The organism is Bacillus cereus group sp. BfR-BA-01350, assembly GCF_022663775.1.
GTDB lineage: Bacteria > Bacillota > Bacilli > Bacillales > Bacillaceae_G > Bacillus_A > Bacillus_A paranthracis.
In genome coordinates, this window is sequence record NZ_JAKUGD010000006.1 from 57,672 (window position 1) to 173,014 (window position 115,343).

Below are 115,343 nucleotides of genomic sequence, written 5' to 3' on the forward strand. Positions count from 1 at the left end.
ACCATTCCCGGAAGCATCGTAATGTACCACCAGTTGTAACTAGATAATTGAAAATAATCCGCCGATAATAAAAAGGCAATTAGTATTGTAGCAAATGGAACTAGCCAGATAAGTTTATTCAAAAAAGTATGTCTAATTTTAATTTTTTCAGATGCAATATATAGATTCATTTCTTATGCCTCCCTTCTATACTTTCCAGCCACTTGTACAAATAAATCTTCCAAGTCATCATTCTTATTCAATTTCCCCTGATACCCCAATACACCACCTGATATAATCCCAACATGATCTGCAATTTGACTTACTTCGCTTAAAATATGACTCGATAAAATGACCGTAATTCCTTTTCCAGGAAAGGATAAAATGAGTTTTCTTAATTCCTGAATTCCAAAAGGATCCAGTCCATTCATCGGCTCATCTAATATTAAAAATTTCGGATGGTTCAGCAATGCAATCGCAATTCCCAATCGTTGCTTCATCCCCATAGAAAAATCCTTCGCTTTTTTCTTATCTGTATTCTCTAGCTCCACAATATGCAATACTTCATCAATCCTTGATTTAGGCAAACCTAAAACAGTCGTACGAACCTGCAGGTTTTCTCTTGCTGTTAAATTTTCATAAAGCGGAGGAGACTCAATTAAAGCACCAATAGAATGTAGATCGTGCCGCGTCCATTTATGACCATCAAAGTAAATCTCACCAGAAGTAGGTGTAAGCATGCCTGTTATCATTTTTAAAGTGGTCGATTTCCCCGCTCCATTAGGACCTAACAATCCATAGATTGAATATTTCGGTACAGAAAGCGAAATATTTTGTACCACACTTTGCTTTCTAAATGTTTTACAAAGATTTTTTGTTTCTAACATAATCTCATTCATCCTAAACTTCCTCCTCGCATATTGTAATTCTAGAATAAATGATAATTATAAGGATTCTATAAGGAAAAGAAAAAACATATGGTCAAAGAAAAAGTTCTTCTCTCACGGAACTTTAATCTTTTCCTCATATGTTTTTCGTATTCTATTTCTAAAACATTTAAAGTTCATACAATTTTTAAATATAACATGTGTGAAACTGTGGATTCACATGATTTTTCGACACTTGCTATTACTGGCGCCTTGTTTGGACTTAAAATTGCGATTACTCCAAATGAAATCGTTGTTACCTAATTTAAAATCGAACTATTTATCGATTTAGTTATATAGAGAAGATGAGAAAACACATAAGTTTTTGTAAATATCGAATAAATTTTGATTAAATTGATACTAATAATGAACTGAAATAAAGAGCACAATTCTTGTTTTAGAATTGTGCTCTTTTGAGGAATAACTTCTCTATATAAATTATGATCAATTCCTTTACTCGGTGCTTAATATCGTCTATTTTTGGTAGATGCTTGTCCATATGGTTCCTCCCATTATAAATTCTTATGAATAGGAACATAAATATAATCAATTTCCCTTTTATATTCACAAATCACATCATCCAAAGTATCAACGCTAGTCTGAAGAGTAACTGATTTTAATTTTTTCTTTTATAAGCATTGTGGTAATTTGTCTAAACTAGTAGTCTATTTATAAAAAATGGGAATCCCCTAATACCAAATGTTCTTATAATGAAATAGTTCACCCTATCTGATCCATTAATAATCAAATAACATTTTAACACTATTTTACTAATATATTCCAAATATTACTAATTACTCTTATTATTATGATATACTACCTTTAAAAATACACAATTTGAACAGGAGAATGATTAACTTTGATTGAAAATCAATTACTAGACTTTTATAAAAATAAACTAACTAGCTGGAATTTAATATATAAACCTATTTCTTTAAAATATAAAATTTTTAAATCTATTTTCGCCATTATTTCTTTAATTTTTATAGGATTATATCTTTACGCTGTATTTTCGACAAATAATAATAAAACTATTTTATATAACCCTTTTGTACACCTTACTATATATTGTTTAATTGTCTTGACATTTTTTCAACTTTTCAAAAAAACAGTGATGATACCTGCCCAAAATCAGGCTTATAAAAAATATAAGATAGAAGTTAAAAGCCCTTATTGGAATGAATCCATTAGTTTAATAATCAAATCTTTTTTAACTCAAAACAACATATTAACTGGTAAACCAGAAACAGATGAAAAAACATTAGACTTTTTAATAGACATTTTTCATAATCGTATTGACCAACTCGAGAAAAAAGGATGGGCATCCATCCTTTCAACCTATGGTGGATTAGCTTTACTATTTATCATTCCTGCTTGGACAGCACTCAATCAATGGATTAATAATCCTACTAATAAAATATTTAATGATGTTTCTCAAGCAATAGGCTATTTTTTTGGAATTAGTTCTCTTATACTAATAATTATATTTTTCATTTGGGCACCTATCCGTCAAGGGGTTTTAGAAGAAATGTTTTCGTCCCAATTAAAGGACACCCGACACCTTACACAGGCCCTAGAGAATATAAGACTTGCAATACACACTCCAGCATATTATCAAAAAATCGAATCCAAAATTATGCAACCACAGATAATAGATTCAATCATCCAAGAATATATGAATGACAGTCAGGAACAGACAAATATTTCCCCTCTTCCTAACAACATGTTTGTCGCAGATGAAATTGAAAAATTAGCGATTTTAAAAGATAAAAAAATCATTACAGATGCAGAATTTATTAAACAAAAAGAAAAACTTTTAGACTAAATTCAAACAAAAAAGAAGCGATTTATTTCATCGCTTCTTTTTATTAAATCATATTATCCCTACATAACCCTCTTAAACATCTTTTCCAACTCATAAGTAGAATGATGCACAAGAATCGGTCTTCCGTGCGGGCATGTGTACGGGTTTGTTGTTGTACGAAGTTCTTCCAGTAAAGCAAATATTTGATCGTTCGTTAAATATTGATTTGCTTTAATTGAAGCTTTACAGCTCATCATGATGGCTGCTTCTTCACGTAATTTTTTAATATCAACTTTTTTTAGTTTAACGACTTGTTCCATCATTTCGTCGATAATTTCTGTTTCTTGTCCTTTCGGGAACCAAGTTGGATGAGAGCGGACGATAAAGGATTGATGGCCGAATTGCTCCAAGAATAGACCGACTTTCTTTAGCTCTTCTAGTTGCTCTTCAACACGTAAAAATTCAGTAAGAGATAAATCAATACGATATGGTACGAGTAGTTCTTGTACTTCTTGCGCTACCCTTCCTACTTTATCACGGAAGTATTCATAATTAATACGTTCCTGCGCGGCATGCTGGTCAATCATATATAAGCCTTTATCATTTTGAGCGAAAATATATGTTCCATGCATTTGTCCAATTGGATAAAGCGGCGGTAAATCATTACCGTTCATTTCGATTTCTTCTATTTCCTGAACTTCTTCTTCCAATTCCTCTAATTCAAAGTCTTCATCGTTACTGTTCCACGATTTCTCTTCTCGAATCGGTTCTTCTATTATCGATTTTGTAGATGGTTGCCAACTTTGTTCTTCTCTCACGAGCGACTGTGGTGGTTGCCATTCTTGCTTCGGTGGTTGCCAAAGCTGTGCTGGCTGTTTCACAGCCTGCGGTTCTTCTTGTTTTTCATCCATGCCCGTCGGTAAAACGATCTCCGGCATAGATGGTTCTTTCGGCTTCGCATGCTCAAACTGAAACTGTTCTTGCACACTTTCATCTTTTTCTTTTTTCTTCGTTGTTACACCTGCATCTGGAATGAGCTGTATTTTTTTGAATGCTGCTTGCAATGTTTCTTCGATTAGCTTTAGCAATTCTTGTTCTTTACTAAAACGAACTTCCAATTTCGCTGGATGTACGTTAACGTCAACAAGCATTGGATCCATTTCAATTGATAAGAAACCGATTGGATATCGTCCTACTGGCAATAATGTATGGTATCCTTGCTGAATAGCTTTCATTAATACGAAATTTCGAACGTAACGGCCATTTACGATTGTTGACATATAATTACGAGATGCTCTCGTTACTTCTGGTAATGTTACATAACCTTTAATTGTGAAATCTAAAGATTCAGCTTCAATTGGAACAAGCTTCTTTGCAACTTGAATGCTATAAATCGATGCAAGTACTTGTCTTACATCACCATTTCCTGATGTATGAAGCAATTTCTTTTCATTATGAAATAGCTTTAACGATACTTCTGGGTGTGACATTGCAATACGATATACGATATCTGTAATATTACCAAGCTCTGTATGAATAGTTTTCATATATTTAAGACGCGCTGGTGTATTAAAGAATAAGTTTTGTACTGTAATATCTGTTCCTTTTCGGCTCGCTGTTTTCTCCTGCTTTATAATGTCTCCACCTTTAATAATAAGGTGTGTACCAGGAGCATCACCGGTGCTAGTGATTAATTCTAATTCACTAACTGAGGCAATACTCGGCAATGCCTCACCGCGGAAACCGAGTGTTCTTATGCGAAACAGATCGTTTTCATCTTTAATTTTGCTCGTCGCATGTCGTTCAAAAGCAACGATACAATCTTCTTCTGCAATGCCATCTCCGTTATCAATGATGCGAATTTTCGATAAACCAGCTTCTTCTAAGTGGATTTCAATAGATGTACTATTCGCATCGATAGAATTTTCCACAAGTTCTTTTACGACTGAGGCAGGGCGCTCTACTACTTCCCCTGCCGCAATTAAGTTAGAGAGTTGGTCATCGAGTTTGCGAATTTTCCCCATCTACTTACTCATCCTTTCTTTAACTTTTTCTGTAAGCGATACAGTTCATTCATCGCTTCTAAAGGTGTCATATCAAGTAAATCAATTTTTTTAATTTGCGTCAGCACTGCCGTTTCTTTTGCATCTAGAACTGGTTTGTCTTGTTTTTTCGAAGATTGCTCTGCGCCAAAGAATGATAGTTGTGATTCTTCTTCATTGTCTACCTTCGTTTCTTCTATTTCTATTGATTCCTCTTTTACAACTATAGGTTCTGGAATTACTTCTTGCTCTTGCGCTTTCACTTCTACACGCTTCGGAATAATAATTTCTTCCTGTCCTTCTAATTGCGCTAACACTTCTTTCGCTCGAGCGATTAAGCTATCTGGAAGCTCCGCAAGTTGCGCAACATGAATTCCGTAACTTTTATCAGCTGCCCCGTCTTGAATTTTATGAAGGAATACTACTTTTCCGTTCTCTTCAATAGCTGAAACGTGCACATTTTTCAGTTGATCTAAACTGTCTTCTAGCACAGTCAATTCATGATAATGCGTAGAGAATAACGTTTTCGCACCAATTTGGTCATGAATATGTTCAATGATTGCTTGCGCAAGTGCCATACCATCATACGTAGATGTACCGCGTCCAATTTCATCAAATAAAATTAAACTTCTTTCTGATGCGTTTGCAATTGCATTTTTTGCTTCTAACATTTCGACCATAAATGTACTTTGACCTGAAATTAAATCATCCGCCGCGCCAATTCTCGTAAAGATTTGGTCAAATACAGGTAACACTGCTTCTGTTGCTGGTACGAAACAACCGATTTGCGACATAACTGTTACAAGTGCTAATTGTCTCATATACGTACTTTTACCAGACATGTTCGGCCCTGTAATTAAAAATACATCCATATTCTCTGGCATAATACAATCATTCGGTACATACAATTTCCCGTTCAATACTTTTTCTACGACAGGATGACGACCATCTTTAATAAAGATTTCGCGCTTCGTTGTTAGTACAGGTTTTACAAACTGTTCTTCTTCACTCACTGTCGCAAAACTTTGCATTACGTCTAATTCACTGATTACTTTCGCTAAATGCTGTAATTTCGGAATAAATACTTTTACTTCTTCACGAAGTGCTGTAAATAGATCATATTCTAGTTGTACAATTTTTTCTTCTGCTTCTAAGATTAATGTTTCTTTTTCTTTTAGTTCATCTGTAATGAAACGTTCCGCATTAGCAAGCGTTTGTTTACGCTCATAGCGGCCTTCTGGTAATGCTCCAAGGTTCGCTTTCGTTACTTCAATGTAGTACCCGAAAATACGGTTGTATCCGATTTTTAACGATTTAATTCCTGTAATATCACGCTCTCGTTTTTCAAGCTCAGCAATCCACGTTTTTCCGTTTTTACTCACGTAACGATATTGATCAAGCTTGTCATTATAACCATCTTTAATAATATCTCCATCTTTAATAGAAAGCGGTGGATTTTCTTGAATACTTCTTCCTAGTAATTCTGTTAAGCTCTCACATGGATCTGCACCTTGAATTAATCTCGCTGCATACGCGTTATCTAACAAACTAATCGCTTCTAAAATAGCTGGCACTTGCAGTAACGAGCGTCTTAACTGTAATAAGTCCCGTGCATTCACATTACCAAATGCAACTTTCCCTGCTAAACGTTCTAAATCATATACTTCTTTTAACTTTTCTTTTAAATCTTCACGCAAGAAGTAATCATTTACAAACGTTTCAACCATTTCTAAACGCTCTTCAATTCGTTCCTTCTGTATAAGTGGACGTTCCATCCACTGTTTTAACATACGACCACCCATAGCAGTCTTCGTCTTATCTAATAGCCATAATAATGATCCTGTTTTTTCTTTCGTTCGAAGTGTTTCTGTCAGCTCTAAATTTCGCTTTGAATGCACATCAATCTTCATAAATTGATTCGTATAATAAATTTCCACAGGCTGCAAATGATCTAATGAACGTTTTTGCGTTCTTATTACATAGTTAAATAAGCGCCCAACTGCTTTAATTAACTTTGCTTGTGAAACATTTTTCACAAGATGTTCTAGCCCTTCAGGAATTGCCGTTGCATCTTCATATGAAATCGTCATTTTTAACGTTTCCGTTAACTTGTTTAGTTCATCTTTAGAAAAGGAAGAATCTACAACAATTTCTTTCGAACCAGTTGCATACACTTCTAATAAAATATCTTCTACTGAACCAGTCAATAACGTTACTGTATTTTGTCCAGTCGTTAAATCGTTACAAGCTAACGCATATGACCCATCTTCAAAATGTGTTAATGCGGCTAAGAAGTTATTTTCTTTCTCATCAATCGTACGCCCTTCCATCATCGTTCCTGGCGTAATTAATTGTACGACTTCACGGCGCACTACACCTTTAGCTGTTTTTGGATCTTCTACTTGCTCACAAACCGCTACTTTATATCCTTTTTCAACAAGTTGTTCAATATAGTTTTTAGCCGCATGATACGGTACACCGCACATCGGTATACGTTCACTACTACCACCGTCTCGGCTCGTTAATGTAATTTCAAGTTCGTGGGCTGCTTTAACCGCATCCTCAAAGAACATTTCATAAAAATCACCTAAGCGGAAAAATAAAAAGGCATCTTGATAGTCTGCCTTAACTTTTAAATATTGCTGTATCATAGGCGTATATTGCGTCATACTTATCCTCCATAATTCTTACATAATAATCTATATTCATATATGTCACATTTCACGGACACTCTTATCTCCTATTTCAGGAGTCTTTCTTCATTATAGCACATTTCATTAGCAATCATGTTCATCTAAGCACCACTTATGTAAAGTAAAAAGCTAGGAAGAACTTCTCCCTAGCTTTCTATTACTCTTCTTCTGCATCAACGATAAAGTTCGGATCTAACTCTTCAAACTCATCATCTTCAATTTGGAAAGCATCATCTGATTCCACGCAACCTTCAGGGTTTACACTTACACAAATTTTCGTTTCGCCAACTACTTCTGTTACAAATTCACGTTCTACCGTTACAACAATTTTATTACCATTTGGTGATACAAGAGCTTCTAAACAATTTGGTGGCTGAATGACACGAGCAATAATTTCTAAATCATCACCAGAAAAGTTTTTATCACGATATCCAATACTTACTTCATCTGTGTAGTTTACACGTTCTGTTACAACTTCTGTCTTTGTATTGCCATCGAATGAATACCAAGTGTTCACATCATAGAAACCTTCAATTTCCACATGTTTTCCATTCTTTCTTGCTTCGTACGAGTGGTTAATTACCCAGCACCCTAAAATACTTGTTGGCTCATTATTTGATTCACATGTATGCGTTGACTTTGTATACTTACGTCCTTTTCCAACCACTGCTTTTGTAATAATCTCTCTAAATTCGGACATTCGTAACCCTCCTCAATCACTATTCACTTAATCATATGCGTGACAATAGCGGAATGTGTCATTCTTTTTTTGAGAAGAACTTACGTTTAATCCACTAAAAAAAGAGATGTCAATTCGACATCTCTTTAACAACCACAATTTCCTTTTTTACTTTCTACCGCTGCGCCCGTTTCACCCTTCAATACATCACCATTAGTTGAAATTAATATTTCATCTGTTACGTTGTTAGAAATCGTACTTGCAACTAGCTGTAGTAAGTCATTTACATATGTTTGTGAAGATTTAAATTCTTGTACAACTGGGATGCTATCTAACTTATCTTGCAGGGCATCAATTTCAGCTTCTACTTTTTTCAAAGCTTCCCATTTCCCGTAATGTTGCAAGTTTACTGCTTGTTTTTGCAGTGCTTTAATTTCATCAATTGCGCGCTTCACATTTTCATTTTTATGAATTTGTGCCTCTGCTTTCTTAAAGAAATCAACTTCTTCTGTTTCAGAAATCATTTTTGCTAATTCTTTCGCTTGCTCAACAATTTCATCTTTCGAATATACTTTCATCTATTATTCCACCTCAATCGGCTCTTCAACTAATTCTCCGTTAAGAGACCAAGTTTTTGCATCCGTTACTTTTACTTTCACAAGCTGACCAATTAAAGACTTTGGAGCAACAAAGTTTACAAGTTTATTTGTACGAGTATAACCTGCAAGTACTTCTGGATTATTTTTACTCTCTCCATCAACTAACACTTCTACAATTTGACCTTTATAAAGATTATTCTTTTCAATTGCCAATTTATTTACTAATGCATTTAAGCGTTGAAGACGTTCTTTCTTTACTTCCATCGGTACATTGTCTTTCATTTTTGCAGCTGGTGTACCTTCACGCGGAGAATAAATAAAGGTAAAGGCAGTATCAAACCCTACTTCACGATATAACGACATCGTTTCTTCAAATTGCTCATCTGTTTCATTCGGGAAACCGACGATAATATCAGTTGTTAATACCGCGTTTGGAATTGCTTCTTTAATTTTTCTTACAAGCTCTAAATAATGCTCACGTGAATATTTACGCGCCATAATTTTTAACATTTCTGTGCTTCCAGATTGAACTGGTAAGTGAATATGTTCTACTAAGTTGCCACCTTTTCCAAGCACTTCAATTAAGTGATCATCGAAATCGCGTGGATGACTCGTTGTAAAACGAATACGGGCAATATCAACTTTACGGAGCTCGTCCATTAAATCGCCAAGACCGTATTCTATATCTTCAAAGTCTTTACCATATGCATTTACGTTCTGTCCAAGTAACGTAATTTCTTTATAACCATTCGCAGCTAAATGACGAATCTCTTGGATAATGTCTTCTGGACGTCTGCTTCGCTCTTTTCCGCGTGTATACGGTACGATACAATATGTACAGAACTTATCACAGCCATACATAATATTTACCCAAGCTTTAATATCACCACGACGTACTTTCGGAAGATTTTCAATTACGTCTCCTTCTTTGGACCAAACTTCAACTACCGTCTCCTTCGAGAACATTGCATCTTTTAGAATGTACGGTAATCTATGAATATTATGCGTTCCAAACACCATATCTACATGCTGATTTTTTTGCATAATTTTATTTACAACAGATTCCTCTTGGGACATACAACCACATACACCAATTAAAAGATCAGGATTTCTTCGTTTTAGTGCCTTTAAATGCCCTAGTTCACCGAACACTTTATTTTCAGCATTTTCACGAATAGCACAAGTATTTAATAATACTACATCTGCTTCTTCAGTTGAAAAGGTTGGTTCATATCCAAGTGCAGTGAAAATACCCGCCATTACTTCTGTATCATGCTCATTCATTTGACAACCATATGTACGAATATAAAACTTTCTTCCTGTACCGAAATTGCGAAACTCTTCAGGTAAGCCAAAATCCCGTTCAATTTTAACTTCTTCTTTCCCTCGCTTTTTCGCGTCTTTTAAGGAAGGTGGTTGGTATACACTTTCAAAGTATTTGCTATAATCTTTCTCTTCTTTTTTCGTAGAGGAATTCACTTGTTGACTTGCTAATCGTTGTTGCTCGTTCATCGGTAATCTCCTTTCACCCTTAACTATACACACTTTATAGTCCATTTTAATGCGCTTAGACCCATCTCAAAAATGGTTAGATAGCTTGAGAGATAACTTGTCCTTTGAAACTTGAGTAACCAATCTAATCATCTATAAGAATGAAGTCTTCCCCACACAAATAGACATTCCCTTTTTATATTTCTTTTTGTCCTACTAAAAAGCATATTGCTTTATCCCTATAAACATTACCATAGTATGAAGCGTTTCGCCAATTTTTACAAAGAAGAAGGCTTATCCTATTATTACATTTCCTAGTTAATGAACATGCAATTTTCATACAACGATTTATATATTATTTTACCATTCTGAATTTTCCAAGTAAATAAGACTGCTTTATATTTTTACTCATTAAAAAAGGCTGCCAAATGGCAACCTCCTCTTCTTACATTACATAAATTCAGCAACAAGCTCATCAAACATTTTCTGATCCATGTTTAAATCAGATTGCACTAAAGGCTTCTCACTATAGCCTTTTACTAGTTCTTGGTATGAAGGCTGCGCTGTATTTTGATAAATTAACCCTGTTACTAATCCGTTGTTTTCCATTAATGTTTGCATAGCCATCATGCGATTAGACGGATCATATCCCTCTACTGTACTTAGTTTTGTTAAATTCTCTTTAAACCAATCGTAAGTATTTACTTTATTGTAAGTAACACATGGGCTGAATACGTTAATTAATGAAAATCCTTTATGGTTAATACCAGCTTCAATAATTTGTGTTAATTCTTTTAAATCACTTGAAAAGCTTTGCGCCACAAATGTTGCACCAGCTGTTAAAGCCATTTCCATAACATTTAGTGACGGTTCAATTGAACCTTGTGGTGTACTTTTCGTTTTAAATCCAGCTTCACTACGTGGTGAAGTTTGCCCTTTTGTTAATCCGTAAATTTGGTTATCCATTACGATGTACGTAATGTCAATGTTACGACGAATAGAATGGATCGTATGTCCCATACCAATCGCAAATCCATCACCGTCACCACCTGATGCGATAACTGTTAAATCACGGTTTGCCATTTTTACACCTTGTGCAATTGGAAGGGCACGACCATGAATACTATGCACACCATATGAATTAATATAACCTGAAATACGACCTGAACAGCCGATACCAGAAATAACAGCAAGTTCATCTGGATTTAAGCCAACGTTAGCTGCCGCACGTTGAATTGCAGCTTGCACCGAGAAGTCTCCGCAACCTGGGCACCAGTTTGGTTTTACACTGTTACGAAAGTCCTTAAATGTTGCCATTTAATACAACCCCTTTTTTGCATTCGTTGTAAATCTCTTTCGGCAAGAATGGGTTCCCATCATATTTTAAAAGACTAGAAATTTTCTCACCGTTACCAAGATTCATTTTCATAATGTTAGCAAGTTGACCTGTTGCATTGTTTTCTACCACTACAACACGCTTCGCATTTTTCACAAGTGGATCGATTTCAGCTGTTGGGAACGGGTGAATTAAACGCACATGAGCATGGTTTACTTTCATACCCTCTTGTTCTAAGCGCTCCATTGCTTCTTCGATCGCACCACGAGTTGAGTTAAATCCAACAAGCAATACGTCTGCTTCTTCATGCTTAACATTTTTATAAACAGGGGTATTAAACTTCAAGTTCTCCATTTTACGGAAACGTTTGTCCATTTGATCTTTACGGTTTAATGCTGATTCAGATGGTTTACCAGTTTCATCATGTTCTACACCAGTAACATGGTGAACACCATTTTTCATACCAGGTAAAACACGTGGTGAAACACCATCTTCTGTTACTTCATAACGCTTAAAGTATGCTTTATTTTCACGTTCTGGTAATTCCGCTTCTAAATCAAGCTTACCGCGACGAATTTCCACTTTCTCTAACTTAAGTGGTTCTACTGTCTGTTTCCCTAAAGAAAGCTGTAAATCTGTTAAGAAAATAACAGGTACTTGATATTCTTCAGATAAGTTAAACGCTTCTACAATATCATAGAAAGCTTCTTCCACTGTACTTGGCGCCATTACGATTTTTGGAATTTCACCGTGCGTACCGTAAATCATTGCCATTAAATCAGACTGCTCTTGTTTCGTTGGTAATCCTGTACTTGGACCACCACGTTGTGTATCAACAATTACTAATGGCGTTTCTGTAATACCTGCTAAACCAATCGCTTCCATCATTAAAGATAGACCTGGACCAGCAGATGCAGTTAATGTACGAACACCAGCATAGTTTGCACCGATTGCCATTGTACAAGCTGCAATTTCATCCTCAGTTTGGATTACTGTTCCGCCGACTTTTGGCAATTTTTTAATTAAGTATTCCATAATTTCAGATGCAGGTGTAATTGGATATGCAGACATAAAGCGAGCACCACCAGCTACTGCACCAAATGCGATCGCATCGTTCCCAATCATAAACATGCGCTTCTGACCATCAGCTTTTTCAAGCTGCATCATGTTTACTTTCTCACCTAGTAACTCTTTCATATATTGAGAGCCGCGCTTAATTGCGTCCATGTTCTTTTGAACGACTTGCTCTCCTTTACGACCAAAGATCTCTTCAACAACATCTAAATAAGCTGTTTCATCTAATCCTAATACCGCACTTGATGCTCCAACAGCAACCATGTTTTTCATTAATGATGTGCCTAATTCTGAAGCAATATCTGTAAACGGTATCACATATAGATTTACATCTGTATTGTCAGGTATTGTCGGATTAAATTTCGCATCTGCAACTACAATCCCGCCCGGACGTAGTTCGTGGAAGTTAAAATCAATTGTTTCTTGATCAAAAGCAATTAAAATATCTAAATCATCTGAGATCGCGCGTACTTCTGTTGTACTTACACGAATTTTATTATTTGTATGGCCGCCTTTTATACGTGATGAGAAGTGGCGGTAACCGTATAGGTAATATCCTAATCGGTTTAATGCAATACAGAAGATTTCTCCTGTACTTTCAATTCCTTCACCTTGTTGGCCTCCAACTTTCCATGAAAGTTGACTAATCATCTCCTACACCCCTTTTGGCTGCATTCATTGTAGTGTATTTTTTTACAGTAATAGTTTAGCATTTTTTATGCAAATAAACTACAATGGACGCAAATTATGCCTCTTCTGATTTCCCTGAATCTTTAGTATAAAGCTATTTTGTTTTTCATTCTAGTATTAGGTCTTAAAAAAAGCAATAATATCAAATGAATTAATTCTAATTTTTCTGTATTTTTAAAACAAAGATCTTAAAAGCCGATATGTTCAACAAAATTATCATATAAAAATCGCTCTACAGTAGATGCAGCATAGTGTTTACAAAGCTCATTCATTACATTTTCATAATCTCGATACGCTGATACATTTACAACTGTTTCTACTATCCCATCAAAATCCGAACCAAACCCTATATTGTTCTCTCCACCTAATGAACAAATATATTCGATATGTCTTACTATATCTGCTACATTCGCTTGTTTTTCATTTGTTAGAAACTGCGGTACAAAAGTGACACCGATCATGCCATTTCGCTTTATAAGAGCTTTAAGTTGTTCATCGTTTAAATTACGTGGGTGCTGGCAAAGTTTCATACAATTTGAGTGGGAAGCAATAGGATTTTTTGCAATTTCTATAACATCCCAAAAACTTCTTTCATTCAAATGAGACACATCAGTCCATACATGTAACGCATTCAGTTCTTGTACAACATGTTTACCAAAAGTCGTTAAACCTGCCCCACGCGTCTCTAGCGCACCATCAGCTAATAGATTGGCATAATTCCATGTTAGTCCAAAAGAACGTACTCCTAGGCGATACAACAACCGTATTTTCATTGCATCTTTTCCAATTGCTTCACATCCTTCTAGTGTTAATATCGCTCCAATCTCGTCCTGTTTTAACATGTTAATATCATCTTTTGTCTGAATAAACTTCACACCTGGTAGGGATAAAATTTCATTATAAAAAATATCTACCATTTGCAATGCTACTTCAAATCGGTTTTCATATGCCACTGTTTCTGGCACATATATAGCAAAACATTGTATACTTCCTTTTCTGTTCTTTAACTGTTCAAATGTAATATGTAATTGCGAATCATGTTTAAAATCCTTTCTCCCTTGTGCACTCCATAACTGAAGAAGCACATCACAATGAGCATCAAAAATTTTCATTTTCATTCCTCCATTATAAAAACAACCTGTTTGCATACTGCAAACAGGTTGTTTAAACTTAACGAGGTTCTACAATTAATTTTATTGCTGTACGTTCTTCCCCATCAATCATGATATCCGTAAACGCTGGGATACAAATCAGGTCCAAACCACTAGGCGCTACAAATCCTCTTGCAATTGCTACTGCCTTTACCGCTTGGTTCAATGCACCTGCACCAATGGCTTGAATTTCTGCTGTTCCGCGTTCGCGAATAACACCTGCAAGTGCACCAGCTACAGAATTAGGGACCGACGTTGCTTTAACTTTTAATATTTCCATTCCGCGTTTCCTCCTCGTTTCTATAAAAAGTATTAGCAATTATTTCACTTTAACTTATATTCACGAGGAATGACACGTATTCCTGCTAAATTTCTGTAATTTTTCTAAAAAATTAAAAAATAATAACTTATCTAAATTTTAATAGGAATTACTCAAAAAATGGCTGATCATCATTAATTAAGATACGCTCAATTTTCTTAGCTTTTCCCGTATTAGGGTCCACATCAATTAGCACCGCACTTAATTGTGTTCTACCATTTGTCACTTCAAATCGTACTGGTAAGTTTGTTAAAAACTTCTTCAATACTGCTTCTCGGTCCATACCTAAAATTCCATCGTACGGTCCTGTCATACCAACATCTGTGATATATGCCGTTCCGCTTGGTAAAATGCGATTATCTGCTGTAGGAACATGCGTATGTGTACCTACTACCGCTGTAGCACGACCATCTACATACCAACCTAACGCTTGTTTTTCGCTTGTAGTTTCCGCATGGAAATCAACAAAAATAATATTCGTACGTTTTTTCGCAATGTTAATTAATTCATCCACTTTACGGAATGGACAATCAATTGGAGGAAGGAATGTACGTCCTTGTAAGTTAATAACTGCAACTTCTGTTCCATTACAGTTCACAAAAATAAGCCCTTTTCCTGGAGTGCCTTCTGGGAAGTTAGCTGGTCTTGCAAGATATTTTGCATCATCAATAAATTCAAATACTTCACGGTTATCCCAAGCGTGATTTCCAAGTGTAACCGCTTGTGCTCCGCATTCTAAAAAGTTTCGGTATATTTTTTCCGTAATTCCACGTCCACCTGCTGCATTTTCCCCATTAATAATGGTTACTGTAGGTGTATATTTCTTCTTTAATGCCGGTACGTATTGTTGAATCATACCTCTACCAGGAGATCCTACTACATCCCCAACAAATAATATTCTCATATGTCTTACCCTTCCTATGTACTACATTTTTTATTACTATAGCTTCAAGTAATTATCTTACAATATATTTATTATAAGTTTGTTTCACTTGTATGCTAGGTATAACTAATTTCCTTTATTTTAACCAATTCCAACACAAAAAAATAAAGTGGTGTTTCACCACTTTATTTTGCGTATTCCACTGCACGTGTTTCACGAATAACAGTTACTTTAATATGCCCTGGGTAATCCAGTTCATTTTCAATACGTTTTCGAATATCACGAGCTAAACGATGAGCTTCTAAATCATCAATTGTATCTGGTTTTACCAAAATACGAACTTCTCGTCCTGCTTGAATTGCGAAAGATTTTTCTACGCCTTCATAAGACTCTGAAATCTCTTCTAACTTTTCAAGACGACGAATATAGTTCTCAAGTGTTTCACTACGAGCTCCAGGTCTTGCAGCTGATAATGCATCTGCTGCTGCAACTAAAACTGCAATGATAGAAGTTGGTTCTGTGTCTCCGTGGTGAGATGCAATACTGTTTATAACTACAGGATGCTCTTTATATTTCGTTGCGAGTTCAACACCAATTTCAACGTGGCTACCTTCTACTTCATGGTCAATCGCTTTACCGATATCATGTAATAGACCAGCACGTCTTGCTAGTTTTTCATCCTCACCAAGCTCTGCTGCCATAAGTCCAGTTAAATATGCAACTTCCATAGAATGTTTTAAGACGTTTTGCCCGTAACTTGTACGGTATTTTAAACGACCTAAAATCTTAATTAAATCTGGATGTAAACCGTGAACACCCACTTCAAACGTTGTTTGCTCTCCGACTTCACGAATATACTCGTCCACTTCACGTCTTGATTTTTCGACCATCTCTTCAATACGCGCTGGGTGAATACGTCCGTCCTGTACCAGTTTATCAAGAGCGATACGAGCTGTTTCACGACGAATTGGGTCGAATCCAGAAAGGATAACCGCTTCTGGTGTATCATCGATAATTAGGTCAATACCTGTTAACGTTTCTAACGTACGAATATTTCGACCTTCACGTCCGATAATACGTCCCTTCATTTCGTCATTTGGAAGATTTACAACCGAAACGGTTGTTTCAGCAACATGATCAGCTGCACATCTCTGCATTGCAAGAGATAAAATCTCTTTCGCTTTCTTATCCGCTTCTTCTTTCGCACGAACTTCACTTTCTTTTACCATTACGGCAATTTCATGAGAAACTTCACTTTCTACTTTACCAAGAATAATTGCTTTCGCTTGTTCGCGTGTCAGATTGGAAATGCGCTCTAATTCTGTTTGTTGCTTTTGAACTAACTCTCCCACTTTGCTTTCCAACTCTTCAATCTGTTGTTGTCTCGCTACAAGAGAATCCTCTTTCTTTTCTAACTGTTGCTCGCGTTTATCGAGCGTTTCGTCTTTACGATCAAGGTTCTCTTCTTTTTGCATTAAACGATTTTCTTGTTTTTGTAATTCGCTTCTACGGTCACGAATTTCTAATTCAGCTTCTGTACGAAGTGTATGAATTTCATCCTTTGCTTCTAAAAGCGCTTCTTTCTTAAGTGCTTCAGCCTCACGATTCGCTTCGTCTAGAATACGTTTCGCTTCATTGGCTGCACCATTAATCTTCGCTTCAGCAATAGACTTTCGAACAAAAAAGCCAACAACTGCACCGACTGTTGCAAGCAAAATGGAGATGAGTATCCAAACTGTACTACTCATGATTTCACCTCCCCTTGCTATGAATGAAAAAAGACTGTCGGCATGTACATTGAATACCAATATACAGCAAAGACCGTCGTCCCGCTTTTTTAAGGGACTTTCTTCATTTCACAATTAAAATGTCATATTATTATTTCGGCAAGATTTAAGTCTTACTCCGAATATTACTTCTCTTCTTGAGAAGAGTGTTTCGTATATAAGAAAAAATATACATTCTCATTGTATCTATCGCAATTTTCATTGTCAAGCGTTGTCTACTTTTACTTTCTTTACCTTCAACTCTAATTTATATAGGAATTTAAAAAGCAGAGAGTATATTATCCTGGAAAACCTTAGTAAATTCTAGTTTATTCATGTAAAACACGCATATATCCCTCTGTACACATAATGTTTTAGATGGATTAAATATTTTATCTCCAACGATATACAACGCTTTCATAATGATACAAAAATAAAAGACACGAAGCCGTGTCTTTTATCCCACTTTAATCAAGAAGACTTGGATCTTCCATATCTTCAGCACCTGAATCTTCGCTAATTCCGTGATGCTCACGAATAAAGAAGGCAATTTCTTCTCTTAAATCCGTATTTTCTTTTAAGAACTGCTTCGAATTTTCACGACCTTGCCCTAAGCGTTCTTCATTATAAGAGTACCAAGCACCGCTCTTTTGAACGATATCAAGTTCAGAAGCCATATCTAAGATTTCACCTTCTCTTGAAATACCTTCTCCGTACATAATATCAACTTCCGCAACACGGAATGGTGGTGCCACTTTATTTTTAACTACTTTTACTTTTGTTTTATTACCAACAATGTCGTTACCTTGTTTTAATTGCTCCGCACGACGTACTTCAAGACGAACAGTTGAATAGAATTTCAACGCACGACCACCTGGAGTTGTTTCTGGCACTATCTATAGATTTTCCATCTCTATAGTCCGGACTATCTCTTCATCTCTTTACAGAGAGCCTTGCACTTCCAGCAGTAGCCTATCATCTGCCGTACCCTACTCAGTTAACTAAAAGTCCTTTTCGGTAGTCTCTACACCTTCCCCATATCACTATGGAGCTTGGCACGGTATTACCCTAAATAATGGTGGGCTTCACCGTTAGCAACTATATGAATAGTTACACCCTTAGGCAATAAGGTTCACAAGGTTTTTTAACATGCTATCACTAGCAAGGGAAACCCATGGTAAACTCCTTAATCTTTTGCAAGACTTTTTCTTTATTTACTAGCTCTTCTTCGTGTATAACAAGATATTTATAACAGCGCTCTTCCATAAATAAAAGCTTTCTTTTATCTCGTTCTTTTATTTTCGAGAGTGAGTGTGCCCATTTCCCATGGACATCTAAACAATATTTTCTACCTAAGTAGAAATCAATAGACCACTTATCGATTCTTTTTTGCTTAATGAACGCCAAATCTAAACTTAACAATATCTCTTCAATTTATTGTTCCAGTAAAGTATCATAATTTTTCTTTCTGACCTTTACATTAAGCTCTTTTCTCCTTTTAGCAACACATGTATCGGATACACCATACTTAACGGCAATTTCAACATGTGATAAATATGGATTTTTCAACTCTTGTTCAACTTCTGCGGTTTTAGGTAAGTAAATCTTCCTATGTCTGTTTCTTTTAACTCCGAGTAGCTTTAATATTTCACCTACTCGCCTTTCATCCAGATTAATTTCTTTACCTATATCTTTTAATTTTCTATCCGCATGTTTAACAATAAAATCCACTTGCCATTGTTCTATGTTTCGATAAGTTCTATTACCAATTGTCACTGCCACTTTAATCACTCCTTATAAGAAACCCCTTATAAAGACTTAGATGAAGAAGACAAATAAAGATTCAAGTACTACACTCTGATTAAGCAACTTGTAGTTGATTTCCGAACATAACCCCAACTTTTTCACGAATTTGGTTAATAAAGATTGCGATTGTTTTTGATTTATTGATTGCACCTGAAAGTTTACGAAGTGCTTGAGACATTAGACGAGCTTGTAAACCTACGTGTGAGTCACCCATGTCTCCTTCAATCTCAGCTTTTGGTACAAGAGCTGCTACAGAGTCAATTACGATAATATCAACCGCACCACTTCGTACAAGTGCTTCTGCGATTTCTAAACCTTGCTCCCCTGTATCAGGTTGTGATAATAGTAATTCATCGATGTTAACACCTAATTTTTGTGCATATACAGGATCCATTGCATGCTCAGCATCGATGAACGCCGCTTGTCCACCTTGGCGCTGTACTTCTGCAATTGCATGTAATGAAACTGTTGTTTTACCTGAACTTTCAGGTCCGTAAATTTCGATAATACGGCCACGTGGGTATCCGCCTACTCCTAGTGCCACATCTAGTGCTAAAGAACCACTAGAAACCGTAGAAACTTTACGCTCTGCTTGTTCTCCTAATTTCATAATTGAACCTTTACCGAATTGCTTCTCTATTTGTTTTAACGCCATATCTAACGCTGCTTGACGATCACTCATTCAAAATTCCTCCTTAACTGAATTGCTAATCTTATTATACCTATTTTCAATTCAATTTGCCAACAAAAATCGAACATTTATTCGATTTTTTTATTTTTCATTAAATATAACCGCATTTAACCATTAAAAAAAGCTAAAAGAGACTTATATCTCTTCTAGCTTTTTATACAAATGATAAAATCCATATTTTGCTGAGCGTTCCCTAATTTGTTGACGACTTCCGCTTAAATTTAGAGGAAAGACTACAGTTGGTTCATCTTTAATCGCCAATCCAACAAATACAGTTCCCGGCTCTTTATGTTCTGAAGCATCTGGTCCTGCTACCCCAGTGAAACTAATTCCGATATCCGCTTTTAATAATTCTCTAACATTTTCAGCAAGATAACGAGCACATTCTTTACTAACTGCACCATCAGTAGACAAGACTTCCTCAGGTACATGTAATACATGTTGCTTCACATCATTATGGTAACAAATGACACCGCCTTTAAATACGGAAGACACACCAGCGTTTTCTGTTACTTGATTACCAAAGAGACCACCTGTTAAACTTTCCGCACACGCTAAAGTTAATCCTTTTTTCTTCAATAACTCTATCGCCTTATAATGTAGAAACTCTTGGTCATACCCGTAGAAAAATTCTCCAACTCTTTCTAAAATCAAATCTTCCACATGCTGAATGAGTTTCTCCGCTTCATGAGCATTTTGATGTTTAGCCGTTAAACGTAATGTCACTTCTCCATCATTGGCAAGCGGGGCGATTGTCGGATTCGTTTGTCCATCAATTAAATCTTGAACTTTCACCTCTAATTGAGATTCCCCAATTCCGAAAAAGCGAAGCACGCGAGAATAAATGTTTTCTCCTGTTGTAAAGTTACGTAAAAAAGGCTCCACATAACTTACATACATCGGCTTCATTTCTTTCGGTGGTCCTGGTAATAAAATATAAACTTTTCCGTTCTTATTTAATCCCATACCAGGTGCCATACCGTGATCATTTGCAAATACAGTCGCTCCATCCAAAACGAGCGCCTGCTTTTTATTATTCTCCGTGAACTCTCTACCTGTTCGCTTAAAGTAATCGCTTATTGATGCTAATGCCTTTTCATCATATACAAGCTCTTCCGCTAAGCTAGACGCTATTGTTTCCTTCGTTAAATCATCTTTTGTCGGTCCTAATCCACCTGTGAAAATAAGCATATCCGCACGTTCTTCTGCAACTTCAATCGCCTGCTGCAGTCGCTTGTTATTATCACCAACTACAGTATGGTAGTACACGTTAATTCCAATTGAAGCTAACTTTTCAGACAAAAACTGGGCGTTCGTATTTGCAATTTGTCCAAGTAATAATTCTGTTCCAACCGCAATAATTTCAGCGTTCATCCCAATTCCCCCATAAACTTCTATTTTGAGTTTACAAAAGCAGCTCTATTTTTCCAGAAATAATCCCATCCTGAAATAACAGTAAAAATTAATGCAATCCATATAAAGATATCAGCAACTGGAATATGGATTAAATTTAAAGGTACATCGTGTAATAAATATGCCGCAATCGCGATGATTTGTGTCCACGTCTTAATTTTCCCTAGCTGATTTGCCGCAACTACTTCCCCTGTTCCAGCAAGTACAAGACGTAAACCAGTGACCGCAAACTCACGGCTTATAATGACAATAACGATCCAAGCAGGTACGTATTGCATCTCAACTAACGTGATAAGTGCCGCTGAAACAAGTAATTTATCAGCTAACGGGTCAAGGAACTTCCCTAAATTCGTTACAAGATTATACTTTCTTGCGTAATGTCCATCAATCCAATCTGTAGCCGAAGCAACAATAAAGATAAGCGCTCCTACTAAGTGTTGAATTGGTAAATCAACATCACCAATTGTGTATGAACCCCAATTAAAGGGTGCTAACATAATTACCATAAAAATTGGAATTAAGCAGATTCTAGATATTGTAATTTTATTTGGTAAATTCACAGCTATTCCTCCATCATATCAAAAACATTTGTTCATTGAAAAAAGTCATCGAAGCGATGACTGTTATTGTGCAGGTTGCTCTATCCCTAGATTTTTAATCAAGAATTTTTGATGATAATTCTCTTCTGGATTCAACGGGAATGTAACCACTTGGCCATTTAATTTAAATTCAACATTCGGTGCACTTCCTATATTAAGGTTTACCACTTTCGCTGTTGATAAATCATATTTTTGAGTTTGACCTTCCTCTATTGTTCCACTAAAGATATCATTTCCTGCCTCATTTTTAATACCTACATAACTTGCACCTTTTGTTGTAATTTCTAATTCTAACGTTTTATTGTTATGAATTTCCAAAGTGGACTCCTTACCAGTTGTCCCAACTACTTTGATTTCTTGTTGTCCTGTTGGTTGCGCTGGTTGTTCTTCTTTCTTTGGCTCTTCTTTTTTCGATTCTTCTTTTTTCGGTTCCTCTTTTTTCGGCTCTTCCGCTTTCACTTCATCTTTCTTCGTATCTAACGGAGAATTTTCCGCTTTTTTAACTTCAATTTTCTCACTTTGAGCATTCGGAACCTTCTCATCACCTTTTCCAGTTAACGCTTGGAAAATAAACCAAATTACCACTCCAACTGCGATTACTAGCAGCGCAACTAAGATTTTCGGCATATGATCTGCAATTGGCCATGATGAAGATTTCTGCATTGTTTCTTGTGTTTTTTGTCCGGTTGACACTTGTGGAACGTCGCGTTTTTCAGATTGTGGTATCGTACTCTGATATTCTACAAGCAGTTCCTCTCCATTTAATCCAACCGCATCTGCGTATTGTTTAATGAATGCACGCGCATAAAAAGCTCCTGGCAATACATCATAATTGCCTTCCTCAATTGCTACTAAATGGCGTTTTTGAATTTTTGTAATCTCATGCAGCTGATCAATAGACAAGCCTTTCGTTCCTCTTGCTTCTTTCAGCTTTTGTCCTAATTCTGTCACTACTAACACCTCAATATTTCTTTAAAAGTCAAACATAGAGAAATTATTTTGCGTACCTTGCTCAATTTCATCTACTAAATTATATTGAATTTCTTCATCATAATCGTTACGCAACTCGATAATATAATCAAAATCATCCAATGTGTATTCTGACTGACTCACAAATACGTCAGGATGTTCCACAACTTTCGTTGCAGGCAATCTCATAATTTCACGAACGAGCTGCCAATGCCTTTCGTTAGCACGCTTTGTTGACACGATTCCATCTAAGATGAAAATATTGTCGTCGCTATACTCATCTTCAATCAATTGACTACGAACAGTTTGCTTAATAAGAGTAGACGATACAAATAACCATCTCTTATTTGCACAAACACTTGCGGCAACAATGGATTCTGTTTTTCCGACACGAGGCATTCCTCGTATACCAATTAGCTTATGGCCTTCTTTTTTCATTATTTCAGCCATAAAGTCTACAAGTAACCCTAATTCATCACGCACAAACCGAAATGTCTTCTTATCATCTGCATCTCGTTGTATGTACCTACCATGTCTAACCGCTAGCTTATCTCTTAGCTTTGGCGGACGATATTTCGTTACCGTTATGTTATCCATCGTATTTAAAATTGATTCTAGTCTAGAGATTTGCTCTTGATTATCACACATAAGGAGTAATCCACGCCTTGCATTATCTACACCATTAATTGTGACAATATTAATGCCGAGCATACCGATTAACGAAGAAACGTCACCAAGCAAGCCAGGTCGGTTTTTATGTATTTCATATTCAAAATACCATTCAATCATCCAAGATCACTCCCCTTGCTTACTTTACACCTACGTACTATATTATATGATTTCACCTTAATAGGGAAGCTAAATGTATAATCTATCCCTTTCAATTATTATACAAAAAAAATAGAGAGGAGAATCCCCTCTCTATTTTTTACTTATGTTGTACAAACTTTACCATTAAGTTTGCGATTGTATGTTGCTCTTGTTCGTCAGCAACTTTCCAAAGTTCAGCTAATAATTTCTCTTGATCGTTGCGTGCTTCTACTTCATTTGCTAAATAATCACCAACACGAAATGCCATATCTGATACAGCACCACCATCAAGACCTTTTCCTTGCGCTTGTTCTAAACGTTCTCCTAAAAAGCTCTTCCATTGATCAAAATTATCTAAAACTGACATGTGTAAGCACCTCACTACTTAGTAATAGAATCATGCTTAATTTGTACAGTTTTTCATTTTTTATGTAAGAAATTTTTAGCAATGCCACCCGCCATTTACTCCAATAATTTGTCCAGTTATATAAGATGCATCTGGTGATACGAGAAATGACACAGTTTTTGCTACTTCTTCCGGTAATCCTAATCGTCCTAACGGAATCTCTTCCGCAATTTCATTCTTATCCTCTTCTGAAAATACGTTTAACATTTCCGTTTCAATTGCACCTGGCGCCACCGCGTTCACTCTTATTCCACTTAATGAAACCTCTTTTGCTAAAGCTTTCACATATGAATTTTGCGCACCTTTTACCATCGAGTAAAGCACTTCACATGACGCGCCAATTTGTCCCCATATAGACGAAACAAGTACAATATTACCGCTTCTCCGTTGAATCATAGATGGCAATGCCATCGATAATAATTTATAGATACTCTTCACTTGAAGTTCTACCATATCATTCAATTCATCGTTCGTTACATCTGTGACGAGTCCAAAAATACTCTTCCCAGCTGCATATACGATAACATCAACAGGATGTTCAATTTGTTTCCACAATTGCTCTGCTCCATCAGTAGAAGCTAAATTCGCTTGAACAGGAATTACTTCACCCCATTCTTTCTGCAACTCATTCACTTTCTCTTCACTGTTATTATAATGAACATATACTGTATATCCATCTTGAATTAATTGTTTCGAAATAGCAGAGCCAATCCCTCCGCTCCCTCCAGTTACTAATGCATACTTTTTCATACAATTCCTCTCTTATCTCAACAAAATCTTTTCCCTACAAATAAATAATACCCTCATCTTACAATTTATCAATGATAAGATGAGGGTATTATTATGAAACCTTTTATTTTTTTGGTAACACTTGACAAACGCTCATTTTTTCTTCTGATAATAATAATTTTGCTACTTCTTGTAAATCTTGAACAGTTAAACTTTCTAATACAGTCAATGCATCAAACAGACTCGATTCATTAAACGCATATCGTGTAAATTGATTTGCAATATATTCCGGTGAATTCAAGGAACGTAAAAAGCCACCTATTTTCTTTTTCTTTACTCGTTCTAATGCCGCCTCATCTAATTGATCATAATTTGTATTTAATAAAATACCTTTCAAACGCTCTTCCAGCTCATCAGGTTGCTTCGTATCGCCGCCTACCATTGCAAAACCGAAGTTATTCTCTTCCGTATAATCATACGAGAACGAATCATCAATAAGCCCTTCATTATATAAAGATTCGTAATGAACAGAACTTTTTCCAAATAAATAATCTAAAAGTAACGTAAGCGCAATTTCTTGTTTTAAAAGGGCTTCCCCTTTTTCTTTTAAGTTTGTCGCTTTAATACCAACTAAACATTTCGGTGTTTGTACAGGCATTGAAATAATTTTCTTCTTTTCATTTACCTCATCTGGTTCTTCTTCGAATGAACGGATTATTTCTGGTTGGTTTTTATAATCTTTTTCCGCTTGATTTTCACGTATCAAATCCATCGTTTTCTCTGGATCAATTGCCCCTACAACAAACATTAACATATTGCTTGGATGATAAAACGTTTCATAACATTCATATAGTAGGTCTTTCGTAATTTTACTAATAGACTCGATTGTACCCGCAATATCAATTTTAATCGGGTGCTTTACAAACAAGCTATCAATTAACCCAAAATATAAGCGCCAATCTGGATTATCTTGATACATTTGAATTTCTTGCCCAATGATACCTTTCTCTTTTTCAACTGTTTTTTCAGAAAAGTAAGGCTCTTGTACGAAATTTAACAATGTATTTAAATTTTGTTCTACATTTGATGTACATGAAAAAAGGTAAGCTGTTCTTGTGAATGATGTGAAAGCATTTGCCGATGCCCCTTGTTTACTAAACAATTGGAAGGCATCGTGATCTTCTTTTTCAAATAGTTTATGCTCAAGAAAATGAGCAATCCCATCCGGCACACGAATCATTTCTTCTTTACCTAGTGGTACGAATGTATTATCCACAGAACCATATTTTGTCGTAAACGTTGCAAATGTTTTATTAAATCCTTGCTTCGGTAAAATATATACATCTAATCCATTAGGAAGTTTTTCATAATAGAGTGTCTCTTTTAATTGCTCATAAACAATTTTCTCCATTTATTCTCCCTCCGTTCCGTGTAAAAAGTAAATTGTATCTAATTCAATATTTTTAGCAACTTTCACAATCTCTTCTTTCGTCACACTTTCAATACCTGTAAGCCATTCTTCAACCGGACGCGTACGATCTGAAATAATACCATGATACAGCATTTCCACAAATCCACGCGGTGTATCAATTGCTTCTAATATTTGATTTCGAATAACACTTTTCGTTTGATGCATCTCTTCTTCAGAAAAATCACCATTTTGCATTGCAAGCATTTGCTCTTTAATAATCTCAACAGCTTTTTCATAATTTTTCGCTTCGATCCCTGACATGACAAATAATAAGCCTTTATGACTTTCAAAGCGGGATGCTGCATAGTACGCTAAACTATTTTTTTCACGAACATTAACGAATAACTTTGAATGAGAAAATCCTCCAAACAATCCATTGAACAATTGCAGTGCAAAATAATCTTCGTCTTTATACGTAATAAATGTACGATAACCAATGTGCAGTTTACTTTGTTTTAATTCTTGTTTTTCCACAACTTCTTTTTCTTCATTATTTCTCTTATGAAGAAGTACATTCCTTTCCCTCACAGGACGCGCTGAAATAGAAAAATACTTACTTACAAGATCAACTGCGTTTTCTGAAATATCACCAATAATGTATAGATCCATTTCATCTTCAGCTAACACTTTTTGATAATATTGATACAAACTTTCATTTGTAATAGAAGAAACACTCTCTTTTTTCCCATTTGCGCTTAAGCGATACGGTTCTACTTTGCACATTTCTTCAATTAAACGCTCATTTGCATAACGCATTTTATCATCATAAGTCGCTTCAATTCGTTGCAAGAGCGCTCTCTTTTCACTTTCTACAATAGAAGGCAGAAAACCATTCCCCTCTGTTGCTGGATGTAAAACGATATCCGATAACATAGAAAGCGCTTTTTCAAATAACGGTGGTGCATCATGTAAATATACTTCATTTGCAATGTCTACATAAATAGAGATGATATGATCTTCTCCTTTTTTACTTACATCTACTGCCAAAGAAGATCCGTATAATTCCTCTAAATATTGACGAAGACGAATTACAGAAGGAAGCTTTTCTGTTGCACTTTGCAATACGTATGGCAATAGGGCACGCTCTGTCACCGTCTCCTCATTTAAAGGTGCTTTCAAACGAAATACAAATGTATTTGTTTTATATTTATCAGTTGGAATAATATGTACTCGTAAACCACCTAACTCATGTAACTGTTGTTCCATCAGTTTCATTTATAGCCCTCCTTTACGTATATAGGAATATTCCTCTTCAATATACAGTTTTTAGAAATAAAAAATCAACTTTTCTTCCTCACTATACTTACATTAGGCCCTTTCTAAAAACGGTAATATGTAAGGAACATAGTAAAATTCCGTATTAAATATAGTCTATGTAAAAAAGCCCGCACTAATGTGCGAGCTTTTTTATACTTATCGTTTTCCTTTTTCATAAGGAGTTCCTAATGCTTTCGGAGCTTCAGAACGACCTACAAAACCAACAAGCGCTAATATTGTGAATACATACGGCAATATCGTTAAGAATACACTTGGAATTTCTTTTAGTACTGGAATTGTACCGCCTGTTATTCCTAATGATTGAGCAAATCCGAAGAACAGAGCCGCTCCAAGAGCACCGAGTGGATTCCATTTACCGAAAATCATTGCTGCTAACGCCAAGAAACCTTGTCCAGTAATTGTAGCACCTGAGAAATTACCAGAAATCGACATAGCAAAGACCGCTCCACCAACTCCTGCAAACATTCCAGATATAGCAACTGCAATATAACGCATTTTATATACGTTAATCCCCATCGTATCCGCTGCCATTGGATGCTCACCAACCGCACGAAGACGAAGACCGAACGGCGTTTTATAAATGATATACCAAACGACAAATGCTAAAATAATAGCAATATATGATGTTAACGGTACATTAGAGAAAAAGATTTTTCCGATTACCGGAATATCCGAAAGACCCGGAACATCGATTTTTTCAATGCGGTATTGAATGAAATCAGTTTGTCCTTTGCCAAAGATTTTCTTAATCGCAAATACTGTTAAACCAAGTGCTAAGAAGTTAATTGCTACTCCGCTCACTACTTGATCTGCACGGAATGTAATGGATGCTACTGCGTGAAGAAGTGCAAACAATCCACTACCAATTGCTGCAAATAATAATGCAATCCAAGGAGTCATCGATCCCCACGTATCACCCATTAATAACGTTGTAACAATACCAATAAATGCACCAAATAACATTAAACCTTCTAACGCTATATTTACAACTCCAGAACGTTCACTGAACACTCCACCTAACGCCGTAAAAATAAGTGGCGCTGCCGTATATAACGTACCCGTCACAAGAATGGCTAAAATATCTAAAAAGCTCATTTATTTCCCCTCCTTGCTCATGCGTGTAAGTGCCCAGCGTAAAACATAACTGCACGCTACAAAGAAAATAATACATGCAATAATAACGTTAATTAACTCCGAAGGTACATCTGCTTCGAAATTCATTTGTGGTGCTGCACTTTTCAAACCACCAAACAGTAAAGCTGCTAATAGTATACCAAATGGATTATTTCCGCCTAAAAGTGCTACCGCAATCCCATCAAATCCAATACCAGTAAACGAAGACATTGCTGTCATACTTTGGAATGTCCCTAATCCTTCCATAGCTCCACCAATTCCTGCAAAAGCACCAGCAATTGTCATTGATAATACAACATTACGCGATACTTTCATTCCTGCGTATTGAGAGGCATTTTGGTTAAAACCAACCGATTTTAATTCATACCCTAACGTTGTTCTATCTAATAAGAACCACATTACAATCGCAATGAGAATAGCCACAACAATTCCCCAGTGTAAACGAGATCCATCTGTCAATGAAGATAACCAATCAGAAGCTAACGAAGCACTTGCTTGTACGTCATAAGATTTTTCATTACCTTCGTGGATAAAACGTTTAATAAGATCATACGTAACATAAAGTGCAATGTAGTTCATCATAATTGTAACAATTACTTCATTTACTTTAAGTTTCCCTTTTAAATATCCAGGTATAAAACCCCATAAACCGCCGACAATTGCCGCCACTAAAATAGATAACGGAATATGCAAAATTGCTGGTAACGACACTGCATATCCAAACCAAACAGCAGCGAGCCACCCAACTAATAACTGTCCTTCCACCCCAATATTGAAAAGACCTGTACGAAATGCAAATGCTACTGAAAGACCAGCTAATACAAGCGGAATCATCGTACGCAACGTCTCACCGATAGCTTGTGGATTGCCAACCATCCCTTCCCAAAGCGCGGCATATCCAACAATTGGATCATATCCACTAACTAACATTACAATGGCACCAACAAGTAAACCGAAAACTACGGATAACACAGGTACTAAAATATTAATTGTTCGTTCTGTTAAAAATTTTTTAGCCATTTGTGTTCACCTTCTCTTTCCCTGTCCCGCCGGCCATTAATAATCCAAGCTGTTGTTCGTTTGTCTCTTTTGCATCCACAATTGCTACAATTTTCCCTTCATATATAACAGCCACTCGATCACTTACATTTAAAATTTCATCCAGCTCTAAAGATAAAAGCAATACTGCCTTACCATTATCTCTCTGCTCAATTAATTTTTTATGAATAAATTCAATCGCACCTACATCTAAACCACGTGTCGGCTGTGCTGCAATTAGTAAATCTGGATTACGATCTACTTCACGTGCAATAATTGCCTTTTGCTGGTTTCCACCAGATAGAGCGCGAGCTAACGTTTGTTCACTAGGTGTACGTACATCAAACTGTTCAATAAGTGCTTTCGCTTTTTCTGTAATTTTACTAAAATTTAAAATCCCTTTCTTTGAAAATGGATTTTTATAGTATGTTTGTAAAACAATATTGTCCCGAACAGAAAAATCGAGAACAAGTCCGTGTTTATGACGGTCTTCAGGAATATGACCAATCCCCTCTTCTGTTATTCTTCGCACAGGCCAATTCGTTATTTCTTTTCCTTTAATTGCAATAGAACCTGACTCAACTTTTCGTAAACCAGTAATCGCCTCTATTAATTCACTTTGACCATTTCCATCAATCCCTGCAATCCCAACGATTTCTCCTGCACGAACAGTTAAGTCAAGGCCTTTTACAGCAGGTAACTTGCGCGTATCATGAACAATTAGGTTTGCAATAGATAGTACTTCTTCCATTGGTTTAGCTTCTATTTTTTCTGTTTTAAAATTCACTTGACGTCCGACCATTAACTCTGCAAGTTTATGCTCATCCGTTTCCGCTACATCAACAGTACCAATCCCCTTACCTTTACGAATAATTGTACAACGATCGCAAACTTCCATAATTTCTTTCAACTTATGTGTAATAAGGATAATAGATTTCCCCTCTTGCACAAGCTTTTTCATAATTTGAATCAACTCATGAATTTCTTGAGGAGTTAACACCGCGGTTGGCTCATCAAATATTAAAATCTCAGCACCACGATAAAGAGTCTTTAATATTTCAACCCTTTGCTGCATCCCAACAGAAATATCTTCAATTTTCGCATGTGGATCAACAGCCAAACCATACTGTTCAGATAATTGCTTAATTTCTTTTGCCGCTTCTTCAACAGCAATTTTCCCGTTTTTCTTCGGCTCATTTCCAAGAATAATATTCTCTGTAACTGTAAAATTATGAACAAGCATAAAATGCTGATGGACCATCCCAATACCAAGGTCATTTGCTATATTCGGATTTGTAATTTTTACAGGTTTTCCTTTAATTTTAATTTCACCTTGTTCTGGTTGGTACAAACCAAATAGTACATTCATCAATGTGGATTTCCCTGCACCATTTTCTCCAAGTAAAGCATGTATTTCTCCCTGTTTTACTTGCAGCGTAATATCGTCATTCGCTACAATGCCTGGGAATACTTTTGTAATATTGTTCATCTCAATTACGTATTCCATTTTGTTCCTCCTTTTAGCAGGGAACACTCCCTAATTACACTCTATTAAAAGTATTTTTATATATGCAAAGGTTAGTTCTACGAACTAACCTTTGCTATTTCTCTATTATTATTTCTTTAGAGAAGCTTCATATGTTTTATATTCTTCATCAGTTGCAGGGACTTTAATTTCACCGTCAGTGATTTTCTTCTCAAGCTCTTCTACTTTTGTTAAGATTTCTGGATTTACTTTTTTCACATTGTCAGTAGTTTTCGCAATACCAACACCGTCATCTTTTAATCCGAATTCTTCTACTTTACCGCCTTTTAATTTACCGTCTTTCGCTTCTTGTGCTACTTTTGCTACTGCAATATCAACACGTTTTACCATTGATGTTAAAGTTACGTTTTCAGGCATACCTTCTTGATTTTGGTCACGGTCAACACCGATTACCCAAACGTTTTCACCTTTTTTCTTACGGTTTTTCGCTTCTGTGAATACACCGTTACCAGTTGCACCTGAAGCATGATAAATTACGTCAACTCCACCACCGTACATTGCTGAAGCTAATACAGAGCCTTTTTCTGGTTTATCAAATGCATCAGCATATTGTGATACGATTTCGATATTTGGATTTACTGCTTTTGCACCAGCTTTAAAGCCTGATTCAAATTTTTTAATTAATGGGCTTTTTACACCACCAACAAACCCAACTTTATTTGATTTTGTCGTCATCGCTGCTACAGCACCAACTAGGAATGAACCTTCATGGTCTTTAAATGTAATACTTGTTACGTTTGGCTTCTCTACAACTGTATCTACAATCGCAAATTGCTCTTTTGGATATTGTTCAGCTACCTTTGCAATTGATTTTTCCATTAAGTAACCAATACCAAATGTTGTGTTATAATGATCTTTCGCAAATTTCGTTAAATTCGGGATATAATCCGCATCTTTACTAGATTGAAGATAACGATATCCTTCATTTTTCTTTAAGTCATTGTCTTTACCGAACTTCGTTAAACCTTCCCAAGCTGATTGGTTAAATGATTTGTCATCAACGCCCCCAACATCTGTAACCATACCAACCTTAAACTCTTTTTTGTCGCTACTCGCTTTATCCGAGTTACCACATGCACCTAACACCGCACTTGCTGCTAATGTTAATGATAATAAAAGACCTGTTTTTTTCTTCATACTAGAAACCCCTCCTGAAATGATTTGTCTATTTTTTTATACGCCGCTGTCCCTAACTTCTTGCTGTCACCTCCCTAAAAAGGAACTCACCTACATACGTTTTCTTAATACGTGGAAGCTAAACTTATCAGCTCTAAAGTAATTGATAGAATATAAGATTGGCTCATCATTTTGATCATAGTGCATTTGTTTTAACACTAGCAGTGCCGTTTCCGGTTCACATTCCAAAATCGGTGAGATTTTGGGATGATAGCCAATCGGCTCAATGTGAGCAACTGCGTATGTGATACGTTTGTGCGTATTGTTATGTATCACTGTAAGCAATGATTCTTCGTTGTATCCCGATAAATCTGGCAATATCTCTTTTGCAAGTTTATCGATACAATATACAACAGGTTCCCCATCTGCTGTACGCACACGCTCAATCATCACTGCATTAAAACCATCTTCACTATTAAACTTCTCTTTTTCTTCTTCTGTTAAACTTGTTGTAGATGATGATAAAAAGATAGTTCCTGGTGTTTTCCCCACACTAGAAATCATATCTGTAATACTAGAAAGTTGTTCAATCCCAGAAGAAAATAACGGCTTTGCATTTACAAATGTTCCTACACCATGTCTACGAATGACAACATTTTCTTCTTCTAAAATACGCAGCGCTTCTCTTAAAGTCGCTCTACTTACACCAAGTTCTTTCGCTAAATCAAACTCTGATGGTAACTTTTGTCTTTCTTTGTAAGCCCCATCTTTAATTTTTTCTTTGATGTGATCAATCACCCGTAAATATAGGTGACGACTATCAGATTTTACTGACATAAGACTCCCCCGCATTTCAATTATTCGACCTCTGATGTAAGACTTCTTTTCTCTTTTTTCAACTTACAACATAATAAAAATTGCTAAATACTAAAAACAGGCATAATTGTCGAATAAATATTAATAATTTTTTAAGATGAAATTTTCACTCTTTACTGCATAAAAAAAACTTTGCACCACAAACATTCCTCATAGCGAGAAAAAGTTCGGCACAAAGATCTCTTACATCCTTTGTTACACACTTTTCCCCTCATAGTCTAGCAATTCATGGTTGCCAGGTAGAAACTTATGGACCTTATCTCCAAGATTATATGAGGCAGTGATTCTTTTCGAAGTAATCTTACCACTTGCTCCCATACGTGTCAACAAAATTTAACATTTTTCTACATTAAATATCGAACGTTCACAAAAAACCACACCAAAGTATTCGTATTCTAAAGAATCACCTTAAATGTAAGCCCTTTCTTTATTGCTTAATATAGTATATAACAAAACCAGCATATAAAAAAGCCTAATTGTAAAAACAATTAGGCTTTTTTTATGAACTTTTTTCTTGTACATCATTAATGAGCACTTCTCGTGGTTTACTACCTTCATACGGTCCTACTACACCATTCATTTCCATTGCATCAATTAAACGAGCAGCACGTGTATAACCAACTCTAAACCTACGTTGCAACATAGAAACAGAGGCTGTTTGCATTTCCACTACGAGCTGAACTGCTTCATCATATAATTCATCTTCTACTTCCTGCTTCGTATCAGGAACATCTTGCGGAATCATATCTTCTTGATATTGCGCTTTTTGCTGACCAATAACATATTCTACAACTCTCTCAACTTCATCATCTGATAAAAACGCACCTTGTACACGTACAGGCTTCGATGCACCAATTGGTATAAATAGCATATCCCCACGACCTAGCAGTTTCTCTGCACCACCGCCGTCAAGAATTGTACGAGAATCTGTTTGAGAAGATACAGCGAATGCAATACGTGACGGAATATTCGCTTTAATAACTCCCGTAATTACATCAACTGATGGACGTTGCGTTGCAATAATTAAATGAATACCGGCAGCACGAGCCATTTGCGCTAGACGCATAATCGCATCTTCTACATCCGACGAAGCAACCATCATTAAATCTGCTAACTCGTCCACAATTACGACAATATAAGGTAATTCCGGTTGTTTCGCTTCTGATTGATTATTATGCTCTTTTATATAATCATTATATCCTTCAATATTTCGCGTGCCACTATGAGCAAATAACTCATAACGACGCTCCATTTCACTTACAACTTTTTTCAATGCCTGTGATGCTTTTTTCGGATCCGTTACAACTGGTGTTAACAAATGAGGCACACCGTTATATACATTTAACTCTACCATTTTCGGATCAATCATCATTAATTTTACTTCATGTGGTTTTGCACGCATTAAAATACTAACAATAATACCGTTAATACATACACTCTTCCCGCTACCTGTAGCACCTGCCACTAGTAAATGGGGCATTTTATTTAAGCGGGCTAATACAGCTTCACCTGTAATATCTCGTCCAAGACCAATCAGCAACTTCTCTTCTGGATGATTATTAGCCTTAGAATCAAGAACTTCCCTAAGTGTTACCATAGAAACTTCTGAGTTCGGAACTTCAATCCCTACAGCTGATTTCCCGGGAATTGGAGCTTCAATACGAATGTCCTTTGCAGCTAAAGCAAGCGCTAAATCATCACTTAAACCGACGATTTTGCTTACCTTTACTCCCATATCAGGATACACTTCATATTTCGTGACTGCAGGACCTCTATGTACTTTTGTTACTTTCGCTTTCACTCCAAAGCTTTGGAAAGTACGTTCTAATTTACGAGCATTCTCATAAATTTCCGCATTTTCATTTGTAACTTGCTTATTCTTTGGAAATTTCAATATATCAAGCGCAGGAAGCTTGTAATCTTTATTTTCTACATTTGAAAATTGCATAGGAGGTGCTTGTGTTTCCCCCTCTAGCGATTCAACGATTTTTTCTCCACGCTTTTTCTTCGGCTCTTCAACTGGTGGAGCCTCTTCAATAAACGGTGAAGTAATTAACTCTTCTTCCTCTACTTCAATTCGTTTATCCTCTTCTTCATTTACAGGATAATTCTCAGTGAAATTCGAAATAATCGGAGGATCAATTGAGATTTCTTCCATCGGCTCAATAATTTCTTCATGTTCTGCAGCACGTTTGCTCCTTGTGCTTCTTGTTGTTTTTTTCTTTTCTGTTTGTTCAGCCGTTCGTTTGGCTCTCCAATCTTTATAGTCCCCTTGCATCACTTGAAATTGACTTCTAAGAATTCTACCAACTGGAGCTAACACTTCTCCAATATGCTTATTTGTTATACAAAGTATACCGAGAATAACTAAAATAATACCAATAATATAAGCTCCTACTTCGTCAAATAAGAAGTAACAAGTGGCGAACATAAGTGCACCAAACATGCCACCACCTAAATGAACGCTATCTGGCCCTTTTTTCATTTCAAGAAAGAAATTATCTTTCGTACTTACAATAACAGAAGTATTTTGCACTGCTCCATCTTTCGTAAGAAGGTTAAATAATGTAATATGACTAAACATTAATATCGCCAATACTATTAAATAAAAACCGATTAACCGTTTATTTAAAAGGTTCGGCCATCCACGTTTTATAACGAATGAAACGGATAAAGCTATTACACCTAACACACCAATTATGTACCACTCACCAAAGAAGAAGCGAAAAAATAACACAAACGATTTTCCTACAACGCCTAGCTGTAAAATCGTAATGATTGAAAGTGCAAAAAGAGTTAAACCGACGATTTCATAATACAAAGTTGGCTTTATCGTACGTCTTGCCTTTGCCTTCGTCCCTCTTTGCTTTTGTTTTGCCATTTCTTCACCTCGTGATCTACATATAAGTAAAAATTCCTAAAAAACTCTGCTTATATGTTTGTTTTCTCTATTTTTTCAGGTCTTTATATCTTCTATTTTTACACTTCTTGTAAAATGTTAAATAAACAGAAGAAAGCAGCCCTCTCATGGCTGCTCAACCGTCTTGTTTTTTATATTATACCATAGCTTCTAAACAAAATCCTTCTTTTTGCTAAAAGGTTATTTTCTGTCCCGGCTCAAACTCTAAGTAGTGAAGCGGATCCGTACTTAACACGCGTACAATAGAATAATACCCATGTTCTTCTTCTGAAACCATTAATTCAACACCATTTATATTTACAACTTTTTGACTTTCACATTGCGAATAATCGGCTGGATACACGAGTTGCTCTGGCATAATTGTATATAAAATCATTGTAACATTGTCCCTTCTGCATGATCATCCGCGCGATTATCTATTAATTCGTTTAATTTTCGAATCGCATTTCCGATACCACCGACATCATCTATAAGACCATACTTCACTGCATCTCCACCAATTACATTCGTACCAATATCTCGCGTCAAATTTCCTTTCGCAAACATAAGCTCTTTAAAACGATCTTCCGTTACTTTCGAATGCTTCGTCACAAATCGAATGACTCTTTCTTGCATTTTATCTAAATACTCAAATGTTTGCGGCACCCCTATAACAAGACCTGTTAGACGAATCGGATGAATTGTCATCGTCGCAGTTTCCGCAATAAATGAATAGTCAGTAGAAACGGCAATTGGCACACCGATAGAATGCCCTCCACCTAAAACTAAAGATACTGTCGGTTTTGAAAGCGAAGCGACCATCTCAGAAATTGCTAGCCCAGCTTCAACGTCACCTCCAACTGTATTTAACACTAAAAGCAAACCTTCAATTTTCGGATTTTGTTCGATCGCAACAATTTGTGGAATAATATGCTCATATTTTGTTGTTTTATTTTGCGGCGGCAACTGAACATGACCTTCCACCTGTCCAACAATTGTTAAACAATGAATACGTGATTCATTCATTTGCGGTACATTCGTTTGTCCAAGCTGTTGAATTTTTTCCACTATTGAAGCTTCTTTGCCAGTTTCTTTCGGCTCAGCCTCTTTCTCTTCATTTGTATAACGATCACGTTCTGTCATATCGCATCCCCTTTCACTCGTATATAATTAGTATTTCTTAAGTTATAAATTTCATTCGATAGAGTGAAAAAAGAAAAAAGATCACCCGTAAAGGTGATCTTTTTTATACTTCCATAATAATCGGTAAAATCATAGGTTTTCTCTTCGTCTCTTCGTACAAGAACTGTCCTAATAATTCACGAATATTTTGTTTTAACATAGACCATTCAATTGAATATTCTTTAATTGATTGCTCAACAATCATACGTACAATCTCTGTAGAACGGTCAATTAACGCTTCTGATTCACGTACATATACAAATCCACGTGAAATGATTTCTGGACCAGAGATAATTTTCTTTTCATCTTTACCCAGTGTTACAACAACTACTAATATTCCATCTTGAGATAACATTTTTCTATCTCGAAGAACGATATTACCAACATCACCTACACCTAATCCATCAATTAACACGTTGCCAGCTTGCACTTTGCCAACTAAGTTCGCTTCATCGTCACCAAAACCAATTACATCGCCTTTTTCTACAATAAAGATATTTTCTCTTGCAATACCTACATCTTCAGCTAAGTATGCATGTGCTTTTTGCATACGGAACTCACCATGTACGGGTACAAAATATTTCGGTTTCATTAAATTTAACATTAATTTTAATTCTTCTTGGCTACCGTGACCTGAAACGTGAACTTTTCTTTCACCGTAATAAACAACTTCAGCTCCCGCTCTAAATAACAAATCAATAATTTTCGATACAGATATTTCATTACCTGGAATTGGAGATGCCGCGATAATAACCGTATCACCTTTACGAATTGAAATTTGTTTATGAGCTTGCTTTGCCATTCTAGAAAGGGCTGCCATCGGTTCACCTTGGCTACCTGTCGTTAAAATAGCTACCTTTTTCTCTGGGAAATTGTCTACTTCTTGTAGTGAAATAACCATACCTTCTGGAACATCTAAATAACCAAGACGTCTTGCGATATCTACCACTTTCACCATACTACGTCCTACAACCGCTACTTTTCGTCCTGTTTCAGCAGCTGCATCAAATACTTGTTGAATACGATGTACATTCGATGCAAATGAAGCAACGATAATACGTCCTTCTGCGCCGTAGAACACTTTAGAAATTTCTACACCAACTTCTTTTTCAGAACCTGTATAGCCTGGACGCTCAGCATTTGTACTATCAGATAATAAGCATAGAACGCCTTCATTTCCGATTTGAGCCATTTTCCCAAGGTCTGCTCCACTATTTCCAATTGGAGTTTGATCGAATTTAAAGTCTCCCGTATATACGATCGCACCTTTTGATGTATGGAAACAAACACCAACAGAATCTGGAATACTATGTGTCGTTCCAAAGAATGACACCGTTGTAGTATTAAACTCTACTGTTGAATTTGAATCGATTGTTTTTAAATCTACACGGCCTAACATACCCGCTTCGCCAAGTTTTTCTTGTATAAGTCCTACCGTTAATTTCGTTGCATACACTGGAATTGATAATTTACGAAGTACGTAAACAATGCCACCAATATGATCTTCATGACCGTGAGTAATAAATAAACCTTTTACTCGCTCTTGGTTTTCTACTAAATATGTAATATCAGGAATAACGATATCAATTCCAAACATTTCATCTCCCGGGAACATTAACCCTGCATCTACAATAAAGATTTCAGAATCAATTTCAACACAGTACATGTTTTTCCCGATTTCACCTACTCCACCAAGAGCAAATACTTTAACAGACTCATTCTCTTTTCTCTTCATGTTGTTGCCTGGTTTAAAAATCTTTCAAACACTGATTTCACTAAAATTGCAGAGACACCAGGGGAAACTCTACAACCACCATATATTCACCGTCCAAGACGAATGTCCTTACCGTTATGCGATATCATGTCCTTGTTTATTTTTTAAACCAGGTTTCACCTCTCTTTCATTATATAAATCAAATATCTTATTCGATATGATATGAAAATGTAATCAAATTATAATTTTTACCAATTTTGCTAAGCATACCCGTACTAAGCTACTTAGCCATATTATACCTGATACAAGAAATAGAACACAAGTTAAATCGTGCGAAAGAAAAAGGAAAAGAACGCATTCCCAACAAACTTATCAAACTGATGTCCTTTATATTTACTCCGATTTCGTACCCCATATCGTTTTGAAGAAATAGCTATAAATACTCTAAATTTATTTCATAATATAGATTTTAAAGACTTATTTTTCTAGAATTGAACAAAAACACTTATAAAATGGAGTTTTTTTATGAATTACGTCATATTTGAAGTAATTACTCTCAAAAATAGAATTGGTACTTTATTACGTTTATATAAGCGTTCATTCTATAAATAACTATGACTTTTTAATTCCTTTAAAGGGTTAAGATTATTTTCTTTTACACGTTGCAATATATAATGAAAAACCAGTTAATGATCTTATAAAAACATATATAGGTAAGATAAGAAAAGAGAGGGAAAGACTTTCATACAAATAAAAAATGACCTAGTTCTACACTAGGTCATTTTTTATTAACGAGGGATAGATTGCATAACAGATTGTAACGTTACTCTTTCTTCTTCTGTTAACGGAAGAAGTGGTAAACGTACAGAACCTACATCTAATCCAACCATTTGTAACGCTGTTTTTACTGGTGTTGGGCTTGGCGCCATAAATAATGAATCCGTTACTCTTACAAGTAATTGATGTAATTTTTGCGCCTTCTTAAATTCACCTGCTTGGAACGCTGCAATCATTTCTTGCATTTCATTTCCGATAACATGAGATGCTACAGAAACGATACCTTTCGCTCCAACTGCCATAGCTGGTAGCGTTAAACCGTCATCACCGCTGTATACTGCAAAGTCGTCCGCTGTTTTTTCAATGATTTCTGTCATTGTTAACACATCGCCGCCTGCATCTTTAATCGCAACAATGTTTTCTATTTCTGATAAACGAACAACTGTATCAACGGAGATTTGTACAATAGATCGTCCTGGAACATTATATAGCATAACCGGAAGCGGCGTGCTTTCAGCAATTGCTTTAAAGTGCTGATACATTCCTTCTTGACTCGGTTTGTTATAATACGGTGCTACTAGCATTACTGCATCAACACCAACCTCTGTTGCCTTTTTAGTTAAGTCAATAGAAGCATGCGTATTATTACTACCTGTTCCAGCGATTACGGGCACCCTTTTATCGACAACAGATACGACATGGCGATATAACGCTACTTTTTCTTCTGAAGTTAATGTAGGAGATTCTCCTGTCGTTCCTCCTACCACGATTGCTGTTGTACCGTTATCAATTAAATAATTTACCAATTTCGTTGTCTTTGCAAAATCGATATTGCCGTTTATATCAAACGGTGTTACCATCGCGGTTGCAATTGTCCCAAAATCTATCATGGTCTCACTCCTTATTGTTCCAGTTGCTTTTCTTTTGAAAGCTCAAACGCACTATGTAATGCATTTACAGCCTCCACTAAATCAGTTTCTTTTACAAGAACCCAAATAGTTGTATGACTATCTGCTGATTGCAGAATTTGAATACCTTTTTCAGCTAAAGCTGTAACGATTTTCGCAGTAACCCCTGGGTATCCTGCCATTCCAGCTCCTACAATAGATACTTTCGCACAATGCTCTGTCACAATTGGCTCATATCCAAGGTTTTGTAATAGTTCAACTGCACGATTTGATACATTATCACTCACCGTATAAGCTACCCCAGTAGGTGAAATGTTAATTAAATCAACACTGATTCCTTCATTCGCCATTTCTTTAAACACATGCTGCTGCAAATCATATGCTGTTTCTTTTGCAAGTACTTTAATTTGCGTCACATTTGATACATGTGCAATACCTGTAACAGGACGTTCTTCTACATCACGGCCTTTTGTAGCGCCGTCAGATGCTGAAATAAGCGTACCTTCACTATCAGAGTACGTAGAACGTACACGAAGCGGTACTTTTGCATGCATCGCAATTTCAACTGCACGTGGATGAACGACTTTTGCACCTTGGTATGCCATGTTACAAATTTCGTTATACGTTACAGTTTGAAGATGACGTGCATCTTTTACAATGCGAGGATCCGCAGTCATCACACCTTCTACATCTGTGAAGATATCGATATATTCAGCATGAAGCGCAACACCTAAAGCTGAAGCTGAAGTATCACTACCTCCGCGTCCAAGTGTTGTCGTATCACCTTTTTTCGTTTGTCCTTGGAATCCTGTCACAACGATTACATCTACATTTTCTAGCTCTTCGTGTATACGATCACAATTCATTTCAATAATCTTAGCATTTGTAAAATCATCATTTGTTACAAAACCAGCTTGTGCACCATTTAATGCCGCCGCTTTTATACCGTTCTCATTTAACATGTTAGAGAAAACGATTGCTGAGATTAATTCTCCGCATGATAATAATAAATCTTGCTCACGATTAGAAATGTGAGATTCCTCTTGATTTACAAGACTTAACAACGTATCAGTTGCATATGGTTCACCTTTACGACCCATAGCAGATACGACAGTCACTACTTTATAACCCGCATCTAGCGATTTTTTTATATGATGAAGCGCATGCTTACGTCCATTTTCATCACGTACAGATGTGCCACCAAATTTTTGAACAATAATTTTCATATTTTGCACCTTCTCTTAGCCGTTTACACTAATTGTAATTTTACTAAGCGCTCTGCAATTTGAACAGAATTCCATGCAGCGCCTTTTAATAAGTTATCAGATACGACCCAAAGATGGAATCCTTTATCGTTATTTAAATCTTTACGGATTCTTCCAACGAATACTTCGTTTTTACCTACTGCAGTAGCTGGCATTGGATATAATTGCTCTTCTGGGTTATCTTGCAGAACGATACCTTCTGCATTTGCAAGTAAGTTCTTTAATTCCTCTACTGTTACACCCTCTTTTTCTACTTCAATGTAAACAGACTCAGAGTGACCTGATACAACTGGTAAACGTACACATGTTGCCGCTACTTCTAGCTCTGGCATATGCATAATTTTTTTCGTTTCATTAATCATTTTCATTTCTTCAAATGTAAATCCATTATCTTGGAACTTATCAATCTGTGGAATCGCGTTGAAAGCAATCGGGAAATGTTTCTTATCACCTGATACAGGTAAAACATTCGCCTTTACTTCTTCACCATTTAAGATTGCTTGTGATTGTTCATGAAGTTCTTCAATCGCTGCCGCACCAGCACCTGATACAGCTTGATATGTGGAAACGATTACTCGTTTTAAACCATATTGCTGACGAACTGGCTCAAGAGCTACTACCATTTGAATTGTAGAACAGTTTGGATTTGCAATAATACCGTTATGTTCTTTTAAGTCGTTTTCATTTACTTCAGGTACAACAAGTGGCACGTTTTCTGTCATACGGAATGCACTTGTATTATCAACAACAATCGCACCGCGCTTTGCTGCTTCTGGCGCTAATTGTTTTGATACAGATCCACCAGCACTAAATAGTGCGATATCTACTCCTTCAAAACTTTCAGGAGTTGCCTCTTGAACTGTAAATTCTTCGCCTTTAAATACAAGTTTCTTACCTGCAGATCGTTTAGATGAAAGTAACGTTAACTTCCCGATTGGAAATTCTCGTTTCTCTAAAGTATTTAACATTTGTTCACCAACTGCGCCGGTTGCTCCAACTACAGCGACATGAAAAGTTTTTTGCTTTTCCATCACTATGCCCCTTTCTAGATACCAATCCTTCTATAACTTAGAATGAGAAGGAGTATAGAATACCCCTTCTAATCTTAATAACGTTAATTTTATCATATTCTACAGTAAGAATGATGGTTTCATCGAAAATTGTCCGTTTTTTTTCGTTTTTTAATTCATATATCTGAATTTTTCTACGACAACCGGTTGCAATTGCTTCCCTTGCAGTGCTTCTAATACTGTATCTTCAAGCAGCTCCATGCGTGCTACCATTGAGTTCGGTTTTTTCTCTGGTGCGTCTTGACCGAATGGGACGAAGTAGATGTTTTTTGTGGCCATTAGGCGCATGAGATTTACTCCATTAAGCCCTAAAGCATCATTCGTCGAAACAGCCAATACGACGGGCTTACCATTTCTTAGCGTCGCTTTTGCTGCCATTAGTACTGGAGAGTCTGTCATTGCATTCGCAAATTTACTCATAGAGTTTCCTGTTAAAGGAGCAATTACCATACAATCTAATGGGATTTTAGGTCCAAGTGGTTCTGCGCCAACGATTGAATTAATCGCTTTAAAACCTGTTACTTCTTCAATCTTTTTAATCCATTCTGCCCCTTCGCCAAATCTCGTATTTGTTGATTGAACAGTGTAAGAAACAACTGGACGCACTTCAGCTCCCTCAGCAATTAACTTTTCTAAATGAGGCATTACTTCTTCGTACGTACAATGTGAACCCGTAAAACCAAACCCTATTCTTTTCCCTTTTAAATTCATTCCCCATTCTCCTTTCTTGCGATTACATCTTCTGCTAATAACTGAGAAAGAACGTTCGCTAAAATTTGTCCTGCTGTTTTTGGAGCAACAATACCTGGTAATCCAGGTGCTAACAGCGCTTTGACTCCTCTTTTTTCTGCATATCTAAAGTCGGTACCGCCTGGTTTAGAAGCTAAATCAATTACTAACGTATGAGCCGGCATTTTTGAAATGACATTTGCTGTCACAACGAGATGCGGAATTGTATTAATGACAATATCGATATCCCCTACTTCTTTCTCAATGTTCTGCATATGAAAAGGAGAAAACATCATTTCTGTAATACGTGCAATATGTTCCGATCGTCTTGCTCCAACTTTGACATGGGCTCCTAATGATTGAAATGCTCTGGCAACGCTCATCCCTGTTCTACCAAATCCTAAAACCATTACATTAGAACCATGAATTGTATAGTCGGTATGTTGAATTACCATCATTAATGTACCTTCTACAGTTGGTATAGAATTGTAGATTGCCACATCATCACGATCAAATAATTTAATTAGTTTACGGTTTGTAGTAGATACGAGATTTTCCAAGTAAGGCGTACCAATACCTGAATATATAGTAAAATGTTCTGGTGTATTTTCAATTTGTTCTTTCGTTATAGAAACTTTTTCATTTGAAAAAATAGTATCTACTTCTCCCTTGGCATTTGTACCTGCAACTGGCAAAATAATTGCATCTAAAGAAGTGAAATCTAAATTTTGTATACTTTCTTTTGCTGCCCCTGTGAAGCCATGGTCTAACTGATCAAACCCTATCAATGAAAGTTTCGCATCCAATTCAACGAGCTTGCGAATTACTTCTAGCTGTCTTGCATCTCCTCCTATGACAGCAATATGCATCTCAGTCAACATTCCCTAATTCACCTTCTTTTTCTGTCATTTATAAGAAAAGTGCCTACTTTTTCTTTTTCCTCCACATCATATGTAATGTACGAGTTTTAGGTGATTGAAAAACAAAAAGCACCTATCATGTATCCCGCTATTTGTATGTAGGAAGGTCCTACCTCAAAATTCGGCATAGGAAAAGATATTCTGTTGGATTTTGCTCTGAGTAAAATGAACAAAAAAAGATGACCAAAATGGCCATCTTTCACTTCGAATTTGAACGATCTGTAATATCACAAAGAATCATATCATGCCCCACTTTTTTAATTTGCCTCCATGCTACTCTTATTTCTTGTGGTTCCTTTTTGAAACCTCCCCATTTCCCAGCAGGTATAATAAGAGCCTGTATTTGTCCATCCTTTTCATCAACCTCTAAATCCACATAACCTAAAACCCCCATTTTTTCTGCTCTTTCTAAATTAACAATTTCTTTCCCACTTAGTTCACTTAATCGCATACTCTCTCCCCCTATCCAAATTATTCATTTAAGTTATCCATAATTAGTACCTATTCTATATACCCACAAAAAATAACCGTATCTCATTTAAAAGAGATACGGTTATTTTTAAATCATATATAGTAATTACAGTTTTATTCCTTTTGGAAGTTTTCCATCTGGACTAATTAATGCTGCAGAAAATTCATCTGTAAACATGTTACGAATTAACTCATCTACATTTTCTTTTGTTACAGTGTTTACACTTTCAATAATCTCATCAAGTGAACGGTGCTTACGAAGTAGCAATTCATTTTTACCATTACGGCTCATACGACTATTCGTACTTTCTAAACTTAACATTAAGTTTCCTTTTAATTGCTCTTTACTATTCATAAGCTCTTTTTCTGTAATACCTGTATTTTTCAATGTTTCTAATGTTTCTTGCATTGTTTCATACAGTGTATCCAATTGTTGGCTACCTGTTCCACCATACAGCGTTAACATACCTGTATCTTCATAAGAAGAATGGTAAGAGAATACTGAGTAAGCTAACCCGCGTTGCTCACGTACTTCTTGGAATAAACGGCTACTCATACTACCGCCTAAAACGTTATTTAATACAATTAAGTTATAAATATCTTCGTGTCCCATTTGTAAGCCTTTATATCCTAAACATAAATGAGCTTGTTCTGTTTCCTTTTTACGTGCTACCTTATTAAAATGGAAAATTGGGCTATGTACTTGTTCACGGTTTGTCGTTCCTTCATAACTACCGAAATATTGCTCTACTGTTTGTAAAAAGGCTTCATCAATATTTCCTGCAATTGATACAACTACATTTTCAGGTGTGTAATGATCCTTAATATATTGACGTAGCGTATCACCTGTAAACGTATTAAGCGTTTCTTCTGTTCCTAAAATAGGATATCCAAGCGGATGCGTTTCATATGTTGCTTTCGTTAACATATCATGCACAATATCATCTGGAGCATCTTCGTACATTTTAATTTCTTCACATACGACATTCTTCTCTTTTTTCAGTTCTTCTTCATCAAATGTTGAATTAAAGAACATATCTGCTAATACATCTAAAGCATATTTAGCATGCTCATCTAGCACTTTTGCATAGTAACAAGTGTATTCTTTTGAAGTAAAAGCATTCACTTGCCCACCAATGCTATCAAATGATTCTGCAATTTCACGTGCACTACGTGTTTCTGTTCCTTTAAAGAACATATGCTCTAAAAAGTGAGAAATCCCGTTATTTTTTTCATTTTCATTTCTTGATCCTGCATGGATCCAAATACCAATCGCAACCGATCTTACAGTTGGTATATTCTCCATAACTATTCTTACACCATTTTTACAAGTATATTTTTTAATCAAAAACTTTCCTCCTACTGCCAGTTTCTCTAAATAAGTGCTATTATTTAATGATAACAAGTTTAAGGATGAATGTCATGCAAATGTATTCAATCTACACGTTTTTCATCCAGTAATTCTGTTATATTCCCTACTTTATATCCTTGTTCCTTCAATTTTGTAATCATTGTATCTAATGCTTCTGTTGTGGACGAAGTAGGATGCATTAATACGATAGCACCTGGATGTATTTTTCTCATTACTCTCTGCAATAGTACACCTGGCTCAGGTCGCTTCCAATCAATTGTATCAACAGTCCACATAATCGTTCCCATTTGAAAATCATCTGCAATTTTCACGACTTCATCCCGAAAACTTCCACTCGGCGGTGCAAACCATCTTACCTTTTGATTCGTAGCTGCTTCGATCATTCGATTTGTTTTTTGTAACTGATCTCTTATTTCATCAGACGATAACGTTTTCATATTAGGGTGTGTGTAAGAATGATTTCCAACTTCTTGATTTGCATCAACAATCATTTTTGCAAATCGTAAATTTTCTTTCACCCAACGTCCTTCTAAAAAGAAAGTCGCCTTCACATCATGCTTTTTCAATATTTCTAATATACGAGGCAAATACTCATTTCCCCATGCCACATTTATTGTTAACCCGACCATCTTTTTATCCGGATGACCTCTATAAATTGGTGCTGGTGATAAATCTTCTAAGTGGACACTCGGTGATACTTCCTTGAATTCAAGATGTTTTTGATCAAACTGCTTTAATTTCTTCATATTGTTATAGGATGCTTCCATATCAACTTGTCTTCCATTATATCCTGGTGTTGCTTTCCATATCTTATCAACCATCGCATTTTGCGGTGCAATCTCATATTGTTTTGCATGCTTTTGAATTTCTTCATATAAGTGATCCTGTGCAAAAACAGAATAAGAACCTGCACTGACATATAAAAAGAATATACATATGTATGCCAATATACGAGTTTTCATATAAACCCTCCCATTAACTATATAAAAAACCATTTTTCTTCTTATCTTTGTTAATTTGAGCGTTATAATGAAAACTATACCTATACTGACATAAAAATATATGCAAATCATATTTTTACATAACAAAAAAAGCCAGTTAAACTGGCTTTTACTTATTGCTGCTCTTGTTTGTTTTCTTCTTTAGCAGCTTCTTTTTCTTGCTCTTCTTTTAGCAATACTTTTCTAGATAAATTCACGCGACCTTGCTTGTCAATCTCGATAACTTTAACTGTAATTACATCACCGATTTTCACAACGTCTTCTACTTTACCTACACGCTCAAGTGCAAGTTCAGAAATGTGAACTAATCCATCTTTACCGCTGAATAATTCAACGAAAGCACCGAATTTCTCAACACGTTTCACTTTTCCTTCGTAGATTTCACCTACTTGTACTTCGCGAACGATATCCTCGATAATTTTCTTAGCTTTATCGTTCATTTCTTGATTTATTGAAGAAATGAATACTGTACCATCTTGCTCGATGTCAATTTTAACGCCCGTTTCTTCAATAATTTTATTGATTTGTTTACCGCTTGGTCCGATAACGTCACGGATTTTATCCGGGTTAATTGTCATTGTAATAATCTTTGGAGCGTACGCTGATAATTCAGTGCGTGGCTCTGCAATTACAGATAACATATGATCTAGAATGTGCATACGACCAACTTTCGCTTGTTGTAATGCCTCTTCTAAAATTTCACGAGATAGACCATCGATTTTAATGTCCATTTGTAGTGCAGTTACACCGTGTGCTGTACCTGCTACTTTAAAGTCCATATCACCTAAATGATCTTCCATACCTTGAATATCAGTTAAAATTGTGTAATGCTCACCTGATTTAACTAGGCCCATTGCAATACCTGCAACTGGAGCTTTAAGTGGAACACCAGCATCCATCATTGCTAAAGTACTACCACAAATACTCGCTTGTGAAGTAGAACCATTTGATTCTAATACTTCAGATACAAGACGTACTGTGTATGGGAAATCTTTTTCAGACGGAATTACAGGCTCAAGAGCACGTTCTCCTAGTGCACCGTGACCGATTTCACGACGACCTGGTCCACGCATTGGTCTTGTTTCACCAACACTAAATGATGGGAAATTGTAATGGTGCATAAAGCGTTTTGATTCTTCTACACCAAGACCGTCTAAAATTTGCACATCGCCTAATGCACCTAATGTACAAATACTTAATGCTTGTGTTTGTCCACGTGTGAATAAACCAGAACCGTGTGTACGAGATAAAATGCCAACCTCTGATGCTAATGGACGAATTTCGTCACCTTTACGGCCATCTGGGCGGATTTTCTCAACTGTAATAAGACGACGTACTTCTTCTTTTACAATTTTATATAAAATCTCATTTACTTGTCCTAATGTATCAGCATCAGCTTCTTGCGCTTCGTAATGCTCAATTACACGCTTTTTCACTTCGTTAATTGCATCTTCACGTGCATGTTTCTCATGTACTTGAATTGCAGAATGCATATCCTTCTCAGCCATTTCACGTACAGCTTGGTTAAGATCAGCGTCAACTTCATAAAGTTTCACTTCTGATTTCTCTTTACCTACAGCTTGTACAATCTCTTCTTGGAATGCAATTAGACGTTTAATTTCGTCATGACCAAACATAATTGCTTCTAACATTGTTTCCTCAGGCACTTGATCTGCTCCTGCTTCAACCATGTTAATTGCATCTTTCGTACCAGCTACAACAAGGTGAATATCACTTTGTTCTTGCTGTTCTACTGTTGGGTTGATAACGAATTCGCCGTTAATACGACCAACTGTTGCACCCGCGATCGGACCTTCAAATGGAATGTCTGAAATCGATAACGCTAATGAAGAACCAAGCATAGCTGCCATTTCAGAAGAACAATCTTGATCAACACTCATTACGATGCTGACAACTTGTACTTCGTTACGGAAACCATCTGCGAAAAGTGGACGAATTGGACGGTCGATTAAACGACTTGCCAAAATTGCTTTTTCACTTGGACGACCTTCACGTTTAATGAAACCGCCAGGAATTTTTCCGACTGCATATAAACGCTCTTCATAGTTTACTGTAAGTGGGAAGAAATCTACATTTTTTGCTTCTTTTGATGCAGTTGCTGTAGATAGAACCGCTGTATCGCCATATCTTACTAATACTGCTCCGTTCGCTTGCTTTGCAAGCTGACCTGTTTCAACTGTTAGCTGGCGACCAGCTAAATCTATCGAGAAGACTTGCTTTTCTTGACTCATTTAAGTACCCCTCTCAATTTAAAGTATTCAATTCTTCTATGTAAATGGATAGTATATCACAATATTCTACCTCTAGTATTACCGAAAATGAAGTAAGCTATAAAGAGTAGAAGATATATTTTTACCTAACAAAAAAGCGGGAATATTCCCGCTTCTTTGACTATCGACGTAAGCCAAGCTTTGTGATTAATTCACGGTAACGTGTGATATCGCTATTACGAAGGTAAGTTAGTAAGTTACGACGTTTACCAACCATCTTTAATAGACCACGACGTGAATGATGATCTTTCTTGTGAGTACGTAAGTGCTCGTTTAGAGTGTTAATTTGCTCCGTTAGGACAGCAATTTGAACCTCTGGAGAACCAGTATCAGTCTCATGAGTTCTAAATTGTGCAATGATTTCATTTTTACGCTCTTGTGTTAAAGCCATCCTATTTCACCTCCTATTAATTAAACCCCCGATTACCTAGCAAGCGTCGGTGAGTCGCAATGCCAAGCAATGGTTGTCATAAAGTACATAACATAGAATACTACTTTTCATTTGAAAAAGCAAGTATATTATTTTCGTTCGCAAAATATTCTTGTGCTGTTTTCTTATCTTTTGCGATTTGTTCAACTAACTCATCGATGCCATTGAATTTCTTCTCTTCTCTTATACGCATATGCCACTCTACTGTAACATTTTGATCATATATGTCTTTGTTAAATTCAAATAAGTGCACTTCAATAGATAGTTGGCGCTCATCTTCTTTAAAGGTTGGTTTATATCCAATATTACATACACCGTCGTACCATTCATCGTGAACTTTTAATCTCACTGCATAAACACCTACAGGTGGTAATAGATACTCATCACTTAAACCTACATTAGCTGTTGGGAAACCAATTTGACGTCCACGTTTATCACCGTGTACAACCGTTCCTCCTACTGTATATGCTCTACCTAAAATAGATGGAATTTGCTCCATTTCGCCATTTCGAATTAACTTTCGTAATGCCGTAGAACTTACTTTCTCTTCTTGAAATTCAACTTTTTCAATCACAGTCTGTGTAAACTCCCCTCTTGCATGAAATGGTAAAGTCTCCATCTTTCCTTTTCCTAAACGTCCATATGAATAATCAAACCCTGCTACTACATGCTTTACATTTAAACCAATAATATAATCATCTACAAATTGCTGCGGCAATAAGCCTGCAAATGATTCGTCAAATTTAACAACATATAATATATCGATTCCTAAACTCTCGACTATTTTTTCTTTATCACACATTGGTGTAATATACTCGGCATGCGCTTCTTTTTTACCTAAAACAACAGATGGATGCGGATAAAATGTCATAACTGCACTTTTATATCCCTTTTCATCCGCTATTTGTTTCGCAGTTCGAATCACACATTGATGTCCTAAATGAATGCCATCAAAAAATCCTAATGCCATTACAGTAGGTGGTAATTCTAATTTATTTTGTTCATGTGGATGAGTTAAATGAATAAGTTTCACGCTTGAATTCACCTTTTTCTGTAATAATCCTTCCAATAATTCATTATAGCTTTAGTTCTTGATTATTCACAAGTACTTTCATCGGCTTTAGCATACCTGGGTGCTTTGGATGGTGCTCATAAATTGCAAGGCAGCGATCGTTTTTATCAAACACTGTTATAAACGGCGCCGTTATTTGCAATTCATTTTTTAAGAACATACCATTCTTTATTTTTTCTGCTTGCTTTTCATCTACAACCATTTTTGGGAATTTACTTAATGCTTCATCAATTGAAATGAAGATAGACTCTACTGTTCCATTTTGCACGTTTTCCTCAATTTCTTCAAATGATATGCAATCCTCTAATAAAAATTCACCAGAAGCCGTTCTTACAAGGTGAGACATATGTGATGGAAAACCAAGTTTTTCCCCAATCATTACGGCTAACGTTCTTACATATGTTCCTTTACTACACGTTACACGGAAACGGAATGAAATAGTTTCTCCCTCAAACACTTCACGGTCATCTAGTAATACAAATTCATGAATTGTAATTGTACGAACTGGACGTTCAACTTCTTGTCCTGCTCTTGCATATTCATATAATTTTTTCCCGTTAACTTTTACAGCCGAAAACATCGGAGGCATTTGTTCAATCGTACCTGTTAATGCAGCAAGAGCCTCTTCTACTTCCTTACGAGTAATAACACGATCTACATGTTTCGTTTCCACAACTTCACCAGAAGCATCTTCAGTTGTTGTTGAAAATCCAAGTGTTACTTCACCTTCATATGTTTTCGTCTCACTTGTTAAAAATTGTGCAATCTTCGTTGCTCTCCCAACACAAATAGGCAATACTCCTGTTACATCTGGATCTAATGTTCCTGTATGACCAATTCGTTTTTCACGCAATATCTTTCTTAATTTAAATACACAATCGTGTGATGTCATGCCTTTTGGCTTATGTAATAATACTACACCTTCCATATATGTTCACCTCATCGTAATTCTTTCATAATCATTACCTAAAACTTATTTTACATTGAAAAAATGGATAGACAAATGTCTATCCATTATTCTTCACGTTTACCGTCTTTATTAATTTGATGTAAAAGTGTATCAATTCGATGACCATATCCGATAGACTCATCAAATTCAAAGGAAATTTCAGGCGTTTTACGAAGACGAATACGTTGGCCAATTTCTGAACGAATGAAGCCTTTTGCCTTCGCTAAACCTTTTAGTGTATTTTCTTTCTGTTCTTCATCACCTAAAACAGAAATATACACTGTAGCAATTTGTAAATCTCCACTCACTTGTACATCTGTTACAGTAACAAATCCGACACGTGGATCTTTAATTTTACGACTGATGATGTCGCCTAACTCTTTTTTCATTTGCTCGCCTACACGGTTTGCACGTAATTTCATAACTCTTCACCTCATTCAATACCATTCCAATTGTGTTATCGTACGTTCAATTTCAGGAAATGAATCGATGTACTCAAGTACACGATTCATTTCTTTTTCACAAATAACACGATTAGAGGATACAGAAACAATTGCAATTTCCGTACGTTGCCATACATCTTGATGCCCTACTTCTGAAACAGCTACGTTATAACGTTGCTTCACTCGAGTTAGCACCCGTTGTAAAATTGCTCGTTTCTCTTTTAAAGAATGCACATCGTAAATCATACACTCGAATGAGAGTGAAGCGATTATCATCGCTTCACTTCTTCCATAATGTATGCTTCAATAATGTCCCCTTCTTTAAGATCATTATATCTCTCAATTGTAATACCACACTCATAGTTTTGTGCAACTTCTTTTACGTCGTCTTTGAAACGTTTTAACGTATCAAGTTGTCCTTCGAAAATTACTACACCATCACGGATAATACGCACGCCACTATCACGTGTAATTTTACCGTCTGTTACGTAACAACCTGCGATTGTTCCAACTTTTGTTACTTTAAACGTTTGACGTACTTCTGCTTGACCGATTACTTTTTCTTCGAATTCTGGATCTAACATACCTTGCATCGCTGCTTCGATCTCTTCGATTACTTTATAAATAATACGGTGTAAACGAATATCAACGTTCTCTAATTCAGCTGTACGCTTCGCATTCACATCTGGGCGTACGTTAAATCCAATTACAATTGCATTAGATGCAGAAGCTAAAATGATATCAGATTCTGTAATCGCACCTACGCCTGTATGGATAATTTTAACTTTAACACCTTCAACATCAATTTTACGAAGTGATGCTGCCATTGCTTCTACAGAACCTTGTACGTCTGCTTTCACAATTAAGTTAATTTCTTTTACATCGCCCTCTTGGATTTGTTGGAATAAATCTTCAAGGCTTAATTTAGATTTTTCACCACGTTGAGCAAGTAACGCTTCCTGTGCACGTGATTCACCGATTTGACGAGCTTTCTTCTCATCAGCGAATGCCATGAAACGATCTCCCGCTTGTGGTACTTCGTTTAAACCTGTAATTTCAACAGGAGTTGATGGACCAGCAACTTTTACACGACGACCAATATCACTTACCATTGCACGAACACGTCCGAATGAAGTACCAACAACGATTGGGTCTCCAACTCGAAGCGTACCGTTTTGAACAAGTAATGTCGCGATAGTTCCTTTACCTTTATCAAGCTGTGCTTCAATTACAGTACCAGTTGCATAGCGGTTTGGATTTGCTTTATATTCTTCTACTTCACTCACAAGAAGAATCATTTCTAGTAAGTTGTCAATTCCTTCGCCTTGAATCGCTGAGATTGGTACGAAGATTGTATCTCCACCCCATGCTTCTGGAACTAATTCATATTCTGTTAGTTCTTGCATTACGCGATCAGGATTCGCAGCTGGTTTATCCATTTTATTCACAGCAACAATAATTGGTACTCCTGCTGCTTTCGCATGGTTAATTGCTTCAACTGTTTGTGGCATAACACCGTCATCAGCTGCAACAACAAGGATTGTAATATCCGTTACTTGTGCACCACGAGCACGCATCGTTGTAAACGCCGCATGACCAGGTGTGTCTAAGAATGTAATCTTCTTGTCATTTACTTCAACTTGGTATGCACCAATGTGCTGAGTAATTCCACCTGCTTCGCCAGCAGTTACTTTAGAGTTACGGATAGAGTCAAGTAATGTTGTTTTACCATGGTCAACGTGTCCCATGATTGTAACTACAGCTGGACGCTCTTTTAAGTTCTCTTCATCATCTTGCTCATCGATGAATGTTTCAAACTCAGTCTCGCTAACAATTACTTCTTCTTCTACTTCAATACCGTAGTCGTTAGCAATTAACTCAATTGTATCTTTATCTAAGTCTTGGTTAATTGTCGCCATAATTCCAAGCATGAAGAGCTTTTTAATAATTTCAGATGGCTCTTTGCTTAATTTCTTAGCAAGGTCACCTACTGTAAGGCTTCCAGAGAAAGTAATTTTATCTGGTGTTTCTACAGTTTGTGTTTGTTGTCTTCCAGCAAAGTTCTCTTGACGCTTGTCTTCGTTTCCTTTGCCTTTTTTCTTTTTCTTATTGCTGTTCTTTTTACTACGAACAACTTTTTCTTCTACTTCAAACTCATCTGCAACAGAAGGTTTTTCAGCTTGATACTCATTATCTAATTTGTTTACTACTTCATCGTCTAACATTGTCATATGATTCGAAACCTCGATATTCATTTCTTTTAGTTTTGTCATAAGATCTTTACTTGAGATATTATGTTTTTTCGCATATTCATGCACTCGAATTTTACTCATACCTTCACCCCCGGTAATTTGTATCGAGCATGCTACGCAGCTTTTTCGCAAAGCCTTCATCTAACACAGCTACAACGACTCGCTCATCTCTCCCAATCGCATGCCCTAATTGTTGTCGATTTTCGACCTTTCTCATTGGTACGTTGTAGTACGTCGTTTTATCCGTGATACGCTTTGTAGTATTTACTGACGCATCCTCAGAGAGCAACACAAGTTTTGCCTTGCCACTTCGTACTTCCTTTAAAACGAGTTCTTCACCCGAAATAATTTTTCGAGCCCGGTTTGCTAGTCCTAAAAACGATTTCCAATCGGACACTTATTTCGACTCCTTCTCAACAAGCTCAAGAAGCTCTTCATAAAGAGAACTGTCGATTTTCGCTTTTAGATGATGTTCCAAAACATTTTTCTTTTGAGCTTGAAGAATGCTTTCTTTATCTTTTGATAAATAAGCACCTCGTCCTGATTTCTTTCCAGTTAAATCAATAGACACTTCTCCCTCTTTGGAACGAACAATGCGAACGAGCTCTCGTTTTGATTTCATTTCTTGCGTTGCAACACATTTTCGTAACGGAACTTTTCGATTGCTCATACTCATCACCTCTATTCGATTTCGTCTTCAACAGAATCGAATCCGAATGCGACTACGCTATCTTCTTCTGTTACAATACCAAGTTGTTTCGCATCAGACTCACTCTTAATATCAATTTTCCAACCTGTTAATTTAGCTGCAAGACGTGCATTTTGTCCACGTTTACCGATAGCTAATGACAGTTGGTGGTCTGGAACAACAACAGTTGTTGCTTTTTCTTCTTCATCTACAAGTACTTTCACAACTTGTGATGGGCTTAAAGCATTGGCAACATATTCTACTGGATCATTTGACCAGCGAACGATGTCAATCTTTTCACCTTTTAGTTCGTCTACAATGCGTTGTACACGTTGTCCTTTCGGTCCTACACAAGAACCTACTGGATCAACATCAATGTTCTCTGCATGTACAGAGATTTTAGAACGATCTCCTGCTTCACGTGCTACAGAACGAATTTCAACCGTTCCATCATAAATTTCAGGAACTTCCATTTCGAATAAACGTTTTAAAAGACCAGGATGTGTACGTGATACGTAAATTTGCGGTCCTTTTGTTGTTTTTTCTACTTTCGTAATGAATACGCGAATACGATCATGTGGTTTGTATTGTTCGTTTGGCATTTGCTCACTTACAGGTAATAAAGCTTCTACTTTTCCTAAGCTTACATAAATGAAACGAGCATCTTGACGTTGTACGATACCAACCATGATATCTTCTTCACGGTCACTAAACTCAGAGTAAATAACACCACGCTCAGCTTCACGCACTCGTTGTGTTACAACTTGTTTTGCAGTTTGTGCTGCAATACGACCGAAATCTTTTGGTGTTACTTCAATTTCTAGTACGTCACCATCTTGATAGTTTGGATTAATTTGTCTTGCTTCTTCAACAGAAATTTCAAGACGTGGATCAAACACATTATCAACAACGTCTTTACGTGCTAAAACTTGGATTGTTCCCACTTGTGGGTTAAAGCTCACACGAACGTTTTGTGCTTGGTTAAAATTGCGTTTATAAGCAGAGATTAACGCTGCTTCAATCGCATCAATAATAATATCTTTGCTAATTCCTTTTTCTGACTCTAATACGAGCAAGGCATCTAACAACTCAGTGCTCATGAAGATCCCCCTTCTAACTAAAACGTAACAGCAAGTCGCGCATTTGCAACTTTGTCCATTGGAATTTGGATTTCTTTTTTACGTGTTTTAATTGTTAATAATAGTGTAATTGTAGTACCATCGTAGGAAAGCATTTTTCCTTCAAACATCTTTTCACCATCAATCGGCTCATATGTTTTAATTGCCACTTGTTTTCCTACCGCTTGCTGGAAGTCTTTCTCTTTCTTTAATGGACGTTCTGCTCCAGGAGATGACACATCCAAAAAGTAAAGATGAGGAATTGGATCCTCTTTATCTAAAGCTTCGCTTAAACGTTCACTCACCGCACCGCATTCTTCAATGTCGACTCCCTTTTCAGAATCGATGAATACGCGTAAGAACCAGTCTTGTCCTTCTTTCACATACTCTACATCTACAAGTTCAAGATTTAACTCTTCAACGATTGGCTGCGCAAATGCTTCTACAACTTCTGTGACTTTCTTATCCATAAACAGCCTCCTTCCTGCCGCCATGTACCATTCACAAGAAAAGACCCCGTCCATAGAACGGTCTATCTTATTCTTTCTCGTTAGCTAACAAAAGCCCCTGCCGTTAAGCAGGGAATATCTGTCTTAGTATTACCAAATTTAAGAAGTAAAACTTGTAACAAAATATGTATATACGACAGAAATTTCTTACCTCTCCACATCAATAAAATGTAGATAGTAACACGAAAGAGTGGGTTTCCCCACTCTTCTTTTCACACAATATACATGACATGGTTATCTCGGTTAATAGTATACCATACCAAATGTTGATTTGCAAAGACTTTTCCTACCTATCAGAACAGCGATAACTGGTTTTGATCCGGCAAATCACCTAAACAACCTTGACTATCTAAATACTCAATAATTGTTTTCGAAACCTTACTACGCTGCTGCAAGTCTTCTTTTGATAAGAATTCTCCATTTTTACGTGCTTCCACAATACTTAAAGCTGCGTTTGTACCAAGACCAGGCACCGCATTAAATGGAGGGATTAATGAGTCTCCATCAATAATAAAGTCTGTTGCATGTGAGCGATATAAATCCACCTTTTGGAATGAGTATCCACGCTCACACATTTCAAGTGTCATTTCTAGTACAGTCAATAAACTCTTCTCTTTCGGTGCTGCATCTAAACCTTTTTGCGCAATTTCATCAATTCTTGCACGTATAGATGCTGAACCTTTTGCCATCGCTTCTACGTCAAAGTCATCTGCACGAACCGTAAAGTATGCCGCATAGAATAAAAGCGCGAAATGCACTTTAAAGTATGCGATACGCACGGCCATAAGTACGTAAGCAGCCGCATGGGCTTTCGGGAACATGTACTTAATCTTCTTACATGAATCAATGTACCAACCTGGTACATTATTACTTTTCATGTCCTCTTCCCATTCTTCTGGTACACCTTTACCTTTACGTACTGACTCCATGATTTTGAAGGCTAATGATGGGTCTAAACCTTGATAGATTAAATATACCATGATGTCATCACGACAACCGATAACTTCACTCAGCGTACATGTACCGTTATAAATTAACTCGTTTGCATTACCAAGCCATACGTCCGTACCATGTGATAATCCAGAAATTTGGACTAACTCTGAGAATGTCGTCGGTTTCGTCTCTTCTAACATCTGTCTTACGAATTTCGTACCAAACTCTGGTATACCAAGTGTACCTGTTTTACAGTTAATTTGTTCTTCCGTTACGCCTAACGATTCTGGCCCTGAGAAAATTTTCATTACTTCTGGATCATCCGTTGGGATTGTTTTCGGATCAATACCACTTAAATCTTGTAACATACGAATAACTGTCGGATCATCGTGTCCTAGTATATCAAGCTTCAATAAATTATCATGAATAGAGTGGAAGTCAAAGTGTGTCGTTCTCCACTCAGCACCTATTGAATCTGCTGGATACTGTATCGGTGAGAAATCAAAAATGTCCATATAATCTGGCACAACGATAATACCACCTGGATGCTGCCCTGTTGTACGTTTTACACCGGTACATCCTGCTACTAAGCGGTCAATTTCTGCATTTCGAATCGTTAAGTTATGATCATTTGCATAACCTTTTACATATCCATAAGCAGTTTTTTCCGCAACTGTACCAATCGTTCCTGCACGATATACATAATCTTCACCGAATAGTACTTTCGTATAGTTATGGGCACGTGGTTGGTATTCCCCGGAGAAATTCAAATCGATATCGGGTACCTTATCTCCTTTAAATCCAAGGAACGTTTCGAACGGAATGTCATGTCCATCTTTTACATATGGAATATTACAAGTTGGACATTCTTTATCCGGTAAGTCAAAACCAGAACCTACAGAACCATCATTAAAGAATTCTGATTGCTTACATTTCGGACATACATAGTGTGGTGGTAATGGATTTACTTCTGTAATTTCCATCATCGTTGCAACGAATGATGAACCTACCGATCCACGCGAACCTACTAGATATCCATCTACTAACGATTTTTTCACAAGCTTATGTGAAATTAAATAAATTACGGCGAATCCATGCCCGATGATACTTTTTAATTCTTTTTCTAAACGCGCTTCTACAATTTCAGGTAACTCTTCACCATAAATGCTACGCGCCATTTTATAACTCATATCACGCGTTTCATCATCTGCACCTTCAATTTTCGGTGTGTATAGATCATCTTTTACTGGATGAACATCGCCAATTAATGATGCAATCTTTTGTGTATTCGTTACGACAATTTCTTTCGCTACGTCTTCACCTAAGAATGAGAAACACTCTAACATTTCATCGGTTGTACGGAAATGTACAGGTGGTAATGAATGTCGGTTTAACGGATTGGCTCCGCCCTGCGAACTAACTAAAATTTTGCGATACATTGCATCTTCTGGATCTAAGTAATGCACGTTTCCAGTAGCAACAACTGGTTTATCTAACGTCTCACCTAGTTTTACTAAGTTCGAAATAATTGTTTTTAATTGCCCCTCATCCCGAACAAGTTCACGCTCTACTAAATGACGTAGCACTTCTGGTGGCATTACTTCAATGTAATCGTAGAACTGCGCAATTTCTTCTACCTCTTCAGGAGCTTTTTGCATCATTGCCTCAAATACTTCACCTTTATCACAAGCTGTTCCTACTAGAATACCTTCACGATATTTTTTTAATAGTGATCTTGGTACTCGTGGTACACGGTAAAAGTAATTTAGATGAGAATATGAAACAAGTTTATATAAATTTTTCAATCCAACATCCGATGTAGCAAGTAATGTCATATGACTTGGACGCCCGCGCTTATATGCATCCCCTTGTCCCATACTATCGTTTAATTGATCGTGATATTCAAAACCTTTTTCAATTACATCTTTTAACATTTTCACTAGTAAATATCCCGTTGCTTCTGTATCATAAATCGCACGGTGATGCTGAGTTAATTCAATGTCCATCTTTTTACATAACGTATTTAAACGATGATTTTTCATTTCTGGGAATAAGAATCTTGCAAGCTCTAACGTATCTATTACCGGATTTTTCGTTTTTTCTAAACCAGCTTTTTTGAATCCTACATTAATAAAGCCCATATCGAAACTTGCGTTATGAGCAACAAGTGTATGGTCACCCATCCATTCCTCAAACTTTTTAAACACTTCGTCTACTTCTGGTGCGTCGGTCAACATATCATCTGTAATACCTGTTAACTCAATGATTGTTGCCGATAATGGTTGATGTGGATTTGCAAAAGATTCAAAGCGGTCAATAATTTCGCCACCTTTTACTTTTACGGCAGCTAACTCAATAACTGTATCATACACAGCTGATAAACCTGTCGTCTCAACGTCAAAAACAACATATGTTTCATCAGCCAGTAAACGATGTTCTTCATTATAAGCAATTGGTACTCCGTCATTCACTAAGTTTGCTTCCACACCATATATAACTTTAACTCCAGCCTTTTTCCCCGCAGAATATGCTTCCGGGAACGACTGAGCCACAGCATGGTCTGTAACCGCAATAGCCTCATGTCCCCATTTACCAGCTTGAGCAACAAGCTTAGAAACTGGAGTAACAGCATCCATTTGACTCATTGGAGTATGAAGATGAAGCTCTACTCTTTTTTCACCTTCTGGTGCTTTATCTTTACGAGACGGTCCTGTTATTTCATTAATATCATTTGCAATCATTACTAAATCTCGAACAAATGTATCATTTTGGACAGAACCACGAGCCTTCACCCACATTCCTTTTTTCAAGGATTGTAGCATTGGAATATCTTCTTTATCACGTGAGAACATTTTGATCATAATAGAATCTGTATAATCCGTTATTTTTAAAGTTAATAACGTACGTCCACTACGAAGTTCTTTTGTTTCCACATGGAAGACATATCCTTGAACTGTTTTTCTTCTTTCTTCATCTTGAATTTCTCGCATCGGTGTAATCTCTTCATCTGGCTTAATAAGATACCCAAGTGTAATCGGTCCTTCATGCACAACGCTGCTTTCTTCAGCTTGCTTCTTTGCCATTTCTTCCATAGCTTGTATAACACGCTCACGGTCTTCTTGTTGCGTTTGCTCACGAAACTTTTGCATTTCTTCTGTATTTTGCTGTATATGTGTGTCTAACTGGAAACGCGGGAATCCGAAAGCCTCGTATTGATCCCCTACTGGTTTTGCAACGTTTTTCTTTAAAGCAGTAGATTCCAGCTCATTATTCACATTTATAAGTAACTTCACTCCATTGACCTGCGGAAGCTGCTTCTTTAAATAAGCAAACATAGGTGAAAATGTAATTCGTTCCGTACAAAGTGGCCAATACGCCCTCACTTCTTCTTCAGTAAATTGTTTATTCTCTGTTTCTAATGCAAATGTTGTTCTTGCAATATGAGAAAATGATTGCTTAAGCTTTGTTTCTAGCAATTCATATAATTCTGTAGGCAAAATACGTGGCACTTGTAAATTAAAATGCCAACTTTTATTCGCTTTATCGATAACGAGCCTTTCAATACCACCGCCTTGTAAATATTGATTTATAAGGTCGTCTGGTATTTGCAACTGCTGGAGCAAAATTTGAAATCGCTCTTTTTGTTCATTTGTTAAAGACATAAGCACTCTCCTTCCATTTGCTATTATAAATTGAAACGTACTACAAAGAAAGATTTCTCCCTTCTTCTTTTACAAAATACGTTTACAAAGAAAGAGAAGGTACCTCATTACGAGGTACCTCTTCCTATTTTAAAATATTAGCAATATATGTTTGAAGTTCTTCTACTTTTACTTCTTCAGACTCACCTGTAGCACGTACTTTCACTTCTACAATACCTTCGTCTGCTTTTTTACCAACTGTCACGCGAACTGGAAGGCCGAATAAATCAGCATCAGCAAATTTAACACCTGCACGTTCTGCACGATCATCTAGTAATACTTCATATCCTTGCTCTTGTAATGAGTGGTAGATGTTTTCACCCATTTCACGTTGTGCATCAGATTTCATATTCACTGGAATTACATGCACATGGAACGGTGCTACAGCTTTTGGCCAAACTAAACCGTTCTCATCATTAAACTGCTCTGCAATTGCTGCCACTGTACGAGACACACCAATGCCGTAACAACCCATAATAAGTGGTTGTGTTTTTCCGTTTTCATCTAGGAATGTTGCGTTCATTGCTTCACTATAACGAGTTCCTAATTTGAATACATGACCAACTTCAATTCCGCGTGCGAAAAGAATTGTCCCGTTTCCGTCTGGAGATTGGTCTCCTTCTTGAATGAAGCGTAAATCCGTATATTGACTTACTTTAAAGTCACGTTCTGGATTTACATTTACATAATGGAATCCTTCTTCGTTCGCTCCTGAACATCCGTTGACAATTGATGCTACAGCGTGATCAGCGATAATTTCGATATCACCATTTACACCAATCGGTCCTAATGAACCAACTTCACAATTTAATAATTCTTTTACTTCTTCATGAGAGGCAAGCTCAACAACTGAAGCACCGTATACATTTTTCACTTTTACATCATTTACTTCATGATCACCACGAACAAGTACCACTACTAATTTCTCATCTACTTTAAATACCATAGACTTAATGCACTTGTCAGCTTCGATGTTTAAGAATGCAGATACTTCTTCAATTGCTTTTTGGTCTGGTGTTGCTACTTTTTCAAGCTCTTTTTCTGCTTCGTCACTCTTCGTATACGTAGCTACAACAGGAGCCATTTCGATGTTCGCTGCATAATCAGATGTATCAGAGTATGCAATTGTATCTTCACCAACATCAGATAATACCATAAATTCATGTGTATCTTTTCCACCCATTGCTCCAGAATCAGCAATAACCGCACGGTAATTCAAGCCACAACGAGCAAAGATGTTAGAGTATGCTTTGTATAAGCGATCGTACACTTCATCTAAGCTCTCTTGCGTAGCATGGAAAGAGTATGCATCTTTCATTAGAAACTCTCTTCCACGTAATAAACCGAAACGAGGTCTTTGTTCATCACGGAATTTTGTTTGAATTTGATATAATGTTAACGGTAATTTTTTATACGATTTCACTTCATCACGTACAAGATCTGTAATTACTTCTTCATGTGTCGCTCCTAATGCAAATTCACGAGCGTTACGATCTTTCATACGCATTAATTCAGATCCGTAAGAATACCAACGACCTGACTCTTGCCATAATTCTGCAGCTTGCATCGCTGGCATTAATAATTCTACGGCACCTGCGCGCTCCATCTCTTCTCGAACGATACGTTCTACTTTGTGTAGTACTTTTAATCCAAATGGTAGAAAACTATAAATACCAGAAGCATTTTGACGCATAAAACCTGCACGAAGTAATAACTGATGACTCTTAATCTCCGCATCAGCTGGAACTTCACGTAATGTAGGACTGAATACCATACTTTGTTTCATTTATTCGCACCTCTTCATTTTACTCTTACACGCAGGAAAACCCCTCACCTCGAGTTAGGTGAGGGATTTTATTCTACGAGCTCTATTTCATTATAAGTTTCACTTTATTTTACAAGAAAAACTTACGAATGTCATTCCAAGTTACAACTAACATAAGTAACATTAATAATGCAAAACCAATAAAGTGAACCATTCCTTCTTTTTGGCGATCAATTGGTTTCCCACGCAATGCCTCAATTAAGAAGAAGAACAAACGTCCACCGTCTAAAGCAGGAACTGGTAGTAAATTAAATAAACCAAGGTTAATACTTAAAACGGCTGCTAAACTTAAAACACGCGTAAATCCATAATCTACAACTTGATCTGTTAGATTATAAATTCCTACTGGACCTGACAACTCATTAATAGAGAATTGACCAGTTACTAATTTCACAAGAGACTCAAAAATTAGTTTCGTCCATTGGTATGTTTGTTCAAAACCTGATTTAATAGAACCCATCACTGTTTTCTCTACAGGAGAGTAAACACCAATTCTACCAACTTCTTCTTTACCTTCTTTATCAAGCGTTGGCGTTACTTTCACATTAAACTGTTCACTATCACGCTTTACTTGTAACGTAATTTCTTTATTTGGATTTTCACGTACAATGGTAACAACATCTTTCCATGTACTTGTGTTTTTCCCATCAATAGCTTGAATTGTATCATTTTCTTTTAATCCAGCTTGCTCTGCTGCACTATTCTCCATCACTTTTCCGACCATTGGTTTGTCAACAGGAACACCTTGTACAAATCCAAGAATCACAAAAATAACAAATGCTAAAATGAAGTTCATTGCAGGGCCCGCAAAGATTGTTAACGCACGTTGTCCTAATTTCTTAGAGCCAAACTGCCTATTATACGGAGCAATTTGAATTTCTTCACCGGCAGTAATAATACGAGCCTTCTCGTTCACTCGGAATGTTTGAAGCTCTTCCTCGTACTCTTCATAACCCGAAATTGTTAAATTATGCTCTAAATCAGCTTGTTCGACTTCGATAACGCGAACATTGGGATACTTTTCATATCCATCAAAAACTAATTTTGCAACTTCGTCTTTTGCATTTAATACAAGGCCAACCTTTTTCCCAGGCTTTAACTCAACTGTGTCTGCATCCTCGCCAGCCATTCTTACATAGCCACCAAGGGGCAGTAATCGAATCGTATACACCGTTTCATTCTTTTCAAATGAGAATATTTTCGGACCAAAACCAATCGCAAACTCGCGGCATAAAATACCTGCTCTTTTTGCGAAATATAGATGCCCTAGCTCATGGAAAAATACGAGTGCACCGAAAATTAATATAAAGGCAATCGCTGTATTCAATTCCATACCACCTTTGCTAAATTTGTTCCATCACAAACCGTCTTGTGGCTGCATCAATTTCCAGAATTTCCTCTAAGCTCGGACGTGCAATGACATTGTGATGGTTCATTGCTTTTTCAATGAGGTCTTCCACTGTTAAGAAACCAATTCTCTTTTGTAAAAAAGCTTCAACAGCTACTTCATTCGCTGCATTCATTACAGCTGGCATACTTCCACCTGCTTTTCCAGCTTCATACGCAAAACGTAGGCAACGGAAACGCTCTTGGTTCATCTTCTCAAAATGCAACGTTCCTATTTCCCATAAGTTTAACTGCTTTGTGTCTGAAAGAGGTAATCGATCAGGATATGTAAGCGCGTATTGAATTGGTACTCGCATATCAGGTGAGCCAAGCTGTGCCATCACACTACGATCTTCAAATTCAACCATAGAATGAATAATACTTTCTTTATGTAAAACAACATCGATTTGCTCATAAGGGATACCAAAAAGCCAATGTGCTTCAATTACTTCTAGCCCCTTATTCATCATTGTAGCAGAATCAATTGTAATTTTCGAACCCATTGACCAGTTTGGATGTCGAAGCGCATCTTCTACGGTCACATGATGCAATTCATCTCTCGTTTTATCACGGAAACTTCCACCAGAAGCCGTTATAATTAGTCGAGAAATTCTTTTTTCATTTTCACCATTCAAGCATTGAAAAATAGCTGAATGTTCACTGTCTACTGGAAGTAACGAAACATTATGTTTTCGCGCTGCTTCCATTACAAGATGCCCTGCAGTTACTAACGTTTCTTTGTTTGCAATTCCAATTGTTTTTTTCGCCTCAATTGCACGAAGTGTTGGTAACAACCCTACGCTACCTACAACAGCGTTTACTACAATCTCCGCATCTGGATGTAATGCTACTTCTAAAAGCCCTTCACTACCATATACAATTTTTGTATTACCAGAAACAGCTTGTAATTTTAAAACATCTTCCTCTCTTTGCACAGAGACAATTTGTGGAGAAAATTCTTGAATGACCTTTACTGCGTAGTCAATATTTTTCCCTACAGAAAAAGCAACGAGACGGAATTGGTCTGGGTGCGAGCGTAATACATCTAAAGTTTGTGTACCAATTGATCCGCTTGCACCTAATAAACTAATGTTTTTCATGATTCCAACCCCTCGTTCATTCATTAATTATATTGTAATAAGAAGTAGAGAATTGGTAAAACGAATAACCAACTATCTGTTCGATCTAATATACCACCATGCCCAGGTAAAATTGTACCTGAATCTTTTACGCCATAATGACGCTTAAAAGCAGATTGTACTAAATCACCAATTTGTCCAAAAATAGAAATGATAATTGTCAGCGCAATTAAAATCAATACATTCGATTCAACTGGGAAGAACATGTTGTAAACAAGTGCCACAATAATTCCACAAACGATACCACCTAATGAACCTTCAATCGTTTTGTTTGGACTAATTTCTGGCCATAATTTTCTTTTTCCTAATGCTTTTCCTACGAAATATGCGCCTGAATCAGTAGCCCATATAACAAATAATGCACAAAATACATATTTAATTCCTAATATCCTCGTTTCATTCAGATATAAGAATCCCATTGCAACATATGTTGTTGCCATTAGTAAAAATGAAGCATTGTCAAAAGTAAATGTATTCTTAGAAAGGACTGTATATGATAAAAGTAATAAAACAATCACAAATGTGATTTCTAATTTACCTAATCCAATCCAAGTAAACAGTTCCGATGCACTACTTGGAATTAAAATAATCCATAATAATAATGCAGCTAAAACTGTTGGTACTGAAATAAGCGTAAGCTTATTCATACGAATTAATTCATATAAACCTATAGAAGCAAGTGCATACACTAAAACCGTAAAAGGCACGCCACCGTAAATTACGATGGGAATGAATAGCGCGGCAGCAACCACTCCAGTAATAATTCTCTGTTTCACTACCAAACCCTCTCTTTCTACACGCCTCCGAATCTGCGCCCTCTATGTTGAAAGTCTGTAATCGCATTTAGCAAATGTTCCTCGGTAAAATCTGGCCAATACACATCTGTAAACCAAAATTCCGAATATGCAATTTGCCATAACATGAAATTACTAATACGTAGCTCTCCGCTCGTACGGATTAACAACTCTGGGTCAGGTAAAGAACTCGTCATTAAGTAGGAAGAAAGCATTTCTTCACTTACATCTTCAACACGAACCTTTCCTTCCTCACTATCTTTCATCATATGTTGCACAGCAGAAACGATTTCATCTCGACTTCCATAGTTTAACGCGAAATTAAGAATTAATCCCGTATTCTCTTTCGTTTCTTCCATGGCCTTCTCCATCGCTCTGCGTGTATGCGTAGGAAGACGATCTTGTTGCCCTATTACTCGGACTTGTACGTTTTCTTCAATCAATTCTGGTAAAAATGTACCTAAAAATTCTTCAGGAAGCTTCATTAAATAATCAACTTCCTTTTTCGGTCTTTTCCAGTTCTCAGTCGAAAAAGCATAGAGAGTTAACACTTTCACATTAAGTTTACTTGCAAATTTTGTAATTTTCTTTACAACTTGCATACCTTCATGATGTCCCGCAATACGAGGCATTGCTCTCCTCTTCGCCCATCTTCCATTACCATCCATAATGATCGCAATATGTTCTGGGATATATCCTTTTTTTACTTCTTCAACGAGATGATCAAACGATGTGTCCTTTTTACCTTTAAAAAAAGGAAAGTTTTTAAACATCATTCATACCCTCCAGCAAGCAGACGTATGCCTAAAAGTGTAAAAAGACCCCCTTAAGAAGAGGGTCATATTTGCGAAGGTATCGCTATTACACTTCCATGATTTCTTTTTCTTTGTTTTTTGCGATTTCGTCAACTTTTGCAATATATTTATCTGTTTCTTTTTGGATATCTTCAGTATATCCTCTTAAATCATCTTCTGTAATCTCGCCAGCTTTTTCAAGCTTTTTAAGATCGTCGTTACCGTCACGACGTACGTTACGAACAGCAACTTTTGCTTCTTCAGCATATTTTTTCACAACTTTTACAAGATCACGACGACGCTCTTCTGTTAATGCAGGGAATGCAATACGAATTACAGTTCCGTCATTAGAAGGGTTTAAGCCTAAATCTGCTTTTAAAATTGCTTTTTCGATATCACCGATAGAAGTTTTATCATAAGGTTGAATTACAAGTAAACGTGCTTCTGGAACTGTAATGTTCGCTAATTGCACAACTGGTGTTGGTGCACCATAGTAATCAACTTGTACTTTATCTAATACAGACGCGCTTGCACGGCCAGCACGAACTGTTGCTAATTCACGAGAATAAGCAGCAACTGCTTTTTCCATTTTTTCATTTGAAGACTTTAATACTTGTTGTCCCATATTTATTTCCCCCTTACAACTGTTCCGATATTTTCACCTAAAACGGCACGTTTAATATTACCTTTTTCCATAACTGAGAATACAATTAATGGAATATCATTATCCATACATAGAGAAGAAGCTGTAGAATCCATTACACCTAAACCTTCTTTTAATACATCTAAGTAAGTAAGCGTTTCGTATTTCGTAGCTGTTGGGTCAATAGATGGATCCGCATTATATACGCCATCTACATTGTTTTTCGCCATTAAAATTACGTCCGCTTCAATTTCTGCTGCACGTAATGCTGCTGTTGTATCTGTAGAGAAGTATGGATTACCTGTACCTGCTGCAAAGATAACAACACGTTTCTTCTCTAAGTGACGAACTGCTTTACGACGAATGTAAGGCTCTGCCACTTGACGCATCTCAATTGAAGTTTGTACGCGAGTTTGAATTCCGATATTCTCCAAGCTATCTTGAAGAGCTAATGAATTCATAACTGTCGCTAACATGCCCATGTAATCTGCTCCTGCACGATCCATGCCCATCTCACTTCCAATTTTCCCACGCCAAATGTTACCGCCACCAACAACAACAGCAACCTCTACATCAAGTTCTGCAATTTCTTTCACTTGTTCCGCAACTGATTTAATAACAGCTGGGTTAATTCCAAATCCTTGCTCGCCAGCTAAAGCTTCTCCACTCAGCTTTAAAACGACACGATTATATTTCGGTTTACTCATAATGAACCTCCAATTGCTTACATCTTTATTTTAAAAAAGGGAACACAATGTGTTCCCTAATCTGTATTAGTTACTACCTTTTACTTGGTTCATTACTTCTTCAGCAAAGTTGTCTTCGCGTTTTTCGATACCTTCACCAACAGCGTAGCGAACGAATCCTTTTAATGTTCCGCCTTTAGACTCAACGAACTGACGAACTTTCATATCAGGGTTTTTAACGAATGCTTGGTCAAGTAAGCAAATTTCTTCGAAGAATTTGCCAAGACGGCCTTCAACCATTTTTGCAACGATTTTTTCAGGCTTGCCTTCGTTTAATGCTTGTTGTGTTAATACTTGACGCTCATGCTCAACTTCTTCAGCTGTTACAGCATCGCGGTCGATGTATTTAGGGTTAACTGCAGCGATGTGCATTGCAACATCTTTAGCAGCCGCTTCATCAGTAGAACCTTCAAGAACTGTTAGTACACCAATGCGTCCACCCATGTGTAGGTAAGCGCCGAATGCATCTGCATCAGTTTTTGATACGATTTCGAAACGACGAAGTGTAAGTTTTTCACCAATTTTAGCGATTGCTTCGTTGATGTGCTCTTCTACTTTTTTGCCGTTTTCCATTGTTTGAGCCATAGCTTCTTCAACGTTAGCTGGTTTGTTAGCTAATAAGTGAGCAGCTAATTCTTTAATTAATGTTTGGAAACCTTCGTTTTTCGCAACGAAATCAGTTTCAGAGTTTAATTCTAAGATTAAACCGTCGTTACCGTTTGTTTCGATGAAAGTTAAACCTTCAGCAGCGATGCGGTCTGCTTTTTTAGCAGCTTTCGCGATACCTTTTTCACGTAAGAAGTCAATTGCCTTCTCCATGTCGCCGTTAGTTTCTGTTAAAGCTTTTTTGCAGTCCATCATACCTGCGCCAGTTTTTTCACGTAATTCTTTTACCATTTGTGCAGTGATTGCCATACTTTTCATCCTCCTAAAATATGTATTTATACCTTTTATAAAGGTGTTTATACCTTAAAAAAGGTGATAAAAGGCCGAACCCCTTATCACCTTTCCAACTTTGTTACGCAGTAACAGTTTCTTCACCTTGTTTTGCTTCAAGGATCGCGTCTGCCATTTTAGATGTAAGAAGTTTTACAGCACGAATTGCATCATCGTTTGCTGGGATAACGTGATCGATTTCGTCTGGATCACAGTTTGTATCAACGATACCGATGATTGGAATGTGTAATTTGCGTGCTTCAGCAACTGCAATACGCTCTTTACGAGGGTCTACTACGAATAATGCACTTGGAAGACCTTTCATATCTTTAATACCGCCTAAGAATTTCTCAAGACGCTCTAACTCTTTTTTAAGTTGAACAACTTCTTTCTTAGGTAGTACTTCGAAAGTACCATCTTCTTGCATTCTTTCGATGTCTTTAAGACGCTTGATACGCTTTTGGATTGTTTGGAAGTTAGTTAAAGTTCCACCTAACCAACGTTGGTTAACGAAGTACATACCAGCACGAGTTGCTTCTTCTTTAATAGCTTCTTGTGCTTGTTTTTTAGTACCTACGAATAAGATGTCTCCGCCTTCAGCAGCGATGTCACGCATAACTTTGAAAGCTTCCTCAACTTTTTTCACAGTTTTTTGTAAGTCGATGATGTAGATACCGTTACGCTCTGTGAAAATGTAACGCTTCATTTTTGGGTTCCAACGACGAGTTTGATGTCCGAAATGAACACCAGCTTCAAGCAATTGCTTCATAGAAATTACTGACATAATATAGTTCCTCCTAAATGGTTTTTGATATCCTCCGTTTACTTCATCTCTAAGCGAAACTACAAACGTAGCACCAACACTTAAATCAGTAAACGTGTGTACTTTGTACTGACACCACTGCTTACTATATCATACTGAAATATTACAATCAAGTCGAAAATGCGAACAATGTAAAACTTTCTTTGTTCATACTCGAATTCTAGTATTACCAACCTGCATTTCTTTTAAGCAAAAAAGTAAAATGCAATTCATAGTTTTTCACAAAAATGGGATTATGACTCTATTTGCTAACAACATCAATCTGTTATACACAAAAAAACTCCCCTCAAAGAATGAGGAGAGTTTTATAAATTAGTTTGTTTTTAATTTAGCAAGTTCATGTAAGAATTTGTCGTTTAATACTTTAATGTATGTTCCTTTCATACCTAAAGAACGCGACTCAATTACACCAGCACTTTCTAATTTACGAAGTGCATTTACGATTACCGAACGAGTGATTCCTACGCGGTCAGCAATTTTACTTGCAACAAGTAAACCTTCTGTTCCGTTTAATTCTTCGAAGATGTGCTCGATTGCTTCTAACTCACTGTAAGATAATGAGCTGATCGCCATTTGAACAACAGCTTTGCTACGTGCTTCTTCTTCGATTTCTTCTGCTTTTTCACGTAAAATTTCCATACCTACAACAGTTGAGCTGTACTCAGCAAGAATTAAATCATCATCTAAGAACTCTTGACCAAGACGAGCTAAAACTAATGTACCTAGACGCTCACCGCCACCAACGATCGGTACGATTGTAGTTAAACCTTGACCAAATAATTCTTTATTTTCTACTGGGAATGCTGTGTAAGCACTGTTTACATCTAAGTTTGAAGATGTTTCTGTAATATTGAATAAGCTTTGTGTATACTCTTCTGGGAATTGACGTTCTGCAAGCATTTGTTTCATACGCTCATTCTCGATTTGTTGGTGAATTGCATAACCTAGTAATTTACCACGACGGCTTACTACGAATACGTTCGCTTCGATTACTTCACACATTGTGTCAGACATTTCTCTAAAGTTTACAGGCTTTCCTGCTGCGCTCTGTAATAACGCATTTAATTTTCTTGTTTTTGCTAATAATTCCATTTCAAAAGTTCCTCCTACATGTTACTCACATATTTTTTCATCACTTGGAAACTAGGGCGAGTCACCTGATGACACTATTACAAAATAAACTGGCTCACATCTTTATTTTTAGCAATCGTTGCTAATTTTTCCTCAACGTATTGAGGCGTTATCGTTATTTTCTCTAACGTAATTTCAGATGCTTCAAACGATAAATCTTCAAGGAGCTTCTCCATAATCGTATGAAGTCTTCTTGCTCCAATATTATCTGTATCCTGATTAACTTGATAAGCAATCTCAGCAATCTTACGAATAGCTTCGTCTGAAAATTCAATTTCTATACCTTCAGTCGCTAATAAAGCAATATATTGTTTAATTAACGCATTGTCAGGCTCGATTAATATTTTAACAAAATCATCCGTCGATAATTTTGTTAATTCTACTCGAATCGGAAATCTCCCTTGTAATTCCGGAATCAAATCTGACGGTTTAGACATATGAAACGCTCCAGCTGCAACGAATAAAATATAATCCGTTTTTACTGATCCGTATTTTGTCGCAACATTTGATCCTTCTACAATTGGTAAAATGTCACGTTGCACACCTTCACGTGATACATCTACGCTATTCGACTGCTTACCAGCAATTTTGTCAATTTCATCGATAAAAATAATCCCGAGCTGTTCAGCACGATAAACAGCCTCTTGTGTAACTTCATCCATATCAATTAAGCGCTGTGCTTCCTCATTTGTCAAGACTTTTCTTGCTTCTTTTACAGAAAGTTTACGTTTTTTTGTTTTTTTCGGCATAAAACTTCCTAATGCATCTTGGAAATTCATCCCCATTTGTTCCATGCCAGTTCCTTGCAACATATCGAACATAGAAGACTGTTGTTCAGTCACTTCAATCGATACAATTTCATCTTCAAGAAGCCCCGCAGCAAGCTTTCTTTCCACATCTTGACGTTTCTTTTCAATTTCAACATCTTCCTGTGAATCTGTTGTTTGATTCGAATTTTGGGTGCCACCAAATAGCATTTCTAATGGGTTTTTAAATCCAGATTGCTTCTCCGGACTCGGCACTAAAATTTCAACAAGACGTTGGTTCGCTTGTTCTTCTGCTTTGTCTTGTACTTTTACTACCATTTCTTCTTTCACAATGCGAACTGACGTTTCCACAAGGTCACGTACCATCGATTCTACATCTCTACCTACATATCCAACTTCTGTAAATTTCGTAGCTTCAACCTTAATAAAAGGTGCTCCAACGAGTTTCGCCATTCGTCGTGCTACCTCTGTTTTACCAACACCTGTCGGTCCAATCATTAAAATATTTTTAGGTGCAATTTCATCACGTAGATTTTCAGCTAATTTACTTCGACGGTATCGATTTCTTAAAGCTACAGCAACCGCTTTCTTCGCATCCTTTTGACCGATAATGTATTGATCTAATTTTTCCACAATTTGACGCGGAGTAAAATGTAAATGCATATAAAATGCCTCCCTTACGATTCTACAATTCTTCCACAATTATATTGTGGTTTGTATACACACAAATATCGCCTGCAATGTCTAAACTCGCTTTCGCAATTTGCTTCGCTGTTAAATGTTCACTTGCATATTGTTTTAAAGCACGACCTGCTGAAAGCGCATAATTTCCGCCAGATCCAATTGCTAAAATACCATCATCCGGTTCAATCACTTCTCCCGTACCTGAAACAAGGAGCATCGTTGTTTTATCCATGACAATGAGCATCGCTTCTAGCTGACGTAACATTTTGTCACCGCGCCATTGCTTCGCCATCTCAACGGCAGCACGCTGCAAATTTCCATTATACTCTTCTAATTTCCCTTCAAACATTTCAAAAAGAGTAAATGCATCAGCAACTGAACCTGCAAAACCAGCTAAAACTTTCCCTTGAAAAAGTTTACGAACCTTACGAGCTGTATGTTTCATTACAACAGCATTTCCCATTGTCACCTGGCCATCTCCAGCCATTGCACATTCTCCATTATGATGAACTGCAAATATCGTTGTAGCGTGGAAATTTCCCATAGAAAAAACTCCTTTATATGTTTTTATAGCTTTAAAAGCAATTTATGCCCGTGGGTGATGCTTCATGTAGACAGAACGCAATCTTTCTTTAGAGACATGCGTATAAATTTGTGTCGTAGACAAATTTTCATGACCGAGTAGCTCCTGTACAGTACGTAAATCTGCCCCTTCATCTAACATATGTGTAGCAAATGTATGCCTTAACATATGAGGACTTATACGCATTGTCAGTGAAGCTTTCTTAATGAGTTCATTTAATACATAGCGTACTCCTCGACTTGTCAGCGGCGTGCCTTTCGCATTTAAAAATACCATATGAGATTGTTCTTCAGTTTTCTTGGCTAACTGTTTTCTCCCGTTCTCTATATAAGTAATTAAAGCATCTTGTGCATAGCTCCCGAACGGAATATACCTTTGTTTTTTTCCTTTTCCCATTACTAAAATTGTTCCCACCGCAAAGTCAATATCGGTAAGTTGTAAATTGACACATTCACTCACACGGATCCCGGTCGCATACATCAACTCTAATAAAGCTTGATTCCTTTGACCTAACGGGGTTTCCGTATCAGAAACTTCAAATAATTCCTCTAATTCTTCAGCATATAAAAACTTTGGGATTGACAATTCTTTTTTGGGGAGTGACGCAAGTGCAAACGGATTATCCTTCCGATAACCTTCACGCATCAAAAAACGATATAAACTTCGTAAGCTTGATACTTTTCTTGCGACAGATTTACGGGCTAACTTTTCATCGTGCAACGTCGTTAAGTACAAACGAACATCCGCGTATGTAATATCTAAAAAAGAGGATATGCCTTCTCGCTCCATAAATTGCACAAAATGTTCTAAATCATTTTGATAACTTGCAATTGTATATTTTGAATAATTTCTTTCAATTTGTAAATATCCAACGAATAATTGTAACAATTTCTTCACATTCACACAATTCACCTCAATAAAGGCTACTAAATCGTATCACAACTTAGTAGCCTTTGCAAGAAATTTAACTAAATATTTACAAAATTTCGAATCGTTTCTAAAGCGCGTGTTGCATATGCTTCATTACGTTCTGCTTTCTTTTTAATTTTCTTCTCTAACGGTGCAAACAGACCGAAGTTTGCATTCATCGGTTGGAAGTTTTTTGCATTTGTCGCAGTAATATAATTCGCCATACTTCCCATCGCAGTTACTGGTGGTAATACAACCGGCTCTTCACCTTTTACAAGTCGAGCAGCGTTGATACCTGCTAGCAATCCTGAAGCCGCTGATTCAACATATCCCTCCACTCCAGTCATTTGACCAGCGAAGAATAAATCATCACGTTGTTTATATTGGTATGTTGGACGAAGCAAGTTAGGTGAATTAATAAACGTATTACGATGCATTACACCATAACGTACAATCTCTGCGTTTTCCAGTCCTGGAATCAACTGTAACACTTCTTTTTGCGGTCCCCATTTTAAATGCGTTTGGAAACCTACGATATTGTATAACGTTCCCGCTGCATCATCTTGGCGTAACTGAACAACAGCATATGGCGTTTTCCCTGTTTTCGGATCTTCTAATCCAACAGGTTTCATCGGTCCAAATACTAGTGTTTGTCTTCCTCTACTTGCCATAACTTCTACCGGCATACAACCTTCAAAGAAAATTTCTTTTTCAAATTCTTTTAAAGGTACTGTTTCAGCAGCGATTAAAGCCTCGTAAAAACGGTCAAATTCCTCTTCCGTCATTGGACAGTTTAAATATGCCGCTTCACCTTTATCGTAACGAGATTTTAAATACACTTTATTCATATCAATGCTGTCTTTCTCAACAATCGGTGCTGCTGCATCATAGAAATAAAAGTAGTCTTCACCCGTTAATTCTTTTAATTGCGCAGAAAGATCAGGCGACGTAAGTGGACCTGTCGCGATAACAGTAGGACCTTCTGGAATTTCAGTGATTTCTTCATTCACCACAGTTACGTTCGGATGATTTTTCACATATTCCGTTACTTTTGCCGCAAATTCATGACGATCTACCGCCAAAGCCCCTCCTGCTGGTACAGAACACTCATCAGCTGCACGAATAATAACAGAATCCATTAAACGCATTTCTTCTTTAATAACACCAACAGCATTTGTTAATGTGTTTGCGCGAAGCGAGTTACTACATACTAATTCTGCAAATTTATCTGTGTGATGAGCGGGCGTTTGCCTTACCGGTCTCATTTCGTATAATCTTACTTGGACACCACGTTTTGCAATTTGGTAAGCTGCTTCACTTCCTGCAAGACCTGCGCCAATGACGTTTACTACTTGTGTTGTCATATATTTATCACCTTTCCTTTTCTTCCCGAAAAAAATGTGAGCAGTTACGCTCACATTTGTTGTTCTTCTTCATAATCACACGAAATACATTGTACTTGTACGCCTTTTTTCAACTTCTTCTCTACTAGCATACCTTCACACTTCGGACATTTACGGCCAATCGGCTTATCCCAAGATACAAAGTCACACTCTGGATACGTACCGCACCCATAGAAAAGACGTTTCTTTTTATTACTACGACGTTCAATAATTTGACCTTTATCACATTTCGGACAAGTAACACCGATTTCTTTCACAATCGGTTTTGTATTACGACAATCTGGGAAATTCGAGCAAGCCATAAATTTCCCGTATTTACCCATTTTAAAGACCATTGGGTGATTACATAATTCACAATCTTCCCCAGCTGGTTCATCTTTAATTTCCACTTCACGCATTTCTTTTTCCGCTTTTTCTAAACGCGGTTCAAATCCTACGTAGAAATCATCAACAATTTTTACCCAATTCGCATTTCCTTCTTCTACTTCATCGAGGCTTTGCTCCATGTTAGCAGTAAATTCAATGTTAATAATTTCCGGGAAAAACTCTAAAATAAGTTCAATTACTATTTCACCTAGTTCAGTTGGAACGAAGCGTTTATTATCCAAACCTACATATCCACGTTTTTGAATCGTTTCAAGTGTCGGTACGTAAGTCGACGGTCTTCCAATTCCAAGCTCTTCAAGTGTTCTTACTAAACGAGCCTCTGTATAGCGCGGCGGAGGTTGTGTAAAGTGTTGCTTCGGTTCTAAATCCTTCGAAAATACGGTTTCCCCTACTTCTAAAGGTGGCAACATCTTATCCTTTTCTTCAGCCCCATCATCTTTCGACTCTACATACACCTTCATAAATCCTGGGAACTTTACAACCGATCCACTTGAACGGAACTGAACATTATTATTAATGAGTCTCGCTGTCACAGTATCCATTATAGCAGACGCCATTTGACTTGCAACAAATCGCTCCCAAATCAATTTATACAATCGAAGTTGGTCACGACTTAAGAAACTCTTTAGTTCCTCTGGCTTTCTCATTACCGAAGTAGGACGAATTGCCTCATGCGCATCTTGTGCGTTCGACTTCTTCGTTTCTTTCTTCTTTTCTGTTCCTATGTATTCCGTACCAAACGCCTCAGTAATGTACGTACGTGCCTCTGTTTGAGCTGTTTCTGAGATACGTGTTGAATCAGTTCTCATATACGTAATAAGACCTACAGTTCCTTGTTTTCCAAGATCAATTCCTTCATACAATTGCTGCGCAAGCATCATCGTTTTCTTTGCTCGCATGTTTAACTTACGCGCCGCCTCTTGTTGCAAGGAAGATGTTGTAAATGGTAATGCTGGATTACGTTTTCGCTCTTTTCTCGTTACATTTTCAACTGAGAACGCATTATCTTTCAGCCGTTCAATTATTTCATTCACTTGTGTTTCATTCGTTAATTGAACTTTTTCACCATCTACACCGTAAAAGCTTGCTTCAAATGTGTCTTTCCCTTTCACAAATTCTGTCTTAATTGTCCAGAATTCTTCAGGCTCGAAACTTTGTATTTCTCTTTCACGTTCGATAATTAAACGAACTGCTACAGATTGTACGCGTCCTGCACTTAATCCTTTTTTTACTTTCTTCCATAATAAAGGACTAATATTGTAACCAACAAGACGATCTAGTATACGTCTTGCTTGTTGTGCATCTACTAAATTCATGTTAATCGCGCGAGGATGTTTGAATGATTCTTTTATTGCATCTTTTGTAATCTCATTAAACACAACTCGGCAATCTGATTCAACGTCCACATTTAACGTATTGGCTAAATGCCAAGCAATAGCTTCCCCTTCGCGGTCTGGATCGGCCGCGAGATAGACTTTCTTTGCTTTTTTTGCTGCTGATTTTAAGTCTTTTAAGACGGGACCTTTACCACGAATGGTAATATACTTCGGGGTGAAGTTGTTCTTTACTTCTATCCCCATTTGGCTTTTAGGTAAATCGCGAACGTGTCCCATAGACGCGACAACTTTGTATTTTTTCCCTAAATATTTCTCAATGGTCTTCGCCTTAGAAGGCGACTCCACGATTACGAGGTAATCTGACATGCTAGTGCCTCCTTAAGAGGTGGATTCAAGTCTTCATTAATCTTATTGATTTCTCTTGTTTTTGTCAATCAAGAATGAATATACCATACAGTGCCTATCTACCATTTGTCAATAATTGTTTAATAAAAACATAAAAATATAAGGTTAATTTAAAATCTCTTCCAGTATATCTTCTGCATTTCTTACTAGTTTCGCTCCTTGTTGAATGAGATGATTTGTTCCTGATGCACTATCTATAAATATAGGTCCAGGCAGTGCAAATACCTCTCTATTTTGCTCTAGAGCAAGGTCTGCGGTAATAAGTGTTCCACTTCTCGATTTCGCTTCTACAACTAAAACACCTTTACTTATGCCACTAATAATTCGATTCCTTTTTGGAAAATACCATTTTTTCGGTGCATAGTGCGGAGGATACTCTGTTAATAACAATATATATTCATTCCACACTTCATATAAATATCGATTCTCTCTTGGATATATATACGATAATCCATGTCCTAGTATCGCAATTGTTGGGCAATGCCGTCTTACTGTAATTTCATGAGACATCGCATCTATCCCTCTTGCAAATCCACTGACAATAAGCCATTCTTTTTCTAATAATGGATGTAAAATAAATTTCAAACTTTCATATCCATATAAAGTCGGTTCTCTCGTTCCAACAACCGCTAATTTATTCACTTTATTGAGAAAATCTTTTTCTCCTTTTCCATATAATACAAAGGGAGGATCTTGTATTTCACGTAATAATTTTGGATAATCTTCATCCCATATTGTCATATAAAAGAATCGATTTTTCTCTAAATAAGATATATATTGTGGGAGATTTGAACTTTGAAGAAAATTTACTAATTCTGAAGATTTTTTCGAGGATATTCCAGTGTAACATTCAATTTGTTTTGCATTAAAATTGTATATTTCCTTCAATTCTGGATCGACATGTAATAGCCTCTCTATCGCCTTCCAATGGTCTGCTAACAAGTAATGAAGATGTAATAATCGTTCTCTTTTCATCCCAATTCTCCTTACCCATAATTTTTATTATGTTAACAAGAAGTTTGTAAAAAGACACCTTCAAGCAAGAAGGTGTCTTTCAACAGATTAGTAGTTTTTACAAGTCTCAAATAGACCTTTTTCTTTTAAGACAGAGATTAGCGTTTCACCCATAACTGCTGGAGTTTCCGCTACTTTAATACCACAAGCTTCCATCGTTTTAATCTTTTCTGCAGCAGTTCCTTTACCGCCAGAAATGATTGCACCAGCATGACCCATACGTTTGCCAGCAGGCGCTGTTTGGCCGCCAATGAAGCCTACAACAGGTTTTGTCATATTAGCTTTCACCCATTCAGCTGCCTCTTCTTCCGCTGTACCACCGATTTCACCAATCATAATTACAGCATGTGTTTCTTCATCTTCATTAAATGCTTTTAACGCATCAATAAAGTCTGTACCGTTAACAGGGTCTCCTCCGATACCTACAGCTGTAGATTGACCAATACCTTCTTGTGTTAACTGATGTACAGCCTCATATGTTAATGTACCAGAGCGAGATACGATACCTACATGACCTTTTTTATGAATGTACCCTGGCATAATACCAATTTTACATTCATCAGGTGTGATAACACCTGGGCAGTTCGGTCCAAGTAAACGTGTATGTTTACCAGCCATATATCTCTTTACATTTACCATATCTAATACAGGAATTCCTTCAGTAATACATACTACTAAATCAATTTCTGCATCAACTGCTTCCATAATTGCATCAGCCGCAAAAGCGGGTGGAACGTATACAACTGAAGCGTTTGCGCCTGTTGCTTTCACTGCATCTTCTACAGTATCAAATACTGGTACACCTTCAATATCAGTGCCACCTTTACCTGGCGTTACACCACCGACAATTTTCGTACCGTATTCTATCATTTGCTTTGTGTGGAATAACCCTTGAGAACCTGTAATACCTTGAACAATAACTTTTGTATCTTTATTAACTAATACGCTCATTTTTCTCCCCCGCTTTCTATTAGCCCACTAGTGAAACAATTTTTTGTGCACCGTCTGCCATAGATTCTGCTGCAACAATATTTAAGCCAGACTCATTTAAAATTTTCTTACCTAACTCTACGTTTGTACCTTCAAGACGTACAACTAAAGGCAATTCAAGACCTACTTGTTTCGTTGCTTCAATAACACCTTCTGCAATAACATCACACTTCATAATGCCACCAAAAATGTTAACGAAGATACCTTTTACATTTTTGTCAGAAAGGATAATTTTGAATGCTTCTGTAACCTTTTCAGCTGTCGCACCGCCACCAACATCTAAAAAGTTAGCTGGATCGCCATGGTAATGTTTAATGATATCCATAGTAGCCATCGCTAAACCTGCACCATTAACCATACAACCGATATTTCCATCTAAAGGAATGTAGTTTAAGTCATATTTAGAAGCTTCGATTTCTTTTGCATCTTCTTCATCAAGGTCACGAAGTTCTAAAATGTCTTTATGGCGATATAAAGCATTAGAATCAAAGTTTAATTTCGCATCTAATGCCATAACTTTACCATCACCTGTTGTAACAAGTGGGTTAATCTCTGCGATAGAGCAATCTTTTTCGATAAAAGCACGGTATAAGCCCATCATAAACTTCACAGCTTGTCCTACAAGCTCTTTTGGAATATTGATGTTAAATGCAATTCGGCGTGCTTGGAAGCCTTGTAAGCCTACTGCTGGATCAATATATTCTTTAAAGATTTTTTCAGGTGTTTTTTCTGCTACTTCTTCAATTTCTGTTCCGCCTTCTTCAGAAGCCATTAAAACAACTTGAGAAGTTGCACGGTCTAAAACAAGACCTACATAATATTCTTTTTTAATATCGCAACCTTCTTCGATAAGTAAGCGTTTTACTTCCTTACCTTCAGGACCTGTTTGATGTGTCACAAGTGTAGTTCCTAAAATGCTCTCTGCATATGTACGAACTTCATCTAAATTTTTTGCAACTTTTACTCCGCCAGCTTTGCCGCGTCCACCAGCGTGAATTTGTGCTTTCACTACACATACATCCGTTCCTAATTCTTTCGCCGCTTCTACAGCTTCTTCTACTGTAAATGCAACCTTCCCGTTCGGAACGCTAACCCCATAGCTTCTAAGGACTGCCTTACCTTGGTACTCATGGATATTCATGGTCCCATCCTCCCCTGTTTTCCTGTTTTACTCGAAAAGTTTTTTAATGTTTAAAAAACATTACATTGCCATTGTATAAGATGATTGGCACGCTGTCTACAATAAAGTGTCAGAAAACTGAAATCGCTTTATTCTTTTTGGAAAATAGTAATGTTTATATGTCAAAATACAAAATAAGCTGCGTTTTCGCAGCTTATTTTTGAATCATATCTTTAATTGGCGCAAACGATTTTCGATGTTCTTCTAATATGCCATGCGCTTCAATCGCTTCTAAATGTTGTTTTGTGCCATATCCCATATGTTGTTCAAATCCATATGCAGGATACTTTTCTCCAAGCTCTTTCATCATACGATCTCTCGTTACTTTCGCAATAATGGATGCAGCTGAAATAGAAATACTTTTTGCATCACCTTTAATAATAGATGTTTGCGGAATTGGTGTAGGGAGTTTCATCGCATCAATTAATAAATATTGTGGTGTACAAGATAAATTCGCAACAGCATCTAACATCGCTTGTTTCGTCGCTTGATAAATATTTATTTCATCAATAACTTGCGGTGATACAATTCCAACTCCAATTGCAATTGCTTGCGCTTTAATTTCATCATAAAAACGCTCACGTTTCGCTTCACTCAACTTTTTCGAGTCATTTAACCCCGGAATATAAAAATCCTTAGGAAGAACGACAGCTGCCGTCACAACAGGCCCAGCTAACGGTCCACGACCTACTTCATCTATACCTGCGATATATGTGAGACCTTTTTCACGTAACGCATTTTCATACTTAGACATTTCTAAAAATTTTTCTTTTTCCTTTTGCGCTAACTCTTTTTGTTTATACCACTTAGAAATGAGCTTTTGTACCCCTTTACGTTCATCTTTTATTAATATTTGAAAGCGGTCGTCCTCTTCACTCATAATTTCTTGTAGTAAATGTTCCGCCTCTTGAATCGTCACTTTTTGCATTCATGCCACTCCCTTTATATACAAAAAAGAAAAGACGTACAAACGCACGTCTTATACTTCTTCTACTTTTTCTGCATCTTCTGTATGCTCCGCAAACTCTTCTGGTGTTTCAAACGTCATTTTCCCAAGTTTGCCACCACGAAGCTCACGAAGTATAAGTTCAGATGTTTTATCATAATCAATCATTCCGCCGCCCATTAAACAGCCTCTATTTTTTCCAATCGCATCAAATAACTCCACGATGTCTTCTGGAATGTCATTTAAATTATAGCGCTCTTTTAATCGCTCTGGGTAATGTTTCTCCATAAAACGTAGCGCATAAACAGCTACGTCTTGTAGATTTAAAATAGAATCTTTAATTGCACCAGTCGTAGCTAGACGTAATCCAACTAATTGGTCCTCAAATTTAGGCCATAGTATACCTGGTGTATCAAGTAATTCCATTTCCTTCCCAACCTTAATCCATTGCTGAGCTGTTGTCACACCAGGACGATCCCCTGTTTTAGCAATATTTTTCTTCGCTAACTTATTAATCAACGTAGATTTACCAACATTCGGTATCCCTACAATTAATGCACGAATCGCTCTCGGTCTAATACCTTTTGCAACCATTTTATCAAATTTCTCTTTCACTAACACTTTACAAGCCGCCGCAATTTCCTTCATGCCTTGTCCAGCCTGTGCGTTAATTGAAATTGCCATATGGCCTTTTTCTTTAAAATATGCGATCCATTGCTTTGTTAAACGATCATCTGCCATATCCGCTTTATTTAAAACAACAAGCCTCGGTTTATGTGTAATAATCTCATCGATCATCGGATTTCGAGAAGATAAAGGTAATCGAGCATCTACAAGCTCAATTACAACATCAATTAACTTTAATTTTTCTGTTACTTGGCGTCTAGCCTTTGCCATATGTCCTGGGAACCATTGAATTACCATGTTGCCACCTTCTTTTTCTTTTATTTCACAATACGTGCATCTTTTAACGGCCAATATAGTATATTTGCCTTTCCAATCACTTGGTCCATTGAAATTGTACCAATCGAACGGCTATCTTTACTAAAACGACGATTATCGCCTAAAACAAATAATTGACCTTCTGGAACAGTTTTCTTCCCTGTCATTTCTTCAAGAGTGAAATCATATGTAAGCGGTCCGTCAGCAATTTGTTTTTTCTGCTTGTCTAAATACGGCTCCTCATAAGCCTTTCCGTTAACATATAGTTTATCATTACGATACTCTATTTCATCGCCTGGCAGGCCGATAATACGCTTAATATAATCTTTATCTTCCGTTGCTCGGAATACAATAATATCAAATCGTTTCGGATCTCCTATGTGATAACCAATTTTATTAACAATCATTCGATCGCGATCATGTAATGTAGACGCCATCGATACTCCATCTACGAGAATTGGCGCAAAGAAAAACTGTCTAATAACACCTGCTAATACAACAGCTATCAAAATTGCCTTGATCCATTCCCAAAGTGAACTCTTTTCTTTCTTCATGCTTTTCCCCTCCACGATTATGTAAGCTGATCGTATTATATCAAAATTTTATATAGATTGGAAAAAGGGAGCTTGTGCATTTACAAGCTCCCATACATGTCTTATCGAATTTCTTTAATACGTGCTTTTTTACCGCGAAGGTTACGTAAGTAGTATAACTTAGCACGACGTACTTTACCACGGCGAAGTACTTCGATTTTCGCGATTCTTGGCGTGTGAACTGGGAATGTACGCTCTACACCTACACCGTAAGAAATCTTACGAACTGTGAATGTTTCACTGATTCCGCCACCACGACGTTTAATTACAACACCTTCGAAAAGCTGAATTCTTTCACGAGTTCCCTCAACTACTTTTACGTGTACACGTAAAGTGTCTCCAGGACGGAATGAAGGAAGGTCAGTTTTTAATTGGCCTTTTGTAATTTCTGCGATTAATTGTTGCATATTAAATTCTCTCCTTTAAACAGATGCTCTTATAAAGTCTAAATAAATTACAGCGGAACATCGTTAATACGGCTACTGATTTCAGCAGCACAAGTGTTATAATAGCATATTGCTAAGGCTGTTGCAATAGAAAATATATCAAGCACTTATTTGCCTTCTTTAATCTGTTCTAGCCACTTCTTTTCTTGCTTAGACAATTCTCGTTCTTCCAATAAATCCGGTCTACGCGTGTACGTACGACGTAGTGATTCTTTATGTCGCCATTCATCAATATTTTTATGATTTCCTGACATTAATACATCCGGCACTTTCATACCACGAAAATCAGCTGGACGTGTATAATGAGGATGCTCTAATAAACCTGTACTAAACGAATCCTCGACTTGTGAAGCATGATTTCCTAGTACTCCTGGCAGTAGACGTACAACACTATCAGTAATGACCATAGAGGCTAACTCTCCACCCGTTAATACGTAGTCACCGATAGAAATCTCATCTGTTACGAGATGTTCACGAATTCGTTCGTCATATCCTTCATAATGCCCACATACAAAGATTAAATGTTCTTCCTCTGCAAGCTCTTCCGCTTTCTTCTGAGTAAACCTTTCACCTTGCGGACACATTAAGACAACTCGCGGCTTACGCTCTGTCTCTTTCGTTAAATCTTCTACAGCATCAAAAATAGGCTGAGGAGTTAATACCATCCCAGCGCCACCACCATACGGATAATCATCCACGCTATTATGCTTACTCGTTGTATAATCGCGGAAATTGACAACACGAAGCTCTACCGCTTCTTTTTCTTGTGCTTTCTTTAAAATTGAAGATCCAAACACACCTGTAAACATATCTGGAAACAAAGTTAAAATGTCAATTTTCATTATAGTAGCCCTTCCATTACATGAATGGTTACTAATTTATTCTCAATGTTAACTTGAAGCACAACATCATCAATATAAGGAATTAACAAATCTTGACCTTTTGGACGTTTAATTACCCAAACATCATTTGCACCAGGAGATAAAACTTCTTTTATTGTCCCTAGCGCTTCTCCTTCTTCCGTTACAACGTTGCAACCAATAATTTCATGATAGTAGTATTCACCTTCAGCTAGTTCGCCTAATTGATCTTCAGGCACTTTTAAAAGAGAACCTTTAAACTGTTCTACTTCATTTACATTCCCATATCCTTCAAATGTCAATAAATCAAATGTTTTATGTTGACGATGAGAAGTAATCTTTACTGGGAAAGGCTCTCCACCTTTTTCATTCGATATGTATAACGTATTCCCTACCTTATATCGCTCTTCTGGAAAATCAGTACGAGAAACCACACGAATTTCTCCTTTTACGCCATGAGTATTTACAATTTTCCCTACGTTAAACCATTTTGTCATAAACAGTATGTCACCCCTGGTTTCTATATAAATTAAGCATCCCCATTTCACATATGGAACATGCAATTTCTCTTTAAATGTTAAAAAAGGGAGAGGAAATAACTCCTCGCCCTTTTTACGTTTATTGAATTTCCAGTGTTACTTTTTCACTATTGTGATGTCCCACTGAATACAAGAGCATTCGAATTGCTTTCGCAACTTTCCCTTGTTTTCCAATGACTTTTCCAACATCCTCAGGATGTACAGTTAATCGATACTTTATCTCTCCGTTGTAAAGTTCCTGTGTAACTTTTACATCTTCAGGATAATCGACAAGAGGCTTGACAATCGTCTCGACCAACTTCTTCATAGTCATTGCCTCAATTACTTACCTTGTTTAGATAAGTGGAATTTCTCCATGATACCTTGGTTAGAGAATAAGTTACGAACTGTATCAGATGGTTTAGCACCATTTCCTAACCATTTTAATGCTGCTTCTTCGTTGATCTTAACTTCAGCTGGTTGAGCAACCGGATTGTAAGTACCGATTTCCTCAATGAAACGTCCGTCACGAGGAGAACGAGAATCTGCAACAACTACACGATAGAAAGGAGTTTTTTTAGCTCCCATACGTTTTAAACGAATTTTAACTGCCATTTATAAAGCACCTCCGAATTTATTTCACACAGATAATTATATTAGCAAAAAGACTATTGCTTTGTAAAGTATTTTTTCTTAACAGAGCCATCTTTTTTCCTTACATGAATGGAAACTTCAATCCACCTAGTCCTTTTTTCTTACCTTTTTGCATTCCAGTCATCGTTTTCATCATTTTTTTCATATCATCAAATTGCTTGATTAAACGATTGATTTCTTGTACCGTTGTACCGCTACCTTTGGCAATGCGTTTTTTGCGACTAGCATTGATTATTTCCGGTTGTTCTCGCTCTAATTTAGTCATAGAACGAATAATTGCCTCAATATGCCCAATTTGTTTTTCATCAACTTGTGCATTTTTCAGCCCTTTAATTTTATTTGCACCAGGAAGCATTCCTAACAATTCATCAAGCGGTCCAAGTTGACGCACTTGTCCAAGTTGTTCTAGGAAATCGTCAAGTGTAAACGAAAGCGTACGCATTTTTTGCTCAAGTTCTTTTGCTTTCTCTTCATCAACTGTAGCTTGCGCTTTTTCAATTAATGTTAAGACGTCTCCCATCCCTAAAATACGGGATGCCATACGTTCTGGATGGAACGCTTCAAGTGCATCTAGTTTTTCACCCATACCAGCAAATTTAATTGGCGTATTTGTAACAGCTTTAATAGACAATGCCGCACCACCGCGCGTATCACCATCCAGCTTCGTTAATACAACCCCTGTTAAACCTAGCTGTTCATGGAAACTTTGTGCAACATTAACCGCGTCTTGTCCTGTCATCGCATCGACAACAAGGAAAATTTCATCCGGTTTCGCAACTTCTTTCACTTTCGCTAATTCATCCATTAGTTCTTCATCAATATGCAGGCGACCTGCTGTATCAATTAAAACATAATCATGATGATCTTCTTTCGCTTTTGCAATCGCTTGTTTCGCAATTTCAACAGGACTTACTTGATCTCCTAAAGAGAATACAGGCATGTCCAATTGCTTCCCTAATGTTTCAAGCTGTTTAATCGCTGCAGGACGGTAAATATCCGCCGCAACAAGCATTGGTTTACGATTATGCTTTTTACGAAGCAAATTCGCAAGCTTACCTGTCGTCGTTGTTTTACCTGCACCTTGCAGACCAACCATCATAATAACAGTCGGTGGCTTATTAGCAACAGCAATTTTGCTTTGCTCTCCGCCCATAAGTTCTGTAAGTTCTTCCTGTACAACCTTAATTACTTGTTGTCCAGGTGTCAAACTTTTCATTACATCTTGTCCGACAGCACGTTCAGATACACGCTTTACAAAATCTTTTACTACTTTAAAGTTAACGTCCGCTTCTAAAAGAGCTAGACGAACTTCTCTCATCATTTCTTTCACATCGGCTTCAGAAACTTTTCCTTTGCCGCGGATTTTTTGCATCGTCTGTTGAAGTCGGTCGGCTAATCCTTCAAATGCCATATTGCCGCCCTCCTAATCTAATTTTTCGATAGCTTCAACAACTTGTTTCATTTCTTCATTCACATGCTCTTCTTCGCTGATTAGCTGTTTTAGCTTTGCAACAAGTCGCTGTCGCTCTTGAAACTTTTGAAGTAATACTAATTTTTCTTCATATTCTTCAAGCATCGCTTCAGTCCGTTTAATGTTATCATACACGGCTTGGCGACTTACATCAAATTCTTCCGCAATTTCACCAAGAGATAAATCATCTAGATAATAAAGCGACATATAACTTCTTTGTTTTTGCGTTAACAACGATTGATAAAAATCAAATAAATAGTTCATTCTCGTTGTTTTTTCGAGCATGTTGGATCATCCTTTGTTAAGTGATTTCCCTTTACATGAATTAGTTTACATGGAGTACAAAAGAGTGTCAAGTTTTTTTCTTAACATCTCATATTTTTATAGAAAAAGAAGCGGAAAATACCGCTTCTTTCACTTATACTTCTTCTGTTTCTACTAAGTTCGCAAATAAACCATATACATATTGTTCTGGATCGAACTGTTGCAGATCATCCATTTGCTCTCCTAATCCAACGAATTTCACCGGTACATCCATTTCGTTACGAATTGCTAATACAATACCACCTTTAGCAGTTCCATCTAACTTCGTTAAAACAATACCAGTCACATTCGTTGCTTCACGGAATGTTTTCGCTTGACTTAAACCGTTTTGTCCTGTTGTTGCATCAATAACAAGTAATACTTCATGAGGAGCTCCTGGTACTTCACGCTCAATTACACGCTTTACCTTCTCTAACTCTTTCATTAAGTTTACTTTATTTTGTAAACGTCCTGCTGTATCACATAGTAATACATCTACTTTACGTGCTTTTGCAGCTTGTACAGCGTCATACATAACCGCTGCTGGATCAGACCCTGATCCTTGTTTAATCACTTCTACCCCAACGCGATCGCCCCATACTTCTAATTGTTCAATCGCTCCAGCACGAAATGTATCTCCTGCTGCTAATAAGACAGACTTACCTTCTGATTTAAACTTATGAGCCATCTTACCAATTGTTGTCGTTTTACCTACACCATTCACACCAACAAATAAAACAACTGTCAAGCCATCCTTTTGCTCATTAATTTCATTAGTAAAATCACTGTCACCTTTATAAATCTCTATTAATTTTTCCGAAATAACAGCTTGTACTTCTTTTGGATCTTGAATATTACGACGTTGCACTTCTTCTTTCAGCTGGTCGATTAATTCCATCACTGTCGAAACGCCAACATCTGCACCGATTAAAATTTCTTCTAATTCTTCGAAGAAATCTTCATCTACTTTACGGTAACGAAAGACTAAATCATTTACTTTATCTGCAAACGAATTTCTCGTTTTTTCTAACCCTTGTTTAAACTTCTCTGTTACCGTATCTGTTTGTTTTGAAATTTTTTCTTTTAGTTTTTTAAAAAAGCTCATACTGTCCCATCCTTTCTATTTGCTTGCAACTAGTTCTTCTCCATCATCTAAACGAACCGAAACAAGTTTAGATACCCCTGACTCTTGCATTGTTACACCGTACAATACGTCAGACTCTTCCATTGTACCTTTTCTATGTGTAATTACAATAAACTGTGTCTCATCACTAAATTTCTTTAAATACTGAGCAAAACGGGCAACGTTTGCCTCATCAAGAGCAGCCTCTACCTCATCTAATACACAGAATGGGACTGGGCGCACTTTTAAAATACCAAATAGCAGCGCAATTGCCGTTAAAGCACGCTCTCCACCTGAAAGTAAACCTAAGTTTTGCAGTTTCTTCCCTGGCGGTTGCGCTACGATATCAATACCCGTATTTAATAAGTCCTCTGGATTCGTCATAACTAAATCCGCTCTACCGCCTCCAAATAATTCAGAGAACACCGATTGAAACTCCATTCGAATTCCTTCAAACGTAGTAGAAAAGCGTTTTTTCATTTCTTCATCCATTTCAGTAATAAGTTGGTGCAATGTCGTTTTTGCTTCTTCTAGATCATCTTTTTGCTCTAGTAAGAATGTATGACGCTCTGCCACACGCTCATACTCATCAATTGCTCCTAAGTTTACTGTACCTAGCTCTTCGATGGAGAGTTTAATTAGTTTCACCTTTTTACGTGCATCCTCAGCAGGCATCACCATTGTATACTTCAGTTTTGCCGCTTCAAATGAAATCGTATATGTTTCACGTAAATGTTGTAATCTATTTTCTAACTCTACATCAAGTCGGTTTATTTTTACCTCTTGATCTTTCAACATCTCAAGAATGTATTTATGTTTACCTGTTGTTTCTTTCAGGTTACGCTCTAACTGTTCTACTCTCTCTTGTAACGATACACGTTGTTCACGACGAGAGCGAATTAACTCTGAAGTTTGATTACGATCATATGCTTTCTTCTCAATCATATTCGTAATTTGTTCTTCACCACTTGAATTCGATGTCATTTCTTGTTTTAAGAATGCTAAATCCTCTTTCGTTTTGACAAGCGTTGCATCGGTTTCTTCTTTTTCCTTCGTCAATCGTTCTACTTTTTCTTTTTGATTAGATAAGCGTTGTTGCTTTTCAGCTGCTAACACTTTTAACTCAGTCATTTCTTTTTGAACTTTTTCTTTCGAAGAATGTTGCTCACTTTTTTGTTTTGTTAAAGCTGTGATTTTGCTATCTAATTCCGTAATCTCTGCCTGAAGAGTCGCTAAAATCTTTTCTAACTCTTCTTTACGGCCTTGCATTTTCACTTGGTCTTGCAAGAACCCTTCAATCTCTAAATCGTAAATAGATAAACGATCATTAATACGATGTTCTTCTAATTCTAAGCGACTAATTTCTTCTCTTAATTTCTGTTCATCTACACGCTCTGCTTCTACACTTTGCCTTAGTTCGCGTATTTGCACTTCTTTTTCTTGAATCTCTTGTTTTACTGCTTTAACAAAGTTTTCTAACTTCGTTGTTTTTTCTTCCATATCAGTTAACTTACTCGTCCACTCTTCTAGTTCACGTTGACGTCCTAATAAAGATGATTTCGCCTGTTTTACCGCTCCACCCGTCATAGAACCGCCAGGGTTTACTACATCACCTTCGATTGTTACAATGCGATAACGGTATTGCAATTGTTTCGCCAACTCATTCGCTCCGCGTAAATCTTTTGCAACAATAACAGTACCTAATAAATTTGAAACTACATTTTCATATTTATTGTTATATTGCACGAGTTCTGCTGCCACACCTACAAACGATGGGTGCTGATTTACAATACGTAATTGCTCAAATGATAACGATCTACCTTTAATAACAGCTTGCGGTAAAAACGTTGCTCGTCCATGTTTATTTTGTTTTAAAAACGCAATTGCATTACGAGCATGTTCTTCTTTTTGTACAACTATATGCTGCATCGCTGCACCTAGAGCAATTTCCATTGCAATTTCATATTCTTTTGGTACCGTTAGCAGTTCTGCAACAGCACCCTCAATACCTTGCAACCTATTTTCTCTAGCTTTTAATACTTCACGTACCCCTTGATAGAAACCAGAGTAGTCCTCTTGCATCTCTTCTAGCATTTCTTTTCGAGAACGTGCCTGTTGTACAAATTGATATGCTTGATACAGTTTTGTTTCGTTTTCACTATACTGCGCCTTGCATTTCCCAAGTGCCGCTTCTGTCTTTTGTATATTCGAAAGGATTCCAGCTACTTTTTCTTTTACTTGTTCATAACTTTCCACAAGTTTTGTCTTTTTCGCTGTAATTTCCATACGCATTTCTACATATTTCGCATTTTCTTCATCAAGGCGTTCATTTTTTGAGTTTTGTTGTTTAGATTGTTCTTCAATCATAGATAACTCATTACGATGACTAGCTTGTTGATTTAAAAGTTCAATATAGTCACCTTTTAAATTCTCAATTTGCTCTTCTAAATTGTCAGCAAACGTTGCAAGTAATTGCTCATTATCATGCAATTTCGTCTCCAACTCTTTTACATGATTTACAAATTGCATCAATACTTCTGTACTCGATTCAATTTCACCATCATAACTTGTAGCTTTCTCTGTTAATTCAACAATTAACTGTTCGAGTTGTGCACAATGCGTCGTTGCATTTTGCTTTCTCTCTTTTAATAGCTCACGCTGTCCTTCTAACTTTTCTAGCTCTTTACTAGAAAGTAAAAGTACTTCTTGCAGGGAATCTACAGACTCATCTACTGCTTGTAATTGGCCTCGTAATTCCTCTAGCTCTTCTTCACCTTTTTGTAAATGCGTTGACATTTTCGCTTCTTCGTTTTTATTATGCCCAAACTGATTTCGAAGTGCTTCCCATTTCTCATGTAATTCTTCAATTTCATGTACAATAAGCGCCGCTTCTACTTTCTCTAATTCTTCTTTTTTCTCGAGATAATCCTTTGCAATAGAAGCTTGTCTTTCTAAAGGTTCTACTTGACTACTTAATTCGTGAATTATATCTTGTACACGATTTAAGTTTTCTTGTGTGTCTGCTAATTTACCTTCAGCTTTCTTTTTACGAAGTTTGTATTTCAGCACTCCCGCCGCTTCTTCAAATACACCACGACGTTCTTCTGATTTACTGCTTAAAATTTCTTCAACTTTCCCCTGGCTAATAATCGAAAAAGCTTCTCTTCCCATACCAGAGTCCATAAATAAATCGATAATATCTTTCAACCTGCATGATTGTTTATTAATATAAAAATCACTATCACCAGAACGAGATACACGACGCGTTACACACACCTCGTTATATTCAATCGGTAAACGTTGATCTTCATTATTTAAAGTTAATGTTACTTCAGCAACATTAACCGCTCTTCTCGTATCACTACCTGCAAAAATAATATCTTCCATCTTTGCACCACGTAATGATTTTGCCGATTGTTCACCAAGTACCCAACGAATGGCATCAGTAATATTACTTTTCCCGCTTCCATTAGGTCCTACTACAGACGTTACACCTGGGACAAAATCGACAGATACACGCTCAGCAAAAGACTTAAATCCTGCTATTTCTAATCTTTTTAAAAACACGAAAGGCCTTCCTCCTATTCTCCGTTGCTATAAATGTTGTTTATACAAAAACAAACGATTATACGGATTTCATTTCCTTACATTTATAAACGAAAGGAAAGTTTCATTCTATGCACAAGGAATCCCCCTCATTCAAAGGGGGATTCCTTATAGTTGTTCTTTTAACTTTTTCAACGCTTCTGCAGCAGCTTGTTGCTCTGCTTCTTTTTTCGACTTGCCACTACCAAGACCTAAGGCCACGTTATTTAACGTAACACGTGACACAAATTCTCGATTGTGAGCCGGTCCTTTTTCTTGTAAAATTTGATACTCAATATTGCCACTACCATCACGCTGAATCAACTCTTGTAATTGACTCTTATAATCCATCACATGAGAAAAAGCACCTTCATTAATTTTAGGGTATACAATTTCTTTTAAGAAGCCCCATACTGTTTCTAACCCTTGATCAAGATAAAGGGCACCAATAAACGCTTCAAAGACATCCGCTAATAAAGCTGGTCGTTCACGTCCGCCTGTCATTTCCTCACCTTTTCCTAATAAAACTAGGCTACCAAATGACAACTCGTTTGCAAAACGAACAAGAGATGGTTCACATACAATAGCTGCACGTAGTTTTGTTAACTCTCCTTCGCTCATTGTCGGATATTTTTGAAACAGATACTGCGATACAGTAAGTTCCAATACTGCATCTCCAAGGAATTCGAGACGCTCATTGTCTTCATGCGGTTTTTTTCGATGCTCATTCACATACGATGAATGCGTAAATGCTTGAATCAATAATTTTTCATCTGTAAACGTAATACCTATTTTTTCTTGAAATACTTTAAACGCTTCACGATATTTTGTTTCGTATTTTTTTTCTCTATATTTACGGTACGGCATAGGTCCCTCCAGATATAAGCCGAGAAGCCCCGCTAAAAAACGGGACTTCATTCAAGCATTATAGATGACTCTCTATGTAAGTCACAGCATCGCCAACAGTAGCAATCTTTTCAGCATCTTCATCAGAAATTTCCATTTCGAATTCGTCTTCTAATTGCATTACAAGTTCTACTACATCTAGGGAGTCTGCTCCTAAATCTTCCTTGAAGCTTGCAGCTGGTACTACTTCTGTTTCTTCTACTCCTAAACGATCAACGATAATTTTTGTTACACGCTCTAAAACATCTGCCATTCCATTCACCTCCCCTCAAATATTATATTAAATATTGTCCAAAAAAACTAGCTGAAATCGATTCTTTTATTACATTACCATACCGCCATCAACATTTAACGTTTGACCTGTAATATATTTGCTTTGATCAGAAGCAAAAAACGTTACAGCATTTGCGATATCTTGCGCTTCACCAAACTGAGCTGCAGGAATTAATTTTAACATTTCAGCTTTTATATTTTCATCTAATACGTCTGTCATATCTGTCGCAATAAATCCAGGAGCAATTGCATTTACAGTAATATTGCGGCTTGCTAACTCTTTTGCTGATGTTTTTGTTAATCCGATTACACCTGCTTTAGCAGCAACATAGTTTGCTTGTCCTGGGTTTCCCGTTACTCCGACAACAGAAGCGATATTTACAATACGTCCATGACGTTGACGCATCATATATCGAGATACTGCCTTTGTACATAAGAATACACCTTTTAGGTTTGTATTAATAACTGTATCCCATTCTTCTTCTTTCATACGCATTAATAAATTATCTTTTGTTACACCTGCATTATTTACAAGAATATCAACTTGTCCAAATACATCTACAGTTTGTTTCACCATATTTGTAACGTCTTCAGCATTTGCAACATCTGCTCTTACTGCAATTGCATCCGAACCTAATTTCTTTATTTCATCAACTACTTCATTTGCCTTTTGCTCGTTACCAGCATAATTTACTACAACATTTGCCCCTTGTTTTGCTAAATCAATCGCAATTGCACGACCAATTCCACGTGAAGCACCCGTTACTAATGCTACTTTCCCTTTTAACATCAACTTTCTCCTCTCAAATTCGAAATGGTATCTTGTAATGTCTCTTCATCGTATATCGCGTATGCTTTCACTGATGAATCAATTGACTTCATAAGTCCAGCAAGTACTTTCCCAGGTCCAATCTCAATAAATGTATCTACCCCTTGACTCACCATATATTCAATGGATGGATACCATAAGACAGGCGAATAGAGCTGCTCGATTAGCTTTTCTTGAATATGTGCACCACTTGTAATAACGTCTGCTGTTACATTTGCGATTACCGGAATATTCGTATCTTGAATTGTAATTTCATTTAAGACACTTTGGAATTTCTCCGCCGCTGGCTTCATAAGCGCAGAGTGGAATGGTCCACTTACTTTAAGCGGAATTGCTCTCTTTGCACCATTTTCTTTCGCTCTTTGAGAAGCAATCTCGACTCCTTGCTTTGTTCCAGAAATCACAATTTGCTTCGTACTATTCATATTAGCAATTTGTACTGCATATCCTTCACTTGTTACTTCTTCTGTAACTTGTTTCAGCATATGTGGATCAGCACCTAATATAGCCGCCATTGCACCTTCTCCGCCAGGAACAGCTTCTTCCATATATTCCCCACGTTTCCTTACAGCATATACTGCATCCTCAAAAGTTAATGCACCCGCTGCTACAAGAGCGCTATACTCACCTAAACTATGCCCTGCGACAAAGTCTGGTGTAATATCATACTCTTTTAAAGCTGTCAAAATAGCAAAACTCGTTGTTAATAAAGCAGGTTGCGCATTTGTTGTTAACGTAAGCTTTTCCTGCGGCCCTTCAAAAATCACTTCTGAAAGTGAGTCTTGCAACACTTCATCTGCTTTTGCAAATACATTTGCAACCTCTTTATTATTCTCTGCTAACTGTTTACCCATTCCAACTGCCTGTGAACCTTGGCCCGGAAAAAGAAATGCTAGTTTTCCCATTTCAAATCCTCCTCTTATTGGAGTGGCTCTTTCTCCATTACGCTTGAAATAGTAGGAATAACTTCTTTCGCTACCATTTCTCTCGTTTGACGAATTGCACTAAATATCGATTGGTCATTGGAAGAACCGTGAGCCTTAATGACAGGAGCCTTCAATCCAAATAATGCCGCTCCTCCATACTCCGAATAATCCATTTTATCTTTTAATACCATAAGTTTTGGCTTTAATACCGCTGCTGCTAATTTGCTCGTAAACGAACTCATTAACTGTTCTTTTAACATAGAGAATAATGCAAGTGCTGTTCCTTCTAATGATTTCAGTGCTACATTCCCTGTAAAACCATCACATACAACAACATCTGCTACACCTTGCAATAAATCTCTTGATTCAACGTTCCCAACGAAATTAATTGGGGCATCTTTAAGCATTGCAAAGACTTGTTTTGAAAGCTCGTTACCTTTACCATCTTCTGTTCCAACGTTTAAAAGTCCAACGCGAGGATTTTTAATTCCTCTTACTTTCTCAGCATATACAGATCCCATTACTGCATATTGATATAAATGAATCGGTTTTGCATCAACGTTCGCTCCAACATCTAACATAACAAAACCTTCTCCATCAACAGTTGGCATTGTAGGGGATAAAGCTGGTCGCTCAATTCCTTCCATACGACCTACAACAAACAATCCAGCCGCCATTAAAGCTCCTGTACTACCAGCTGATATACAAGCATCCGCTACACCGTCTTTCACTTGCTGCGCCGCAAGTACCATTGAAGCTTGTTTTTTTCGACGAACCGCTCTTACTGGTTCATCTGTCGATTCAATTTTTTCGTCTGTATGAAGTATAGTAATTCGTTCTTCACTCGTTAAGTATTGACGAATTTCCTCTTCTTTCCCCACTAACGTAATATGTAAATCAGAATATTCCTTAATAGCTTTCATTGCTCCTAGTACGACAGCCTTTGGAGCATGATCGCCGCCCATTGCATCTATTGCGATTTTCATAAGTTGTTACCTTCCTCACTATAATTACTAGATCGATACATTTCAAAAGTGCCTGTAAAAACAAGTTCTTCTCCAACAAAGCTACGCACTTTGACAACCGTCCGCCCTTTATCATTCTCTACATCTTCCACGCGCGCTTTTGCAACAACACGCTCTCCTAATTTTACAGGACGAATGTATCGAATGGTAGACTTTGCAGTTAAAGCTAATTCTTCATCAATAACCGCAACAGCTAGTGAGTTTGCTTGTGCAAACAAATGATGCCCACGGGCAATTTGATTTCTTTTAAATACGTGTTCTACCTTCACTTCAAAAATAGAAATCGCATGTCTATCTAATTCTATATCAATAATTTCTCCGACAACCTCTTCTAACGGTAAAGATTTCACATCTTCTTCATGTTGCTTTGTAGCTACATGTTTAATTCTTTCTCTTAATTCAGGAATAGATAATTCCATACGATCAAGACGTACAGTTTGTATACTCACTTGAAATTTTTCTGCTAAATCTTCATCCGTAATAAAAGGATTCGTTTCTATCGTTTGTTGTAATAATTCTTGTCTTTCTTTTTTACTTCTTCTTTTTTTCATACCGCACCATCCATTTTTATGACTAGGTACTAACAGTAGTATATAATCATTAAAAGTAGAATGCAACAAAAACTTTTGTTGCCTCCCTTTAATCGAGCTTCTCTCCCTGGAACACACCTGTCCCGTCAAGATACGTACGCAACGACGCATATTGATCATTATGCCAAAACGCTTCTGAATCTACTAGTAACGCAGCATCTTGTCTAGCTGTTTCTAGCGCCCGATAATCATGTACCATATCAGCAACCTTGAATTCTGGTAAACCACTTTGCTTACTCCCAAAGAAATCTCCAGGACCTCGTAATTCTAAATCTTTTTCTGACAATACAAATCCATCATTCGTTTCGGTCATAATACGCATTCGTTCTTTTCCCGTTTCCGATTTTGGATCCGCGATTAATAAACAATACGATTGTTCACTACCACGCCCAACACGTCCTCTTAGCTGATGAAGCTGTGATAAACCGAAACGCTCTGCATCATAAATAACCATTACAGTCGCATTCGGTACGTTTACACCCACCTCAACAACTGTTGTCGACACAAGAATTTGCACTTTATTTTCACTAAATTGCCCCATTATCTCTTCTTTTTCTTGAGATGATAATCTTCCATGCATTAATCCGACTTGACATTTCCCCTGATAATGATGAGTCAGCATACTATGTAAGTCGATTGCATTTTGTACATCAAGTTTCTCAGATTCTTCAATTAGAGGACAAATAACATATGCTTGTCTTCCTTTTTTTATCTCTTTCTCTACAAAACCGAGAACACGATCTAACATGTCATGTTTTGCCCAGTATGTTTCAATTACCTTTCTACCAGCTGGCATCTCATCGATTATAGAAACATCCATCTCTCCAAATGCAGTAATTGCTAACGTACGTGGAATTGGTGTTGCTGTCATAAATAATACATCTGGACTTTCACCTTTCTCACGTAAAACTCGGCGCTGCGCTACACCAAATCGATGTTGTTCATCAGTAATCACGAGACCTAACCTATGAAAAATAACTTCATCTTGAATTAAAGCATGTGTTCCAACAAGGATATCTATTTCTCCTTGTTCTAATTTTGCCAAAATCTCTCGGCGTCTCACACCTTTAACTGAACTTGTTAACAATTCAACCTTCATACCAAAGTGCGAGAACGTCTCTGCGAGCGATTGATAATGTTGTTCTGCTAAAATTTCTGTTGGAACCATTAAAGCACCTTGATAATGCGCTAATTTCGCTGCATAAAGACCAATTGCAGCGACCACCGTTTTACCAGAACCTACATCACCTTGCAACAGACGATTCATTCGATAAGGAGATGTCATATCTTTCATAATTTCATCTACAACTCGGCGTTGCGCACCAGTTAATGGAAACGGAAGTGCATCGATAAACTCTTGCAATTCTTCTGAAGGAATTTCTTTTTTCGTCCCTTTCGAATTTTCCCTCTCCATTTTCCGTAACGTTTGCATTTTCAACTGAAATAAGAAAAACTCTTCATATACAAACCGGCGACGCGCTTGCTTCAAGTCTTCCTGCCCCGATGGAAAATGCAAAGCCCGAAGCGCTTCATAACGTGGCAGTAATTTATACCGACTTAGCAATCCATCTGGTAACACTTCAACTATAGAGTCTCCATACTCCTTTAACGCTTGTGCAATAAAACGGCGCATCTGTTTTACTGTAAGTTTCCCTTTCACTGAGTACACAGGCTCCACTTCTTGTTGACGTACAACCGGTCCAAAATGAAGTTCTGATACCGCAATCGTTTGACGATGCTGGTCCCATTTTCCAGTAATCGTTACCGTTTCATCTAAATTTAACTTCTGCTTATAGTACGGCCTATTAAAACATACAGCTGTAATTAAATAACGACCTACGAGGACACGAACCGTAAGACGCGACTTCTTCTTCCCGTAATATTGCAGTAAAGGAGCACTATGAACTTTTCCCTCAACTGTTACACGTTCATCATGCTTTACTTCTGCAAGATCTTTCATCGCATAGTCTTCATAACGGTACGGAAAATGTTCTAATAGATGAGAAACTGTATAAATTCCCATCTCGTGTAGTAATTCAGATGTTTCTCCTCCGATTCCCTTTACATCCGTAACAGGAACTTGTACAACTTCATTCAAGATTCTCACGCTCCGTCACATTATTTTTTGATTCATTATCCATTAACATGATTGACATCTGTAATCGCTCTCTTTCACCCTATATATTCTATCATAGGCATTCTAAGAGAAACTACTCAAATCCCTCATAAACAACACGAAAGAAAAGAGCCTCACTATTAGCAGCAAGGCTCTTTTTTATCTTCAATATGCTAGCCTTTTGAATAAAAACTAGTAATAAACTTCATATTACTACTTATTATCCATTAGCAAGTAAGTAATCCATTTATTTTCAAAACGAATTTTTTCTTATTCTACAGAGAAGATGAAAGAATACACCGGTTGGTTTCCAGCATGTACTTCTACTTCTGCATCTTCAAAATTCTCTTCTACAAACTCAACTAATTCAGCTACTTCTTCATCAGTTGCATCTTCACCTTGTAGAATCGTTACGATTTCAGAATCTTCATCAATTAGTGCTTCTAGTAATTGCTTCGCAGCTCCTACTTTTTCAGCATTTGTTGATACGATTTTTCCATCTGCGATACACATGAAATCATCTTTTTGAATTGCCACACCATCAATTTCCGTATCACGTACAGCATACGTAATTTGACCTGTTTTCACATGAGATAAAGCTTCTTTCATGTTTTCTTCATTTTCCTCTAGCGTTCCAACTGGATTAAATGCTAACATTGCAGCCATACCTTGAGGAACTGTTTTTGAACGAACTACAATCACTTCTTGATCCACAACTGACGCTGCTTGTTCTGCTGCCATTACGATATTCCCGTTGTTCGGTAAAATAATGATTTTTTCAGCGTTTGCTTCTTCAATCGCCTTCACGATATCCTCAGTACTTGGATTCATCGTTTGGCCACCTTCGATAACTTTCGTCGCGCCAATGCTTTCAAATAAAGTTTTAATACCAGATCCCATAGCTACAGTTACGATACCATATGGTTGTTTCTCTTTAGGCTGGCTAGTTGGCTCAGGCATCATAGCAGGCTCATCTAATAAAGCGGTATGCTGTTCACGCATATTCTCTACTTTAATCTTGATTAAACTACCGTAACGTTGTCCGTAGTTCATAGCGTCTCCAGGATGTTCTGCATGAATATGAACTTTTACAATTTCATCATCAGATACAACTAGTAGTGAATCACCATACACACTAATATCTTCACGGAATTTTTGTTCAGAGAAATTATGTTCTTTCACTTTATCAGCTTCTAATTTCACCATGAACTCCGTACAATATCCATACTTAATATCTTCTGTACTCAATTGGCTTTGTACACTACGGTGATGTTCTGCGCGCACCATTTCATTCATAGATGGTTGGGCAGGTGCATCAGAAGAAATCGTTTCTCCTTTTAAGTCAGCTAAAAACCCTTCGTAAACTACTACAAGACCTTTACCACCGCTATCTACAACGCCAACTTGTTTTAATACAGGTAATAAATCTGGCGTACGATTTAACGATGCATTTGCTTCTTTCACAACGTCTTCCATAAACAAAACAAAGTCGCGCTGTTTTTTCGCAACTGTTACTGCATATTTACCCGTTTCTCTTGCAACCGTTAAAATCGTTCCTTCAATCGGTTTCATAACCGCTTTGTAAGCCGCCTCTACTCCAGCTTCTAAAGCTGCAGCAAAATCAACTGTTGTTAATTCTTCTTTTTGTTCAATGGATTTCGAGAAACCACGGAACAACTGAGATAAAATAACTCCAGAGTTACCACGAGCTCCCATTAATAATCCTTTGGCTAAACTTACGCCGACTTTACCAGCATGTTGTGAAGGATTTGCTTTCACTTCACGTGCGCCTGAAGTCATAGATAAGTTCATGTTTGTACCGGTATCGCCATCTGGAACTGGAAATACGTTTAATGCATCAACAAGCTGAACATTATTCGTTAAATTATTCGCTCCTTGAATGATCATTTGTGATAAACGTTTTCCATCAATTTTTTGAATTGACACAGATTTTCCTCCTTAATGCACATTACAAGTTTATTACTTTAACTCCTTGTACGTAGATGTTTACAGAATCTACTGCTAGTCCTACAGTTTGATCTAATGTATATTTCACTTTCGTCTGCACGTTATGTGCTACTTCTGAAATTTTCGTACCATAGCTCACAATAATATACATATCAATATGTACTTCATCTTCATCTTTACGAACAATAACACCTCTAGTGAAATTTTCTTTTCGTAAAATGTCTGTTAATCCATCTTTTAACTGATTTTTTGATGCCATACCTACGATACCGTAGCAATCTACCGCGGCACCTCCAGCAATTGTTGCAATTACATCTGTACTAATATCAATTTGACCGTACTTCGTTTTAATTTCAATTGACATCTCGTTTTCCCCCTTCATAAATGGTGAAAGTGAGTTAGACTACTTTAGTTACTATCATATAATCTTTTTAAAGAAAATTCCATCGTTCTTTCTTTTTCACTCTCATATTTTATGTTGAAAACTACACTTTTTTATGATGAGCAAAATAGTCCATTGTTATTATACAACATGTATCACTATAATATGTCAAGCAATTTTTCTTGATTTCAACTTTTCTTCATTGACATATAGTGTCAAGTAATTTTTCTTGATTTCTTTTTTCTACAGTGTTGCATTCTCTTTTTAGTTGTGTTAAATTATAGTAGTGTTTTTAGCATCGCATAAAAGACTAACATTGAAAAATTACGTATGGTAAGGTATCAAGGGAGGGAAATATAAATGGCTCGTGTTTGTGCTATTACTGGAAGAAAAGCTCGTTCTGGTAACTCTCGTTCTCACGCAATGAACGCTACAAAACGTAAGTGGGGCGCTAACCTTCAAAAAGTTCGCGTACGCATCGACGGAAAAGTTCAACGTGTTTACGTTTCTGCTAGAGCATTAAAATCTGGCAAAATCGAACGTGTTTAATAATAAAAAAAAGAGCCGCTAGGCTCTTTTTTTACTATACCAATGGAAAAAGCACCGGTAATAGGTGCTTTTTTTAATCTTTTTTGAAGGTATTTAACATGGCACGAACAATTCCACCAAGAAATTTAGGTAACTTAATTGTATAAAATCTCATGGTTTCCCTCCTAATCCCCATTACTCCACTTGGTCACTATATGATGTAAGGAGCAAAATTGTTTCTTTAATCAGTGCTTCTTATCACCATTAATATGCCAGAAGTAAATGAAAAAGTACCTTTTTCCTCAACGAGTTCATTACTAATACAAAGTGTGGATCCCCACTCTATTTTTTTATTCGTCAGAGGATATTTAAAACCAAGTAATGTAATCCCTTCCACTATTTCAGTAACAGGCACAAAAGATACATAAGGGAAATTTTTATTTTCTTCAATTATATGTGTACCTACTCTTTTTACACTTATTTCATTTTGATTGTCTACAATACACATCTCTATTCCTACTTCTAATCCTTTTAAAAGCATTTGTATATTCGCTAAACCGTGATCAAGTCTTCCGCCAGTAGCACCAAAAATACGAATGAGTGCCGGCTTTTGTTCTAACGCCCAGTTAATCGCAATTTCTAAATCTGTTTGATCTTTTTCACGAGGAACAATATGTAAATCATTTGTTTGTTGCCCCATCCATGCTAATTCTTCTTCAGTAACCGAGTCATAATCTCCAAACGCAACAGCAGGAGTAATACCTCTTTTTAATAAACGATATACTCCTCTATCAACTGCCGCCCACACTACTTTCTCATTTTCATATGAAGAAAAATCTGCACAATATTCCGCGGGTCCTCCCGCTAAAATATGAATAATCATGTTTCCTTCCCCTTCTATTGTAAAAAGGCAATCTGCCATTCGGTAGATTGCCTTTTTATATATTTTTTCTCTACCCTTTATAAATAGTGAAAACTTACTACACTAGAAGATTCACTGGGATAAAGACTCGTTCATTCATTATCCACGAATGACACGAATTGCTTCACCGCGGTCTTTTTGATTGTATACCGCTGACCCAGCTACAAGTACATTTGCTCCTGCTTCTACACAAAGTCTTGCTGTTTCAGCGTTTACACCACCATCAACTTCAATTTCTACTTCTAGATTGCGATCTTTAACCATTTCTGCAACTTGTTTAATTTTCGGTAATACAGAATGGATAAATTTCTGTCCACCAAATCCAGGGTTTACTGTCATAAGTAATACCATATCAATATCTTCTAATACATGCTCAATCACTGAAACTGGCGTATGCGGATTTAATACAACTCCTGCTTTAATGCCATGAGATTTAATTAACTGAATTGTACGATGTAAATGAGGGCACGCCTCTACATGAACAGTAATAATATCCGCTCCCGCTTTTGCGAAAGTCGGGATATAGTTATCAGGATTTTCAATCATTAAATGTACATCTAACGGTAACGATGTGATCGGACGAATTGCTTCTACAATTAATGGTCCAATCGTAATATTTGGTACGAAATGTCCATCCATTACATCGACGTGAATGTAATCCGCTCCGCCTTTTTCTACATCTTTAATCTCTTCCCCTAATTTTGAAAAATCTGCTGATAAGATTGATGGTGCAATTTTAATCATAACTAATACCTCGGCTTTCTCTCTCTAATTTCTTCTACAAATTGTTTGTAATTCTTATAACGATATTCTGTAATCTTCCCCTCTTCAACCGCAGCCTTCACAGCACATTTCGGTTCAGAAAGATGTGTACACCCTCTAAATTTACAGTATTGGCTCGCTTCTTTCAACTCTGGAAAACAATATGTAAGATCTTCTACCTCTATATCTATGAAATCGAGTGAACTAAAACCAGGTGTATCTGCAACTAGTCCGCTTCCAATCGCAATTAATTCTACGTGTCTTGTCGTATGTTTCCCGCGTCCTAAATGTGAGGAAATATCATTCGTTTTTAGTTCTAATTCTGGACGTAAGACGTTAAGCATAGAAGATTTTCCAACACCAGATTGCCCCGCAACAACGGAAACACAACCTTCTAAGAACGGTTTTAAAATATCAATACTTTCCGATGTATTTATAGAAGTAAATAATACATCATATCCCATCTCACGATAATCATTTGCATAAGATTCAACAGTTTCTCTCATTTTTTCATCCACTAAATCCATCTTACTAATGCAAATAATCGGCTTAATGTTATGATATTCAATCAGCACTAAAAATCGATCTAACAGCCCCGGATTAAAATCTGGTTCTACTGCTGAAAAAACAAGAATTGCTTGATCAACATTAGCAATAGGAGGCCTGACAAGTTCATTTTTTCGATCAAATACTTCAAGCACGTATCCTTCACTTGGATTATCAGCCTGAAAAACAACTTGGTCTCCTACCAGTGGTGTAATTTTATTTTTTCTAAACACACCACGCCCGCGACATTGTGTAATCCCTTCTTCATGCTGCACATAATAAAATCCACTTAGAGCTTTTACAATTTTTCCTTCTGGCATATAATTCTCCTTTATTCTGTATAAAGTGAAGCTGTAATTCATATTGAATGGATTATCATTCTTTAAATAAAGATTTCAAAACCCGTCATATATACACATTAATATATTTAATCTACCATCAAATTTAAAATATTATTTATAACAGTATCACTTTTATATCTTTTTGAATCATATATTTTTGCCTGTTATACAGTCCACTATATGTAGACAGCATAACAGGCAGAAGTAATACATTCCATTCTCTTTGGAGATAAAATGGAATTCATTATTATTGAGTTGGGTATGGTACTTCTTTGTCGATAATCGTTACACCATCTCGTACAATTTTATAATGTCCTTTTGTACCTTCTTGAATTACAAATTCTAATGAAATAGTTGCCGACTCTGAAATTGTTCTAGTTTCAATTGGTCTATCCATTTTTTGTTGCATATCTTCTTTATAAATTTCTATCGTTTGCGGTTTTTTCTCACCTATTATAGAAGACTCATACGGAATAGAAATATTATCCACTTTCACTGTTTTCGTTACTTTCGGCTTAGGACCATCTGAAATAACAATCGTCACTTTATCTCCTTCTTTTAACGGCGTTCCCGGTTTTGGAGATTGCGAAATTACAAGTCCTTTATCAACAGTATCAGAATACTCTCGTTTTATATCTGGAGTTAGTTTCCTCTCATTCAAATAACCATTGACACTATTTTCAGTCCATCCTGAAAAATCACCTGGTCTAATTTGATAAGGACCTTTACTTACCCAAATTTTCAGGTCTTGTTCCGCCTCTACTACCATTTGATCCGACGTCGGAATTTGCTCAACGATTTCACCTTTTGGTCTATCATTTTCAATATAATTTATTGTAACTTGTTTATATTTTTCTTCTAATTCAGACCTTATGCTCTCAAAATCTTTTCCTGTGAAATCAATCATCTTACTTTTCTTTTTCCCACCTGATTGATAGATAGTAATTTTAGAGTTTTCTTTCACGACTCTTCCTGCCACAGGGTCTGTTTTTATAACATCACCGGTTTCAACATCATCTGTATATACAATATTAGGTTCCGTAACCTCAAAACCCTTTTCAACTAATGTATTTACTGCGGTCGTATATTTCATACCAGCCACATCAGGGACTTTTACATCTTTTGGAATAAAGAATCCTGGAATAACAGTAAGGGCTAACGTTATTCCGATCGCTAAAAGTAAAAATGTTATAATTAAAACTTTGAGCCATTTATTACTTCGTTTTTTCTTCTTATTTAAACCCTCATCTTCTTTTCTTGCCTGTTCATCCACTTTACTTCCTTGTAAAACAATTGTTTCATCAGTTACATTTTCGAATAATTGTTCCTGTTGAATAACCGGAATCGCTTTTGTCGCTTCCATATCTTCCGGTATGTAAAATGGCTGCTCATTTATCCTCTCTGGATATAGCGCAGTTTCAATATCTCGTTTCATCGCATTAGCAGATTGATATCGATGAAACGGATCTTTCGCAGTTGCCTTTAATATAATATTTTCTACACTTTGCGGAATACTTTCATTCCATCTTTTTGGAGACGGAATTTCACTTTGTAAATGTTTTAAAGCTATAGCAACAGCAGATTCGCCAGAAAATGGTTGTCTTCCTGTTAACAATTCAAACATAACAATCCCTAGGGAATAAATATCTGATTGTTTATTTGCTATCCCGCCACGTGCTTGTTCTGGTGATAAATAATGCACCGAACCGAGTACTGAATTTGTATGTGTAATTGTTGTTGCACTTGTAGCTGTCGCAATTCCAAAATCTGTTACTTTTATTACTCCATCAGCTCGAATTAAAATATTGTGCGGTTTAATATCGCGGTGCACAATTTCAAAATGATGGGCGTGTGCCATGGCGGATGTTAACTGCTCCATAATATCAAGAGCTTCTCCTATCGGTAACATTCCTTGCTCAATTATGTATTGCTTCAATGTTTGTCCTGGTACATACTCCATTACAAGATAATATATACCATCTTCTTCTCCGACATCATACATATTCACAATATTTGGATGCGACAACGTTGTAACAGACTGCGCTTCTCGATGGAAACGTTTAATAAACTCTTCGTTATTTGAATAGTCGAGTCTTAATATTTTCACCGCTACATCTCGGCCTAGTATATCATCATGAGCTAAATAAACATTGGCCATTCCACCGCCACCAATCATTTTCAGTAGCTTATAACGGTCATTTAAGCGTTTTCCAATCAGCACGTTGCACTTCACCTACTTTCGTTTGTCGAACCCGCATAATCAATGAGAACAAGGGTGATATTATCTTCCCCGCCACGATCATTCGCCAATTGAATGAGACGTTGTCCCTTAGTTTCTAGCTGTTCATTTAACTGTAAAACTTGTTGCATATCAGCAATAGAAACTTTGTTAGATAGTCCATCAGAGCAAAGAAGTAACTGATCATCTTCCTCTAGCACCAATGTTTTCACATCTAATCCGACTTTCTCTTCTGTTCCTAATGCCCTTAACAAAACATTCTTTTTCGGGTGATATTCTGCGTCTTCTTTTGAAATTTCACCATGTCTCACAAGTTCATTAACAAGTGAGTGATCTTCCGTTACAAGCGAGATTTCCCCCTCTGATACCATATAACAACGACTATCTCCTATATGACCTATCGTCACAAAATTTGGTGTACAAATCGCTATTATAAGTGTTGTTCCCATACCATTACATTCTACATGTTGCTTAGAGTATTCATATATACGCTCATTAATAATCCCCACGCTAGTATGTAACCACTCTTCTACTTTTTTTGGCTCGTTCATATTATGCGTTTGCTTCCAATAATCATGGAATAATTGAATGGTCATCGAGCTAGCTACATCACCAGCTCGATGACCTCCCATTCCATCTGCTACTACCGCTAAAATATTTCCATCTAAATTGTGAAAAACTCCTGCACTATCTTCATTATGTTGACGAACTTTTCCTTTATCTGATAGAAACACGGCTTTCATCTCGTCACCTCGTCTCTTCTTTGCGCTCCTTCGCACGCAACTGACCGCAGGCTGCATCAATATCATGACCTTGTTCACGGCGAATCGTTACATTTACTCCACGATCTTTTAACGTTTTTTCAAATAAGAAAATTTGTTCACGTGGCGTACGTACATAATCACGTTCAGGTACGTAGTTTACCGGAATTAAGTTCACATGACATTTTACACCTTTCAAGAGCGCAGCAAGCTCTTCAGCGTGCTCAACTTGGTCATTTTCGCCTCCAAATAGTCCATATTCAAAAGTAATACGACGCCCTGTTCTATTTACATAGTATTTAATAGCTTCCATCAAATCTGGTAGCTTATAAGCACGGTTAATCGGCATTAATTTTGAACGTAATTCTGAGTTTGGAGCATGCAGTGAAATCGCAAAATTAATTTGTAAATCTTCTTCAGCGAACTTATAAATTTTCGGGATGATTCCACTTGTCGAAACTGTCATATGTCTCGCACCAATATGAAGTCCTTTTTCATGATTAATGATGCGTAAGAATCCCATTAAATTATCATAGTTATCAAATGGTTCTCCAATTCCCATAACGACAAGAGAACTTACACGTTCTTCTGATTCATCAAGTGCACGTTGCACTTCTACTACTTGTGCTACAATTTCTCCAGCTTCTAAGTTTCGCTTTAAACCGCCAAGCGTTGAAGCACAGAACGTACACCCAATACGACAACCTACTTGTGTTGTTACACAAATGGAATTTCCATATTCATGTCGCATTAATACCGTTTCAATAGAATATCCATCATATAATTGGAATAAGAATTTAATTGTTCCATCCGAAGACGTTTGTTTTACTAACGTATTTAAAGTAGTAATATCAAAGGAATTCGACAATTTTTCACGCAATCCTTTAGAAAGGTTTGACATATCCTCATAATTTTTTACACGTTTTTTATATAACCAATCAAAAATTTGTCCAGCACGGAACTTTGGTTCTCCTTGCTCCTTTAACCAATCTTGCATTTCATGAAGTTGTAAAGAGTAAATTGATGGTTTTTTCGTTTCTAAATTTTTCTTTTGTTTTCTCACAGTCGTTTCCACGATGCTACACCTTCTTCCTTAAACAAGCAATATAAAAGCCATCTGTTGCAAAATAATGCGGTAAAATTTGTACTTGACCTTCATCAATATACGGACTTAACTTTTCTGGCATACGCTCTTTTATCGTAGTATCCCACTCGAACTCAGGATGCTCTTGTAAAAATCGTTCTATTACTTGTTCATTTTCTATTTTCTCAATTGTACACGTACTATAAACAAGGCGACCACCTTGTTTTAATAACGGTGCGATTTTTTCTAGTATTGCAAGTTGAATCGTTGATAGTCTTTCACTATCGCCTTTATCTTTACCTAACTTAATATCAGGCTTACGTCTAATTACACCAAATCCAGAACATGGGGCATCTACTAATATTTTATCAAACGTTTCATTTGCAAAGTGTTCTTGTACTTTTCTAGCATCTAATGCCTTTGTTTCGACATTTCCTAGACCAAGTCGCTCTGCTTGTTGTTTAATTAAACGTACTTTGTGTGCATGTAAATCAAGGGACATGACTTGACCAGTTCCTTTTAATCGCTCTGCAATATGCGTTGTTTTTCCACCTGGAGCAGCACAACTATCAAGAACTACATCTCCCTCATCTGGTTCTAAGGCACGTGCTACCAGCATAGAACTTTCATCTTGAATAGAAAGAAAACCTTTTTTAAACGCATCTGTGTGCGCTACATTTCCTTTTTCAATTTGAATTGCATCATCTGATAAATCGCCACGCTTCGCTTCTATACCTTCACTAGCTAATAATGTAATTGCTTCTTCTACTGTTATTTTATCAACATTTACACGCGCTGTTGGTACAGGCGGTAACATGTTCACTTCGCACATTTTCTCTGCAGTTTCTAAACCATATTCTGAAGCCCATTCTTGGACAAGCCAAACTGGATGACTTGTTGCAGTTGCCAAGCGTTCTACCGGATCTTTGATTTCATCTACAGAAGGTACACCTTCTCTTTGAATCGAACGTAATACACCGTTCACCATACCAGCAATTCCTTTATGCCCACGGCGCTTTGCAATCTCAACGGCTTCATGAATAGCCGCTCTTTCTGGTACTCGGTCTAAATAGATCATTTGATATAACGATAAACGAAGCAATACCCTTACCCATGCCTCAACCTTCTTTTTTAAAAAAGGTTGTAAATAATAATCTAATGTATCACGACGTTGAATTGTTCCATATACAATTTCAGTTAATAAACCAATATCTTTTCTATCAATTGTACTTTTTTCAATTAGATTATTTAAAAGTAAGTTACTGTATGCACCACTTTTTTCTACTTGAATTAAACCATCAAGAGCTAATTCACGAACATTTTGTCTCATGCATTTTCTCCTAACTTCGTTCCAATCTCAGGTTTTGTGCCACGTAAAAATTGCTCACAACTCATACGCTTTTTACCAGAAGGTTGCAATTCTGTAATTTTAACACCCGTTTCATTACCAGTTGCTACAACGAAACCATCTTCTTCGATCGCAACAATCGTACCTGCTTCAGCTGATTTCGTTACAGGTACTTTTTCTCCCCACCATACTTTAACAACTTGTCCTGCTAAAGTTGTATAAGCAACTGGCCATGGATTCAATCCGCGAATGTGATTGTATACTTCTTCACCTGTTTTTGTCCAATCAATTTTCTCTTGCTCACGTTTTATATTATATGCAAACGTTACTTCTTCCTCGTTTTGTTTAATTGGTTCTAACTTACCTTGAATTAGTAAAGGTACTGTTTTAGATAAAAGATGTGCCCCTGCTTCACTTAACTTATCAAATAACGAGCCTGTCGTTTCACGCTCTTCAATTTCCACTTCTACTTGCGTTAAAATATCACCAGCATCCAATTTTTCTACCATATACATAATTGTAATACCTGTTTTTTCTTTCCCTTCCATAATTGCATAATGGATTGGTGCACCACCACGAAGTTCAGGAAGTAAAGAAGCGTGGACGTTAATACATCCATACTTCGGTGCTTCTAAAATTTCATTTGGTACAATTTGACCGAACGCAGCTGTTACAATTAAATCCGGCTCTAATGCCAATACTTTTTCATATTCGTCTTTTTCACGGATTCTTAACGGTTGTAACACTGGAATACCATGTTTTTCTGCTTCCACTTTAACAGGTGTAGGTGTTAATACTTTCTTTCTGCCTACCGGACGATCTGGTTGCGTCACAACACCTATTACATCATAGCCATCTTCAATAAGACGACGAAGCACCGGCACTGAAAAGTCCGGTGTTCCCATAAATACTACTTTTATCATTTAAAAACCGCTCCTTTTACTACCTATTCTAATTCGTTTTCCTCATAATATCTTGTCACTTTCGATGTAAATAACACACCGTGTAAATGATCGATTTCATGTTGAATTGCACGCGCTAAAAACCCTTCTGCTTCTAGTAAAAATACTTTGCCTCGACGATTTTGCGCACGCACTTTAATATAATCCGCACGTTCCACTTCACCATAAAGTCCCGGGAAGCTTAAACAGCCTTCGGGACCTACTTGTTCACCACGTTTTTCTAATATCGATGGATTGATTAACTCAATTTTCCCAGTATCATCACCGATATCAACTACCGCCACTTGCAAGCTTACCCCTACTTGAGGCGCAGCTAAACCGACTCCGTCCGCAATTAACATTGTTTCATGCATATCTTTCAACAATTTCACTAACTTTTTATCAAAGTTAATTACTCTTTCACACGGTGTTTCTAACACTTCATTTGGATGCTTTACTATTTCTAAAACTGCCATATTTCCCTCCGCTACATTAACATTGTTGGATTAAAATCAATTGAGATTTGTAGCTCTTTTTGCATTTCTGCTTGATAATGTTCATTTACCATTTTGAGCACGTTCTTTAAGTTTGGTTCCCGTTTGTATTTTATCATGCATTGATAACGATATCTATCTTTTATCCTTGGAATTGCTGAAGCAACCGGTCCTAACACCATCGTTTGCTGCGAACATTGCGTCCGTAAATGACCGACAATTTTTTCCGTCACTTGTACTGCCTTTAATAATTCTGGATGAGATACCGTCACAAGTACAACATAGTAATAAGGTGGGTATTGTCTCGTTCGCCTCATTTGCATTTCTTGATCAAAAAACACATCATATTGTTGGTTCTTTGCTAACTCTATACTATAATGTTCTGGCGTATACGTTTGAATTATAACTTCCCCTGGCAATTCATGTCGGCCTGCTCGTCCACTTACTTGCGTCAATAACTGATAAGTCTTTTCACTCGCCCGGAAATCAGGTAAATGAAGCATCGTATCAGCAGTTAAAACACCAACAAGCGTTACTTTCGGAAAATCTAACCCTTTTGCAATCATTTGTGTTCCAAGTAATATATCTGCTTTTTCTTCCCCGAACGCCTTTAATAATTTCTCATGCATCCCTTTACGACTCGTCGTATCTACATCCATTCGAATGACTCGTGCCTCTGGAAATAGTTTTGTAATTTCTTCTTCTACCTTTTGCGTACCTGTACCAAAGAAACGAATGTATGTACTTTGACAAGCAGGACACGCAGTCGGCATATTTTCTTCGTAACTGCAATAATGGCATTTTAAACGATGATTCATTTTATGATATGTCAGCGAGATATCACAATGCGGACATTGTACAACATACCCGCAATCACGGCACATAACAAATGTAGAATGACCTCTTCTATTTAAAAAGAGCACCATTTGTTCTTTCTTTTCTAACCGATCTGCTATTTTTTCATGCAGTGCCTTTGAAAACATGGAGCGATTCCCGTCACGAAGTTCTTCACGCATATCAACAATCTCTACTGTCGGTAAAGCTTGTTCGTTCATACGTTTTTCCATCGTCAGTAATTCATACACACCTTTTTTCGCTCTTGCAAACGATTCAAGCGTCGGTGTTGCACTACCAAGAACGATAGGGCATTTATGATATTGTCCTCTCCACACAGCTACATCCCTTGCATGATACCTCGGATTATCTTCTTGCTTGTAGCTCGATTCATGTTCCTCATCAATAATAATAATCCCTAAATTTTCAAAAGGAGCAAATACAGCTGAACGTGCACCAACTACGACTTTCACTTCTTTTCTTAAAATCTTACGCCATTCATCATATTTTTCTCCAACAGACAGCGCACTATGAAGAACTGCAACTTGTGAGCCAAATCTACCTTTAAAACGATCTACCATCTGAGGCGTTAGTGCAATTTCAGGAACAAGTACAATAGCTTCTTTTCCTTTCTCGAGCACCGCTGCTATAGATTGTAAATATACTTCTGTTTTTCCGCTTCCTGTAACACCATATAGTAAAAATGGATTGTAAGTTTCATTTGTAATTGATGATAAAATCGGTGTAATAACTTGCTTTTGTTCCTCAGTAAGTGGGAATGGTTTCGTTTGTTCAAAATCGTCATCGTCATACGGATTTCGGTACACTTCCACATACTTTTCTGAGAGTAGTCCCTTTTTAACAAGTGCTTTAATTGGAGCATCTGTTATTTGTAACTCTTCTGTTATTACTTTCAACGGTACACTTTTATAATTTTCCACAAAATAATAGAGGACATCTTGTTGTTTTTTACTTTTCAGTTCAAATGCTGCTAATTCTAATTTATCTTCTGGCAACTCCGGTTGAACGACTCTTTGTTTTTTCTTTTGTACTTTATCTTTTACTTGATAAACAACTTCAATCGTACCATGTTTAATTTCTTGTTGAATCGTGCGGTATAGCTGTGGCTGCGTCTCAATCGCTTCCCAATCTATCGCTTCTTTGTCCTGAAATAAAAACAGTAGTTCAGGTGCTACTTCTTCTTGTTTACGAAGTTGTAGACGTTTTTTATATGTTGCTTTTATCGCCGTTGGAAGCATAACTTGAAAAGCTGAAATCATATAACATAACGTTTCACTTGTAAGCCAATACCCTAGCTTTAACAACTCTTCATTTAAAACGGGTGTTACATCTAAAATTTCATGAATTGTCTTTAACTTCTTACTTTCTACTTCAACCGAATCTTTAATCCCAATAATAAAACCTTGCAATTTCCTTGGGCCAAACGGAACTACTACACGCATGCCTGTCTGGACAATATCTTCCCATTTTTTAGGGATAATATAATCAAATGGTCGATCTGTCTGACGTGCAGGTACATCAACAATTACACTTGCAAATTTCATAGACGATCATCTTCTAACATCATTTCAATTTGCTTTAATATTTCACGAGCAACCTCTTTCTTCGTTAAAAGTGGCAACTCTATAACTTCTCCATCTTTTCTATACATTGTTACAATGTTCGTATCTGTACCAAATCCAGCTCCTTGCGCCTTTACGTCGTTTGCAACAATCATATTCGCATTTTTCTCACGTAATTTTTTCGTTGCATATTCCTCTACGTTTGTCGTTTCAGCCGCAAAACCGACAAGTAACTGTTTGTCTTTCATCTCACCTAACGTTTTTAAAATATCTACTGTTCTCTCAAGTTCAATTACAGCATCGCCATTTTTCTTTTTCATTTTATTATCATGAACGTATTTCGGGCGATAATCTGCAACTGCTGCTGTTTTAATAACAACATCTACGTCTTCATAATGTTGAATAACCGCCTCTAACATATCTTGTGCAGATTCCACTTGCACCGTAGTTACATGTAATGGTGGATGTAATGCTGTCGGTCCCGAAACGAGTATAACATCAGCACCTAAGTTCGCTGCCACTTCCGCAATCGCATATCCCATTTTTCCAGAAGAAAAATTGGTCATAAAACGAACTGGATCAATCTTTTCACGTGTTGGACCAGCAGTTATTAATATTCT

Annotated in this window: 103 protein-coding genes, 3 pseudogenes and 1 riboswitch (2 of these 107 cut by a window edge); of the genes and pseudogenes, 2 read left to right on the forward strand and 104 right to left on the reverse strand. The window is 36.9% G+C overall.

Going from position 1 to position 115,343, the window contains the following annotated elements; all coding sequences use genetic code 11:
• Both MR147_RS15040 and MR147_RS15045 read right to left on the reverse strand, forming a co-directional pair.
• Positions 1–170 carry the start of a lantibiotic immunity ABC transporter MutE/EpiE family permease subunit gene (locus tag MR147_RS15040; RefSeq protein WP_074606225.1) on the reverse strand. 583 nt of this gene lie to the left of the window's left edge, so the window shows 170 of its 753 coding nt (coding positions 1–170); it begins with the start codon at positions 168–170; its stop codon lies off the left edge, out of view.
• Between the two features lie 3 nt (positions 171–173).
• Positions 174–878 (reverse strand): lantibiotic protection ABC transporter ATP-binding protein, encoded by a 705-nt coding sequence (locus tag MR147_RS15045; RefSeq protein ID WP_001002802.1) that lies wholly within the window; start codon positions 876–878, stop codon positions 174–176.
• A gap of 886 nt (positions 879–1,764) precedes the next feature.
• Here MR147_RS15045 and MR147_RS15050 point away from each other — a divergent pair.
• On the forward strand, positions 1,765–2,730 hold the full coding sequence (locus MR147_RS15050; protein WP_242304485.1) for an SHOCT domain-containing protein: 966 nt from the start codon (positions 1,765–1,767) through the stop codon (positions 2,728–2,730).
• 59 nt (positions 2,731–2,789) lie between these two features.
• Here MR147_RS15050 and mutL read toward each other — a convergent pair whose 3' ends face one another.
• From mutL to MR147_RS15500, 90 genes and pseudogenes are all read right to left on the reverse strand, one after another.
• Positions 2,790–4,733 (reverse strand): DNA mismatch repair endonuclease MutL, encoded by a 1,944-nt coding sequence (gene mutL, locus MR147_RS15055; RefSeq protein ID WP_000516473.1) that lies wholly within the window; start codon positions 4,731–4,733, stop codon positions 2,790–2,792.
• Positions 4,734–4,741: 8 nt separating this feature from the next.
• The gene (gene mutS, locus MR147_RS15060) at positions 4,742–7,420 is read right to left on the reverse strand and encodes a DNA mismatch repair protein MutS (RefSeq protein ID WP_242304486.1); all 2,679 of its coding nucleotides are present in this window, start codon (positions 7,418–7,420) and stop codon (positions 4,742–4,744) included.
• Between the two features lie 181 nt (positions 7,421–7,601).
• Complete coding sequence (gene cotE, locus MR147_RS15065; RefSeq protein ID WP_001288798.1) at positions 7,602–8,144, reverse strand: outer spore coat protein CotE; 543 nt, start codon at positions 8,142–8,144, stop codon at positions 7,602–7,604.
• A 125-nt stretch (positions 8,145–8,269) separates the two neighbouring features.
• Complete coding sequence (locus MR147_RS15070; RefSeq protein ID WP_000870462.1) at positions 8,270–8,701, reverse strand: YlbF/YmcA family competence regulator; 432 nt, start codon at positions 8,699–8,701, stop codon at positions 8,270–8,272.
• 3 nt (positions 8,702–8,704) lie between these two features.
• Positions 8,705–10,234, reverse strand: coding sequence for a tRNA (N6-isopentenyl adenosine(37)-C2)-methylthiotransferase MiaB (gene miaB, locus MR147_RS15075; protein ID WP_242304488.1), 1,530 nt, complete (start codon positions 10,232–10,234; stop codon positions 8,705–8,707).
• A 429-nt stretch (positions 10,235–10,663) separates the two neighbouring features.
• Positions 10,664–11,530 (reverse strand): 2-oxoacid:ferredoxin oxidoreductase subunit beta, encoded by an 867-nt coding sequence (locus MR147_RS15080; RefSeq protein WP_000190154.1) that lies wholly within the window; start codon positions 11,528–11,530, stop codon positions 10,664–10,666.
• Entirely contained in the window at positions 11,517–13,274 is a 1,758-nt protein-coding gene (locus tag MR147_RS15085; protein ID WP_074606234.1) for a 2-oxoacid:acceptor oxidoreductase subunit alpha, read from the reverse strand. Before MR147_RS15085 ends, MR147_RS15080 begins: the two co-directional genes overlap by 14 nt.
• A 227-nt stretch (positions 13,275–13,501) precedes the next feature.
• Positions 13,502–14,425 carry a dipeptidase gene (locus MR147_RS15090; RefSeq protein ID WP_242304491.1) on the reverse strand — a complete coding sequence of 308 codons (924 nt, stop codon included), beginning with the start codon at positions 14,423–14,425 and terminating at the stop codon, positions 13,502–13,504.
• 58 nt (positions 14,426–14,483) lie between these two features.
• Positions 14,484–14,744, reverse strand: a complete 261-nt coding sequence (gene spoVS / locus MR147_RS15095) for a stage V sporulation protein SpoVS (protein ID WP_000404341.1) — start codon at positions 14,742–14,744, stop codon at positions 14,484–14,486.
• A gap of 148 nt (positions 14,745–14,892) precedes the next feature.
• Positions 14,893–15,687, reverse strand: coding sequence for a TIGR00282 family metallophosphoesterase (locus tag MR147_RS15100; RefSeq protein ID WP_001221095.1), 795 nt, complete (start codon positions 15,685–15,687; stop codon positions 14,893–14,895).
• Positions 15,688–15,851: 164 nt separating this feature from the next.
• Complete coding sequence (rny, locus tag MR147_RS15105) at positions 15,852–17,414, reverse strand: ribonuclease Y (protein WP_000099774.1); 1,563 nt, start codon at positions 17,412–17,414, stop codon at positions 15,852–15,854.
• Between the two features lie 485 nt (positions 17,415–17,899).
• Positions 17,900–18,322: pseudogene (locus tag MR147_RS15110) on the reverse strand (recombinase RecA family protein); the annotation flags it as partial.
• A gap of 268 nt (positions 18,323–18,590) precedes the next feature.
• Positions 18,591–19,214: pseudogene (locus MR147_RS15115) on the reverse strand (PDDEXK family nuclease).
• Between the two features lie 97 nt (positions 19,215–19,311).
• A pseudogene (recA, locus tag MR147_RS15120) lies at positions 19,312–19,920 on the reverse strand (recombinase RecA); the annotation flags it as partial.
• Between the two features lie 144 nt (positions 19,921–20,064).
• Positions 20,065–21,303 carry a competence/damage-inducible protein CinA gene (gene cinA / locus MR147_RS15125; protein ID WP_061131608.1) on the reverse strand — a complete coding sequence of 413 codons (1,239 nt, stop codon included), beginning with the start codon at positions 21,301–21,303 and terminating at the stop codon, positions 20,065–20,067.
• Between the two features lie 20 nt (positions 21,304–21,323).
• Positions 21,324–21,902 (reverse strand): CDP-diacylglycerol--glycerol-3-phosphate 3-phosphatidyltransferase, encoded by a 579-nt coding sequence (gene pgsA / locus MR147_RS15130; protein ID WP_242304493.1) that lies wholly within the window; start codon positions 21,900–21,902, stop codon positions 21,324–21,326.
• A 63-nt stretch (positions 21,903–21,965) separates the two neighbouring features.
• Positions 21,966–22,892: a helix-turn-helix domain-containing protein gene (locus MR147_RS15135; RefSeq protein ID WP_000137486.1), complete on the reverse strand. Its 927-nt coding sequence runs from the start codon at positions 22,890–22,892 to the stop codon at positions 21,966–21,968.
• A gap of 21 nt (positions 22,893–22,913) precedes the next feature.
• A complete protein-coding gene (locus MR147_RS15140; protein ID WP_000574107.1) occupies positions 22,914–23,699 on the reverse strand; it encodes a DUF3388 domain-containing protein in 786 nt (261 codons plus the stop codon).
• 139 nt (positions 23,700–23,838) lie between these two features.
• Positions 23,839–24,087: a DUF3243 domain-containing protein gene (locus MR147_RS15145; protein WP_000114454.1), complete on the reverse strand. Its 249-nt coding sequence runs from the start codon at positions 24,085–24,087 to the stop codon at positions 23,839–23,841.
• 75 nt (positions 24,088–24,162) lie between these two features.
• Positions 24,163–24,876, reverse strand: coding sequence for an elongation factor P 5-aminopentanone reductase (gene ymfI / locus MR147_RS15150; RefSeq protein WP_242304495.1), 714 nt, complete (start codon positions 24,874–24,876; stop codon positions 24,163–24,165).
• A gap of 103 nt (positions 24,877–24,979) precedes the next feature.
• Entirely contained in the window at positions 24,980–26,266 is a 1,287-nt protein-coding gene (gene yfmH, locus MR147_RS15155; RefSeq protein ID WP_070806753.1) for an EF-P 5-aminopentanol modification-associated protein YfmH, read from the reverse strand.
• Entirely contained in the window at positions 26,267–27,541 is a 1,275-nt protein-coding gene (gene yfmF / locus MR147_RS15160) for an EF-P 5-aminopentanol modification-associated protein YfmF (protein WP_046198511.1), read from the reverse strand. It abuts the gene before it with no gap.
• Between the two features lie 198 nt (positions 27,542–27,739).
• The gene (locus tag MR147_RS15165; protein ID WP_000008842.1) at positions 27,740–28,699 is read right to left on the reverse strand and encodes an ABC transporter permease; all 960 of its coding nucleotides are present in this window, start codon (positions 28,697–28,699) and stop codon (positions 27,740–27,742) included.
• Positions 28,700–29,758: an ABC transporter permease gene (locus MR147_RS15170; RefSeq protein WP_074606238.1), complete on the reverse strand. Its 1,059-nt coding sequence runs from the start codon at positions 29,756–29,758 to the stop codon at positions 28,700–28,702. It abuts the gene before it with no gap.
• Positions 29,751–31,283: an ABC transporter ATP-binding protein gene (locus tag MR147_RS15175; protein WP_000456919.1), complete on the reverse strand. Its 1,533-nt coding sequence runs from the start codon at positions 31,281–31,283 to the stop codon at positions 29,751–29,753. Before MR147_RS15175 ends, MR147_RS15170 begins: the two co-directional genes overlap by 8 nt.
• A gap of 108 nt (positions 31,284–31,391) precedes the next feature.
• Complete coding sequence (locus tag MR147_RS15180; protein WP_242304498.1) at positions 31,392–32,459, reverse strand: BMP family lipoprotein; 1,068 nt, start codon at positions 32,457–32,459, stop codon at positions 31,392–31,394.
• A gap of 90 nt (positions 32,460–32,549) precedes the next feature.
• Positions 32,550–33,275, reverse strand: a complete 726-nt coding sequence (locus MR147_RS15185; protein WP_000114176.1) for a GntR family transcriptional regulator — start codon at positions 33,273–33,275, stop codon at positions 32,550–32,552.
• 233 nt (positions 33,276–33,508) lie between these two features.
• Positions 33,509–33,610, reverse strand: a riboswitch (purine riboswitch).
• Between the two features lie 203 nt (positions 33,611–33,813).
• Positions 33,814–36,195 (reverse strand): DNA translocase FtsK, encoded by a 2,382-nt coding sequence (locus tag MR147_RS15190; protein ID WP_001118775.1) that lies wholly within the window; start codon positions 36,193–36,195, stop codon positions 33,814–33,816.
• Between the two features lie 211 nt (positions 36,196–36,406).
• Positions 36,407–36,610 carry a YlzJ-like family protein gene (locus MR147_RS15195; RefSeq protein WP_000605027.1) on the reverse strand — a complete coding sequence of 68 codons (204 nt, stop codon included), beginning with the start codon at positions 36,608–36,610 and terminating at the stop codon, positions 36,407–36,409.
• A complete protein-coding gene (gene tepA, locus MR147_RS15200; RefSeq protein ID WP_000139815.1) occupies positions 36,607–37,356 on the reverse strand; it encodes a translocation-enhancing protein TepA in 750 nt (249 codons plus the stop codon). Before tepA ends, MR147_RS15195 begins: the two co-directional genes overlap by 4 nt.
• Before the next feature lie 103 nt (positions 37,357–37,459).
• Positions 37,460–39,130: a ribonuclease J gene (locus tag MR147_RS15205; RefSeq protein WP_000823085.1), complete on the reverse strand. Its 1,671-nt coding sequence runs from the start codon at positions 39,128–39,130 to the stop codon at positions 37,460–37,462.
• A gap of 767 nt (positions 39,131–39,897) precedes the next feature.
• Positions 39,898–40,776: a 4-hydroxy-tetrahydrodipicolinate synthase gene (gene dapA / locus MR147_RS15210; protein WP_000564761.1), complete on the reverse strand. Its 879-nt coding sequence runs from the start codon at positions 40,774–40,776 to the stop codon at positions 39,898–39,900.
• An 11-nt stretch (positions 40,777–40,787) separates the two neighbouring features.
• Complete coding sequence (gene dapG, locus MR147_RS15215; protein WP_000692473.1) at positions 40,788–42,020, reverse strand: aspartate kinase; 1,233 nt, start codon at positions 42,018–42,020, stop codon at positions 40,788–40,790.
• A gap of 23 nt (positions 42,021–42,043) precedes the next feature.
• On the reverse strand, positions 42,044–43,090 hold the full coding sequence (gene asd / locus MR147_RS15220; RefSeq protein ID WP_000414848.1) for an aspartate-semialdehyde dehydrogenase: 1,047 nt from the start codon (positions 43,088–43,090) through the stop codon (positions 42,044–42,046).
• A 150-nt stretch (positions 43,091–43,240) separates the two neighbouring features.
• Positions 43,241–43,840, reverse strand: coding sequence for a dipicolinate synthase subunit B (dpaB, locus tag MR147_RS15225; RefSeq protein ID WP_001049480.1), 600 nt, complete (start codon positions 43,838–43,840; stop codon positions 43,241–43,243).
• Positions 43,837–44,739: a dipicolinic acid synthetase subunit A gene (dpaA, locus tag MR147_RS15230; protein ID WP_000954725.1), complete on the reverse strand. Its 903-nt coding sequence runs from the start codon at positions 44,737–44,739 to the stop codon at positions 43,837–43,839. The genes dpaB and dpaA overlap by 4 nt, the downstream gene beginning before the upstream one ends.
• 238 nt (positions 44,740–44,977) lie before the next feature.
• Positions 44,978–45,229 (reverse strand): YlmC/YmxH family sporulation protein, encoded by a 252-nt coding sequence (locus tag MR147_RS15235; RefSeq protein ID WP_001239753.1) that lies wholly within the window; start codon positions 45,227–45,229, stop codon positions 44,978–44,980.
• A 126-nt stretch (positions 45,230–45,355) separates the two neighbouring features.
• Positions 45,356–46,597 (reverse strand): M16 family metallopeptidase, encoded by a 1,242-nt coding sequence (locus MR147_RS15240; protein ID WP_000592994.1) that lies wholly within the window; start codon positions 46,595–46,597, stop codon positions 45,356–45,358.
• Between the two features lie 86 nt (positions 46,598–46,683).
• A complete protein-coding gene (locus tag MR147_RS15245) occupies positions 46,684–47,583 on the reverse strand; it encodes a polysaccharide deacetylase family protein (RefSeq protein ID WP_242304500.1) in 900 nt (299 codons plus the stop codon).
• Between the two features lie 152 nt (positions 47,584–47,735).
• Positions 47,736–49,874 (reverse strand): polyribonucleotide nucleotidyltransferase, encoded by a 2,139-nt coding sequence (gene pnp, locus MR147_RS15250; RefSeq protein WP_000076746.1) that lies wholly within the window; start codon positions 49,872–49,874, stop codon positions 47,736–47,738.
• A 160-nt stretch (positions 49,875–50,034) separates the two neighbouring features.
• On the reverse strand, positions 50,035–50,304 hold the full coding sequence (gene rpsO, locus MR147_RS15255; protein WP_001229392.1) for a 30S ribosomal protein S15: 270 nt from the start codon (positions 50,302–50,304) through the stop codon (positions 50,035–50,037).
• A gap of 100 nt (positions 50,305–50,404) precedes the next feature.
• Positions 50,405–51,376, reverse strand: coding sequence for a bifunctional riboflavin kinase/FAD synthetase (gene ribF, locus MR147_RS15260; protein WP_000766710.1), 972 nt, complete (start codon positions 51,374–51,376; stop codon positions 50,405–50,407).
• A gap of 43 nt (positions 51,377–51,419) precedes the next feature.
• The gene (gene truB / locus MR147_RS15265) at positions 51,420–52,343 is read right to left on the reverse strand and encodes a tRNA pseudouridine(55) synthase TruB (RefSeq protein WP_074606242.1); all 924 of its coding nucleotides are present in this window, start codon (positions 52,341–52,343) and stop codon (positions 51,420–51,422) included.
• An 86-nt stretch (positions 52,344–52,429) separates the two neighbouring features.
• Entirely contained in the window at positions 52,430–52,786 is a 357-nt protein-coding gene (gene rbfA, locus MR147_RS15270) for a 30S ribosome-binding factor RbfA (protein ID WP_000776442.1), read from the reverse strand.
• 15 nt (positions 52,787–52,801) lie between these two features.
• A complete protein-coding gene (locus tag MR147_RS15275; RefSeq protein WP_000582364.1) occupies positions 52,802–53,083 on the reverse strand; it encodes a DUF503 domain-containing protein in 282 nt (93 codons plus the stop codon).
• A complete protein-coding gene (infB, locus tag MR147_RS15280; RefSeq protein ID WP_000036341.1) occupies positions 53,080–55,140 on the reverse strand; it encodes a translation initiation factor IF-2 in 2,061 nt (686 codons plus the stop codon). Before infB ends, MR147_RS15275 begins: the two co-directional genes overlap by 4 nt.
• Positions 55,141–55,144: 4 nt before the next feature.
• Positions 55,145–55,456 (reverse strand): YlxQ family RNA-binding protein, encoded by a 312-nt coding sequence (locus MR147_RS15285; RefSeq protein WP_001286523.1) that lies wholly within the window; start codon positions 55,454–55,456, stop codon positions 55,145–55,147.
• The gene (gene rnpM / locus MR147_RS15290; protein ID WP_000071128.1) at positions 55,457–55,729 is read right to left on the reverse strand and encodes an RNase P modulator RnpM; all 273 of its coding nucleotides are present in this window, start codon (positions 55,727–55,729) and stop codon (positions 55,457–55,459) included.
• Between the two features lie 11 nt (positions 55,730–55,740).
• Positions 55,741–56,847 (reverse strand): transcription termination factor NusA, encoded by a 1,107-nt coding sequence (nusA, locus tag MR147_RS15295; RefSeq protein ID WP_000102609.1) that lies wholly within the window; start codon positions 56,845–56,847, stop codon positions 55,741–55,743.
• A gap of 17 nt (positions 56,848–56,864) precedes the next feature.
• Positions 56,865–57,335: a ribosome maturation factor RimP gene (gene rimP, locus MR147_RS15300; RefSeq protein WP_000359097.1), complete on the reverse strand. Its 471-nt coding sequence runs from the start codon at positions 57,333–57,335 to the stop codon at positions 56,865–56,867.
• A gap of 332 nt (positions 57,336–57,667) precedes the next feature.
• Positions 57,668–61,969 carry a PolC-type DNA polymerase III gene (locus tag MR147_RS15305; RefSeq protein ID WP_000059985.1) on the reverse strand — a complete coding sequence of 1,434 codons (4,302 nt, stop codon included), beginning with the start codon at positions 61,967–61,969 and terminating at the stop codon, positions 57,668–57,670.
• 124 nt (positions 61,970–62,093) lie between these two features.
• Positions 62,094–63,794, reverse strand: coding sequence for a proline--tRNA ligase (locus MR147_RS15310; RefSeq protein ID WP_242304502.1), 1,701 nt, complete (start codon positions 63,792–63,794; stop codon positions 62,094–62,096).
• Between the two features lie 109 nt (positions 63,795–63,903).
• Complete coding sequence (gene rseP / locus MR147_RS15315; RefSeq protein ID WP_001090229.1) at positions 63,904–65,160, reverse strand: RIP metalloprotease RseP; 1,257 nt, start codon at positions 65,158–65,160, stop codon at positions 63,904–63,906.
• Between the two features lie 16 nt (positions 65,161–65,176).
• Positions 65,177–66,319, reverse strand: a complete 1,143-nt coding sequence (gene dxr / locus MR147_RS15320) for a 1-deoxy-D-xylulose-5-phosphate reductoisomerase (protein WP_000790359.1) — start codon at positions 66,317–66,319, stop codon at positions 65,177–65,179.
• Between the two features lie 23 nt (positions 66,320–66,342).
• Positions 66,343–67,134, reverse strand: a complete 792-nt coding sequence (gene cdsA, locus MR147_RS15325; RefSeq protein ID WP_000813581.1) for a phosphatidate cytidylyltransferase — start codon at positions 67,132–67,134, stop codon at positions 66,343–66,345.
• A gap of 17 nt (positions 67,135–67,151) precedes the next feature.
• Positions 67,152–67,928: an isoprenyl transferase gene (gene uppS, locus MR147_RS15330; RefSeq protein WP_000971301.1), complete on the reverse strand. Its 777-nt coding sequence runs from the start codon at positions 67,926–67,928 to the stop codon at positions 67,152–67,154.
• An 85-nt stretch (positions 67,929–68,013) separates the two neighbouring features.
• A complete protein-coding gene (frr, locus tag MR147_RS15335; protein ID WP_000531503.1) occupies positions 68,014–68,571 on the reverse strand; it encodes a ribosome recycling factor in 558 nt (185 codons plus the stop codon).
• Between the two features lie 2 nt (positions 68,572–68,573).
• Positions 68,574–69,296, reverse strand: a complete 723-nt coding sequence (pyrH, locus tag MR147_RS15340; protein WP_000042663.1) for a UMP kinase — start codon at positions 69,294–69,296, stop codon at positions 68,574–68,576.
• A gap of 66 nt (positions 69,297–69,362) precedes the next feature.
• Positions 69,363–70,250 carry a translation elongation factor Ts gene (gene tsf, locus MR147_RS15345; protein WP_001018581.1) on the reverse strand — a complete coding sequence of 296 codons (888 nt, stop codon included), beginning with the start codon at positions 70,248–70,250 and terminating at the stop codon, positions 69,363–69,365.
• A 103-nt stretch (positions 70,251–70,353) separates the two neighbouring features.
• The gene (gene rpsB, locus MR147_RS15350; RefSeq protein WP_000111483.1) at positions 70,354–71,055 is read right to left on the reverse strand and encodes a 30S ribosomal protein S2; all 702 of its coding nucleotides are present in this window, start codon (positions 71,053–71,055) and stop codon (positions 70,354–70,356) included.
• A gap of 351 nt (positions 71,056–71,406) precedes the next feature.
• Positions 71,407–72,186 carry a GTP-sensing pleiotropic transcriptional regulator CodY gene (codY, locus tag MR147_RS15355; RefSeq protein ID WP_000421288.1) on the reverse strand — a complete coding sequence of 260 codons (780 nt, stop codon included), beginning with the start codon at positions 72,184–72,186 and terminating at the stop codon, positions 71,407–71,409.
• Positions 72,187–72,263: 77 nt separating this feature from the next.
• Complete coding sequence (hslU, locus tag MR147_RS15360) at positions 72,264–73,655, reverse strand: ATP-dependent protease ATPase subunit HslU (protein ID WP_074606248.1); 1,392 nt, start codon at positions 73,653–73,655, stop codon at positions 72,264–72,266.
• A gap of 22 nt (positions 73,656–73,677) precedes the next feature.
• Positions 73,678–74,220 carry an ATP-dependent protease proteolytic subunit HslV gene (hslV, locus tag MR147_RS15365; protein ID WP_000526271.1) on the reverse strand — a complete coding sequence of 181 codons (543 nt, stop codon included), beginning with the start codon at positions 74,218–74,220 and terminating at the stop codon, positions 73,678–73,680.
• A gap of 42 nt (positions 74,221–74,262) precedes the next feature.
• Entirely contained in the window at positions 74,263–75,162 is a 900-nt protein-coding gene (xerC, locus tag MR147_RS15370; protein ID WP_001101228.1) for a tyrosine recombinase XerC, read from the reverse strand.
• Between the two features lie 65 nt (positions 75,163–75,227).
• Positions 75,228–76,532, reverse strand: a complete 1,305-nt coding sequence (trmFO, locus tag MR147_RS15375) for an FADH(2)-oxidizing methylenetetrahydrofolate--tRNA-(uracil(54)-C(5))-methyltransferase TrmFO (RefSeq protein ID WP_002028254.1) — start codon at positions 76,530–76,532, stop codon at positions 75,228–75,230.
• Between the two features lie 50 nt (positions 76,533–76,582).
• Complete coding sequence (gene topA / locus MR147_RS15380; RefSeq protein ID WP_001286973.1) at positions 76,583–78,661, reverse strand: type I DNA topoisomerase; 2,079 nt, start codon at positions 78,659–78,661, stop codon at positions 76,583–76,585.
• Positions 78,662–78,805: 144 nt separating this feature from the next.
• The gene (dprA, locus tag MR147_RS15385) at positions 78,806–79,675 is read right to left on the reverse strand and encodes a DNA-processing protein DprA (RefSeq protein WP_061131599.1); all 870 of its coding nucleotides are present in this window, start codon (positions 79,673–79,675) and stop codon (positions 78,806–78,808) included.
• 87 nt (positions 79,676–79,762) lie between these two features.
• Entirely contained in the window at positions 79,763–80,665 is a 903-nt protein-coding gene (gene sucD / locus MR147_RS15390) for a succinate--CoA ligase subunit alpha (protein WP_000115178.1), read from the reverse strand.
• A 19-nt stretch (positions 80,666–80,684) separates the two neighbouring features.
• Positions 80,685–81,845, reverse strand: a complete 1,161-nt coding sequence (gene sucC / locus MR147_RS15395) for an ADP-forming succinate--CoA ligase subunit beta (RefSeq protein ID WP_001020785.1) — start codon at positions 81,843–81,845, stop codon at positions 80,685–80,687.
• Positions 81,846–82,038: 193 nt separating this feature from the next.
• A complete protein-coding gene (gene rnhB, locus MR147_RS15400) occupies positions 82,039–82,812 on the reverse strand; it encodes a ribonuclease HII (RefSeq protein ID WP_046198499.1) in 774 nt (257 codons plus the stop codon).
• 51 nt (positions 82,813–82,863) lie between these two features.
• Positions 82,864–83,754 carry a ribosome biogenesis GTPase YlqF gene (gene ylqF / locus MR147_RS15405; protein WP_074606250.1) on the reverse strand — a complete coding sequence of 297 codons (891 nt, stop codon included), beginning with the start codon at positions 83,752–83,754 and terminating at the stop codon, positions 82,864–82,866.
• A 20-nt stretch (positions 83,755–83,774) separates the two neighbouring features.
• Positions 83,775–84,326: a signal peptidase I gene (gene lepB, locus MR147_RS15410; protein ID WP_000711857.1), complete on the reverse strand. Its 552-nt coding sequence runs from the start codon at positions 84,324–84,326 to the stop codon at positions 83,775–83,777.
• 101 nt (positions 84,327–84,427) lie between these two features.
• Positions 84,428–84,772 (reverse strand): 50S ribosomal protein L19, encoded by a 345-nt coding sequence (gene rplS / locus MR147_RS15415; RefSeq protein WP_001186516.1) that lies wholly within the window; start codon positions 84,770–84,772, stop codon positions 84,428–84,430.
• 146 nt (positions 84,773–84,918) lie between these two features.
• On the reverse strand, positions 84,919–85,653 hold the full coding sequence (gene trmD, locus MR147_RS15420) for a tRNA (guanosine(37)-N1)-methyltransferase TrmD (RefSeq protein WP_000686892.1): 735 nt from the start codon (positions 85,651–85,653) through the stop codon (positions 84,919–84,921).
• Entirely contained in the window at positions 85,653–86,168 is a 516-nt protein-coding gene (rimM, locus tag MR147_RS15425; RefSeq protein WP_000170268.1) for a ribosome maturation factor RimM, read from the reverse strand. The genes trmD and rimM overlap by 1 nt, the downstream gene beginning before the upstream one ends.
• Positions 86,169–86,289: 121 nt before the next feature.
• Positions 86,290–86,517 (reverse strand): KH domain-containing protein, encoded by a 228-nt coding sequence (locus MR147_RS15430; RefSeq protein WP_000737403.1) that lies wholly within the window; start codon positions 86,515–86,517, stop codon positions 86,290–86,292.
• A gap of 14 nt (positions 86,518–86,531) precedes the next feature.
• A complete protein-coding gene (rpsP, locus tag MR147_RS15435) occupies positions 86,532–86,804 on the reverse strand; it encodes a 30S ribosomal protein S16 (protein ID WP_000268750.1) in 273 nt (90 codons plus the stop codon).
• Between the two features lie 100 nt (positions 86,805–86,904).
• Positions 86,905–88,254 carry a signal recognition particle protein gene (gene ffh / locus MR147_RS15440; RefSeq protein WP_000863461.1) on the reverse strand — a complete coding sequence of 450 codons (1,350 nt, stop codon included), beginning with the start codon at positions 88,252–88,254 and terminating at the stop codon, positions 86,905–86,907.
• Positions 88,255–88,266: 12 nt separating this feature from the next.
• Positions 88,267–88,599: a putative DNA-binding protein gene (locus tag MR147_RS15445; protein WP_000891062.1), complete on the reverse strand. Its 333-nt coding sequence runs from the start codon at positions 88,597–88,599 to the stop codon at positions 88,267–88,269.
• 133 nt (positions 88,600–88,732) lie between these two features.
• Positions 88,733–89,722 (reverse strand): signal recognition particle-docking protein FtsY, encoded by a 990-nt coding sequence (gene ftsY, locus MR147_RS15450; protein WP_000007646.1) that lies wholly within the window; start codon positions 89,720–89,722, stop codon positions 88,733–88,735.
• Between the two features lie 15 nt (positions 89,723–89,737).
• Positions 89,738–93,307, reverse strand: coding sequence for a chromosome segregation protein SMC (smc, locus tag MR147_RS15455; RefSeq protein WP_000479000.1), 3,570 nt, complete (start codon positions 93,305–93,307; stop codon positions 89,738–89,740).
• Between the two features lie 147 nt (positions 93,308–93,454).
• Positions 93,455–94,192, reverse strand: coding sequence for a ribonuclease III (gene rncS / locus MR147_RS15460; protein ID WP_001146876.1), 738 nt, complete (start codon positions 94,190–94,192; stop codon positions 93,455–93,457).
• Positions 94,193–94,250: 58 nt separating this feature from the next.
• On the reverse strand, positions 94,251–94,484 hold the full coding sequence (acpP, locus tag MR147_RS15465; RefSeq protein ID WP_000786062.1) for an acyl carrier protein: 234 nt from the start codon (positions 94,482–94,484) through the stop codon (positions 94,251–94,253).
• Between the two features lie 69 nt (positions 94,485–94,553).
• A complete protein-coding gene (gene fabG, locus MR147_RS15470; protein ID WP_000911784.1) occupies positions 94,554–95,294 on the reverse strand; it encodes a 3-oxoacyl-[acyl-carrier-protein] reductase in 741 nt (246 codons plus the stop codon).
• Complete coding sequence (fabD, locus tag MR147_RS15475) at positions 95,294–96,238, reverse strand: ACP S-malonyltransferase (protein ID WP_061183964.1); 945 nt, start codon at positions 96,236–96,238, stop codon at positions 95,294–95,296. Before fabD ends, fabG begins: the two co-directional genes overlap by 1 nt.
• 14 nt (positions 96,239–96,252) lie before the next feature.
• On the reverse strand, positions 96,253–97,245 hold the full coding sequence (gene plsX, locus MR147_RS15480) for a phosphate acyltransferase PlsX (protein WP_000684108.1): 993 nt from the start codon (positions 97,243–97,245) through the stop codon (positions 96,253–96,255).
• Positions 97,242–97,835, reverse strand: coding sequence for a transcription factor FapR (gene fapR, locus MR147_RS15485; RefSeq protein ID WP_000747352.1), 594 nt, complete (start codon positions 97,833–97,835; stop codon positions 97,242–97,244). Before fapR ends, plsX begins: the two co-directional genes overlap by 4 nt.
• A gap of 88 nt (positions 97,836–97,923) precedes the next feature.
• Positions 97,924–99,972 (reverse strand): ATP-dependent DNA helicase RecG, encoded by a 2,049-nt coding sequence (gene recG / locus MR147_RS15490; RefSeq protein ID WP_001006880.1) that lies wholly within the window; start codon positions 99,970–99,972, stop codon positions 97,924–97,926.
• Between the two features lie 288 nt (positions 99,973–100,260).
• The gene (locus MR147_RS15495) at positions 100,261–101,937 is read right to left on the reverse strand and encodes a DAK2 domain-containing protein (RefSeq protein ID WP_000027110.1); all 1,677 of its coding nucleotides are present in this window, start codon (positions 101,935–101,937) and stop codon (positions 100,261–100,263) included.
• Positions 101,938–101,959: 22 nt separating this feature from the next.
• The gene (locus MR147_RS15500) at positions 101,960–102,322 is read right to left on the reverse strand and encodes an Asp23/Gls24 family envelope stress response protein (RefSeq protein WP_000021109.1); all 363 of its coding nucleotides are present in this window, start codon (positions 102,320–102,322) and stop codon (positions 101,960–101,962) included.
• 378 nt (positions 102,323–102,700) lie between these two features.
• Here MR147_RS15500 and rpmB point away from each other — a divergent pair, with 378 nt between their 5' ends.
• A complete protein-coding gene (gene rpmB, locus MR147_RS15505) occupies positions 102,701–102,889 on the forward strand; it encodes a 50S ribosomal protein L28 (protein ID WP_000124776.1) in 189 nt (62 codons plus the stop codon).
• A 73-nt stretch (positions 102,890–102,962) separates the two neighbouring features.
• Here rpmB and spoVM read toward each other — a convergent pair whose 3' ends face one another.
• From spoVM to coaBC, 12 genes are all read right to left on the reverse strand, one after another.
• Complete coding sequence (gene spoVM, locus MR147_RS15510; protein ID WP_001213599.1) at positions 102,963–103,043, reverse strand: stage V sporulation protein SpoVM; 81 nt, start codon at positions 103,041–103,043, stop codon at positions 102,963–102,965.
• Positions 103,044–103,109: 66 nt separating this feature from the next.
• On the reverse strand, positions 103,110–103,790 hold the full coding sequence (locus MR147_RS15515) for a thiamine diphosphokinase (RefSeq protein WP_001998094.1): 681 nt from the start codon (positions 103,788–103,790) through the stop codon (positions 103,110–103,112).
• 99 nt (positions 103,791–103,889) lie between these two features.
• On the reverse strand, positions 103,890–104,534 hold the full coding sequence (gene rpe, locus MR147_RS15520) for a ribulose-phosphate 3-epimerase (protein WP_074606254.1): 645 nt from the start codon (positions 104,532–104,534) through the stop codon (positions 103,890–103,892).
• Between the two features lie 2 nt (positions 104,535–104,536).
• Entirely contained in the window at positions 104,537–105,418 is an 882-nt protein-coding gene (gene rsgA / locus MR147_RS15525; protein ID WP_001113936.1) for a ribosome small subunit-dependent GTPase A, read from the reverse strand.
• Between the two features lie 268 nt (positions 105,419–105,686).
• Positions 105,687–107,660, reverse strand: coding sequence for a serine/threonine protein kinase PrkC (prkC, locus tag MR147_RS15530; RefSeq protein WP_074606255.1), 1,974 nt, complete (start codon positions 107,658–107,660; stop codon positions 105,687–105,689).
• 8 nt (positions 107,661–107,668) lie between these two features.
• Positions 107,669–108,421 (reverse strand): Stp1/IreP family PP2C-type Ser/Thr phosphatase, encoded by a 753-nt coding sequence (locus MR147_RS15535; protein WP_000648696.1) that lies wholly within the window; start codon positions 108,419–108,421, stop codon positions 107,669–107,671.
• 4 nt (positions 108,422–108,425) lie between these two features.
• Complete coding sequence (gene rlmN / locus MR147_RS15540) at positions 108,426–109,514, reverse strand: dual-specificity RNA methyltransferase RlmN (protein WP_000450543.1); 1,089 nt, start codon at positions 109,512–109,514, stop codon at positions 108,426–108,428.
• A 4-nt stretch (positions 109,515–109,518) separates the two neighbouring features.
• Complete coding sequence (gene rsmB / locus MR147_RS15545) at positions 109,519–110,853, reverse strand: 16S rRNA (cytosine(967)-C(5))-methyltransferase RsmB (RefSeq protein ID WP_074606259.1); 1,335 nt, start codon at positions 110,851–110,853, stop codon at positions 109,519–109,521.
• Positions 110,850–111,794: a methionyl-tRNA formyltransferase gene (gene fmt, locus MR147_RS15550; RefSeq protein ID WP_000598789.1), complete on the reverse strand. Its 945-nt coding sequence runs from the start codon at positions 111,792–111,794 to the stop codon at positions 110,850–110,852. The genes rsmB and fmt overlap by 4 nt, the downstream gene beginning before the upstream one ends.
• A 23-nt stretch (positions 111,795–111,817) precedes the next feature.
• Complete coding sequence (def, locus tag MR147_RS15555; RefSeq protein WP_000279468.1) at positions 111,818–112,288, reverse strand: peptide deformylase; 471 nt, start codon at positions 112,286–112,288, stop codon at positions 111,818–111,820.
• A gap of 11 nt (positions 112,289–112,299) precedes the next feature.
• Positions 112,300–114,705 (reverse strand): primosomal protein N', encoded by a 2,406-nt coding sequence (gene priA / locus MR147_RS15560; protein ID WP_242304504.1) that lies wholly within the window; start codon positions 114,703–114,705, stop codon positions 112,300–112,302.
• Positions 114,702–115,343: the 3' portion of a bifunctional phosphopantothenoylcysteine decarboxylase/phosphopantothenate--cysteine ligase CoaBC gene (gene coaBC / locus MR147_RS15565; RefSeq protein ID WP_076871121.1), read on the reverse strand. It continues 564 nt past the right edge of the window; 642 of the gene's 1,206 nt are visible here — the last part of the coding sequence; its start codon lies beyond the right edge, outside the window; it ends in the stop codon at positions 114,702–114,704. Before coaBC ends, priA begins: the two co-directional genes overlap by 4 nt.

Bases quoted from the DNA above. Each gene is read 5' to 3' on its own strand.
- dxr (WP_000790359.1), bottom strand. From the start codon at position 66,319: ATGAAAAACATTAGTTTATTAGGTGCAAGCGGATCAATTGGTACACAA.
- hslV (WP_000526271.1), bottom strand. From the start codon at position 74,220: ATGGGAAATTTCCACGCTACAACGATATTTGCAGTTCATCATAATGGA.
- MR147_RS15180 (WP_242304498.1), bottom strand. From the start codon at position 32,459: ATGAAGAAAAAAACAGGTCTTTTATTATCATTAACATTAGCAGCAAGT.
- rpe (WP_074606254.1), bottom strand. From the start codon at position 104,534: ATGATTAAAATTGCACCATCAATCTTATCAGCAGATTTTTCAAAATTA.
- pnp (WP_000076746.1), bottom strand. From the start codon at position 49,874: ATGAGTCAAGAAAAGCAAGTCTTCTCGATAGATTTAGCTGGTCGCCAG.
- sucD (WP_000115178.1), bottom strand. From the start codon at position 80,665: ATGAGCGTATTAGTTAATAAAGATACAAAAGTTATTGTTCAAGGTATT.
- tsf (WP_001018581.1), bottom strand. From the start codon at position 70,250: ATGGCAATCACTGCACAAATGGTAAAAGAATTACGTGAAAAAACTGGC.
- MR147_RS15245 (WP_242304500.1), bottom strand. From the start codon at position 47,583: ATGAAAACTCGTATATTGGCATACATATGTATATTCTTTTTATATGTC.
- MR147_RS15275 (WP_000582364.1), bottom strand. From the start codon at position 53,083: ATGATAATCGCTTCACTCTCATTCGAGTGTATGATTTACGATGTGCAT.
- acpP (WP_000786062.1), bottom strand. From the start codon at position 94,484: ATGGCAGATGTTTTAGAGCGTGTAACAAAAATTATCGTTGATCGTTTA.
- MR147_RS15195 (WP_000605027.1), bottom strand. From the start codon at position 36,610: ATGATTTTATATACAATTATGCCAGAGCAACTCGTGTATCCAGCCGAT.
- mutL (WP_000516473.1), bottom strand. From the start codon at position 4,733: ATGGGGAAAATTCGCAAACTCGATGACCAACTCTCTAACTTAATTGCG.
- yfmH (WP_070806753.1), bottom strand. From the start codon at position 26,266: ATGGAGAAAATTGTTTATGAGCAATTAAAAGAGACACTCTATTATGAA.
- truB (WP_074606242.1), bottom strand. From the start codon at position 52,343: ATGGAAGGTGTAGTATTATTACATAAGCCAAAAGGCATGACATCACAC.
- hslU (WP_074606248.1), bottom strand. From the start codon at position 73,655: ATGCATTTACATTTTACTCCGCGTCAAATTGTGGAAAAATTAGATCAA.
- rimM (WP_000170268.1), bottom strand. From the start codon at position 86,168: ATGACAAAATGGTTTAACGTAGGGAAAATTGTAAATACTCATGGCGTA.
- rsgA (WP_001113936.1), bottom strand. From the start codon at position 105,418: ATGCCAGAAGGAAAAATTGTAAAAGCTCTAAGTGGATTTTATTATGTG.
- MR147_RS15145 (WP_000114454.1), bottom strand. From the start codon at position 24,087: ATGTCAGTTTTAGATAATTTTGATCAATGGAAGAGCTTTTTAGGAGAA.
- cinA (WP_061131608.1), bottom strand. From the start codon at position 21,303: ATGAACGCTGAAATTATTGCGGTTGGAACAGAATTATTACTTGGACAA.
- fmt (WP_000598789.1), bottom strand. From the start codon at position 111,794: ATGATAAAAGTAGTATTTATGGGAACACCGGACTTTTCAGTGCCGGTG.
- frr (WP_000531503.1), bottom strand. From the start codon at position 68,571: ATGGGACAACAAGTATTAAAGTCTTCAAATGAAAAAATGGAAAAAGCA.
- MR147_RS15445 (WP_000891062.1), bottom strand. From the start codon at position 88,599: ATGCTCGAAAAAACAACGAGAATGAACTATTTATTTGATTTTTATCAA.
- rnpM (WP_000071128.1), bottom strand. From the start codon at position 55,729: ATGAGCAATCGAAAAGTTCCGTTACGAAAATGTGTTGCAACGCAAGAA.
- fabD (WP_061183964.1), bottom strand. From the start codon at position 96,238: ATGGGAAAACTAGCATTTCTTTTTCCGGGCCAAGGTTCACAGGCAGTT.
- MR147_RS15045 (WP_001002802.1), bottom strand. From the start codon at position 878: ATGAATGAGATTATGTTAGAAACAAAAAATCTTTGTAAAACATTTAGA.
- MR147_RS15080 (WP_000190154.1), bottom strand. From the start codon at position 11,530: ATGGCAACATTTAAGGACTTTCGTAACAGTGTAAAACCAAACTGGTGC.
- dpaA (WP_000954725.1), bottom strand. From the start codon at position 44,739: ATGTTGACTGAGATGCATATTGCTGTCATAGGAGGAGATGCAAGACAG.
- trmD (WP_000686892.1), bottom strand. From the start codon at position 85,653: ATGAAAATTGACATTTTAACTTTGTTTCCAGATATGTTTACAGGTGTG.
- rplS (WP_001186516.1), bottom strand. From the start codon at position 84,772: ATGCAACAATTAATCGCAGAAATTACAAAAGGCCAATTAAAAACTGAC.
- codY (WP_000421288.1), bottom strand. From the start codon at position 72,186: ATGGAATTATTAGCAAAAACAAGAAAATTAAATGCGTTATTACAGAGC.
- rbfA (WP_000776442.1), bottom strand. From the start codon at position 52,786: ATGAAATTACGTGCAAACCGTGTAGGCGAGCAAATGAAAAAAGAGTTA.
- spoVS (WP_000404341.1), bottom strand. From the start codon at position 14,744: ATGGAAATATTAAAAGTTAAAGCAACGTCGGTCCCTAATTCTGTAGCT.
- dapA (WP_000564761.1), bottom strand. From the start codon at position 40,776: ATGATAGATTTTGGGACAATTGCAACCGCGATGGTAACACCGTTTGAT.
- def (WP_000279468.1), bottom strand. From the start codon at position 112,288: ATGGCAGTTTTAGAAATAGTAAAGCATCCAAATGAAGTGTTAGAAACA.
- pyrH (WP_000042663.1), bottom strand. From the start codon at position 69,296: ATGAGTAAACCGAAATATAATCGTGTCGTTTTAAAGCTGAGTGGAGAA.
- nusA (WP_000102609.1), bottom strand. From the start codon at position 56,847: ATGAGCACTGAGTTGTTAGATGCCTTGCTCGTATTAGAGTCAGAAAAA.
- MR147_RS15515 (WP_001998094.1), bottom strand. From the start codon at position 103,790: ATGGCAGATTGCCTTTTTACAATAGAAGGGGAAGGAAACATGATTATT.
- fapR (WP_000747352.1), bottom strand. From the start codon at position 97,835: ATGAAAAAAAGAAGAAGTAAAAAAGAAAGACAAGAATTATTACAACAA.
- rpmB (WP_000124776.1), top strand. From the start codon at position 102,701: ATGGCTCGTGTTTGTGCTATTACTGGAAGAAAAGCTCGTTCTGGTAAC.
- MR147_RS15310 (WP_242304502.1), bottom strand. From the start codon at position 63,794: ATGAAACAAAGTATGGTATTCAGTCCTACATTACGTGAAGTTCCAGCT.
- MR147_RS15170 (WP_074606238.1), bottom strand. From the start codon at position 29,758: ATGGCTAAAAAATTTTTAACAGAACGAACAATTAATATTTTAGTACCT.
- rnhB (WP_046198499.1), bottom strand. From the start codon at position 82,812: ATGCAAAAAGTGACGATTCAAGAGGCGGAACATTTACTACAAGAAATT.
- MR147_RS15100 (WP_001221095.1), bottom strand. From the start codon at position 15,687: ATGAGAATATTATTTGTTGGGGATGTAGTAGGATCTCCTGGTAGAGGT.
- MR147_RS15165 (WP_000008842.1), bottom strand. From the start codon at position 28,699: ATGAGCTTTTTAGATATTTTAGCCATTCTTGTGACGGGTACGTTATAT.
- trmFO (WP_002028254.1), bottom strand. From the start codon at position 76,532: ATGACAACACAAGTAGTAAACGTCATTGGCGCAGGTCTTGCAGGAAGT.
- rny (WP_000099774.1), bottom strand. From the start codon at position 17,414: ATGAGTAGTACAGTTTGGATACTCATCTCCATTTTGCTTGCAACAGTC.
- cotE (WP_001288798.1), bottom strand. From the start codon at position 8,144: ATGTCCGAATTTAGAGAGATTATTACAAAAGCAGTGGTTGGAAAAGGA.
- MR147_RS15090 (WP_242304491.1), bottom strand. From the start codon at position 14,425: ATGAAAATTTTTGATGCTCATTGTGATGTGCTTCTTCAGTTATGGAGT.
- rpsP (WP_000268750.1), bottom strand. From the start codon at position 86,804: ATGGCAGTTAAAATTCGTTTAAAACGTATGGGAGCTAAAAAAACTCCT.
- ffh (WP_000863461.1), bottom strand. From the start codon at position 88,254: ATGGCATTTGAAGGATTAGCCGACCGACTTCAACAGACGATGCAAAAA.
- plsX (WP_000684108.1), bottom strand. From the start codon at position 97,245: ATGAAAATCGCAATAGATGCAATGGGCGGCGATCATGCTCCAAAGGCT.
- spoVM (WP_001213599.1), bottom strand. From the start codon at position 103,043: ATGAGATTTTATACAATTAAGTTACCTAAATTTCTTGGTGGAATTGTT.
- ftsY (WP_000007646.1), bottom strand. From the start codon at position 89,722: ATGAGCTTTTTTAAAAAACTAAAAGAAAAAATTTCAAAACAAACAGAT.
- lepB (WP_000711857.1), bottom strand. From the start codon at position 84,326: ATGAAGAAAGAAAAGAGTTCACTTTGGGAATGGATCAAGGCAATTTTG.
- dprA (WP_061131599.1), bottom strand. From the start codon at position 79,675: ATGAAAAGAGAACGATTATTACATCTTCATTACTTGTTAGCAGACCAT.
- rpsO (WP_001229392.1), bottom strand. From the start codon at position 50,304: ATGGCTTTAACACAAGAGCGTAAAAATGAAATCATTGCACAATTTAGA.
- MR147_RS15085 (WP_074606234.1), bottom strand. From the start codon at position 13,274: ATGATTAGTCAACTTTCATGGAAAGTTGGAGGCCAACAAGGTGAAGGA.
- rncS (WP_001146876.1), bottom strand. From the start codon at position 94,192: ATGCCGTACCGTAAATATAGAGAAAAAAAATACGAAACAAAATATCGT.
- MR147_RS15190 (WP_001118775.1), bottom strand. From the start codon at position 36,195: ATGGCAAAACAAAAGCAAAGAGGGACGAAGGCAAAGGCAAGACGTACG.
- fabG (WP_000911784.1), bottom strand. From the start codon at position 95,294: ATGTTAAAAGGGAAAGTAGCATTAGTAACGGGTGCTTCACGTGGAATT.
- MR147_RS15175 (WP_000456919.1), bottom strand. From the start codon at position 31,283: ATGGAATACGTAATTGAGATGAACAATATTACAAAAGTATTCCCAGGC.
- ylqF (WP_074606250.1), bottom strand. From the start codon at position 83,754: ATGGTAATTCAATGGTTCCCAGGACATATGGCAAAGGCTAGACGCCAA.
- MR147_RS15535 (WP_000648696.1), bottom strand. From the start codon at position 108,421: ATGAAAGCCGTGTTTCTATCAGATAAAGGAAAAGTTCGTCAACATAAT.
- yfmF (WP_046198511.1), bottom strand. From the start codon at position 27,541: ATGAAACTGATGGAACAACAGTTACATGAGTTAGGTGGTTTACGAGTA.
- MR147_RS15205 (WP_000823085.1), bottom strand. From the start codon at position 39,130: ATGAAGAGAAAAGAGAATGAGTCTGTTAAAGTATTTGCTCTTGGTGGA.
- MR147_RS15185 (WP_000114176.1), bottom strand. From the start codon at position 33,275: ATGTCAGTAAAATCTGATAGTCGTCACCTATATTTACGGGTGATTGAT.
- topA (WP_001286973.1), bottom strand. From the start codon at position 78,661: ATGTCAGATTACCTCGTAATCGTGGAGTCGCCTTCTAAGGCGAAGACC.
- MR147_RS15140 (WP_000574107.1), bottom strand. From the start codon at position 23,699: ATGATTGAATGGTATTTTGAATATGAAATACATAAAAACCGACCTGGC.
- miaB (WP_242304488.1), bottom strand. From the start codon at position 10,234: ATGAACGAGCAACAACGATTAGCAAGTCAACAAGTGAATTCCTCTACG.
- MR147_RS15500 (WP_000021109.1), bottom strand. From the start codon at position 102,322: ATGTCAATTGAAATTAAAACGAAGTACGGTCAAATTGATATTAGTACA.
- priA (WP_242304504.1), bottom strand. From the start codon at position 114,705: ATGAAATTTGCAAGTGTAATTGTTGATGTACCTGCACGTCAGACAGAT.
- MR147_RS15070 (WP_000870462.1), bottom strand. From the start codon at position 8,701: ATGAAAGTATATTCGAAAGATGAAATTGTTGAGCAAGCGAAAGAATTA.
- sucC (WP_001020785.1), bottom strand. From the start codon at position 81,845: ATGAATATCCATGAGTACCAAGGTAAGGCAGTCCTTAGAAGCTATGGG.
- infB (WP_000036341.1), bottom strand. From the start codon at position 55,140: ATGAGTAAAATTCGAGTGCATGAATATGCGAAAAAACATAATATCTCA.
- dapG (WP_000692473.1), bottom strand. From the start codon at position 42,020: ATGAAAATTATTGTTCAAAAATTTGGTGGCACATCTGTACGTGATGAA.
- MR147_RS15305 (WP_000059985.1), bottom strand. From the start codon at position 61,969: ATGTCTTTAACAAATGAACAAAAAGAGCGATTTCAAATTTTGCTCCAG.
- asd (WP_000414848.1), bottom strand. From the start codon at position 43,090: ATGGAAAAGCAAAAAACTTTTCATGTCGCTGTAGTTGGAGCAACCGGC.
- rsmB (WP_074606259.1), bottom strand. From the start codon at position 110,853: ATGAGACAAAATGTTCGTGAATTAGCTCTTGATGGTTTAATTCAAGTA.
- rimP (WP_000359097.1), bottom strand. From the start codon at position 57,335: ATGGATAAGAAAGTCACAGAAGTTGTAGAAGCATTTGCGCAGCCAATC.
- MR147_RS15235 (WP_001239753.1), bottom strand. From the start codon at position 45,229: ATGCGATTAAGTGAACTAAGTGGGAAAGAAATTGTTAATTTAGAAAGA.
- rpsB (WP_000111483.1), bottom strand. From the start codon at position 71,055: ATGTCAGTAATTTCTATGAAGCAATTGCTTGAAGCTGGTGTTCATTTC.
- MR147_RS15430 (WP_000737403.1), bottom strand. From the start codon at position 86,517: ATGAAGAAGTTGGTCGAGACGATTGTCAAGCCTCTTGTCGATTATCCT.
- dpaB (WP_001049480.1), bottom strand. From the start codon at position 43,840: ATGAATTTAAAAGGGAAAAGAATAGGGTTTGGTTTTACGGGTTCACAT.
- tepA (WP_000139815.1), bottom strand. From the start codon at position 37,356: ATGACAGAACGTGATCGTTATACAAATGAAGAGAAAGAGGCTGAGCCG.
- mutS (WP_242304486.1), bottom strand. From the start codon at position 7,420: ATGACGCAATATACGCCTATGATACAGCAATATTTAAAAGTTAAGGCA.
- ymfI (WP_242304495.1), bottom strand. From the start codon at position 24,876: ATGAAAAAGTATGCATTAGTAACTGGAGGGAGCGGAGGGATTGGCTCT.
- uppS (WP_000971301.1), bottom strand. From the start codon at position 67,928: ATGATGTTTAAAAACTTTCCTTTTTTTAAAGGTAAAAAGGACACATCG.